A 111,768-nucleotide genomic window follows, 5' to 3' on the forward strand; every position below is an offset into this window, starting at 1 on the left:
CGGCAGGAACGAACTGACGGGAAACGAGACCATGGCATCCGTTCACATCCGCGAGGTCGGCAAGGCCTACGGCACCTCCCGTGTCATCCACGATGTCAGCTTCACCGTCGAGGACGAGGAATTCGTCGTGCTCGTCGGCCCGTCCGGCTGCGGCAAGTCGACCGTGCTGCGCATGATCGCCGGGCTGGAAGAAATTTCCTCGGGCCGCATCGAAATTGCCGGCGAGCCGGTCAACGACCGGCCGGCGCGCGACCGCGACATTGCCATGGTGTTTCAGAACTACGCGCTCTATCCGCACAAGACTGTCTACGAGAACATGGCGTTCAGTCTGCGCCTGCAGAAGCGCCCGAAGGAGGAGGTCGACCGGCGCGTGCGCGATGCGGCCGCGATCCTCGCACTCGATCCGCTTCTCAAGCGCCAGCCGCGCCAGCTCTCCGGCGGTCAGCGCCAGCGCGTCGCCATGGGGCGCGCCATCGTGCGCAACCCCAAGGTCTTCCTGTTCGACGAGCCTCTCTCGAACCTCGACGCCAAGCTGAGGGTGCAGATGCGGGCCGAGATCCGCGCCCTGCACAAGCGCCTCAACGCGACCGCCGTGTATGTCACCCACGACCAGATCGAGGCGATGACCATGGCCGACAAGATCGTTGTGATGAATGCGGGGCGCATTGAGCAGGTCGGCGCGCCCGAAGAGCTTTACGAGCGACCAGACAATCTCTTCGTAGCCGGCTTCATCGGCTCGCCGGCGATGAACTTTCTGCAGGGCACGCTCGCAGCGGACAAGCGTGGCGTCGTTCTGCAGGCCGGTGCGACCCTGCCATTTTCGGCACGGGTCGATGGCGAGGCCGGGCAAAAGGTCGTCGCCGGCATTCGACCGGAGGACTTGGGCTTCGGCGAGGACGGCAGCTCCCTCGGCGCCACGATCAGCATGATCGAGATGACCGGCCCGGAGCGCCTCGTCAGCCTCGATCTCGGCGGCAACACGCTGGTCGCAACCACCGGCAAGAGCCGCCCGCTCCGCGTCGGCGAACGTGTGCCGCTCACCCTCAACCCCGCCTCTATCCATGTCTTCGACGCCGCCAGCGGGCGGCGCATCTCGGGAATGCACTGATGTCCAAGCTTACGCCGGAAACACGCGCCAAGCTGCGCACCGTATCCACCGCGACGGTCTGCACCGCCCTGTTCAAGCGCGGACTGCGCAACCAGTTCATCCAGGACGTCAGGCCTCTGAGCCCGGAGACCGGCGCCATGGTCGGCGAGGCCTTCACGCTGCGCTACATCCCGGCGCGCGAGGATCTCAACCCGCTCAGCGTCTTCCAGGACCGGACGCATCCGCAGCGAAAGGCGGTCGAGGAGTGCCCCGCCGATGCGGTGATGGTCATTGACAGCCGCAAGGACCCGCGAGCGGCCTCGGCGGGGGCCATCCTCGTCTCGCGGCTGATGAAGCGCGGTGTTGCCGGCGTCGTCACCGATGGCGGCTTCCGCGACTCCCCCGAGATCGCGAAGCTGCCTTTCCCAGCCTATCACAACCGGCCCGCGGCACCGACCAACCTGACCCTGCATCAGGCGATCGAGATCAATGGGCCAATCGGCTGCGGCGATGTCGCGGTCTGGCCGGGCGACGTCGTGCTCGGCGACGGCGAGGGCGTGGTCGTCATCCCGGCCCATCTCGCCGACGAAGTGGCGGAGGAAGCCGTCGAGATGACGGCCTTCGAGGACTTCGTCGCCGAGGAGGTGATGAAGGGGCGCTCGATCCTCGGACTCTATCCTCCGACCGATGAGCAGGCTCGAGCGGATTTCGCCGAGTGGAGGCGTTCGTCTAAACGTTAGCGTCTGGATCGCCGCGCATCCTGTCGGACGCCCAGTGTCGATCCAACACCTTCTTTCCAGCGTCGGTCCGAAAAGTGGTTTCCGCCGATCGGCCCGATGCTTTGGAACCGCTCCGAGCGGCTCGCTCGCGAGCAACGCACCGCTACGATCTGCAGCAACATGCCACCGTCACTAGAGCGGATCGTTCGTGTCAGCCTGCGCGAGCACATCTATCAGCTGCTTCGTGCGATGATCGTGTCCGGCAGGCTCGCATCTGGGGCGCGGATCGACAGGCGTCGACTGGCTTCCGAACTCGGGGTCAGCACGACCCCGGTCAGGCATGTCCTGTATCGACTGGAGCAAGAGGGTCTGGTTCGGATCGAAGCGCGGCGCGGAGTGTTTGTGACATCTGGGACGCCCGCAATATCGCCTCGACCGAAATCAACGCCAGCCGGGCAGTACAGGTAGCACGCTGAACGTCGGCTTCCGGGCGATGAGCTTAGGTCTGCTGTTGGCGCGTAGCAGCCGCCACGAGCGGACATCAGGAACGTCAGCTTCCCTCCCATAGCAGTCAGCCGAACTTGCGACCTTAGACCATCTCGCCCCGCGCGATCGCCTCGGCGTCGCGTCCGACCAGCGCGTCGAGGCGCGGCAGCCCGGCCTTGCGCACCTGCATGTCGAGGCCGCGCTTGACCTCGCCGACCAGCCCCGGCCCTTTGAACACCATCGCCGAATAGAACTGCACCAGGCTCGCCCCGGCCCGGATCTTGGCGAAGGCGGTCTCGGCGGAGTCGATGCCGCCGACGCCGATCAGCGGGAACTGGCGCTCCACGCGCAGGAAGGTTTCCGCGAGGATGCGCGTCGAGGCCGCAAAGAGCGGCTTGCCCGAGAGGCCGCCGGTTTCGGCCTTGCTTGCGCTGCGCAAGCTGTCGGGTCGCGCGATCGTCGTGTTGGAGACGATCATGCCGTCGACCTTGCGGCGGCGGGCGACCGCGACCATGCCGTCGAGCTCGGGCATGGAGAGGTCCGGCGCGATCTTGATCAGTACCGGCGTGAGCTTTCCCCCGGCGGCGGCTTCGTCGCGGGCTGCGAGCGTCCGTGCGATCAGGTCGTCGAGGGCGCTCTCGGCCTGCAGGTCGCGCAGGCCCGGCGTGTTCGGCGAGGAGACATTGACGGTCAGGAAATCGGCGAGCGGCGCGAATCTCCCCGCCAGCACCGCATAATCGGCGCTGCGGTCGGCCGAGTCCTTGTTGGCGCCGAGGTTGACGCCGACGATGCCGCCCTTCTTCCGGCGCGCCTGAAGCCGCGCTGCGACCGCCTCCATGCCCTCGCTGTTGAGGCCGTAGCGGTTGATCACCGCCTCGTCCTCCGGCAGGCGGAAGACGCGCGGGCGGGCATTGCCCGGCTGCGGCAGCGGCGTCACCCCGCCGACCTCGACGAAGCCGAAGCCGAGCCCGAGCGCCCCGTCGACCGCCTCGGCATTCTTGTCGAAGCCGGCGGCGAGGCCGACCGGATTGGCAAAGCGCAGGCCGAAGGCCTGGACCGCCAGCGACGGCGGATCGGCTGCCGGCCGCAAGGGCGGCGCGGCGGCCAGCGCCGCGATCGTCAGCCGGTGCGCCTGTTCGGCGTCGAGCTTGTGGATCAGCGGCCGCGCCAGGCCGAACAGTTTGCCGATCACAAGACATCCTCCGGGAAGACATGGCCGCTCTCGCCGAGCGGCAGCGGCGCGATCCAGCGCACCTGCTTCGGGTCGAGCGTGGCATAAAGATGCGGGAACAGGGCGCCGCCGCGCGACGGCTCGTGGCGCAGGGCGCTGCCGAGCCTTTGCGGGTCGACGGCGATCAGCAAAAGCTTGTCCTGGCCGGCGAAGTGCCTGGCGGCGGTCTCGCGCGCCTGGGTGCCCGTCGAAAAGTGGATATAGCCGTCGGCGAGGTCGACAGGGGCGCCGGCGAAAACACCGGCGTTCTCGGCTTCGCGCCAGAGGCTCTCGGGGCAGATCTTGTAGATCAGCAGCGTGGGGTCGGAAGGCATGGCTGACGGCATATCGCCAGAGCCGGTGCGGCAAAAGCCCAAACCGACCCCTCACGCAAAAACATGTTCGGCGACATCGGGAGGCGCGGCTTACCCGCGGCTCGTCCCGCCATTCTCCCCCTGGTCGCCCGGTGACGAAAGCGGCCTCGATCCCGAGAATCTTACAGAATTTGGATTGCAGTCTTATGTGATAGGGGATATTTCCTATATCGATCCCCGTTAGCCCGTCGGCACCGTCAGGAAAGAGGCCTCCTCGATGCTGTCCCATGACCAGATCTGGAGCGCCATCGACACGCTGGCCCAGCGCTATGGCCTGACCCCGTCCGGCCTTGCCCGCAAGGCCGGGCTCGACGCCACGACCTTCAACCGCTCCAAGCGAATCGGCTCCGACGGGCGCGAGCGCTGGCCCTCGACCGAATCGATCGCCAAGATCCTCGCGGCCACCGGCGCGAGCTTCGACCAGTTCATGAATGCGGTGCGGCGCGGCGTGGCGCCGGTCCACACCATCCCGCTGATCGGCTTCGCCCAGGCCGGTTCCGGTGGTTTCTTCGACGATGGCGGCTTCCCGGTCGGCTCCGGCTGGGACGAGGTCGCCTTTCCCGGCGTGCCGGACGAGAAGGCCTATGCGCTGGAGATCGCCGGGGATTCGATGCTGCCGCTCTACCGCGACGGCGACACTATCATCGTCTCGCCGGCGGCGGCGGTCCGGCGTGGTGACCGGGTCGTGGTCAAGACCGTCGATGGCGAGGTCCTGGCCAAGCAGCTCAAGCGCCAGACGGCCAAGACGGTCGAATTGGCCTCGCTCAACCCCGAGCATCCCGACCGGGTGCTGGCGCTGTCCGAGATCGCCTTCATGGCGCGGGTGATTTGGGCGAGCCAGTAGGCCGGGCTCCCGGTAAAGTCCGGCACCCAGTATCGGGTGGAGGGTTCAGGCCCGGGCGTCGTGACCGGGCAGCGTCACCTTGAACACGGCGCCGAGCTCGGACGGTTCGAGATGGATCATGCCGCCATGCAGCCGGACGAGTTCGGCGGCGATGGCGAGGCCGAGGCCGGTACCGCCGGGTGTCACCGAACCGCGAAAGGCCTGGAACAGGTTCTGGCGTGCGCGCGCCGGAACCCCGGGGCCGTTATCGGCGACGCGCAGCACGAGCTCATTGCCTTCGAGTCCGCCGCTGATCGTCAGTATCGGCGCCCGGCCGTCCTGCTCCGCACCTTCGTCCAGCGCCCGTATCGCGTTGCGCATCAGGTTGGAGAGCACGCGCGCCATCTGGTCGGGGTCGACGCTGGCGACGAGGCTGGCCGGCACCTGGTTGGCGAAGCCGACGGCGCCGTTCTCGCTCAGTCCGAGCAATTCCGCCTGCTCGGCCACGAGCTGGCGCAGGACCACGTCGCGCAGGCGCGGAGTCGCCTCCGCGGCGCGGCCATAGGCCAGCGTCGCCTGGCAGAATTCGATCGCCCGGTCGAGCGTCGCGATCAGCCGGGGCGCGAAGCTTCGGATCTTGGCATCGCGGGTCTCTGTCAGCCGGTCCGACATGAGCTGCGCCGCCGCCAGCATGTTCCGCAGGTCGTGATTGATCTTGCTCACCGCGAGTCCGAGCTCGGCGAGGTGCTTCTTGGCGCGCAGGTCGCTGGCGAGCGTCGCCTGCATGCGGGCCAGCGCCCGTTCGGCCTCGCCGACCTCGTCGACCCGGTCCGACGGCGCGATGATCCGATAGGGGTTCTCCGGGTCGTTCTCGAACTCCATCACATTGGCGGCGAGACGCCGGATCGGTGTCACGATCAGCCAGTTCAGCGCGAAATAGATCATCCCCGCGCTGAGCGCCGAGATCAGCAGCGAGATCAGCAGCAGATTCCAGGAGAACTTCAGCATCGCCTGGCGCAGCGGCGCCTCGTCGATAACCAGCTCGACGAAATCCGCGGCGCCGACGGCCTGCCCGACAACGCGGATCGGCAGCTTGTGGGCCGGTCGCAGCAGCGTCGAGACCGCTTCCATGATCGAGCCCATCCGGCTGAGATTGCGCAGGTCGACCGTCTGCGCCACCTCCGGCGGCATCGCGTCGAGGCTCAGCAGCCGGCGGGCCCCGCCGACGCGCGCCGCGATCGCGCGCGCGCCGACGCCGGCGAGCAGGCGTTCCTCGCTGCCCTCCGGCAGGTTGTCATTCGGAGCGCCCTCGAGCACGAGCACGGCAATCTGCGCCGCCGCAAGACGGTCGTTCAGCCAGTTTCGCCGGTAGTTCGCGATCGAGGGCAGGTAGATCAGCACCTCCGCCAGCATGACGAAGAGGGTCGTCAGGATCAGCAGCTTTGCCGACAGGCCGAGCCGCGTCAGGCTGCGCGGCTGGCTTATCGAGAGGCTGTTGGGATCGAAATCTCTCTCCGGCATGAAGCGCAGTCTATCCGAAGCGCCGCAGGAAGCCGATCAGCCGTCGGATGCCGGGCTTGGAGGCGAGCGGCGCCTGGACGGAAAGGGCGGCACGCTTGGAGATCTCGGACAGGGACGGCGAGGGCAGGACGAGGCCGGCCACGTCCTTGACGGCGAGGCGCTGCTGAACCGCCAGGCACCAGAGGCCGATCAGTTCGCCTGCCTGCGCGCCGACGATGGTGACGCCGAGAATGCGGCCCTTCCTGTCGGAGATGAGCTTGATCAGCCCTTCGCTGCGGCGTTCGGCCTGGGCACGCTCGTTCTCGGCATAGGGCCAGTGCAGCACCCCGATGGCCCCCTGCTTGCGCGCCTCCTCTTCCGATAGGCCGAGGCTCGCCACCTCGGGCTGGCAGAGCGTCAGGCGCGGGATCGCCTGGCTGGTAGCGTTGACCGGCAGACGGAACAGCGCATTGCGCACCGCGAGCCCGGCATGATGCTCGGCGGCGTCGGCCGAGGGCGGCGCTCCCGCAATGCTGGCACAGTCGCCGATCGCGAGGATGCGCCGGTTCGCGGTGCGCAGCCCCCGGTCGACGGCGATGCCGCCTGCGTCGCTGCGAATGCCGGCGAGATCGAGATCGAGTCCGTCGAGCCTTGGCGTGTGGCCGCTCGCGAGCAGGAGGTGCGTGCCTTCGATCGAGGTCTCCGCTTCGCCGGCCTGGGGGGCAAGCACGAGGCGGGGCCGGTGCCGCGCGCTCTCCGCCCGCAGCACCGTACACTCCTCATGCAGCTCGATGCCGTCGCGCAGCAAGGCGCGGCGCACGAGGTCGGCCGCTTCCGGCTCCTCCTGCGGCAACAGCCTTCCAGACAGGATCAGGACGACCTCGCTGCCGAGCCGGCGCATCGCCTGGGCGAGCGCAACGCCGGTCGGCTCGCCGCCGAGGACGAGCAGCCGCTCGGGCCGACGCTGCAATGAGGGCAGTGTTTCGCCGGTCAGGAACGGCAGTTCGGCAAGGCCGGGAATCGCCGGCACGGCCGGCTGCGAGCCGGTCGCGATGACGAAGCGCCGCGCCCTGATCCGGTGCTCGCCGGCCGCGAGCGTCTGGCGATTGAGGAAATGCGCGCTGCCCTGCAGCACGACGATGCCGAGCGCCGTGAGGCGCTCCCTCGACCCGTTGGGCGCGAGCGCGGCAGCTGGATGGCCGAGATGGGCGCGCAGTCGCGCCATATCGATCTCGGGCTCGGTTACGGAAATGCCGAAGCGCTGTGCTTCGCGGACTGCCTGAAGTTTCTCCGCTGCGGCGGCGAGCGCGGCGGACGAGGCAGGATTGGACCCCGCGCGCTCGGAAGCGCCGGTCGGTGCCGGCTCGACAAGCACGACGGACACGCCGAACAGCGCCGCGGTCGTCGCGACTGTCAGCGCGCCGCGGCCGGTGCCGACGACGCAGATATCTGGCGTCATTGGCCCGGGGCTGGCCAATGCCTTGGCGGTCTCGGTCAACGCCGCGTCTCCGGACTCGTTTGCCTATCTCTGCTGATGCGTTGCCGGACCGGCGGAATCAAGACCGCAGCGCCGCAAATGGGGAGGAAGCGCCCGATTCTGGCGACAGCAAGGCCAGGAGGCTGGCGTCGGCGGCTTCAGGCCCGCTTGCGGGATTCGCCCTTGACGAACTCCGAGACGGGCTCGGGCTTGCCGAACAGATAGCCCTGCGCGCGCTGCGCCCCGAGCAACTGTACCGCCATGCGCTGCGCCTCGGTCTCGATGCCCTCGACCACGACATTCATCGAAAGACGGCGGGCGAGCTGGCAGACTGCCTCGATGATCGCCTTGGAGGCCTCGTCGGCGTTGACGTTGCGGCTGAAGCTCTGGTCGATCTTCACCTGCGAGAACGGGTAGGTCGAGAGATAGGCCAGCGACGAATAGCCGGTGCCGAAATCGTCGAGCGCGAACTTGATGCCGATCGCGCGCAATTCGTTGATCAGCTCGAGCGTGGCCTTGTTGTCCTCGATCAGCAGCGATTCGGTGACTTCCAAGGTCAGCCTGCCCGGCGTGAGGTTCGCCGCGAGCAGGGCGTCCTTGACGGTCTGCACCAGGCGCAGCGGCTCGCGGAACTGCAGGGGCGAGACGTTGACCGAGACGCCGACCCCGTCCGGCCATTTCGCCGCGTCCAGGCAGGCCTGGGCGATCGCCCAGTCGCCCATCCCGGCGATCAGGCCGGACTGCTCGGCGATCGGGATGAAGACGCCGGGCGGGACCATGCCGCGGGTCGGATGCGACCAGCGCATCAGCGCCTCGCGCGTCACGACCTGCTGCGTGCGCAGATCGATGATCGGCTGGTAGTAGAGCTGGAGCGTGCCCTCAGCGCTGGCCTGGCGCAGCTCGACCTCGATCTCGTGGCGGTCGAGCATCTCCTCGGCCATGACCGGGTCGAAGAAGGTCGCGGTGTTGCGGCCCGCGGCCTTGGCCTTGTAGAGCGCGGTGTCGGCGTGGCGCAGCAGATCGGCCGGGTTGGCGCCATCGACCGGCGCGAGCGCGATGCCGATGCTGGCGGTGACATATACCGTCTTGGTGTCGAGCACGAAGGCGCGGCCCATCGCCTCGATCATCCGCTGCGCGATGATCCTGACCGTGTCGACATCGGCAGCCGGCAGGATCAGCACGAACTCGTCGCCGCCGAAGCGCGCCAGCATGTCGCTCTGCCGGATCGCGGATTTCAGCCGGGCCGCAGTCTGGACCAGCACCTTGTCGCCGATATCGTGGCCGAGATTGTCGTTGACCTGCTTGAAGCCGTCGAGGTCGATATAGAGCAGCGCGAAGGCCTGCCCCGTGCGCTCCTGCTTCTTAAAGGCGTCCGCGAGCTGTCCGTTGAACTCGAAGCGGTTGGCGAGCCCGGTCAATTCGTCGAAGCGCGCCATCTGTTCGATCAGCGCCTCGGTCGCCTTCCGCTCGGTCGCATCCTCGGTCAGCATCAGCACGCCGCCCTCTGCGGCAGGGGCGATGGTGACGACCAGCATCCGGCCATTGCGGGACTGGAATTCGTAGCTGGCGGCTTGCTGCAGCGCCTGCACGCGGTCGAGCGCCGCCTTGATCGCTCGCACCTGCTCGGCGCTCGCGATCTGCCGCTCGATCAGGAAACGGGCGATGGCGGCGATCGGGGTGCCGGGCAGGGTCAGCGTCTCCGGCATGCCGTAGAGGGCGGCATGCGGCGCGTTGGAGACGGCGAGCTCGAGCTTGTGGTCGAACATCGCGAGCCCGTGGATCATGGTGTTCAGCGCGGCGTCGAGTGTCAGGTTCTGCGAGTGCAGGGCCGTGGCAAGCGCCTTGGACTGCTTGGTCGCGTCGCTCAGCGCCAAGAGGTTGCGATGCAGCGAGTTGGTGATCGCGATATTCGCCGCCACGTAGAGAAAGGCGAAGTAGCCGATATAGTGATAATACGGGTTGTGGGCCTGGATCAGGCCCACCGCCATCGGCACGCAGAAGGTCAGCAGCTGGACCGTGACAAATTTCGGACGGCCGGCATTGCGCGCGACATAGCCGGAAGCGAGCGCGATCGTCGAGGCGACCGAGGTGATGTGGGCCGCCGGATCATCGGTGTGCGCGAGCGCGACATAGCAGCTGTAGCCGAGCACGGCGCTGAAGACGGTCGCGCCGACGAAGTATTCGCGGTCCCAGCGCCGCGTCTCCTCGTAGCTGTCCTCGGAATGGTCGAGCCTGCGATAGCGGATCACGGTGAGGATGCGCAGCACGACCACCAGCGCGACCGACAGCGTCAGCGTCATGAAGATCTGCGCGCCGGTCGAGAGCCAGCAGAGATAGGGCGTCAGGATGCCGGCGATGCCACCGGGGATGATCGAGCCAGGAGAGGAGAACAGCGACGAGACCAGCAGCCGATAATCGGCGAGATCAACCTCGCCCGCGCTGCCATTTGCGATGGCCGGTGGCTCCGTCGTCTCGCCGCGCGCTTGTATCGCGCGCTGCCGGTTCGGCGCTCCCGCCATATACTCCTACCCTTCGAAGGCTTCGGGGAGGCGGCAACAGCTTGGTCGTTCGCCCCGACATCTAAACCAATTTAGAAGGGAAAGGTAAAAGTTCCGTGAGATTTACGCGGCCGACTCGCAAGATCGAGGCCGGCCGCTCGAAAGACCTTTCTTCAGTGATGTCCGGGGGCGGGCGCGGCAGGGTCAGCCTGCCGCTGATAGACCCGCGCCAGCATGCGGTCCTGCGTCTGGGCGATGCGCTGGAGCTTCGAGATCGCCGAGGGGTGCAGGCGCAGCATGCAGTCGGTCCAGATCTGGCCGAGATGCTCGAGTTCCTCGCGAAGATCGCCCGCGCGGCGGTTGAAGGCCGAGAACAGCGCCGTCTTTGCAGCATGCATGGGCAGCGAGTCGGCGGCGTATTTGCGGATCCAGTCCTCGCCGGTGCCGGTCGGCACCACCGCCTCGAGGCCGCCGGCGGCCATGAATTCGCTCGCGCTCATCTCCTCGGCCGAAAGCAGCATGCGCTCGGCAGTGCGAGCGCCCATGCGGCGCGACAGGATGGCCACCGCCGTGATCGGGAAATGGTTGAACTTGATCTCGGGGTAGACGAACGAGGCCTGCTCCTCGGCGATCATGACATTGCATGAGCGCGGAGCGTCGATGCCGCCGCCGATCGCCTTGGCGTGGATCGTCGAGAGGGTCACGACGAGCCCGTTGAGGCCGCTGGCATTGCGCACCGCGCCTTCGATCGACAGGCGGGCATATTCGGCGAGCGCGGCCCGGTCGTTCTTGGCCAGGCAGTCGAGATAGAAGTCGAGATCGCCGCCGAGCGTGAAGAACGGTCCAGTGCCCCGGAAGGCGAGGAAGCGCACGGGCGCCGAGTGATAATCCTCCGGCGCGCTCCACAGATCCATGATCGCCTGCTGAACCTTGCCGAGGCTGTCGAGCAGCTGCAGCGTGAAGACCGGCTTCAGCTCCGGTTTGATCGTGACCCACAGCGTCCTGATCTCGGGTTCATAGGCGAGCTGCACCTCCGGCAGGAAGCCGGCGCTGTGGCGGATCGCCTCGATCACCTCCTTGCCTGTCAGTCCCCGAGCCGGCGCGCCGCCGATCGCCGGTGCATAGCTCTGGAACATCCCGTTCTCCTCGCCCCTCGACCCGCCGGAAAGGTACGTGAAGTTAATAATCTGTAAACGCAAACTCCCGGAAATGGTTAATTCCATTAGGATTTGTGAGCCTTCTAAGCAGTTCGCTCCGTTCCGCGCCGATGCCGCGGCGCCCCAAGTTCCTACGGATCCCGTTGTTTTGCCGGCTCACGCAATGGTTGTGCCGGGGCTTCGATTGATCACGGCGCATGTGCCGGAAAGAGAAGAAACAAGCGGCGTCCGGGGGAGCTGGCGGGCGATTTGCCGCCCTTCGACCAGCGTTCAGGGAAGGAAGCCGCTGCTGGAAGAGCTCGCCGCCCTGTCGCTGTCGTCTGTGGCCGTCGCGCGGTTGTGCCGGTTTGGTCGCAGTTGTGCCGCAATCGACCGGCCAAAAGGTCACAAGCAGCTGGCGCTTCTCGTGCGCCGGCTGTCTTGTCCGCCGGCGCCCGAGCGGCTAACCATTCCTGCGCCTGTCGCCTTGCCGCGGCGGGACATTTCCGACGAGCTGACGCCTTGAGCCGCCAGACCGAAGCCGACGAGCAGAAAAGGGCGCGCCTCGCTGCCGCCCTGCGCGAGAACCTGAAACGCCGCAAGGCGCAGGCGCGCGCGCGGCGGACGGCCGAGACGGAAGCGACAGACGACACGCCGCCCGCCCAGGCCGAAACCTCCCGGTCCTGACCTAATTCCCTCCCGCCGGCGCTCCCACGCCGGCCGCGCCAGCAGGACGAGCCAGATGGACCGTATCCGCATCACCGGCGGCCAACGCCTCGACGGCGTCATCCCGATTTCGGGCGCCAAGAACGCGGCTCTGCCGCTGATGATCGCCAGCTTGCTGACCGACGAGACGCTGACGCTCGCCAATGTGCCGCGCCTCTCCGATGTCAGCGCGCTCTCGCGCATCCTCTCCAATCACGGCGTCGATCGCTCGATCGCCGGCAAGCGCGTCGGTCAGACCTCGGAGACGGGCCAGACCTTTGCGCTGACCGCCCGTCAGATCGTCGACACCTGTGCGCCCTACGAGCTGGTCTCGACCATGCGCGCCAGCTTCTGGGTGATCGCGCCGATCCTGGCGCGGATGGGCGAGGCCAAGGTCTCGCTGCCCGGTGGCTGCGCCATCGGCACGCGCCCGGTCGACCTCTTGCTGATGGCTCTGGAACGCCTCGGCGCCAAGATCGACATCGAGAACGGCTATGCGCTGGCGCGGGCTCCGAAGGGGCTGAAGGGCGGCGACATTGTCTTCCCGAAGGTCACGGTCGGCGGCACCCACACCGCCCTGATGGCGGCGGTTCTCGCCGACGGCGTCACCACCATCGAGAACGCCGCGCGCGAGCCGGAAGTCGTGGATCTTGCCGACTGTCTCAACAAGATGGGCGCGAAGATCGAGGGCGCCGGCACCTCCACCATCACCATTCGCGGCGTCGGTCGTCTCGGCGGCACGCATCATGCCGTCCTTCCCGACCGGATCGAGACCGGCACCTATGCCATGGCGGTAGCGATGACGGGCGGCGATGTGCTGCTCGAAGGCGCCCGTGCCGACCTGCTCCAGTCCGCGCTCGACGTGATGTCCGAGGCCGGCGTCGAGGTCTCGACCAGCAATGAAGGCGTCCGGATCCGGCGCAATGGCGCGGCGCTCGAGCCGGTCGACGTCACCACCGACCCGTTCCCCGGCTTCCCGACTGATCTTCAGGCGCAGCTCATGGCGCTGATGACCCGCGCCAACGGCACCTCGCGCATCCGCGAGACGATCTTCGAGAACCGCTTCATGCATGTGCAGGAGCTCGCCCGGCTCGGCGCCAAGATCAGGCTCGACGGCGACGCCGCTTATGTCGACGGCGTCGAGAAGCTGACCGGCGCCCCGGTGATGGCGACGGATCTGCGTGCCTCGGTCTCGCTGGTGATCGGTGGGCTCGTCGCCGAGGGCGACACCATGATCAACCGCGTTTACCATCTCGATCGCGGTTTCGAGGCGCTGGAGGCCAAGCTCGGCCGATGCGGCGCCCAGATCGAGCGCATCAGCGGTTGACGCCGGCTGGCGTCCCCGCCAGATAGGACGGATGTCCGATCCTGTCGCCGAGCCGCTGAAGCTGATCGCCTTCGATGCCGAGGATCTCGCGGTCGTTTCGGCGCACCTCCAGGATGCGGTGGTGCGCAAGGGCGATATCGCCTGGCTCCCGGCCGAGCAGCGTTTCGCGCTCGCTTTGCGCCGCTTCGACTGGGAAGGCGCGGAGCGCGGCCAGAAGCGCCGCCGCCTCGCGGCGCTGCATTTCGAGCGCGTCACCAGCGCCCGCAGCGTCAAGATCGAGCCCGGCGCCCAGGATGCTGTCTTCAGCCTGCTGGCGGTGACCTTCGCCGAAGCGCAGAGCCCGGCGGGCGAGGTCACCTTGCATTTCTCCGACGGGGCCGCGATCCGGCTCGGCGTCGAATGCATCGAGGCCCAGATGAAGGATCTCGGACCGATCTGGGAGGCTGCGGCCACCCCCGCCCATCCCGACCAGGGCTGAACTCCTCTTCCGTTCAGGACTTTCCATGCCGATCAGGCTTGATGCACGTGATGCCGGTTTCGAGCAGGCCTTTGCCGCCCTGCTGGCGGCCAAGCGCGAGGTCTCCGAGGATGTCGACCAGGTCGTGGCCTCGATCATCGCCGAGGTGCGGGCCCGCGGCGACGAGGCGCTGCTCGAATACACCAGCCGCTTCGACAGGCTGGAGCTGACGCCGGCGACCCTGCGGGTCACCGAGGCCGAGATCGAGGCGGCCATGGCGGCTTGCACGCCCGAGCAGCTTTCGGCGCTTGAGACCGCGCGTTCGCGCATCGAGGCCTATCATCTGCGCCAGAAGCCCGCCGATTCCTGGTCGCGCGACGCGCTCGGCGTCGAAAGCGGCTGGCGCTGGAGCGCGATCGAGGCCGTCGGCCTCTATGTCCCCGGCGGCACGGCGAGCTACCCTTCTTCGGTGCTGATGAACGCGGTGCCGGCCAAGGTTGCCGGGGTCGAGCGCCTGGTCATGGTCGCTCCGACGCCGCGCGGCGAGAGCAATCCGCTGGTTCTGGCCGCGGCGCGGCTCGCAGGCATCGACGAGATCTACCGCATCGGCGGGGCGCAGGCGGTGGCCGCGCTAGCCCATGGCACGGCCACCATCGCGCCTGTCGCCAAGATCGTCGGCCCCGGCAACGCCTATGTCGCGGCCGCCAAGCGCCGCGTCTTCGGCACGGTCGGCATCGACATGATCGCCGGCCCCTCCGAGGTGCTCGTGCTCGCCGACGCAAGCGCCAATCCCGACTGGATCGCGGCCGACCTGCTGGCGCAGGCGGAGCACGATACCGCCTCGCAGTCGATCCTGATCACCGACGACGCCGCGCTCGCCGGCGAGGTCGAGCGTGCCGTCGAAAGCCAGCTCAAGACGCTTCCGCGCGCCGAGATCGCGGCCGCGAGCTGGGCCGATTTCGGCGCCGTCATCCTGGTCGAGGCGCTGGAAGCGGCGATCCCGCTGGTCGACCGGCTGGCGCCGGAGCACCTCGAGATCATCACCGGCGATCCCGAGCGTCTCGCCGGGCGCATCCGCAACGCCGGCGCGATCTTCCTCGGCGGGCATACGCCGGAGGCGATCGGCGACTATGTCGGCGGCTCCAACCACGTCCTGCCGACGGCGCGGTCGGCGCGCTTCTCCTCCGGGCTCGGCGTGCCCGATTTCATGAAGCGGACCTCGCTGCTGAAATGCGATGCCGGTGCCCTGCGGGCGCTCGCGGGCGCAGCGGTCGAACTCGCCGAGGCCGAGGGCTTGCAGGCCCACGGCCGTTCCGTGACGATCAGGCTGAACTGAGGCGCTGCGCCGCGATTCCGAATGTTCGGCGCCGGCAGGGGAGGGCTCATGTCCGAAACCAACCGCCTGGTCGGCGTCACGCTCGATGAAGCTTCGCTCGGGCGCGGGACGCCGGACCAGGAGCACGAGCGCGCCATCGCCATCTACGACCTGATCGAGCGCAATCACTTCGCCCTGCCGGAGTTCGATGGCGGGCCCTATGCGGTGCATCTGGCGCTGGTCGAGCGCCGCCTCGCCTTCGAGGTCCGCGACGCCGGCGGCACCGCGCTCGTCACCCACCATCTCTCGCTGACGCCGCTGAAGCGGCTGATCAAGGACTATGAGATGGTCTGCGAGAGCTATTATGCCGCGATCCGGACCGCGACGCCGGCGCAGATCGAGGCGATCGACATGGGCCGGCGCGGCTTGCACGACGAGGCGGCCGTCATCCTGGTCGAACGTCTCGCCGGCAAGGTCGATCTCGACCGCGAGACGGCGCGGCGCTTCTTCACCTTGATCTACGCCCTGCACTGGAAGGGCTGAACGCTTGGAGCCGGCCTCCCGCAAGCTCCAGAGCGTGCTGTTCATGTGTGCGCTGAACGCGGTCCGCTCGCCGATGGCGGAGGCGATGGCCAAGCACTTCTTCGGCAAGTCGATCTATGTCCAGTCAGCCGGCGCCAAGAAGGGCGAGACCGATCCGTTCGCGCTCGCCGTTCTCGAGGAGATCGGCATTGATGCCCGCAAGCACCGGCCGAAATCGATCGAGGAGCTCGAAGAATGGGAAGGGCTCAACTTCGACCTGATCGTCACATTGTCGCCGGAGGCGCATCACAAGGCGCTCGACCTGACCCGCACCACCGCAGCCGAGGTCGAATACTGGCCGACGGCCGATCCTTCCGCCGTGCAGGGCTCTCGCGAGCAGGTGCTCGATGCCTATCGCGAAGTCCGCGACGGGCTGATGCGCAGGATCAAGGCGCGGCTGAGGGGCTGAAGCCGGAGGCAGCATCTGGCCGCGTTGCGGGCAGATCCGGCACCGCGGGCCTTGGTTCGGCGACCGGTTGCGGTCAGAGAGCGAAGTGCGCCTGCTTCATGGAAAATTAAGCCGCCAGCCTCAAGCCATGCGTTCGAATTCCGTGCCTAGCTACGCCGAAAGCCTCCGACGATATGCGGCAAAGCCTTATCCCCTCACGCACTCGACCCGAGGGGCGTACCCGTCTGCGTGACGGTCTGGCGATCGCGGCTCTCATCATCTCCTCCGGCCTCATCGCGCTGACCGGCCTGCCCGGCCGGAGCGACGCGCGCAGCGAGGAACTGGCGGCGGTGTTCCCGCCCTGGACCAGCAGCTCCGAGGCCGCGGCGAGTAGTCTCGCCGCCGGCATGCGGGTCCTGCGCAGTGGAGCCCTGCCTTTCGTGATGATCGTCGCGGCGGGTGAGGACGAAGCCGTCAGGCCCGCCGGGGCGTTGTTGCTGCTGCGGCTCGAAGGCCTGGCTGGCTGTCTTTCCGGCGGAGGCGCCGCATGATTCTGACCTTGCCCGGCCTGCGCGACCTGACGGCGCGCGGCCTGATCGGCCTTGCCTTCGTCCATGTGCCGATCCTCGCCGCCACGGCGATGATCCTCGGTAATCCCGTTTTCGCGCCCGCTGCCGGTGCCTTCGTCCTGGCGGCAGCGGCCCTGCTGGCCTATCGCGCTCGCGGAACGACGACTGCGACCCAGCTGGTGATCGCGACTGCCCTGATCGGCCAGGTCTCAATCTTCGTCGCGAGCTTCGCCGGCCATCCCTGGCAGCCCGACAGCCATATGTACTATTTCGCCGTGCTCGCCCTGCTGGCCGGCTTCTGCGACTGGCGGCCCATCGTCATGGGGGCGGCGCTCACCGCAGCGCATCACCTTGTCCTGCAATACGTCCTGCCCGCCGCCGTGTTCTATCAGGGCGGCAGCCTGGCTCGCGTGCTATTGCACGCCGTGATCGTCGTGGTCGAAACCGCCTTCCTGACCGCTATCGCTGTGATCACGGCCCGCATCCTCGCCGAGAACGACGCCAATCTGCGCCGGGCGGAGGAACTCGTCATGCGCGAGCGCCGTGCCAGCGAACTCGAGAAGCAGAATGCCGAGGATATCGACGCGCGCTCCGAGACGATCCGCGAGATCGTCGGTGCCTTCCATCGCGAGATGGAGCATGCCATGGCGGTGCTCGATCGGGCGGCGGAGGCCATGCAGGCGAATGCCCGCGACCTGACGGGGGCCTCCGAGCAGGCGCGTCAGCAGAGCAGCGTCGTCGCCCATTCCTCCGGTGAGACGACACGCAGCATCGATCAGACTGCGGCGGCGGCCCAGGAACTTGCCAGTTCGATCGCCGAGATCGGCCGCAGCGTCACGCACTCCGCCGACAGCTCGAAAGCGGCCGCAGCGCTCGCCCGCACCGCGAGCGCCGAGATCGAGGCCCTGGCCCGAACCAGCGAGAGCGTCGGAGCCGTCGTCGAGATCATCCGCGGTGTCGCGGCGCAGACCAGCATGCTCGCGCTCAACGCGACGATCGAGGCGGCCCGTGCCGGTTCGATGGGCAAGGGTTTCGCCGTCGTCGCCAGCGAGGTCAAGACGCTCTCGACCCAGACCGCCAACGCCACCGAGGAGGTGGCGCGTTCGATCAGCGCCATCCAGACAGCTTCGCAGCGCTCGCTGAAGTCGATCCGCGCGATCGTCTCCGCGATCGGGGAGGTCGAGACCGTCTCGGTCTCGATCGCGCATGCGGTCGAGGAGCAGAACCGCGCCACGAGCGAGATCGCCCATGAGGTGCAGATCTCGTCCGACGGGGCCAATCGCAGCGCCGAGGCGCTCGGCGGCTTCCGGGCGGTGACGGCCCGCACCCATGACGCTGCGGAGGAGCTGCAGCAGTCCTCGGATGATCTGGCGCAGCAGGCTTCGAAGATCCGCCGCGAGGTCGCCGCGTTCTGCGAGAAGGTCGCGGCCGCCTGAGGAGGCCTGCCTACCAGCTCCGTCCGGGCCCGACCGCGCCGATGCCGAGCCAGGTCCCGAGCTTCGCGGCGATATCGGAAAAGCTCTCGCGTCGTCCGATCGGGCCGGCCGCGACGTCCGGCCCGAAAGCCAGGATCGGGACATGCTCGCGGGTATGGTCGGTCCCCGGCCAGCTCGGGTCGTTGCCATGGTCGGCGGTGATGATGGCGAGATCGCCGGGCCTCAGCCTCGCCTCCAGTGTCGGCAATTGCCGGTCGAAGGCTTCGAGCGCCGCTGCATAACCGGGAATGTCGCGGCGATGCCCGTACTCGGTGTCGAAATCGACAAGGTTGACGAAGCAGAAGCCGCCATCCGGAAGCGTCTCGAACGCTTCGAGCGCGGCTGCGAACATCGCGTCATTGCCGTAGGGTTTGATCTCTGTCCCGGTGTTGCGATGGGCGAAGATGTCGCCGATCTTGCCGACGGTGACGATCGCGCGGTTCTGCTGCGCCAGCCGGTCGAGAATGGTCTCGTCCGGCGGCGGGATGGAGAAGTCCTTGCGGTTGCCGGTGCGGGTGAAGCCGGTCTCGGCCGTGCCGATGAAGGGGCGGGCGATGACGCGGCCGATCCTGAGCGGGTCGACCAGAACCCGGACCTCGCGACAAAGCTCGTAGAGCCGTTCCAGCCCGAAATGCTCCTCATGCGCCGCGATCTGCAGCACGGAATCGACTGAGGTGTAGCAGATCGGCTTGCCGGTCCGGATGTGCTCCTCGGCGAGCTCGTCGATGATCGCGGTGCCCGAGGCGTGCTTGTTGCCGAGAATGCCGGGCAGGGCGCCTTCGTGGATGATCGCAGCGACGAGTTCGGGCGGGAACGAGTTCTCCAGCGCAGTAAAATAGCCCCATTTGAACGGCACCGGGCAGCCGGCGATCTCCCAATGGCCGGACGGAGTGTCCTTGCCCTGGCTGACCTCGACGCCGTAGCCGAACTGGCCTCGCGGCACGTCCGGCCGCGCGACACCGGCCAGCGGCCGACCGGTCGACGCTTCGCAGCCATGGCTTAGCCCGAGCCGTGCAAGATTGGGCAGCGCGAGCGGCCCCTGTCGCAGCCCTGCGCGGTCACCGCGGCCCTCGGCGCAGGCGGCCGCGATATGACCGAGCGTGTCGGCGCCTTCGTCGCCATAGGCGGCCGCATCCTCCGCCCCGCCACAGCCGACGGAATCGAGCACGATCAGGATGGCGCGCGTCATCGTCAGTCCCGTACCGCGGCCGCTTCGGCCGGCTCGAGGTTGAGGGCGGCGGCGAGCAGCGCCTTGGTGTAGGTCTCGCGCGGGCGGGAGAACACGTCCTCGGCCGGCCCTTCCTCGACGACCTTGCCGTTCTGCATCACCAGAACCCGGTGCGACAGCGCCCGGACCACCTTGAGGTCATGGCTGATGAAGAGATAGCCGAGCTTGCGCCTGCTCTGGAGCTCGCGCAGCAGCTCTACGATCTGGGCCTGCACCGACATGTCGAGCGCCGAGGTCGGCTCGTCGAGCACGACGAATTTCGGGTCGAGCGCCATGGCGCGGGCGATCGCGATGCGCTGGCGCTGGCCGCCCGAGAATTCGTGCGGGTAGCGGTCCATGGCGGCGGGGTCGAGCCCGACATCGGCGAGCGCCTGCGCCACGATCTCGCGCTGGCGCTGGTAGCTGAGGTCCTTTTGCTGCACGGTCAGGCCTTCGGCGACGATCTCGGCCACCGACATGCGCGGCGACAACGAGCCGTAAGGGTCCTGGAAGACCACCTGAAGGTCCTTGCGCTTCGGCCGGACGGCGGCGGCCCTGAGCCCGTCGATCCGGTCGCCGAGGAAGAGGATCGGCCCCTCCGACGAGATCAGCCTGAGGATGGCGAGGCCGAGCGTCGTCTTGCCCGAGCCGGACTCGCCGACGACGCCGAGCGTCTCGCCCTCGCGGACTTTCACCGAGATGCCGTCGACGGCCTTCACATGGCCGCTGGTACGGCGCAGCAGGCCGGTCTTGATCGGGAACCAGACCTTGATCGGTCCCGCTTCGAGCAGTGTCGCGGCGCCCTCCGCCACCGGCTCCGGCCGGCCCTTGGGTTCGGCCGCGAGCAGTCGCCGCGTATAGTCGTGTTGCGGCCGCTCGAAGATTTCCGAGACCGGGCCCTGCTCGACGATCTTGCCCTTCAGCATCACGCAAACCCGGTCGGCGATGCGGCGGACGATGCCGAGATCATGGGTGATGAACAGCACGGCCATGCCGAGCCTGGTCTGCAATTCCTTGAGCAGGGTCAGGATCTGGGCCTGGACGGTAACGTCGAGCGCCGTGGTCGGCTCGTCGGCGATCAGGAGATCTGGCTCGTTGGCGAGCGCCATCGCGATCATCACGCGCTGGCGCTGACCGCCGGAAAGCTGGTGGGGATAGGCGTCGAGCCGGCTTTCGGCATCGCGGATGCCGACGAGGCCGAGCAGTTCGAGCGTCCGGGCGCGGGCCTTCTCGCCGCGCATTCCCTTGTGCAGCTCGAGGATTTCGCCGATCTGCCGCGCGATCGTGTGCAGCGGGTTGAGCGAGGTCATCGGCTCCTGGAACACCATCGTGATGTCGTTGCCGCGGACCTTGCGCATCGCGTCCTCATCGGCCGCGATCAGGTCCTGCCCGTTGAACAGCACCTTGCCGGAGGGGTGGTGGGCCGCCGGATAGTTCAGCAGCTTCAGGATCGACAGCGCCGAAACCGACTTGCCCGAGCCGGATTCGCCGACCAGCGCCAGCGTCTCGCCCCTGGCGATCTGGAAGGAGACCTTGTCGACGGCGAGCGTCTCCTGTCCGCCCTGGCGGAAGGCGACGGAAAGGTCCTGGACAGAGAGAAGGGGAGCGGTCACGCGAAGGTCTTCCTGGGGTCGAAGGCATCACGGACGGCTTCGCCGATGAAGATCAGCAGCGACAGCATCATGGCGATCACCACGAAGCCGGCGAGGCCGAGCCAGGGCGCCTGCAGGTTCGCCTTGCCTTGCGCCAGGAGCTCGCCGAGCGAGGGCGAGCCGGGAGGCAGGCCGAAGCCGAGGAAGTCGAGCGAGGTCAGGGTGGTGATCGAGCCGTTGAGGATGAAGGGCAGGAAGGTCAGCGTCGCGACCATGGCGTTGGGCAGGAGGTGCTTGACCATGATGGCGCGGTCGGTGAGCCCGAGCGCCCGCGCGGCGCGAACATATTCGAAGTTGCGGGCCCGCAGGAATTCGGCGCGGACCACACCGACCAGTGCCACCCAGGAGAACAGCAGAAGGATGCCGAGCAGGACGAAGAAGCTCGGCGTGATGATCGCTGCGACGATGATCAGCAGGTAGAGCGCCGGGATCGAGGTCCAGATCTCGATGACGCGCTGGAAGATCAAATCGGTCCAGCCGCCGAAATAACCCTGGATCGCGCCGGCGGCGATGCCGATCACCGAGGAGATCGAGGCCAGGATCAGCCCGAACAGGATCGAGATCCGGAAGCCGTAGATCAGCCTTGCGACGACGTCGCGGCCCTGATCGTCGGTGCCGAGCCAGTTCCATTCGAGGTCGCGGCAGGTCGAGCCGCCCGTGCGCTCGGCGATCGGCCGGCACTGCTCGTCCTTCAGCATCCAGGTCGGCGGGGCAGGGGCCGGCACGGGCAGGTCGAGATTATGCGTCCGGTAGGAGTAGCGGATCGGCGGCCAGAGCGCCCAGCCATGGGCCGCGATCTCCTTGGCGATGACCGGGTCGCGATAATCGGTGGTAGCGAGGAAGCCGCCGAACTTCTCCTCCGGATAGTTCACCACCACCGGGAACAGCGTCTCGCCCTTGTAGCGGACGATCAGCGGTCGGTCGTTGGCGATGAACTCGGCGAAGAGCGAAAGCGCGAACAGGGTGAGGAAGATCCAGAGCGACCACCAGCCGCGCTTGTTGGCCTTGAAATTGTTTAGGCGGCGCCGGTTGATCGGCGAGAGCTTGAGCCAGCCTTGTTGCGCCGTGGCCGGCGCGCTTGCTGGCGCGGCGCTGCGCAGGGCAGGCGGCGGAACGTCGAGCAGCGTGTCGCCCATCTCAGGCCTCCCGCGATTCGAAGTCGATGCGCGGGTCGACCCAGGCATAGGTCAAATCGGTGATCAGGTGCACGACAAGGCCGATCAGCGAGAAGATGTAGAGATTGGCGAAGACGACTGGGTAGTCGCGGTTGACGATCGCCTCGAAGGAGAGGAGCCCGAGCCCGTCGAGCGAGAAGATCGTCTCGATCAGGAGCGAGCCGGCGAAGAGCGCGTGCACGAAGGCGCCGGGGAAGCCGGCGATGACGATCAGCATGGCGTTGCGGAAGACGTGGCCATAGAGCACGCTGCGCTCGGACAGCCCCTTCATTCGGGCGGTCAGCACATATTGCTTCCTGATCTCGTCGAGGAAGGAGTTCTTGGTCAGAAGGGTCGAGGTCGCGAAGGCTCCCAGCGCCATCGCGGTCACCGGCAGGGCGATGTGCCAGAGATAGTCGAGCACCTTTTCGAGCGGGCGGAGCTGCGCCCAGTTCTCCGAGGTCAGGCCGCGCAGTGGGAAGATCTGCCAGAACGAGCCGCCGGCGAAGAGCACGATCAGGAGGATCGCGAACAGGAAGCCGGGGATCGCGTAGCCGACGATCACGACCGCGCTGGTCCAGGTGTCGAAGCGCGAGCCGTCCTTGACCGCCTTGCGGATGCCGAGCGGGATCGAGATCGCATAGGAGAGCAGCGTCATCCACAGCCCGAGCGTGATCGAGACCGGCAACTTCTCCTTGATCAGCTGCAGCACCGGCGCATCGCGGAAATAGCTGCGGCCGAAATCGAAGGTCGCATAGTCCTTCAGCATCTTCAGGAAGCGCTCATGCGCCGGCTTGTCGAAGCCGAACTGCTTCTCCAGTTCCTTGATGAAGGCAGGGTCGAGCCCCTGCGCGCCGCGATAGGCGGAGCCCGCATCCATCGACTGCGCCCCGGCATCGCCGCCGGAGCCGCCGCCGACACGGTCGGCCGCGCCGCCGCTGTTCGGGTTCTGCAATTGCGAGATCACGCGTTCGACCGGGCCGCCCGGCGCGAACTGCACGATGACGAAGGAGATCAGCAGGATGCCGAACAGGGTCGGCACCATCAGCGCCAGGCGCCGGGCGATGTAAGCCAGCATCAGCCCTTCCCGATCCGCTTCGCCTTTTCGGGATCATACCACCAGATCGCAGGCGCGCCGGAGGAGTATTTCGGCTTGGTCTGCGGCCGGTCGTACATGTCCCAATAGGCCAGCCACTCGCTGGCATTCCACCACATCGGGATCCAGTAGCGCCCGGCCCGCAGAAGCCGGTCGAGGCACTTCGCCGCGACGACGACCTTGGCGTAGCTGTCGGCCTGGCCGATCTTGTCGAGCATCGCGTCGATCGCCGGGCTCGAAATGCCGCCCACATTGCGCGAGCCGCGCGTCTTGGCCGCTTCCGAGCCGTAGACGACGCGCAGCGAATCGCTGGGTATCGCGCTGCCGCTCATCGCCCGGCTGATGATGTCGAAGTCGAACTCGTCGAGCCGGCGCTGATACTGCGCGCCGTCGACGATGCGCGAGGTCGCGTTGATGCCGAGCCGCTTGAGGTTGGCCTGGAAAGGCTGCGTATGCGGCTGCAGCGAAGGGGTGGAATCGAGGAACTCGATCTCGAAAGGCTGGCCGTTCGGCAGCTTCAGCACGTTGCCGTCGCGCTTGCAGCCGGCTGCGCGCAACATCTCGTCGGCGCGGCGCAGCAGGGCGCGGTCGCTGCCCGAGCCGTCGCTGACCGGCGGCAGGAAAGGCTCGCCGAAGACCTCGTCCGGCACCTTGCCGCGGAAGGGCTCCAGCAGGGCAAGCTCCTCCGGCGAGGGCATCCCTACAGCCTTCGAATCCGAATTCTCGAAATAGGACGTCGCCCGCGAGAAGGACGAGAACATGATGTTCTTGTTGGTCCACTCGAAATCGAAGGCGAGGCCGAGCGCCTCGCGGATGCGCGGGTCGGCGAACTTCTCGCGCCGGAGATTGTAGATCCAGCCCTGCGAGCCGATCGGTTCGGTCTTCGGCAGGGCTTCCTTCTTGACCTTGCCTTCCTTGATCGCCGGGAAGTCGTAGCCGGTCGCCCAGATCCGCGAGGTGAATTCCTCCTGGAAGGTGATCACGCCGCTCTTGAACGCCTCGAAGGCGACCTGCCGATCGCGGAAATACTCCCAGCGTACGCGGTCGAAATTATTGGTGCCGACATTCACCGGCAGGTCCTTGGCCCAGTAATCGGGCACCCGGTCGAACTCGATGAAGCGGCCCTGCTCGAAGCGTCCGACCTTGTAGGCGCCCGAGCCGAGCGGCGGCTCCAGCGTCGAGGCCTCGAAATTGCGGGTCGACCAGTATTTCTCGGAGAACACCGGCAGGCCGGCGACGATCAGGTGCAGGTCGCGGCTGCGCTTGGGCGTGAGCTTGACCAGGACGAATTCGTCCGTTTCGGCAGTCGCCGATTCCATCTCGTTCAGGATCAGCCTGTAGCTCGGATGGCCCTTGCTCTTCAGGATGTTGAGCGAGAAGGCGACATCGCCGGCCGTGACCCGCGAGCCGTCGTGGAATTTCGCCTCGGGCCGCATGCGGAAGCGGTAGGTCAGCTTGTCCTGGGAGACGGCGACGCTCTTCGCCAGCAGGCCGTAGAGCGAGCCGGGCTCGTCGCCCGAGCCGGCCATCAAGCTGTCGAAGCAGGCATCCATGCCGGCGGCACCGTCGCCCTGCAGCACATAGGTGTTGAGGGTGTTGAAGGTGTCGAAGCTCTGGTTGCCGCCGGCGCGCTTGATCTGAACGGTAAGCGAGCCGCCCTTGGGCGCGTTCGGATTGACATAGGCGAAATGCGGGAAGTCCGGCGGCAGCGCAAGTTCGCCGAAGGTCGAGAGACCATGGACCTCCGTCTCCTGCGCCAGAGCGAGCCCGCCCGGCAGGCTCGCGGCTCCGACCAGGGCGCCACCGGCCTCCAGCAGCCTGCGACGAGTGATCCGCACAGCCATTCCGTCCCCCTTGCGATTCGTGCCCTGATTATCCCGTCGGAGCGGGCCAAGGCCAGCGCCATGCGCATACGCCGGCATGGTGACGGCATTTGCATGGCGACCACAAGCAAAAGCCGGGCTTTTGGCCCGGCTCGAAAATTCGCATCGGTGCTAAAGACTGCCGCCGGATCAGGGCTTCGGCAGCGGCTTCGGCGCGTCGGCTAGCGTGTTGAGATAGGCGACGACATCTGCGCGGGTGTCGGGCTTGCCGAGGCCGGCGAAGGCCATGGTGGTACCCGGCATGTAGGCCTTCGGGCTCTTCAGGAAGCCATCGAGCTGTTCGGCTTCCCACTTCTCCGAAGCCTTGCCCTTCATCGCGGCCGAGTAGCCGAAACCTTCGACGGAGGCCTTGTTGCGGCCATAGACGTCGAACAGATGCGGGCCGACCTTGTTGGCGCCGCCCTTCTCGAAGGTGTGGCAGGCCTTGCAGGCGCCGACGGCCTTCTCGCCCTTGGCCGGATCCGCCTTGGCGAGGCGCACCGCGATCGGCTCGTCGGCCGCAGCAGCCGGGGCAGCGGCGCCGCCGGCAGCGGCCGGCTCCAGGCTCGGCAGGTCGAAGCCGGGGATGGCCGGCTTCTTCGGGGCGAAGACGATGCCGGCGCCCATGTTCAGGGCCATTACGACGAGCAGCGTCGAGAGGCCCGCGCCGGCGATCTTGTTCAGTTCGATATTCATCGTCTCGGGACTCCCGGCCTCGCCGCGCGCGAAGCAAGATAGCGCTTTGGCCGGAAGCTCGCGCACTCCGGCACTCGAAGGCTGCTTAACCGCTTTGCGCGCTGCATTGCAACTCGTATAAGCACGCTCCGCTTTGAGACCATTTGACGCTTCCGCCGAGCAAGCCCGCCACGATGCCAAATCCGCTGATCCTGATCCCCGCCCGCATGCAGGCGACCCGCCTTCCGGGCAAGCCGCTGGCCGACATCCTAGGCGAGCCGATGATCGTGCGGGTCTGGCGCCGGGCGGTGGAATCGGGCGTAGGCGAGGTTGTGGTCGCGACCGACGAGGCCCGCATCGTCGAGGCGATCGAGCAGGCAGGCGGCAGGGCGGTGATGACCAGCCCGGCGCACCAGACCGGCTCCGACCGCATCAAGGAAGCTGCCGACATCGTCGACCCCGAACGCCGGCACGACATCATCGTCAACGTCCAGGGCGATTTCCCGACCCTGGCGCCGACCGCGATCGCCGCCGCGGTGGAGCCGCTCGCCGATCCCGCCGTCGACATCGCGACGCTGGCCGGCGAGATCACCGACGAGGAAGAGAAGACCGCGCCGAGCGTCGTCAAGCTGATCGGCAGCGAGATCTCGCCCGGCCGCATGCGCGCGCTCTATTTCACCCGGGCGACGGCGCCCTATGGCGAGGGGCCGCTCTATCACCATGTCGGCCTCTACGCCTATCGCCGCCCCGCGCTCGACCGTTTCGTCAGCCTGCCGCAATCGCCGCTCGAGCTGCGCGAGAAGCTCGAGCAGTTGCGGGCGCTCGAAGACGGCATGCGCATCGACGCGATGATCATCGATCACGTCCCGCGCGGCGTCGACACCCCCCCTGACCTGGACCGCGCCCGTGCGTTCCTGACACCAAGCGCCGGAGCCTGAAGACCATGTCTGTCGTCGTATCCTACCAGGGCGAGCCCGGCGCCTTCTCGTCGCAGGCCGCCCTGCAGGCCTTCCCGGATTGCGAGCTTCTGCCGTGCCCGACCTTCGAGGACGCGCTAGCAGCCGTCTCCGAGGGCAAGGCGCGCTACGGCATGATCCCGATCGACAATTCGATCGCCGGCCGTGTCGCCGATATCCACCATCTCCTGCCTCGCTCGGGGCTGCACATCATCGGCGAGCACTTCCTGCCGATCCGCTTCCATCTGATGGCGGTCGAGGGCGCGACCCTCGCGACCCTGAAGACGGTGCAGAGCCACATCCATGCGCTCGGGCAGTGCCGCAAGATCATCCGCAAGCTCGGCCTCAAGGCCGAGGTCGCGGCCGATACGGCGGGCTCCGCCCGGCAGGTCGCCGAAGCCGGGGATCTCACCCGCGCCGCGATCGCCCCGCACATCGCGGCCGATGTCTACGGCCTCAACATCCTCATGGAGGACATCGAGGACGAGAAGCACAACACCACCCGCTTCGTGATCCTTTCGAAATACCCGGAATTCGCCCGTCACGGCTCAGGCAAGATGGTCACGACGCTGATCTTCCAGGTCCGGAACATTCCGGCCGCGCTCTACAAGGCGCTCGGCGGCTTCGCCACCAACGGCATCAACATGACCAAGCTGGAAAGCTACATGGTCGACGGCCATTTCTCGGCGACGATGTTCTACAGTGACGTCGAGGGCCATCCCGACGATCCCGAGCTGAAGCGCGCCCTCGACGAACTCTCCTATTTCTCCAAGGAGATGAAGATCCTCGGCGTCTACCCGGCCCATCCCTTCCGCGACACCTTCCCGGAAGCCGGCGAGTAGCGCCGGCGCCTGCCGAGGCGGCAGGTCGGCGATACGAAAACCCGGGGGCAGGTGCTTGCGCCGCCCCCTGGGTCATAGCCTACGGCTTGCTGCAGGAGGCAGGCCATGGCGAAGAAGGCGCGGGCGCAGAGCGCCCCAGTGAAAGAATGGCTCGCGGCGAATGAATGCGCCCGACGCATCGGCATCACGGTGCGGGCGCTGCGCGTCTACGAGCAGCGCGGGCTGATCCGGCCGCGGCGCACGGAGAAGGGCTGGCGCCTCTACGGCGCCGACGAGATCGCCCGCCTCCACGAAGTTCTAGCCCTCAAGCGGCTCGGCCTGAGCCTCGCCAGCATCGTCGCGCTGCTGCAAGGCAAGGCCATCGACCTCGACCGAACCCTGACATTGCAATCCGCGGCGCTTTCCGAGCAGCGCGCCAGGGCGGAGCGCGGGCTGGCCCTGGTCGAGGCCGCCCGGGCGACGCTGGCCGCCGGCCGCACGTTGTCGATCGAAGATCTCATCAAGCTGGCGAAGGAGGCCAATATGCCGGAGCTGACACAAGACAGCGTCGCGAGGCGGCGCTACGAGCAGGCGCGGCCGCGCACGCCGATCAAGATCGATCCCTCCCTGTTCGAGCGCCATGTCGGTCATTACCGGCTGCCCTCGGACACGATCATCGCGATCGAGAGGCGCGGCGACAGCCTGTTCGCCCAGCTCACCGGCCAGCCGGCGCTCGAGCTGTTCGCGGAGGCCGAGGGCGAGTTCTTCCTGAAGGCCGTCCCGGCCCAGATCAGCTTCGCCGCGTTCCGCGATGCAGCCGCGCCATCCCTCACCTTGAGCCAGGGCGGCTTCGACATGGTCGCCCCGCGTGTCGATGCGAGCGAGGCCGCGGCGCTGGAGGCCGCGCTCGCGACCCGCATCCGCAACCGGACGCCGCAGCCGGGAAGTGCCGCGGTGCTGCATGCGATCATCGCCGACCAGCAGAAGGGGCGTACCGGCGAAGAGCGAATGAGTCCCGAGCTCGCCATCGTCGTCGGCGAGCAGTTCCCGATGCTGCAGGAGGAACTCGCCGCCAAGGGCGATCTACGGCAGCTCGTATTCAAGGGCGTCGGGTCGGATGCCGCCGACGTCTACGAGGCGCAGTTCGCCAATGGCAAGCTGGATTGCGGCATCTTCCTCGCCGATGACGGCAAGGCCCATATGCTCTGGCTGACGCCGTCGCTCTGACGGCAGCGCCCGTGGCCGTCAGGCTCCTGCCGTCGGCACTTCGCCGTCGATAGCCCAGGCCTTGAGGATCGTGCTGGCGATCGCGATGTGCTGCGGGCAGGTCAGGCCGTCCGGATGCCGCCCGTCGATCATCGACAGCGCCTCCTCGCGGCTGAACCAGCGTCCGTCCTCGAGCTCGGTGCCGTCGAGCACGATGTCGTCGTTCAGCGCCTCGGCGATGCAGCCGATCATCAGCGAGCTCGGGAAGGGCCAGGGCTGCGAGGCTATGTAGCGCACCGCCCCGGTGCGCAGGCCCGCTTCTTCCCAGGTCTCGCGGCGCACCGCATCCTCGAGCGTCTCGCCGGGCTCGAGGAAGCCGGCGATGCAGGAATACATCTTCGGCGCGAAGCGGGCCTGGCGGGCGAGCAGGCATTTGTCGCCGCGCACTGCCAGCATGATCACGACCGGGTCGGTGCGCGGAAAGTGCAGCGCGCCGCACTGCGCGCATTCGCGCCGCCAGCCACCGCTGACCATCAGGGCCGGCCCGCCGCAATTGGCACAGAAACGATGCCTCGAATGCCAGTCGAGGATCGCCTTGGCCTCGCCGAGCGGGCCGACTTCCTCTGCCGGCACGAGGCGCTTCAACGCCACGCTGCGCAGATCGGTGACGAGCAGGTCGTCGCGCTCGCGCAGCGCCTCGGTGAGCTGGCGCTCTATCAGCCGCCCGAAGCAGGCTTGGCCCTCCGGATGGATCCCGAGGAAGACCTCGTCGAGTGCCTTGCCGACGCCGTCGGCCTGCGCCTCGTCGAACCAGATCGTCAGCTCCTCGGCCCCGATCCGCCGCAGGATAGGCGTCTCGCCCGCGACGATCGCATGGCGCGTGCCCGGACTGGCGCGATAGCGCGCGACCGCGTCGGGCTGGTCGCGCTGGTCGCCGCGTCGGTCGAGCGGATTGGTGGCGAAGCCGGTGAGGGCGGAGCGTTCGCGGGGGCGGGAGGCGTCGTTCATGCCTCCCGTCCTAGCGCGCTTTCGGCTTGACCGGAACGGCCGAAGACGAAGATTTCGTATGCGCGCGAACGATCGCCGCTACGCGGCTGGCGCGGGGCTAGGCCCCCTCGCGGCCGCGCAGCAGATGGATGATGCCGGAGAAGTCCGTACCGCCTTCGCCCCAGGCATTGTGGAGGGCGTAGAGCTGGGCCGCCGCGGCGCCGAGCGGCGTCGAGGCACCTGCCGCCTGGGCTGCTTCCTGCGACAGCTTCAGGTCCTTCAGCATCAGCGCCGAGGCGAAGCCCGGCTTGTACTCGTTGTTGGCCGGCGAAGCCGGCACCGGGCCGGGCACGGGGCAATAGGTGGTCAGCGACCAGCACTGGCCGGACGAGGTCGAGGCGACGTCGAACAGCGCCTGATGCGACAGGCCGAGCTTCTCGGCGAGCACGAAGGCTTCGGAGACGCCGATCATCGAAATGCCGAGGATCATGTTGTTGCAGATCTTCGCCGCCTGGCCGTTGCCGGCGTCGCCGCAATGCACGACGCGGCGGCCCATGGCCGAGAGGATCGGCTCGCCCTTGGCGAAGGCCTCGGCGCTGCCGCCGACCATGAAGGTCAGCGTTGCGCCCTTGGCGCCGCCGACGCCGCCGGAGACCGGCGCGTCGAGCGAGAGGCAGCCACGCTCGGCCGCCAGCGTATGGGCTTTGCGCGCGCTTTCGACGTCGATGGTCGAGGAATCGATCAGCAGCGCGCCCGGGTTCACCGCGGGGAGAATGTCGGCCCAGACCCCGAGCACATGCTTGCCGGCCGGCAGCATGGTGACGACGATCTCGGCCCCAGCCACCGCATCCTTGGCCGAGGCGGCGATGCCGACGCCAAGCTCGGAGGCGGCGTCCTTGGAGGCCTGCGACAGGTCGAAGGCTTTGACCGTATGCCCCGCCTTGACGAGGTTGCCGGCCATTGGCCCGCCCATATTGCCGAGGCCGATGAAGGCGATCGTGGTCATGCTCGTTCTCTCCCTGACGTCTCGAAGCTATCTAGTTAGGCGCGAGAACCCCTCTCCTGTAAGGAGAGGGGCAGGGGTGAGGTGTCCGGACCGGAAACGTTGGCCTGAACCCGACGGCGTAGTCAGCCGCTCGCGGAGCCAGTCCAGCGGCCGACCCCTCACCCTGCCCTCTCTTTATGGGAGAGGGTTCCCCGCGCCCTAGTTCCCCTTGGCCCGCCCGACCAGCGAACGCGCCACGATCATCCGCATCACCTCATTGGTGCCCTCGAGGATCTGGTGGACCCGGAGATCGCGCACGATCTTCTCGATGCCGTAATCGGCGAGATAGCCGTAGCCACCATGGATCTGCAGCGCCTGGTTGGCGACCTCGAAACCGGTGTCGGTCGCCACGCGCTTGGCCATGGCGCAAAGCTTGGTCGCGTCGGGCGTCTTCTCGTCGAGCGCCGCGGCGGCGCGCCAGAGGAGGGTGCGGGCTGCTTCCAGCTCGGTCGCCATGTCCGCGAGCTTGAACTGCAACGCCTGGAAATCGGCGATGCGGGCGCCGAAGGCCTTGCGCTCCTGCGCGTAGCCCAGCGCCTTGTCGAGCGCGCCCTGCGCCCCGCCGATCGAGCAGGCGCCGATATTGAGCCGCCCGCCATCGAGGCCGGCCATGGCGATCTTGAAGCCGATGCCCTCGGGGCCGATCCGGTTCGCCACCGGCACGCGGCAGTTCTCGAAGATCACGGCGCGCGTGGGCTGGGCGTTCCAGCCCATCTTCTTCTCATTGGCGCCGAAGGAGAGGCCGGGCGTGTCCTTCTCCACGACGATGGTCGAGATGCCGGAGGGGCCGGCTTCGCCGGTGCGCACCATCACGACATAGACGTCGGAGACGCCGGCGCCGGAGATGAACTGCTTCTGGCCGTCGAGGACGTAATGATCGCCGTCGAGCACGGCCTTGGTCTTTAGCGCCGCGGCGTCGGAGCCCGCGCCCGGCTCGGTCAGGCAATAGCTCGCCAGGTGCTCCATGGTGCAGAGGTTCGGCAGGAATTTCTGCCGCTGCTCGTCCGAGCCGTAGCGGTCGATCATCCAGGCGCACATGTTGTGGATCGAGATATAGGCGGCGACCGTCGGGCAGCCGGTCGAGAGCGCCTCGAAGATCACTGCAGCGTCGAGACGCGACAGGCCGGAGCCGCCGACATCGTCGCGGATGTAGATGCCGCCCATGCCGAGCGCCGCCGCCTGGCGCATTTCCTCGACCGGGAAATGCTTCTCCTCGTCCCAGCGCACGGCGTGGGGCGCGAGGCTCTCGGCGGCGAAGGATGCTGCCATGTCGCGGATCGCGATCTGGTCTTCGGTGAGGGAGAAGGCGGTCATGGCGGTTTCAGCTCTCGACCAGTTTGATGAGACGGGCATACGCCGTGCCGGCGAGTTTGCGGACGAATCTCGCATCCGCCGTTGCGAGCGGGTCGTTGTGGAGCTCTGCGAGCGCGAGAAAGACACAGTCCGGCATTGGGTGCTCCAGGCTCAGCGACAGTTCGAGTGCGCGCTCGATGAGTGGGGAAGAGTCGATGATGTCCGGCATCAATTCTTGCGCATCCGCAAAGCTCAGGCGTGCAGTCTGCTCATCGATGTCGCCCCGCCGAACCGCCTTCGTCAGCGCGCTGGCAATCTCGATCTCGATCAGGTCGGGCGCACTCCAGAGATCGATGGTAGACAGCAATGTACGCGCGGCGTGGCTGCGAGGACCGGCGACCAGGCTGTCAAAAAGGACGCTCGTGTCGAGAATCACGTCGTCGCCTCGTCCTCGTCGCCATCCCTGATCGCACGCATGATCTCAGCGCCACCGGTGCTTACGGTTGGAAAGCCCCGTTCCGCTTCGATCCTATCGAAGATCGCTTTCCGCTCCGCACCAGTCAGCACGGTTCCCCGGCCAAGTGCCTTGCTGGCCTCATGCTGCAGCGACGTCCGGTTGATCTTCGCCTTGACCTTCAGCCGCTGCATGATGGCGCTTTCGACATCGCGGATCAGCAGGTTGCCCATGGCGAGCCCTCCGTTGCTATCAATTACGATAGCAATGGAGGGTGATCTCCTCAACCCATGGTCGGGATGACGAAGCTGGCGCCATCCTTGATGCCGGAGGGCCAACGCGCCGTCACCGTCTTGGTCTTGGTGTAGAAGCGGATCGAGTCCGGGCCGTGCTGGTTGAGGTCGCCGAAGGAGGAGCGCTTCCAGCCGCCGAAGGTGTAGTAGGCCAGCGGAACCGGGATCGGCACGTTGATGCCGACCATGCCGACCTGGACCTTCGAGGCGAAGTCGCGGGCGGCGTCGCCGTCGCGGGTATAGATCGCGGTGCCGTTGCCGTATTCGTGGTCGTTGGTCAGCTTCAGGGCTTCGTCATAGCTCTCGGTGCGCAGCACGGAGAGGACCGGTCCGAAGATCTCCTCCTTGTAGATCCGCATGTCCTTGGTGACGTTGTCGAACAGGCAGCCGCCGACATAGAAGCCGTTCTCGTAGCCCTGCATCTTGAAGTCGCGCCCGTCGACGACGAGCTTGGCGCCTTCGCCGATGCCGATGTCGACATAGGACTTGATCTTCTCCATCGCCGCCTTGGTCACGACCGGGCCGTAATCGGCCGAGGTGTCGGTCGAGGGGCCGATCTTCAGGCTCTCGACGCGGGGGATCAGCCGCTTCACCAGCTCGTCGGCGGTCGCCTTGCCGACCGGAACCGCAACCGAGATCGCCATGCAGCGCTCGCCGGCCGAGCCGTAGCCGGCGCCGATCAGCGCATCGACCGCCTGGTCCATGTCGGCGTCGGGCATGATGATCATGTGGTTCTTGGCGCCGCCGAAGCACTGCACGCGCTTACCATTGGCGCAGCCGCGAGCGTAGATGTACTCGGCGATCGGGGTCGAGCCGACGAAGCCGACGGCCTTGATGTCGTGGTCGTCGAGGATGGCGTCGACCGCCTCCTTGTCGCCGTTGACGACGTTGAGGATGCCGGGAGGGCCGCCCGCTTCGACGAAGAGCTCGGCGAGGCGCATCGGTACGCCCGGATCGCGCTCGGACGGCTTCAGGATGAAGGCGTTGCCGCAGGCGATGGCGGGGCCGAGCTTCCAGAGCGGGATCATCGCCGGGAAGTTGAACGGGGTGATGCCTGCTACGACGCCGAGCGGCTGGCGCAGCGAGTAGATGTCGATGCCGGGGCCGGCGCCGTCGGTGAACTCGCCCTTCATCAGATTGGGCACGCCGAGCGAGAACTCGACCACTTCGACGCCGCGCTGGATGTCGCCCTTGGCGTCGGGGATGGTCTTGCCGTGCTCGCGGGCGAGCAGCTCGGCGAGCTCGTCATTATTCTGCGCGATCAGGTCGAGGAACTTCATCAGCACGCGGGCGCGGCGCTGCGGATTGACCGCCGCCCATTTCGGTTGCGCCTCCAGCGCGTTCTCGACCGCGGCGCGCAGCTCCTTCTGGGAGGCGAGGGCGACCTGGCCGATCACCGAGCCGTCCATCGGCTGATAGATGTCGGCCGTGCGGCCAGAAGTTCCCGCGACATGCTTGCCGCCGATGAAATGCCCGACCTGACGCATGACGTCCTCCCGATTGTGCTGCGAAAGTTCTGCTTGCGCTTAGCCCTACCATTATCGTTTGTGCACGACTATAGGGAGATTAAGTCGCCTGTCGTGCATAAAAGCAGATATGGAGGGAGCGTCATGGAACGGTTCGACTGGGACGATCTGCGGTTTTTCCTCGCAGTCGCCCGCTCCGGCCGCCTGACGGCGGCTGCCCGCCGGCTTGGCGCCGATCACGCCACGGTCTCGCGCCGCATCACCTCCTTAGAGGAATCACTCAAGGCCAAGCTGTTCGAGCGCCGGCCCCAGGGCTACGCGCTGACTGGCCATGGGGAGCAGTTGCTCGCCAAGGCCGAGAGCATGGAAACCGAGGCGCTCGCCATCCAGAGCGAGATCGGCGGCGCCGACATGGCGCTGTCGGGCACGGTCCGGATCGGCGCGCCCGACGGCTTCGGCGCCTCCTTTTTGGCGCCGCGCCTGGCGACGCTGGCCAAGGCCTATTCCGGGCTCGAGCTGCAGTTGATCGCGATGCCGCGCCTGCTCTCGCTGTCGAAGCGCGAGGCCGATGTCGCGATCACGCTGGCGCCGCCCAAGGAAGGCAAGGTCGTAGCGCGCAAGCTCTGCGACTACCGGCTCGGCCTCTACGCCTCGCGCGACTATCTCGATTCGATGCCGCCGATCACGGCGCCGGAGGACCTCTTCGCCCATCGCATCGTCGGCTATATCGACGACCTGATCTTCACCCCCGAGCTCGATTATCTCGACGAGGTCGCCAAGGGCCTGCGGGCCCAGATCCAGAGCTCGAGCGTGATCGCCCAGATGAACGCGGTCGCCTCCGGAGCCGGCATCGGCGTGATCCATCATTTCATGGTGCCGTCCGAGCCGCGGCTGGTGCCGGTGCTGCCTGAGAGCGTCTCGATCACGCGCTCCTTCTGGCTTCTGGTTCATGCCGATCTGAAGGAGGTCGCGCGGGTCCGCGCGATCGTCGACTTCATCGTCCGCGAGGCGAAATCCTCGCGCGCGCTGCTGATGGGAGAGCCGAAATCGGAGCAGGCGCCGGCGCCGTGAGCGCCGCGCCGGCGGTCTGGAGGCTGGTCAGAACTGCATGGAGGCGCCGAGCACGGGCCCGTGCTGGGTGACCTTCCACAGGAAGCCGCCATCGCGATAGTCCTGATACAGCGCCCGGTAGCCGGCGCGCAGCATGGTTGGGCGGCCGAGCAAGGTGGTGCGGTAGCCGAGATAGGCCTGCGCATTGTAGGTGATCCGCGATCCCACGCCGAAGCCGCCGACATCCGCCTCGGCGAAGAGATTCCAGCGCTCGTCGATGTCGAGCGTCATGCGCGCGCCGATCAGCGGGTCGAACCAGGCCTCTGTCTTCGAGAGCCCGGCTCCCGCGACGCTGATGCTGCCGGTCATGCGCGTCCAGCGCACACCGGCGAGTGGATCGAGCGCGAAGATGCGCGGCGCGCCATGGACGGTGTCGCCACCGAGCGCCGTCTCGAAGAGGCGATAGCTGGCGCCCGCGGCCAGCATGGTGCTGCGCGTTCCCACGCCGATATCGAGCCAGCGCAGCCGCTCATTGCTTTCCACGTCGGTGTACTGGCCGTTGGCGAAGAAGCCGAGTTTGCCGCGCTGGATCTCGATCGCGCCCATGAAGCCGAATTTCAGGTCCTTCACGGTGTCCCGGAAGGGCACGTCGACCGCGCGCTTGTGGTGGAAGACCGCCGCATCGCCGTTCAGGCTGGCGCCCCAGAGATAGGGCGAGACCGTCACGGTCCAGTCCGGGGCCGCGCGCAGCGGCGCCTCTGCCTTCGGTGCCGCTGCATCGGCGGCATCTGCCGGCGTCGTGAAGGGCAGGCAAGCGGCGAGGCCGATGGCGGCCGCGCCGATGCGCCGTCCGAAACGGGCGCGCGAGGATACGGATTTCATGATGCTTGGCCCCCCGGCCGAAATGCTGTGACTTGCTCGGAAGCCGGGACGGTCGGCGCCGCCCCGTCGTCCCGGACGATGTGCGCCGCTCAGGGCTTGGCGAAAGGAAGCGCCGGCGCGGCCATGCCCGGCTTCAGCTCGGCGCTGACGATGGTCTTGGCGTCGAGGTCGAAGCTCTTCAGGTCGATCGCGCGCAGCACCGGGTCGGTATAGGTCTTCACGTAGAAGACGCGGTTGGTCAGATCCGCCACCGTCGACCACTGGGTGTATTCCAGCGGTTCCCCGGCCACCTTGATCCAGCCCTTGGGGATGTCGAAATTGTTGACGATATGCTCGGCGAGCCGAACGCTTTCGATGCCGCTGGGCCTGGGTTGGACCGAGAGCGTATAGCCGAGCGCGCGCAGGAACCGGGAAGGCGGGGTCGGGTCGCCGGGAATGCCGAGCATGCCCGAGCCCTCGCCGAGCGGCGCGAAGCTCTGCGAGCCGATTTTGAGCGGCGGCGCATTGTGCGGCGAGAGCTTCACATAGTTGCGCAGATTGGTCAGGTGCCAGTCGAAGGGCGGCGAGTTGGTCATCACCCCGAGCGGGTTGTCGTAGATCTTGAGCTTCCCGTCGATCGGTTCGACCACCAGCGAGGCGCCCGAGGCATCGTGCAGCGTGTAGTGCACCGGCGGCGCGATCTTCATCTGCTCCTGAACGACGCCGATGACCGCCATGCCTTCGAGCGCGGCCTTGACCTCGGCGACGGTGGCGAAGTTCGTCAGCGCCCAGGTCAGGACGTCCCAGGGCGCGAGCGACTTCGCAGGATCGGACTTGGCCGCATCGGCATAGCCGGCAAAGCCCGGGAAATAGAGGATGCCGCCGGCGAGGCCCTTCTCGTTCATGCCGTCGACCAGGGCGGTGACGCCGAGCGCATTCAATCCGACGGCGGCATACTTGCCCGTCCAACTGGCGGCCGGCTTGCCGTCAGCGCCGCTGCTGGAGAGCTTGTAATTGCGCGGGATCACCATCGCGCGCGACTCGAGTTCGAAGCCGAACTCCATGGTCCGGCCGTAGACGGCGCCGTTATCCGAAGTCCGGATCAGGAAGCTGGTGCAGGCCGACGCGGTTTGGGAGGCAAACATGCTCGCCGCGAGCAGCACGGCGCCAAGTGAGCGGAGCCGTTTTGCTCGAGATCGTGCCAGGCTGCCAGAATGTCCGATCATGAATTGGTATCCCCCCGAATCGTAGGCCGGGCGGAAGGTGGCATGCGGTCAGGCGCCCCGGAAGCAGCGGGCCGCGATGTCAGCATGCTGCCAATGCAGGGCTGACGCTCGGATCGTGGCGCGTGAAGTGGCGCGCCGCTGCCGAATGGCGCGACGGGCTGGTGCCGGGAGCGCGAATGCCGAAGCGGCGGGCTTCAGGCTGCCTGAACGCAGACCCGGTTGCGACCCTCGCGCTTGGCTGCGTAGAGGGCACGATCGGCGGCGATCAGCGCCTGGTCGAAGCTGCCATTCTCGTCGATCTCGGCGACGCCGATCGAGGCGGTGAGAGCGATCTGATGCTCGCCGACCATTACGGTCTCGTGGGAGACGTCGAGCCGGACATGGTCGCTGCGGCGCATTGCCGCCTTCGCGTCGAGGCCGGGAAACAGGATGGCGAACTCTTCGCCGCCGATGCGGGCGAGCAGGCTGCTGCTGCCGTCGACCGACTGGGCGATGCAGCGCGCCACCCCTGCCAGAACCCGGTCGCCGAGGTCATGGCCATGACTGTCGTTGAGCTGCTTGAAATCGTCGATGTCGAGGATCGCGACCGCGCTCTTCTGCCGGCGCGCCCGTGCTTCCGCGATCAGCCCCGGCGCGTGCTCGAAGAAATGGCGGCGGTTGAACAGGCCCGTCAGGGCGTCGCGCGAGGCGAGATTGCGCAGCTGGGCGATCTGCTCCTGCGTCTCGGCATTGCTCGCGATCCGGCATTGCAGCTCTTCGGGCACGAACGGCATCGAGATGAAGTCGTTGGCGCCGGCCTTCAGGAAGCCTACGGACACCATGCGGTCGCTCGACGACGAGACGCCGATCACGCGCAGGCCGTTGGCGGAGAAGCGGCGGCGGATATGGCGGGTGAGCTCATAGCCATCCATGTCCGGCATGTTGTAGTCGCTGACGACCAGCCTGATATCGGGGTTGGCTTCCAGGAGCGACAGGGCCTCGGCGCCGGAGTCGGCTTCGACGACATCGTATTGCTGCACGGTCAGCATATGGGCGAGCAGCCTGCGGGTCGCCTTGACGTCGTCGACGACGAGGATGCGGGTCTGTCGGTTGGTGAGGGCGCGCTTGACGGCGCGGACCAGCGTATCGAGCGCGAACTCGCTGTCCTTCGGCACGTAGTCGATGACGTCGCGCTCCATGATCCGGTTGCGCGTCTCGATGTCGAAGCTGCCGGTATGGACGATGGTCGGGATGCCGCGCTGGACGGTGAAGTCGATCGCCTCGCCGCGCGGCGCGTCGGGCAGGTTCAGGTCGACCACGGCCAGGGTGTACGCCGCGGCGTTTTCGGTGACCGCCTCGTGCAGCTCGTTGAGCGAGCGGCAGGCAACGAGCTCGAGGCCGACCTCTTCGATGAGGCGGCGGCAGAGCGCCAGCGAGTAGGTCTTCGAATCCTCCACCACGAGGATCTTGCGGTCGTCGGCGTAGGGCCCTTGCGGGAGGCGGTCGGTGGCGCGGTAGGCCATTGGGCTCGAACGTCCTTGACCGAGGCCGCCCAGGATGGCGGCTTCGACCCTCTAATCTTTGCAGCGGAAGGCGAATGCCATCAATGGCGAACATCCGGCGAGCGCGTTAATTTCCGCTTAAGTAACGCAGCCCGCTTGCGAATATCGCGATGGTCCGACTCGCCGTCAGATTCGCCAGGGCAGGATCTGCGCCGGCAGGCGCCGCCCGGCGAGGTCGAGCCCGAGCATGGTCAGGAGGATCACGGCCGAGGCGCTGATCGCCACGGCCGCCGCTTCGCCTGCGAGCCCCGCCTCCTTCAGGCTGAACAGCACGACGCCCAGCGTCTCGGTTCCCGAGGACCAGAGCAGGGCCGAGACGGTCAGCTCGTTGAAGGCGACGAGGAAGACCATCAGCGCGCTGACCGCCGCCGCCGGCGCCAGGATCGGGGCGACGATGAAGCGCAGCATCTGCCAGAGCGTGACGCCGTCGAGCTTGGCCGCCTCCTCGTGATGCGCCTCGATCTGCGCCATCGCCGCGACGGGCGCTTTCAAGGCCAGCGGCAGGAAGCGGGCGAGATAGGCGAACAGGATGATGAAGGGCGTGGCGTAGAGGCTGAACCCCAGCAGCGGCAGCGGCTTCAGGAAGAGCAGGATGCAGGCGATGGCGAGGACCACGCCGGGCAGTGCATAGGGTAGCTCGATGACGAGTTCGACAGCCCGCCTGAACCGGCCCATGCGCCGCTCCAGCGCATAGGCGAAGGCGATCGAGAGCAGCGCGAGCAAGAGTGCGGCCGTCCCGGCGAACAGGAAGGAATTGCGGAAGGCGCGCATCGTCACATCCTGCCGCAGCAGCACTTCGGCGAACTTGTCGAAGGTCAGGCTCTGCCAGGAGAGCGTGACGCCCAGTGCCGGGGTGAGCGCCTCGCCGAGCAGGGCGAGCAGGGGCAGGCCGAGCTTGAGCGCCAGCAAGAGCCAGAGACCGCCGGCGACGAAAGGGCGGGCGCGCCCGAGCTGCCAGAAGGGCTGCAGCGCACGTTCGATCTCGACCTTGCCGGCGCTGCGCCGCATCGCCAGCATCCCGGCGAGGATGCCGAGCCCGGCGACGACGGCGACCAGGATCGAGAGCGCCGCCGCATCCGGCAGCCCTTCCGGGCCGAAGCTGGAGAGCCGGCGATAGATCAGCGTCGGCAAGGTGAGGTAGTTCACCGGCAGGCCGAGCAATGCCGGAATCCCGAAATTGCCGATGCCGGCGACGAAGGCGAGCAGCGCGGCGGCGACGATATGCGGTCGCAGCACCGGCAGCAGGATGCGCGCCACGATGGTCTGCGGGGCGGCGCCTTCCATCTGCGCGGCCTCGACCAGCGAATGCGGCACGCTGCGCAGGCCGGTCCAGAGCGTGATCGCGACCAGCGGCGCATGGTGCAGTGCCATCACCAGGATGATGCCGCCGCGGCCGAGTAGCGGATTCGGCGTGCCGGGCGCGGGCGAAAGCCCGAACAGCGCCAGCACCGGCGAGTTCGGCGCGAACAGGCTGAGAAAGGCGAGCGCCGCCACCTGCGGCGCGATCATCATCGAGAAGACCAGCCCGAAGGCGAGCGGGCGCTTGCCGCGCAGGTCGGTCACTGCGAGCAGCAGCGCAAAGCCGCCGCCGACCAGCAGGGCGCCTAGCGCCGAGAAACCGGCGGTTTCGAAACTGTGAAGCGTTGCATTGACCGCCGAGCGGCCGGTCATGACGTCGAGCGCCGCGCCCGGCGCGAACACGCCGCCGGGCGCGAAGGCGGCCAGGGCGAGACGCAGGAAGGGCAGGGCGCCGAGCAGAATCGCGACGAGCGCGACCGCGACCGGGAGGGCCAGTCCCTCGGGCGAGCGAAGGCGCGGCAAGGCCCGCCGCAAGCGTGCCTGCCGCAGCCGGGGCTGCGGCAGGTCCGATGATGGGGCGGCGAGCGTCATCCGCGCTCGCCGGGTTCGCAACGGCGGCTCACGCGAAGCAGCTCACTCGAAGATCGCGCTGAAGCGCTTGCGGGCGGCCGGCTCGTCGGCGAGCGCCTTGGCGGCGTCGAATGGCATCAGCTTGATCGCGTCGCGCGCCGGGTAGCCGGCCGGCAGGGCCACTTGCGGATGAGCCGCGACATAACCCTGCTTCAAAGCCAGCTCCTGGCCTTCCTTCGAGATGAGGAAGTCAACGAAAGCCTTCGCGGCTTCCGCGTTCTTCGTGGTCTTGAGGATCGCGACGGGCTCGCTGACCGCCGAAACGCCTTCCTTCGGGAAGACGAACTCGACCGGTGCGCCTTTGGCCTTCTCGCGGATCGGCATGAAGTCGACGATCATGCCGTAGAGCTTCTCGCCGGTGGCGACCTGGCGCAGGATGTCGCCATTGGCGCCGGCGGCGAGCGCGCCGTTCTTCTGCAGATCCTCGTAGAAGCTCCAGCCGCCGGGCAGGCTGCCGGTCAGGGTGATGGTGTGGATCATCGCCGCGCCCGAGTTCAGCGGGCTCGGCATCGCCAGCAGGTTCTTCGCCTCGGGCTTGGTCAGGTCGAGCCAGCTCGTCGGCTTCAGCGTCGCCTTGGTGTTGTAGACGATGCCGGTGGTGATCAGCTTGGTGGCAAACCAGAACTTGGCGGGATCATGGATGCCGGCCGGATAGGCGGCGCTGTCCGCCTTGTCATGGGCGAGCAGGCGGCCTTCCTTCTTGAGGCCCTCCATCGTCACCGCATCGGCGATCAGGAGCACGTCGGCCTGCGGCGCGCCGGCTTCGAACTCAGCCCGCAGCTTGGCCATCACCCGCGGCGTTCCGTCGCGCACGAAGCTGATCTCGACCTTGGGGTGCTTGGCCTTGAAGGCGTCGACCGTCTGCTGCGCGTCGGTGTTGGGCTGGCTGGTATAGAGCACGAGCTTGCCCTCGACCGCGCCGGCGGCGTCGATGGCGGGCAGGGCGAGGCCGAGCGCGAGCGCAGCGGCGATTGCGTGGGAACGCATGGCAGTCTCCATGGACCTTACGGGTGGAAGGCCTGCCTCCGCGCTCCTGCGGGACGGTGTCGCGGCCTCCTCTGCGAGGCCGTTAGGCCGCGTAGACGACACATTCGTGACAATCGGCGAGGCGCGGGACCGGATTGAGGGCGCATGGTCCGAACCGACCATCGACCCGGAGTGCCGTCGCTGCCCACCTGCTGTCTGAAACGTGCGAATTTCGGTCGTTTGGACGGCTTGTTTATCAGGGGGGTTTTCGACTAGCTTCGCGCTCAGGCGGCGAGAAACGCCAAATCTAAACGTTTTAAATGGGAGGTTTTCGATGAAATCAATGCGCAACCTGGTGAGCGGTGCCGCCTTGGCCGCACTTGCGGTCGGCTGGACCGGAGCGGCCCTTTCGCAGGAGACGGTGACCGTCTGGTTCACCAAGGGCTTCTACAAGGGCGAGGACGACGCGCTGCTCTCCGTCGTCGACAAATTCCAGAAGGCGACCGGCGTCAAGGTCGACCTCTCCCTCTATGCGACGGAAGACTGCGTCACCAAGTCGGTCGGCGCGGTCCAGGCCGGCACGCCGCCGGATGTCGGCTTCTGCACCACCTACGACTTCCGCACCACCGGACAGTGGGCGTTCGAGGGCAAGCTCGAGGACGTGACCGACGTCATCGAGCCGATGAAGGGCGAGTTCCAGCCGCAGGCGCTCGCCACCACCTTCCTGATGAACGGCAAGACCGGCAAGAAGGCGTATTACGCCTTCCCGGTCGAGCAGCAGATGATGCACATCACCTACTGGAAGGACATGCTGGAGGAGTTCGGGTTCAAGGAAAGCGACATTCCGAAGACCTGGAACGGCTACTGGGACTTCTGGTGCGACAAGGTCCAGAGCGCGGCGCGCGCCAAGGGCAAGCGCATCTACGCGGTCGGCCATCCGCTCGGCGTCGCGGCGTCCGACACCTTCTACAGCTTCCTGACCTTCGCCAACGCCTATGACGCGAAGATCGTCGACGAGAACGGCAAGATCGTGCTCGACGAGCCGAAGAACCGTGCCGCGATGATCGAGGCGGTGAAGTCCTACGCCAACATCATGCAGCGCGGCTGCACGCCGCCCTCCTCGGTGAACTGGCTCGACCCGGACAACAACGTCGCCTTCCATAACCGCACGACGATCGCGACCCACAACGCGACCATCTCGATCGCCGGCAAGCACATGGACGACATGAACAACCCGGCCCTGACGCAGGAACAGCGCGACGCGGCCAAGAAGAACTATTACGACAACATCCGCACCGCCGAGTTCCCGAAGAAGCCCGACGGCAGCAACATGACCAACCTCGCAGCGGTCAAGACCGCGGTGGTCTTCGCCGACGGCAAGAACAAGAAGCGCGGCAAGGAGTTCATGGCCTTCCTGATGAAGGACGAGAACCTGCGTCCGTTCGTCGAGGGCTCGGCCGGCCGCTGGGTCTCGACGACGCTGGCCGGCATCGAGGCGCCGTTCTGGTCGGATGGCAAGGATCCGCACCGCGCCGTCGTCTACAAGCAGTACAAGGACGGAACCGTGCCGTTCCAGTTCGTCTACAACTACAAGTTCACGGCGGTGAATGCCGAGAACGTCTGGGCCAAGGCCGTCAACCGCGTTCTGGTTGACAAGGTCTCGCCCGAGCAGGCGACCGACGAGATGATCGCCCGCATCAAGCAGATCGCCGGCTGATATCGAAGCCTGCGCTGATCACGACGGCTTTGGGCCCATCGGCCCAAAGCCACAGAAACGTGATCGATTCTAAGCGTTTAGAGCGAGTTCAATGCGAAGAATCGGTTCCCAGTTTTTCGCGCCCCGCTCTATCTGACCAGACAGGCATCCCGCCGCGGATCGCGCTGCGGGATGCCGACGCGTCTCAAAATGGCCTGAGCGCAGAGGAGACAAGAAGATGACCGCCACAACGATGGCAACCTCCAGCCTGGCGCCGAGCGACGCGACCTCGGGGCAGGCGCGCGACCGCGCCTTCTGGGGCGTGCTCATGCTCGCGCCCTATATCCTCGTCTTCGCCGTGATGGTGGTCTATCCGGTCATCTACGGCCTGTGGATCGGCCTGAATTTCCAGTCCTACAAGGCGCTGTTCGCCGACCCGATCTTCTTCCGGACGGTGATCAACACGATCATCTTCCTGTTCGTGGCGGTGAACCTGAAGTTCCTGATCGCGCTCTTTCTCTCGGGCTTCTTCGTCGCCCAGCGCGCCTGGGTCCGCATCGTCCTCGTGCTCTTCATCTTGCCCTGGGCCGTGCCCTCGATCCCGACGATCCTGTCCTTCCGGGTGATGCTGAATCCCGAGAACGGCATGATCAACCAGCAGCTCTTTCAGCTCTTTGGCATCATGGAAGGGCCGGGCTGGCTGACCGATCCGACGCTGGCCTTCGCCTCGTCGATCGTCGTCCATATCTGGAAGTCGCTGCCGTTCTGGACGCTGATCCTGGTCACCGGCCGGCTCGCCATCGCGCAGGACCTCTACGAGGCCGCCAGCGTCGACGGCGCCAATAAATGGCAGCAGTTCCGCTTCATCACCTGGCCGTCGCTGGCGACGCTCTACGTCACCTCGACCCTGCTCTCGATGATCTGGACGCTCGGCGACTTCAACAGCGTCTACCTGCTCACCGGCGGCGGTCCGGGAGACCTCAACCACGTGCTGGCGACGCTCGGCATCCGCTACATGCGCAACAACAATCTCGACCTCGGCGTCGCCTCGATCATCGTCGCCATGCCGCTGATCCTGCCCATGGTCTGGTTCATGGTGAAGCGTCTCTCGAAGGGAGCCGAATGATGAAAAGGCTCCTCGACGAGGGCAAGCTGATCCTGATCGCCATTCCCGTGCTGATCTGGACGATGCTGCCGATCTACCACCTCTTCGTGCTGTCGATCTCGAACCAGGAATCGATGCTGGCCGGCAAGCTCTGGCCCGACCAGCCGACGCTGCAGAACTTCCAGATCGTCTTCAAGCAGCAGCACTACTACCTGACCAATTTCTGGCTGCAGCTCTTCAACAGCTTCCTGATCGCGGTCACCACCGGGCTGCTCACTTTGTTCATCGCGACCTGCGCCGCTTTCGCGATCTCGCGGCTGAAGGCGCCGGGCGGCCGCTCGATCATGAACTTCGCGCTGGCGACTTACCTGATCCCGGCCGCCTTCCTCGCCATCCCGATGTACAAGGCGATGGGCACCTTCGGGCTGCTGAACACGCGCACGGCGCTGATCCTCGCCATGGTGGCGCTGGCTTCGCCCTATGCGATCTGGGTGCTGAAGCAGGCTTCGGACAAATTGCCGAAGGAACTCGACGAAGCCGCGATCATGGACGGCGCGACCTCGCTCCAGCTCTTCCGCATGGTCTATCTGCCGCTGATGAAGCCATCCATGGTGGTGATCGGCATCTATGCGCTGCTGCTCGCCTGGAACGAGTATCTCTACGCCTTCCTGCTGCTCTCCAGCGAGAAGGAGCTGCCGCTCGCCGTCGGTCTCGGCCTGTTCCTCTCGGCCGACGACGCGCCCTGGAACCTCTTGATGACGGCCGGCCTGATCTACGCCATCCCGCCGGCGGTGATCTATTACGGCTTCCGCAACAACATGGTCTCGGGCCTGACCGCCGGCGCGGTGAAGAGCTGAGGCTAGTCCGGTCCGCGGACCGACGAGGCCTGCGGAGCGATCCAGCCGACCTGACGCAGGGCTGGATTGCTTCGCTTGTGCTCGCAATGACGCGCGGCAGGCGCCATATTGGCGGGGAACCCGGCCGCACATCCCAAGGGTAGAGAGATGACCGCTTCCAAGCTCGAACAGCTCCGCGCCATGACCACCGTCGTCGCCGACACCGGCGACATCGAGGCGGTGCGGCGGCTGAAGCCAGTGGATTGCACCACCAACCCGACGCTGATCCTCAAGGCGGTCGAGACCCCGGCCTATGCCGCCCTCGTCGACGAGGCGATCGCCTGGGGCAAGCGGCAGGGCGGCGCCGGCGCGGTCGAGGCGGTCTGCGACCGGCTCGCCGTCACCTTCGGCACCGAACTGACCAAGATCGTCCCCGGTCGCGTCTCGACCGAGGTCGACGCCGACCTCTCCTTCGACACCAAGGCGACGATCGAGAAGGCGCGCGCCATCATCGCGGCCTATCAGGAGCGCGGCGTCGGCCGCGAGCGCATTCTGATCAAGATCGCCTCGACCTGGGAAGGCATTCAGGCCGCCCGCGTGCTGCAGGCCGAGGGTGTCGACTGCAACCTGACCCTGCTCTTCGCGCTGCCGCAGGCGGTCGCCTGTGCCGACGCCAAGGCCTTCCTGATCTCGCCCTTCGTCGGCCGGATCCTCGACTGGCACGTTAAGGCCGGCGGCGGGCCCTACACGGCCGAGACCGATCCCGGCGTCGTTTCCGTCCGGAACATCTACGGCTATTACAAGGCCCATGGCATCGACACGGTGGTGATGGGCGCCTCCTTCCGCAACACCGGCGAGATCGAGGCGCTCGCCGGCTGCGACCGGCTGACGATCGGCCCCGGCCTGCTCGACGAGCTCCAGTCCGCGGCCGGTGAATTGCCGCGCAAGCTCTCGCCGGAAGCCGCAGGCAAGGCGCCCGAGCGTCTCGTCCTCGACGAGAAGGCCTTCCGCTTCGCCATGAACGAGGACGCGATGGCGACGGAGAAGCTGGCCGAGGGCATTCGCGGCTTCGTCAAGGATCTGCGCGGCTTGCGCAAGCTGGTCGCGGCCAAGCTCGAGCAGGCCAAGGCGGCGTGAGCGCAGCGGCTCTCGCCAAGGTCGCCGTCGTCACCGGGGGCGCCAGGGGCATCGGCCGTGCCGTCTGCGAGCGGCTCGCCGATGACGGATTCGTGCCGGTCGTGTGGGATCTGGCGGAAGGCGAGGGCGGCCATGCCTTCGTTCCTTGCGACGTTGCCGACGAGGCGCAGGTCGCGGCCGCTCTGGCACGCACGGAAAGCGAGCACGGGCCGGTCGCCGTGCTCGTCAACAATGCCGGGTTGACCGGCCCCTCGACGACGGTGGCGCAGACGCCGCTGGCGCAATGGCAGAAGGTCCAGGCGGTCAATCTGACCGGCACCTTCCTCTGCTCGCGCGCCGTCGCGGCTGCGATGGCGCCGCGCGGCTATGGCCGCATCGTCAACATCGCCTCGCTCGCCGGCAAGGAGGGCACTCCGACGCTCTCCGCCTACAGCGCCGCCAAGGCCGGCGTAATCGCGCTCACCAAGGCGCAGGGCAAGGAGCTCGCCGGCAGCGGCGTGCTGGTCAATGCGGTGGCTCCGGCAGCGATCGAAACCGAGTTGCTGCAGCAGATGAGCGAGGAGACGGTCGCTACCATGATCGGCAAGAGCCCGCTCAAGCGACTCGGCAAGGTCGAGGAACTGGCCGAGCTCGTCGCCTGGCTGGCCAGCGAGAAATGCAGCTTCTCGACCGGAGCCGTCTTCGATCTGTCGGGCGGTCGCGCGACCTACTGAGCCAGCGAGATCGCGTTTTCGGCCCTGATCTTCTGCACGAGCGCAGCGGGGCTGGCCTCGCCGTCATAGCGGAAATACGCCCGCCCGCCGGCAGCTGCGGCCTGCAGCACCTGCTGCTGCGCCTTCGGCAAGCGCTTCGTGTCGCCCAGCGCCGTGAAGGCGGCCGGCGAGTGCTCCGAAGCGCTGCGCCCATCGAAGACGACGACGCCCGCGCGCGTCACGACGATGTCGCCTTTGCGCAGCGTCGGATCGTGCAGATACCAGTGCGGATCAGTTGCCGGATCGAGCTTGACCGCGGGTTCCGCCGGCTTGGTCGACGCCGCGGCTGCGCGCGGCTTCTGCCGTTTCGGTTTCACCGTCATCTCGAAGGGATCGCTTCCGATGAAGGGGTCGCCGCGGCCGATCATGGCAGGCGGCGTCGGGCGCGCCCCGAAAATGCGCGCCAAATCGTCGAAGAAGCCGGCCGCTTGCGCCTGGGGAGCCATGGCGAGGCCGAGCGCTCCCGCCAGTCCCATTGCCAGTACCCTGCGCCGTGACATTGCTGTTACTCCCTGCCTGCTCCCTGAAACGAAGTGCGAGCCGAAAGGTTCAATGGCACCGGCAGTCGGGTTTTCGCGGGGATGCTTCTGTCTGGAAACGCAGAAGGCTTATGGAACGCCGCCGCCGCTCGCTGGAGGCCCGGTATCTGCCTGTTCTGGCGGCTGGCGATGCGCCCGATCTCCCGGAGCACCGATTTCAACTCTTCGTGTGAGGCGGCGTCTGCCACCGCCACGCCATGTTTCGGGCAGTCCGTCGCGCCATGACCCGACTTGCTGTATCCATGCTCGCGCTCTTGGCGGCCGGTGCGGTGGTCGCCCAGACTTCCCTGTCGCTGCGGCCGGGGGCCAGCGAGGTCGGCTTCGTCGCGCGACGTTTCGGCGTGCCGACCGCCTCGGGCCAGTTCCAGCATTATGACGGCGTCGTGGCGCTCGACTTCGCACGCCCGGAGCGCAGCCGTATCCGCATCACCATCGAGACCGCATCGCTGCACACCGGCACGTCGCTGGTCGATGATTTCATCAAGGGCGAGAGCATGCTCGACACGGCCCATCACCCGGTCGCCAGCTTCACCTCGGACAGCGTGACCCGGACAGGCGACCGCAGCCTGACGATCCAGGGACGGCTGACCATCCGCTCGGTCACCCATCCGGTTGCGGCGACCGCCGTCGCCGAGGACGATGTCGGGGCCGCCGAGCGCAATGGTCGCCTGCAATTTCGTGCCAGCGCAGCCTTCTCGCGCTCGGCCTTCGGCATCGGCCGCGAGGTCAATGTCGTCGACGATCAGGTCGAGATCGCGATCAAGGGGCGGCTCGGGCAATGACCACGGCGGTCCCGAGGCCGCCTGGCTGGCATCCGGCGCTCGTCGCCCTGCACTGGCTGACCGTGGCGCTCATCGCTGTCCAGTACGGCTTGTCGCGTTTGATGGGCGACGAGAGCCGCGACCTGCTCGGCCGGTTCGTCCTCTATCAGTGGCATAAATCGATCGGGCTGACCGTCGCCCTGTTCGTCGTGATGCGGCTGAGCCTGCGGCTCGCCATCCCGGATCCGGAGCCATTGCCCGCCAGTATCTGGCTACGCCGGACCGCGCAGGCCGTTCATGCCGCGCTCTACCTCTGCCTGCTGGCGCTGCCCGTCACGGGTCTGCTGATGGTCTCGGCTGCGCCGATCCAGATCCCCACCCTGTATTTCGGCTGGTTTTCGGTGCCCCATCCCATCGGACCAGACAAGGCGACCTATGAGCTGATGCGCGGCCTGCACGGGCTGGTATTCGACAGCCTCGTCGCGCTGGGACTGGTCCATCTCGGCGCAGCACTGGTCCACCAGTTCGTCTGGCGGGACGGGCTGCTGCGCCGGATGTGGTTTCGCCGCGTTGGCTCAGGCGCCTTGTGAGGCCTGAGCCGCGATCGCCTCGGCGCGGATCGTCGACAGCGTCTTCGCCGGCGTGATTGCCTCCGGGTCGAGCAGGCAATGGATGATCGCCGGCTTGCCCGAGGTCACCGCCCGCTCGAAGGCCGGCGCGAACTGCTCGGTCGTCTCGACGCGCTCGCCATGGCCGCCAAAGGCCTTGGCGTAAGAAGCGAAGTCCGGGTTCTTCAGCATCGTTGCCGAGACGCGGCCGGGATAGTGCTTCTCCTGATGCATCCGGATCGTGCCGTACATGCCGTTGTCGACGACGATCACGATCACCGGCAGCTCGTACTGCACCGCGGTTGCGAAATCCTGGCCGTTCATCAGGAAGCAGCCATCGCCCGCAAAGGCGACGACGGTGCGCTCCGGAAAGAGCCGCTTGGCGCCGATCGCCGCCGGCACGCCATAGCCCATCGAGCCTGAGGTCGGCGCGAGCTGCGTCGCGAACTTGGTGAAGCGGTGGAAGCGGTGCACCCAGGTCGCGTAGTTGCCGGCGCCGTTGCACATGATCGCATCGGCCGGCAGGTTGCGGCGCAGCCAGGTCACCATCTCGCCGGGATGGAACTTGCCCGGCACCGGGGCCGGCTGCTCACTCCAGCCGAGATAGGCCTCATGCGCCTCGGCGGCGGCACCGGCCCACGGAATCTCCTGCGGCGGGTGCACGGTCTCGAGCGCGGCGCAGAAGGCGGTCGGCGTCGCATTGATCGCGAGCGAGGGGCGGTAGACCCGGCCGAGTTCTTCCGGGTCGGGATGGACATGCACCAGCGGCCGGCCTGGATTGGGAATGCCGAACAGCGTGTAGGACTGGCTCGGCATCTCCGAGAGCCGACCACCGACCAGGATGACGAGATCGCTCTCCTGGATGCGCTTAAGGAGCTTCGGGTTGGGACCGATGCCGAGATCGCCGCCGAAGTTCGGATGGTCGGCCGGGAACAGCATCTGGCGCCGGAAGGAGACGAAGACCGGCAGGTCGAAGCGTTCGGCGAAGCGCTGGAAGCGCTCGATCGCCTGCGGATTCCAGCGCGAGCCGCCGAGGATGGCGACCGGCTTCTTCGCCGCCCAGAGCCGCTTCTGCAGGTCGATGGTCTGCAGCAGGGACGGGTGCGTCTCGGTGACCTGGTAGGGCTCGGCATCGGCGACGTCGGCGAGGTCGGTCAGCACGTCCTCGGGCAGCGCGATCACCACCGGGCCGGGTCGGCCCGAGGTCGCGACATGGAAGGCGCGGCTGATGATCTCGGGGATGCGCGCGGCATCGTCGATCTCTGTCGCCCATTTCGTCATCGTGCCGAAGACGGCGCGGTAATCGAGTTCCTGGAAGGCCTCGCGCTCGCGCATGCCGCGCTCGATCTGGCCGACGAACAGGATCATCGGCGTCGAGTCCTGGTCGGCGATATGGATGCCGGGCGAGGCGTTGGTCGCGCCGGGGCCGCGCGTCACGAAGCAGATGCCGGGCTTGCCGGTGAGCTTGCCGGCGGCCTCCGCCATCATCGCCGCGCCGCCCTCGGCCCGGCAGATCGTGACCTTGAGGTTAGCGTCGTGCAGCGCGTCGAGCACGGCAAGATAGCTCTCGCCCGGCACGCAGAACGCATCGGTCGCGCCGTGGATCAGGAGTTGGTCGACGAGGATTTGCCCGCCGGTGCGTTCAGCCATGTCGTCCACTCCAGGTGGGGTCGTTGAGGATTTCGTCTTTGTGCTCGCCGAGCCTCGGGCTCGGCCGGCCGGCGACCTGGCGCACCCCGTCGATCACGATTGGCGAGGCGACGGTCGGGATCGCGCCGGCCTTGGCGGCGGCGCTCGGCAGCTCGGTCTTGATGCCGCGGGCGATCACCTGCGGGTCGGCGAAGACCTCGCCGATATCGTTGATCGGTCCGGCCGGGACGCCGGCGCCTTCCAGCGCCGCGAGCAGCTCGCCCTTGTGCCGGCGCGCGGTCAGCGAGGCCAGCATCGGGATCAGCACGGCACGGCCGGCGACGCGCCCCTTATTGTCGGCATAGTCGGGATTGCTGCCGAGATCGGCCCCGCCCAGCACCTCGCAGAGCCGGCGATACTGCCCGTCATTGCCGGTGGCGATGATGATGTGGCCGTCGACGACCGGGAAGACCTCGTAGGGGACGATGTTGGGATGGGCGTTGCCGAGCCGGGCCGGCGGCTTGCCGGAGACCAGATAGTTCAGCGCCTGATTGCCGAGCACGGCGACCTGCGTGTCCATCAGCGCGAGATCGATCGTCGCGCCTTCGCCGGTCTGGTCGCGCCGGCGCAGCGCGGCGAGGATGCCGACCGTGGAATAGAGCCCGGTGAAGATGTCGGTCTTGGCATAGCCGGCCTTGGTCGGCTGGCCGTCCGGCTGGCCGGTGATCGACATCGAGCCGGCCATGCCCTGGATCAGGAAGTCGTAGCCGGCGCGCTCGGCATAGGGCCCGTCCTGCCCGAAGCCGGTGATCGAGCAGTAGATCAGGCTGGGGTGGAGCTTGCGCAGGCTCGCGGCATCGAGCCCGTATTTGGCGAGCCCGCCGACCTTGAAGTTCTCGATCACGATATCGGCGTGGCCGGCCAACTGGCGCACCAGGGCCCGGCCTTCCTCGCTGCGGAAATCGGCGGTGATCGAACGCTTGCCGCGATTGCAGGAATGGAAATACGCGGCCGACAAATGCTCGCCATCGAGCCCCTCGACAAAGGGCGGCCCCCAGCTGCGGGTGTCGTCGCCTTCCGGGCTCTCGACCTTGACGACGTCGGCGCCGAGATCGGCGAGGAGCTGGCCGATCCAGGGACCGGCGAGGATGCGCGCCAGCTCAAGGACGCGCAGGCCGGCGAGGGGAGGGGTCGAAGTCATCGCGGGAATCCACGTCGTCGTCTCGGCCGCAGCGCAGCGGAGAGCCGGGACCCATGCCGGAACAGTTCAGGCATGGGTCCCGGGTCGAGCTGTGCTCGCCCGGAACGACCCGAGAGGGAGGACTAGAAGAACGCCTGGAGGCCCGTGACGGCCCGGCCGAGGATCAGCGCGTGGACGTCGTGCGTGCCCTCATAGGTGTTGACCGTCTCGAGGTTCGCCGCATGGCGCATGACATGGTACTCGATCGAGATGCCATTGCCGCCGTGCATGTCGCGGGCCGCGCGGGCGATGTCGAGCGCCTTGCCGCAATTGTTGCGCTTCACGAGGCTGATCATCTCCGGCGCCATCTTGCCCTCGTCGAGCAGGCGGCCGACGCGCAGCGAACCCTGCAGGCCGAGCGTGATCTCGGTGACCATGTCGGCGAGCTTCTTCTGGTAGAGCTGCGTCTGGGCGAGCGGCTTGTTGAACTGCTTGCGGTCGAGCCCGTACTGGCGCGCGCGGTGGAAGCAGTCCTCGGCGGCGCCCATCGCGCCCCAGGAAATGCCGTAGCGGGCGCGGTTGAGGCAGCCAAACGGACCCTTCAGGCCGGAGACGTTGGGCAGCAGGTTCTCTTCCGGCACGATCACGCCGTCCATGACGACTTCGCCGGTGATCGAGGCGCGCAAGGAAAGCTTGCCGCCGACCTTCGGCGCGGAGAGGCCCTTCATGCCCTTTTCGAGGATGAAGCCGCGGATCTCGTTGTCATGCGCGACCGACTTCGCCCAGATGACGAAGACGTCGGCGATCGGCGAGTTCGAGATCCACATCTTCGATCCGGTGAGCTTGTAGCCGTCGGCAACCTTCTCGGCGCGGGTCTTCATGCCCGCCGGGTCCGAGCCGGCGTCGGGCTCGGTCAGGCCGAAGCAGCCGACCCATTCGCCGGAGCCGAGCTTGGGCAGGTACTTCTTGCGCTGGTTCTCGTCGCCATAGGCATAGATCGGGTACATCACCAGCGAGGACTGCACGCTCATCATCGAGCGATAGCCGGAGTCGACGCGTTCGACCTCGCGGGCGACCAGCCCGTAGGAGACGTAGTTGGCGCCGGCGCAGCCATACTCCTCGGGAACCGTGACGCCGAGCAGGCCGAGCTCGCCCATCTCATTGAAGATGCCGCGCTCGGTCTTCTCCTCGAGATAGGCCTCGGCGACGCGCGGCTGCAGCTTCTCCTGCGCGTACTGGCGGGCCGTGTCGCGGATCAGCCGCTCATCTTCGGAGAGCTGTTCGTCGAGCAGGAAGGGATCTTCCCAGCTGAACTGCGCGAGCTTGTGGCTATGGGCGGTCTTGCGGGCGGCCTCGGCCATGATCTCAACTCCCCTTTGTTCCTGTTCGCCGTCATTGCGAGGAGCGTAGCGACGAAGCAATCCAGGGAGGCGTAGAGCGCTGCCGCTCCTGGATTGCTTCGCTACGCTCGCAATGACGGGGTGTTTTCCTAGTTCAAAGTCTCACGCATCCACGTCGAAGCTGACGCCCTGCGCCAGCGGCAAGGTGGTGCCGTAGTTCACCGTGTTGGTGGCGCGGCGCATATAGGCCTTCCAGGCGTCCGAGCCGGCCTCGCGGCCGCCACCGGTCTCCTTCTCGCCACCGAAGGCGCCGCCGATCTCGGCGCCGGACGGGCCGATATTGACGTTGGCGATGCCGCAATCCGAGCCCTCATCCGAGACGAAGAGCTCGGCCTCGCGCATGTTCATGGTGAAGATCGACGAGGACAGGCCGGCGCCGACCGCGTTCTGCATGGCGATCGCCTGATCGAGGCTGCTGTACTTCATGACATAGAGGATCGGGGCGAAGGTCTCGCGCTCGACCGGGCCGGTCTGCGCGGGCATCTCGACCAGCGCCGGGCGGACATAGAAGCCGCCCTGGCCGACATCGACCTTCTCGCCGCCATGGACCTTGCCGCCGGCGGCCTTGGCCTCGGACAGCGCCTTTTGCATGCCCTGATAGGCGGCCTCGTCGACCAGCGGGCCGACCAGCACGCCGGCTTCGCGGGGATCGCCGATCTTCACCGAGCCGTAGACCTTGATCAGCTTCGGGATCAGCGCGTCATAGACGCTCTCGTGCACGATCAGGCGGCGCAGCGTGGTGCAGCGCTGGCCGGCGGTGCCCATCGCCGCGAAGGCGATGCCGCGCAGCGCGATGTCGAGATCGGCCGAGGGGGCGACGATCGCGGCGTTGTTGCCGCCGAGCTCGAGGATGGCGCGGGCGAAGCGCGCCGCCAGCTTCTGGCCGACTTCCTTGCCCATCCGGGTCGAGCCCGTGGCGGAGACGACCGGAACGCGATGGTCCTGGACCAGGATGTCGCCGATCTCGCGGCCGCCGATCAAGACCTCGGAGAGGCCGGCCGGGGCTTCGGGGCCGAAGCGCTTCATCGTCTTCTCGACGATCGCCTGGACGGCGAGCGCGGTCAGCGGGGTCTTCTCGGAGGGCTTCCAGACGACGCTGTCGCCGCAGACGAAGGCGAGCGCCGCATTCCACGACCAGACCGCGACCGGGAAGTTGAAGGCGGAGATCACGCCGCAGACGCCGAGCGGGTGCCAGGTCTCCATCATGCGGTGGCTCGGGCGCTCGGTGGCGATGGTCAGGCCGTAGAGCTGGCGCGACAAGCCGACGGCGAAGTCGCAGATGTCGATCATCTCCTGGACCTCGCCGAGGCCCTCGGAGGTGATCTTGCCGGCTTCGAGCGTCACCAGCAGGCCGAGATCGGTCTTGGCGGCGCGCAGCTCCTCGCCGAGCAGGCGCACGAACTCGCCGCGGCGCGGCGCCGGCACCTTGCGCCAGGCGAGGTAGGCCGACTGGGCCCGGCCGATCGCAGCCTCGGCCTCGGCCGGCGAGGTCTCGCGCAGGGTCGCGACGGTCTCGCCGGTGATCGGCGAGCGGGCCGAGAGGCCGGCGCCGGCATAGGCGGCTTCCGGCACGCCGAGGCGCTGGAGGAGGGCGAGGGCGTCTTTGGGAAGGGAAGTGGTCATCTCGTACCTGTGCCTGGCGCTCCTGCCCGTCGCGGGGAGAAGCGCATGAAACGGATCGCCGTCCCGGCCCGCGTGGGGCGCGGCGGAAGGCGAGCGTCGAAAAGCCTGTCGGTTCCGCCGGAGAATGCCCTCTTTCGGTCGCCGCGGGCAACCGATATGTTCTCATATATTGATGAGGTTTTCTCATGACGTCTGAGCTCGTGCCCGGCCGCCTCTCGGTGCCCTCCCTCTCGGCACTGGCCGCCTTCGAGGCGGCGGCACGCCATGGCAGCTTCACCCGTGCCGCCGAGGAGATGAACCTGACGCAAGGGGCGGTCAGCCGCCAGGTCGCCCTACTCGAGCAGAGTCTCGGCCTGAGCCTGTTCGAGCGCGTCAAGAAGCGTGTCAGCCTGACGCCGGCCGGAGCCGCCTATGCGGCGGAAGTCCGCGACGGCCTCTCCCGCCTCGCCGCAGCGACCCTCTCGGCCATGGCCTTTCGCGGAGCCGCCGGCCTGCTGCACCTCGCCATTTTGCCGACTTTCGGCACGCGCTGGCTGATTCCGCGGCTGCCGCGCTTCACCGAGGCCCATCCCGGCGTCACCATCAATTTCTCGACGCGGATCGTGCCTTTCGACTTCGCCCACGACCCGGCCGATGCGGCGATACACTTCGGCCATCCGGTCTGGCCGGGTGCGCGGCTGCACCGGCTGATGGGCGAGGAGGTAGTGCCGGTGGCGGCGCCGGCGCTGGTGGCGCGGGTCGGCCTCAAGGAGGCGGCCGACCTGCTGCGCCAGCCCTTGCTGCAGCAGTCGACGCGGCCGCGGGCCTGGGCCGACTGGCTGGAGAAGCAGGGGCTGCCGCCGGAGCGAGCACTGATGGGCCCGCGCTTCGAGCAGTTCGCCATGGTGGCGCAGGCTGCCGTCGCCGGTCTCGGCATCGCCATCGTGCCGCGCCTCCTGGTTGAGGAGGAGTTGCGCTCCGGCGCGCTCGTCATCCCGGTCGACCGGCCGGTGCGCGGGTCGGAGGGCTATTACCTCGTCTATCCCGAGGCCAAGGCGAGCCTGCCGACCGTGATCGCCTTCCGCGACTGGCTGCTGGGTGAATGCGAGGGCGTCGGCTAGCAGCTCTCGACAAGAGCGGAAAGCCGCGCCAATCATGCGAAAAGGTCACGAACCTTCCCTCCTTCGTCGCAGGTCCAGAATGCCGCCCGTTTCAGAAACCGCAGATGTCGTGATCGTCGGCGGGGCCGCGATCGGCTCCTCCGTCGCCTATCATCTTGCCGCCGATCCCGGCTTCAAGGGCAAGGTCGTGGTGATCGAGAAGGACCCGACCTATCGCTACTCGGCATCGGCCCTCTCCGCGGCTTCGATCCGCCAGCAGTTCTCGAGCGCGGTGAACATCCGCATCTCGCTCCACGGCATCGGCTTCCTGCGCGATATCGGCAGCCATCTTTCCGTCGATGGCGAGGTCCCCTCCATCGATCTGCACGAGGGCGGCTATCTCTATGTTGCGAGCGGCGAGGGCGCTCCGGTGCTCGCGGCCAATCAGCGCCTTCAGCAGGCGGAGGGCGCCGACATCGCCCTGCTGTCGGCCGAAGCGCTCGGCGGCAAGTTCGGCTGGCTCAACACCTCGGATCTCGCCTGCGGCACCTATGGCGTCAGTGGCGAGGGCTGGTTCGACGGTTGGGCCCTGCTCCAGGCTTTCCGCAAGAAGGCGCGCTCCCTCGGCGTCGCGTACCGCCAGGGCGCGGTCGCCAGCTACATCGTCGAAGGCGGGCGGGTCACCGGTGTAGAGCTCTCCGATGGCAGCCGCATCGCTTGCGGGGCAGTGGTCAACGCCGCCGGCTCGCATGGCGCGAGACTGGCGGAAACGGCCGGCGTCGCGATCCCGGTCGCACCGAAGAAGCGCTATGTCTTCACCTTCACCTGCAAGGGCGAGGTCGACAACTGCCCGCTGCTGATCGACACCTCGGGTGCCTATTGCCGGCCGGAGGGGAAGCGCGGCGCCGAAGGGCAGATGTTCATCTGCGGTGCCTCGCCGGTGGAAGGCCAGCACGATCCCGACTGGGACGAGCAGGCCGCCGATGTCGAGGATGTCGACTGGTCCTTCTTCGAGGAGACGGTATGGCCGGCTCTGGCCCATCGCATCCCCGCCTTCGAGGCGATCCGCCCCGGCCGGGCCTGGGCCGGCCCCTATGACATGAACGGGCTCGACGGCAATGCCATCGTCGGACCTGCCGTGGGCGTGACCAATCTCTATCTCGCCAACGGCTTCTCCGGTCACGGTCTGCAGCAATCGCCGGCGGTCGGGCGCGGCCTCGCCGAGCACATCGCGCATGGCCGCTATCTGAGCCTCGACCTTGCCGATCTCGGCCATGAGCGCATCGTTGCGGGCCGGCCGCTCTTGGAGGCCAACATCATCTGAGGCAGGCTCCGCGGCCTCGTCCTTCGAGACGCCGTTGCTGCGGCTGCTCGGGATGAGGGTTGCGGGGACGTCCAAGCCAGAACGAGGGGAGCAACGCCGTGATCGATACCGCCTATGCCGTCACCATGGCGCGCTACAACGCCTGGCAGAACGAGAACCTCTACGGCGCCGCGGCGACATTGAGCGATGCGGCGCGGCGGCAGGATCGTGGCGCCTTCTTCGGCTCGATCCACGGGACTTTCTGCCATCTCCTCTGGGGCGACCGGATGTGGCTCCACCGCTTCGCCGGAATGCCGAAGCCCGATGCCCCCGGCAGCGAATCCTCCCGCATGATCGAAGATTGGGACGAGCTCGTCGCCGAGCGACGGGCAACCGACGCCGTGATCGGCGACTGGGCGGCCGGGCTCTCGCCGGAATGGCTCGCCGGCGATTTGACCTGGGTCTCCGGCATCTCCCGCCGCGAGCTCACCCGGCCGCGGGCCCAGCTCGTCGTCCACTTCTTCAACCACCAGACCCATCATCGCGGCCAGGTCCACGCCATGCTGACAGGTGCTGGCGTAAAGCCGGGCGATACCGATCTCGTGCTGGTCGATATGCGCGGCTGAGCCCGGCCGATCCCACGCTGGACGCAGGCGTTTGCCCATAGGCCATACCGCTCCTGCATGTGTGGCGTCTTGTCCGGATTCGAGCGCTCTGCGCATGGTTCGGCTATCGGATCCGGAGAGATCACCATGCCCGAACTATCGACGTTGCTGGCCTTCACCCTCGTGGCGCTGGGCATGGTGCTGACGCCCGGCCCGAACATGGTCTACCTGATCTCGCGCTCGATCGCGCAGGGGCCGATGGCAGGCATGGTCTCGCTCGGCGGCATCGCGCTCGGCTTCCTGTTTTACGTCTTCTGCGCGGCCTTCGGCATCACCGCGCTCGTCTTCGCTGTGCCCTACGCCTATGACGCGCTCCGGCTGCTTGGCGCCGGCTATCTGCTCTGGCTGGCCTGGCAGTCCCTGCGCCCCGGTGGCCGCTCGCCCTTCCATGTCCGCGACCTCCCGCATGACGGGCCGCGCAAGCTCTTCATGATGGGCTTGCTGACGAGCCTGCTCAATCCGAAGATCGCGATGTTCTATCTCGCGCTGCTGCCGCAGTTCATCGATCCGGCGGCGGGCAGTGTCCTCGGCCAGTCGATCCTGCTCGGGCTGATCCAGATCGTCGTCAGCGTCAGCGTCAACACGCTGATCACCTTCGCCGCCGGCGGCATCGCGCTGTTCCTGCGCACGCGGCCGCTCTGGTCGCTGGCCCAGCGCTGGCTGATGGGCACGGTGCTCGCAGGTTTCGCGCTGAGGATGGCCTACGAAGCGCGGCGCTGAGGCGCGGGCAGGCGCAGCGTCTCCGGCTCGATCGGCGGCCCGCCTTCGCGCCCCTCGGCCAGCGAACTGCCGATCTCGGCGAGGATGCGCCCCAGCGCATGGAAATCGGCCTTGCGCGCCGAGGTTCGGCGCCAGGCCAGGCCGATGGAGCGGCTCGGTGCCGGCGGGGCGAAGCGGTAGAGCTTGACCGGCATGTCCGGCCGGCACTCGATCGGCAGCGCCATCGCCGGCAGCAATGTCGTGCCAAAACCGTTTGCGACCATCTGCATGATCGTCGACAGGCTGGAGGCGCCGTATTGCCGGCGAGAGCCGAGGCTGGCCAGTCCACAGAAGCTCAGCGCCTGGTCGCGCAGGCAATGTCCCTCTTCCAGCAGCAGCAGATTCTCGCCGGCCAGCGCCGCTTCCGGCGTCATCGCCGTGCCGTCGCCGGTCGGGCCGGAGGGCAGCGCCAGCAGGAAGGCGTCGTCGAACAGGTGCATGGTCTCCAGCCCGGATCGGTCGATCGGCAGCGAGAGCAGGGCGACGTCGAGCAGCCCCTCGACGAGGTCGTCGAGCAGGGTCGCGGTTTGCGTCTCGCGCAGCCCGAGATCGAGCGCGGGGTAGCTTTCCTGCAGGCGCGGCAGCGTTGTGGGCAGCAGATAGGGCGCGATCGAGGGGATGACGCCGAGCTCGAGCCGGCCGCTGAGCAGCTTCGGCCGATGCCGGGCGTGGTCGATCAGGTCGTTCGCCTCGATCAGGATGCGGTTGGCCCGCTCGGCGATGTCGTGCCCGGCCTCCGTCAGGGTGATGGCGTTGCGGCGGCGCTCGACCAGCTGCGTCCCGAGGAAGCGTTCGAGCTCCTGGATCTGCAAGGAAAGGGCGGGCTGGCTAACATGGCATTCGGCGGCGGCGCGGCCGAAATGGCGATGGCGTGCCACCGCGGCGAAATAGCGGAGCTGTTTCAAGGTGAACATGACGATAAGATAAACCTATCGTGGCCTGGCGCAAACGGTATTGGACATCATCGTCGCAATGTCCTGTTACTTCCTCCAATTCCAGCCAGGCCGCCCTTCCGGCCTGCTGGTTCCAATTGGCTGCAGGTGGAGGACACGATGTCTAAGAACCCGATCATGCGGACGAGCGCCGGTGCGCCGATCCCGGACAACCAGAATTCCATCACCGCCGGCGAGCGCGGCCCGGTCCTGATGCAGGACTATCAGCTGATCGAGAAGCTGGCCCACCAGAACCGCGAACGCATCCCCGAGCGCGCCGTCCACGCCAAGGGCTGGGGCGCGCATGGCACGCTGACCATCACCGGCGACATCTCGAAGTACACAAAGGCCAAGGCGCTGCAGCCCGGCGCCGTCACGCCGATGATCGCCCGCTTCTCGACCGTGGCCGGCGAGATGGGCGCCGCCGACGCGGAGCGCGACGTGCGCGGCTTCGCGCTGAAGTTCTACACGCAGGACGGCAACTGGGATCTGGTCGGCAACAATACGCCGGTCTTCTTTGTGCGCGATCCCGTGAAGTTCCCGGACTTCATCCACACCCAGAAGCGCCACCCCAAGACCAATATGCGCTCGCCGACGGCGATGTGGGATTTCTGGTCGCTCTCGCCCGAGAGCCTGCATCAGGTCACCATCCTGATGTCCGATCGCGGCCTGCCGACCGATGTGCGCCACATCAACGGCTACGGCTCGCACACCTATTCGTTCTGGAACGACAGCGGCGAGCGCTACTGGGTCAAGTTCCACTTCAAGACCATGCAGGGCCATAAGCACTGGACCAATGACGAGGCTGCCGTCGTCGTCGGCAAGACCCGCGAGTCGACGCAGGAAGATCTCTACAACGCGCTCGAGCGCGGCGAGTACCCGCGCTGGAAGGTGCAGGTTCAGATCATGCCGGAGCTCGATGCCGAGAAGACCTCCTACAACCCGTTCGATCTCACCAAGGTCTGGCCGCATGCCGAGTACCCGGTGATCGACATCGGCGTGATGGAGCTGAACCGCAATCCGGAGAACTACTTCGCCGAGATCGAGAACGCTGCCTTCTCGCCCTCGAACATCGTGCCGGGCATCGGGTTCTCGCCCGACAAGATGCTGCAGGCCCGGATCTTCTCCTATGCCGACGCCCATCGCCACCGGCTCGGGACGCATTACGAGCACATCCCGGTCAACCAGCCGAAGATCCCGGTGCACCACTATCACCGCGACGGCCAGATGAACACGTTCGGCGGCATCAAGACGGGCAATCCCGACGCCTATTACGAGCCGAACTCCTTCGGCGGCCCGGTCGAGGAGCCGTCGGCGAAGGAGCCGCCGCTGCGCATCGACGGCAATGCCGACCGCTACAACCATCGCATCGGCAATGACGACTACGGTCAGCCGCGCGCGCTGTTCAACCTGTTCGACCAGGGTCAGAAGGACCGCCTGTTCTCCAACATCGCCGCGGCGATGGGCGGCATCCCGCAGGCGATCGAGGAGCGCCAGCTCGCGCATTTCGACAAGATCCATCCCGACTACGGCAATGGCGTGCGCCGCGCGCTCGCCAAGGCGGATGGTCGCGAGCGCCCGGCCATCTCGGTCACCGAGAACACGCCGCAGCGCGCCGCCGAGTAAGGCGGATGGTTCGCGGGGCGCCGGTGCGGTGCCCCATCGACCTCAAGCCCCGCCGGCTGCCCGGCGGGGCTCTTCTATTGCCAGGCCGCCGCACATGGCGCCGGTGCGAGCCCTGTGCGACCGGCATTCCTTTCGATCTGCCGATCGGCTGCTCGTCGCTTTAGCTTGAAACCGCAATCGCGCTCAGCGCAGCTCACGCCGGTAGACGATGTGGCCGGAGGGAGCTCCCATGCTGTCGTAAAGACGAAGCGCTGCTGCGTTGTCTGGGCGCACATTCCAAGTCAGGCGCTCGGCGCCGGCGATTTCGGCCGACACGATGGCCGCCTGCATCAGCCCGCGGCCAATGCCACGACCATGCAAAGCCGGCTTGACGAACAGGTCCACCAGGAGCGCTGACGGACCTGCGAGGCTCGTCGTCGGGTGGAAGACGATATGGGCAAATCCGACCAGTTCACGCGCGTGCTCGGCAACCAGAGCCTGCATGGGAATGGCCGGATCGAGGAGTTTGGCCCAGCTGGCAGCCGAAACTTCAGCAGGGGGAGGCGCCCCGCCTTGAGGCCCATAGGCGTGATAGGCGCTCCAGAGCGTTAGCCAGGCGTGATGATCGTCCGACCTGGCCGGTCGAACAGCGACGGGGCGATCCTTCTTCCGTCCGGCCATCGTCACCCGGAGCTATGCATTCATCTCGGCAGGCGCAGCCTCCATGTCCGCCGATATCGCTTCGAACACGTGGCCGTCGGGGTCCTCGAAGGCCCGTGTGTACAGCCAGCCCATGTCCTGCGGCGCGCGGATGTCGGCTTTCCCGCCGGCCGCTGCCGCCGCCGCGACGATGGCGTCGACCTGCTCGCGGCTGTCGCGGGCCAAGGCCAGCAGCACCTCGCTCGTCGCATGGGTGTCTGCGATCCGCTTTGGCGTGAAGGTCGAGAAATAGGCCTGCGACAACAGGTGGAATGTGATGGTGTCGGACCAGACCATGCTCGACGCCTGGTGGTCGCTGAACCGCTCGTTCTTCTCGCAGCCGATCGCCTCATAGAAGCGGGTCGCAGCGGCGAGATCCTTAACCGGCAGATTTACGTAGATCGTCTTCGGCATTGCAGTCCTCCCTTGGCGGTCCGGAGCGCATGGTCGGCGCGGTGACGCGGTCTCCGCGTCTGCGGCCCTTGCACGGCAATTCTTCAAATTTATATAGACCAATCTACATATTTTGTAGACCGGTTTTCATATTCCTGTCAACCGTGCCAGGGTATGGCCATGGCGAACACGACAAAGGATCGGATGCTGCAGGCGGCTGCCAAGCTCCTGCAGACGCGCGGCTATTTCGGTACGGGGCTGAATGATGTCCTCGCCGAGAGCGGCGCTCCGCGAGGCTCGCTCTATTTCCACTTTCCCGGCGGCAAGGGGCAGCTCGCCCTGGAAGCGACCCGTGCTGCGGTCGACGAGGTGACGCTGTCGACCGCCGACATCATCGCCAATGCGGAAACCCCCGGCGCGGCGTTGCGAACCATTTCGGAACGCATCGCCGAACTGATGCGGACGACGAATTACGAGCGAAGCTGCCCGATTTCGCCGCTCGTCAATGATGGCGCAGATGACCTGCCGGCCCTTCTCGATCTGTGCCGCGAGGCTTTCGGCGTCTGGATGGGCCTGATGGAGGAGATGCTGCTGAAGGCCGGCCTGCCGGCCGACCGCGCCAAGGCTCTCGCCCTGCTGGCTCAAACGGTGTTCCAGGGGGGGGCTATCGTCTCGAGGGCCCAGCAGGATGAACGTGCGCTGCTCGATGCAACCGAAGAAGTCGCCAGGCTGGTCGACAAGGAAGTCGCGCAACTGGCGTAGCAGGGCAGGCGCCGAGCCTGGTCCCGCACTTCGCCGTCGCAGGCAGCGATCGTTTCAGGCGGCCGAGCCGAGCTCTTTCGGCATCGCGATCGGGGTGCGCTGGCTTGAGCTCGGGCCCGAGGTTTGCTCTGTTGATGTCTGGTCCCACGGGCGCTCGCGCCGCATCATTGATGGTGGAGGTGATGACCGAGCACCGCATCTATAAAATGAGTTTCGCCAAGGTGTATCCGCTGCTGGTGGCGAAGGCGGAGCGGAAAGGCCGCACAAAGGCCGAGGTCGACGAGATCATCCACTGGCTCACCGGCTATGGCAGCGAGGCTCTCGCATCCCAACTGGCGAAGAATACGGACTATGAGAGCTTCTTCGCCCAGGCGCCGGCTCTCAACCTCGCGCGGGCGGACATAACCGGGGTGGTCTGCGGCGTACGCGTCGAGGAAATCACCGAGCCGTTGATGCGGGAGATCCGCTACCTCGACAAGCTCATCGACGAACTCGCTCGCGGCAAGGCGATCGACAAGATCCTGTCCCGTAAGCCCCGCAATCCGCTGGCGCCTTAGGGCGACGTGCTGAACGAGGCCGTGAACCCCTAACCTTGGGAGCGGCTAGGTTGGGCGGGGAGCGGACCATCCCAGCATTACGCGGCGATGGCTGCCTACGTCCTGATCGACCGCGACTAGTAAGCCCGCCGCGGCTGTAAGGTGCGTGTAAGCGCAGGACGGTGAAATGCCTCTCATCAGGCCGGGCGAAGAAGCCACCGGCCCAGGACGAGAGGAAAGCCGATCATGACCGACAGCCACGCTTGCGACACCGCCCGCGACACCTCCGTTGCCCTGACCGATGCCGATCTCGACACGGTCGCCGGCGCCGGCCTCGGCCAGAAGGTCCTGGGCGTCGCCCTGACCACCGGGGGCGTGCTGACCACCGCGGCGGGCGTCATGACACGCCAGTGGGGCCTCGCCGGCCGCGGCACCAACATGCTGATCGACGGCATCGGCCATCTCGAAGCCGCCTGAGCGCCGAAACGAAAACAGCCCCGCCGGCGCGAGCCGGCGGGGCTTTTCTATGGGGCGGTGTGAGCCAAGGCGGCGGACCAAGGACTGGGACTATCCGGCGGTCTTGGTGAAACCCTTGCTCCAATAATGGTCGAGGATGTTCTGACCGTTCCGGAGCACCGCGGCGGCAATATCAGGATTTCCGCCCTCGAATGTCTCGGGGTCGGCACCGCACAGCATGAGGAACAGCTTCTGCTGGGCTACGGCGACAAAGTAATCGTGATCCGGCGGCGGCAGTTCGGCACCGATCGCTTTCAGCTCGTCCGCGGCTTGCTCGCTGGCGGTCCGGAGCGCCCCATAGATCGCAGCCAACATCGTCTGCTCCGCCCGTTCCTGGATCTCGATGTAGTGTCGTTCGGCTGATGTCGGGACGGGGCAGCTTGGGGGCAATGAAACTCTCCTTGGTCAATAAAAAGCCGTGCAGCGAAGAGGTCTCGCCCGTCAGATGCTGCGGGCGATCGTGAAATCGCCGTTCGCAAGGGCGGCTGCCGAAGCCGAGGCCTCGCGGCGTTCGATGTCGGCGACCACAGCGCCGCGCGGGCCCTTTCGCGCCTCGGCGACCAGGTTCTCCACCGTTTCCGGCGCTCCGCAGAGAAGGGCCTCCACCATGCCGTCGCTGCGGTTTCGCACCCAGCCGGTCACTCCGGCGGCGAGCGCGCGCTCCCGCAGCCATTGCCGGTAGCCGACGCCCTGAACCACGCCTGAAACGATGATGTGGAGCATCATCCTCGCATCCTCCACCCGGAATGCCCGCTGCATGATCATGGCCGATGACGGCCTTCCGAAGGCGAAGCAGGCTAGGTCCTTGCCTGAACAGCGGGGATGTCAGGCGCGAATGCCGGTTCCCTGCCGTCGCCTCAATGCTCTAGCCCTTTGTTTTATCGCATTTTCTTCACGCGAACCGGTACCCACTTCGCTCGAAAATGCTCTAGCCTCGGCCTCCTTCGTATCCGGAACCACAGAGAGCCCGACGATGAGCGACATGACTGCCGAAGAAGCCAAGGTGACCGCCTGGCTTGGCGAGCGCAAGCAGGCGATGATCGACCTCCTGCGCGAGATGGTCGACACCGATTCCGGCTCCTACGACAAGGCGGGTGTCGATCGCGCCGGACAGGTACTGGCCCGCTTCCACGAGAAGAACGGGCTCACCGTCGAGATCGTGCCCGATGCCCGCTATGGCGACGCGGTCAAGGCGCGCCTGCCCAATCCGACGGCCAACGATCAGCGGCCGGTCCTGCTGCTCGGCCACCGCGACACCGTCTTCCCGGAGGGCGAGCCGACACGCCGGCCGTTCACCATCCGCGATGGCCGCGCCTATGGGCCGGGCGTCGCCGACATGAAGGCCGGGCTCGTCATCGAGGCCTTCGTCGCCGCCGCCTTTGCCGCCAATGGCGGGCTGAAGGCGCCACTGATGATGCTGACCACCAGCGACGAGGAGATCGCCTCGCCATCCTCGCGCCCGGTGATCGAGGCGGCGGCGCGCGAGTCGCGCTGCGTCTTCAATGCCGAGCCGAGCCGGCTTCCGGCCGGCACCGAATTCGCCAGCGACCGCAGGCAGTCGGTGACCTCCGGCCGCAAGGGAGGCGTCTTCATGCGGGCCGATTTCCAGGGCAAGGCCGCCCATTCCGGCGCGAATTACGAGAAGGGCATCTCGGCCATCGTTGATCTCGGCCACAAGATCCCGCAGCTCCAGGGGCTGACCGATCTCGAAGCCGGCGTCACGGTCAATGTCGGGCTGATCGGTGGTGGCCAGACGGTCAACACCGTCGCTCCGCATGCCTGGTGCGAGATCGATCTGCGCTACCGCACCAGGGCGCAGCGCGACGAGCTGGTCGACGCGATCCGCGCCATTGTCGAGACGCCCGTGGTCGCGGGTTCCTCGGCGCAGCTCACCATCAAGGGCGAGTTCCTGCCGCTGGAGACGACGGCTGAGTCGGCCGAACTCTACGAGGCCTATCGCGATGCGGCCGCCAGCTTCGGCATCGCTGTCACCGCCGAATACACTGGCGGCTGCGCCGATTCCGGCTTCACCGCTGCCCAGGGCTGCCCGACCCTGTGCAGCGTCGGCCCGGTCGGCGGCATGGCCCATACGCCGGACGAGTTCTTGGAGGTCGAGAGCATCGTCCCGGCGGCGCAGACGCTCGCGCTCGCGGTGATGCGGACTGCGGCCCGGATGGAGTGAGGCTCGCCACCCCACGCCGTCGTCCCGGACCAGCCGCGAAGCGGCGCTGATCCGGGACCCATGCCTGAGCCTCGCCGACGAAGGTTCCGGCATGGGTCCCGGGTCTCCCTTCGGTCGCCCGGGACGACTCCGGAAAGAAAAAAGGCGCCGCTTGCGCGGCGCCCTCCGTTTTTCGCAGCTGGGCGAAGTTCAGTTCAGTGCGACCCCAGCCGGGCGGCTTTCGCTCGCCGCGGGGAATTCGCCGAGCATCAGCCCGGCGGGGCCGACGGTCAGCGGCACGCTTTCGCCGTCGCGGATCGTGCCGGCGAGCAGCAGCTCGGCCAGCGGGTCCTGCACCGACTTCTGGATCACCCGCTTCAGCGGGCGGGCGCCATAGGCCGGGTCGTAGCCCTTGGCGGCCAGCCAGTCGCGCGCCTCGTCGGAGAGCTCGAGCGCGATCTTGCGATCGCTCAGGAGCTTGTCGAGGCGGCCCATCTGGATGTCGACGATCGCGCCCATATCCGACCGCCGCAGGCGGTGGAACAGGATGATATCGTCGATCCGGTTGAGGAACTCCGGCCGGAAGGCATGGCGCACCACGCCCATCACCTCGTCGCGCACGGCGTCGCTGTCCTCGCCCTCGGGCTGGTTCACCAGGAACTCCGAACCGAGATTCGAGGTCATGATGATCAGGACGTTGCGGAAGTCGACCGTACGGCCCTGGCCGTCGGTCAGACGACCGTCGTCGAGCACCTGCAGCAGGACGTTGAACACGTCCGGATGCGCCTTCTCGACCTCGTCAAACAGCACGACCTGATAGGGCCGGCGCCGCACGGCTTCGGTCAGCGCGCCGCCTTCCTCATAGCCGACATAGCCCGGAGGCGCGCCGATCAGCCGGCTGACCGAGTGCTTCTCCATGTATTCGGACATGTCGAGCCGGACCATCGCCGTCTCGTCGTCGAACAGGAACGCGGCGAGCGCCTTGGTCAGCTCGGTCTTGCCGACGCCGGTCGGGCCGAGGAACATGAACGAGCCGATCGGCCGGTTCGGGTCCTGCAGCCCGGCGCGGGCGCGCCTGACCGCCTTGGAGACGGCCTCGACCGCTTCCTCCTGGCCGACGACGCGCTTGGCGAGGCTCTCCTCCATGCGCAGCAGCTTGTCCTTCTCGCCTTCGAGCATCTTGTCGACGGGCACGCCGGTCCAGCGGCTGACCACCTGCGCGACATGGTCGGGCGTCACGGCTTCCTCGACCATGCCGGACGAGTCGCCATTGGCCTCGATATCGGCGAGCGCCTTCTCGAGCTGCGGGATCTCGCCATAGGCGAGCTCGCCTGCGCGCTGGTACTCGCCCTTGCGCTGTGCCTGCGCCAGTTCGTTGCGGGCATTGTCGAGCTTGGTCTTGATCTCAGCGGCATGGCCGAGCTTGTCCTTCTCGGCCTTCCAGCGCGCCGTGATCGTGGCCGAACGGGCTTCGAGCTCGGCGAGTTCGGCTTCGAGCCGCCGCAGCCGCTCCTGCGAGCCGGCGTCGCTCTCCTTCTTGAGCGCCTCCTGCTCGATGCGCAGGCGGACGATCTCGCGGTCGATCGAGTCGAGCTCCTCGGGCTTGGAATCGACCTGCATGCGCAGGCGCGCCGAAGCCTCGTCGACGAGGTCGATCGCCTTGTCGGGCAGGAAGCGGTCGGTGATGTAGCGGTTCGACAGTGTCGTCGCCGCGACCAGCGCCGAGTCGGTGATCCGCACGCGATGATGCTGCTCGTACTTCTCCTTGAGCCCGCGCAGGATCGAGATCGTGTCCTCGACCGTCGGCTCGTCGATGAAGACGGGCTGGAAGCGACGGGCGAGCGCCGCGTCCTTCTCGACGTATTTCCGATACTCGTCGAGCGTGGTCGCGCCGATGCAATGCAGCTCGCCGCGCGCCAGAGCCGGCTTCAGCAGGTTGGAGGCATCCATCGCGCCGTCGGTCTTGCCGGCGCCGACCAGGGTGTGCATCTCGTCGATGAACAGGATGACGCCGCCCGCCGCGGCCGAAACCTCGGAGAGCACGGCCTTCAGCCGCTCCTCGAACTCGCCGCGATATTTCGCGCCGGCGATCAGCGCGCCCATGTCGAGGGCGAGCAGCTCCTTGTCCTTCAGGCTCTCGGGCACGTCGCCATTGACGATGCGCAGCGCAAGGCCTTCGGCGATCGCGGTCTTGCCGACGCCGGGCTCGCCGATCAGCACGGGATTGTTCTTGGTCCGGCGCGAGAGCACCTGGATGGTGCGGCGGATCTCCTCGTCGCGGCCGATGACCGGGTCGAGCTTGCCTTCGCGCGCCGCGGCGGTGAGGTCGCGCGCATATTTCTTCAGAGCGTCATAGCTCTGCTCGGCCGAAGCGGAATCGGCGGTGCGGCCCTTGCGGATCGCCTCGATCGCGGCATTCAGGCTCTGCGGCGTGACGCCGGCCTTCGCCAGCACCTTGCCGGCCTCGGTCTCCTTCTCGATCGCGAGCGCGAGCAGCAGCCGCTCCACCGTGACGAAGCTGTCGCCGGCCTTGTCGGCGGCCGTCTCGGCGGTGCCGAAGACGCGCGCCAGGGCAGGCGTCAGCTGCGGGCCGCTGGCACCGGAGCCGCTCACCTTGGGCAGCTTGGCCAGCGCCGCGTCGACCATCTGCTTGGCCAGGCGCGACTGGCCGCCCGCGCGGTCGATCAGGCCCGCGGCCATGCCTTCGCCATCGTCGAGCAGCGCCTTCAGCACATGCTCGGGCGTGAACTGGGGATGGCCCTCGCGCATCGCGATGGTCTGGGCTGCCTGCAGGAAGCCCTTCGCCCGGTCCGTGTATTTCTCGATGTTCATCAATATACCTCCGCCCGCCGGTCGCGCCCCGTGGCGGCGGAGCCGGCTGCCTTTCATCAGGATGGAGCCCCCTGTCGGGCGACCCCTCGTTCAGACAGATAGGTGTTGCATCTGCGCAACGTAAGGGGGGCGGCGGCGGTTTGGGATTGACGATCGTCGCTGCCCCCGCCCAGCGTACGGCCATGGTCGGAACCAAGCGGCAACAAGCGATTCGCAAGGCGCTGCGGGCGCTGGCGCCCGGTATTCCGCTCAGCGATGCCGAGGCGGTGCTGGAGCTCGCCGGACGCAATCAGATGAAGGCGTTGCCGCCCACCACTGCGCTTTGGCTGGCCCTCGGCAGCCATGTCCGCCACAGCCACACCGATTACGACCGGTTGCTCGCCGAAGGCTATGAGCGCGATGCGGCGCGCTTCTTCGTCATCGACCAGACCGACGACGTGCTCTCGGGCTGGGGCTGCCAGCGCTCCGTCGCCGAGAGCGAGGATGAGTTCGGAGCGGGCAACGCGTCCTGATCGGTCCGATCTAGGCATTTCATCGATCGCTGCCGGTTAGGCGCTGGATCGCCGACCCCCTGGCATGGCAAGGTCCCGCCTCGTCGCACTGCCGAGGACAAGACCATGCGCGTCGCATCGCTCTACCGCTACCCGGTCAAGGGGCTCTCGCCCGAACCGCTGGCGAGCGCGGCGCTACCGGCCGGCGGCTACTTCCCGGGAGACCGGCTCTTCGCCATCGAGAACGGGCCCTCGGGATTCGATCCGGCCGAGCCGGTGCATCAGCCCAAGATCAAATACCTGATGCTGATGCGCAACGAGTCCCTCGCGCGGCTCCGGACGCACCATGACGACACCAGCGGCGAGCTGGTGATCGCGCAGGAAGGGGCCGAGGTCCTGCGGATCGCGCCCGCAAGCCCGGAGGGCCGGGAACGCCTCTCGGCTTTCTTCGAAGGCTTCATGCCGGACGAACTACGTGGCCGGCCGCGTCTGCTGGCCGCGCCGGAAGGTTATCGCTTCACCGATTCGCGCTCGGGCTTTCTCTCGATCATCAATCTGGCGAGCGTCGCCGATCTCGCGGCGCGAGTGGGCGCCGCCATCGACCCGCTGCGCTTTCGCGGCAATGTCATGGTCGAGGATCTCCCGGCCTGGGCCGAGAATGATCTGGTCGGGCGGGAGCTGGAGGGACCAGGCGGTTTGCGCCTCTCGGTGATCAAACGGATCGAACGCTGCGCCGCCACCAATGTCGATCCGCAAACCGGTGTCCGCGATCTGCAGATCCCCAAGGCCCTGATGCAGGCCTATGGCCATGTCGACTGCGGGATCTATTGCCGGATCCTCGCCGGTGGCACCCTGTCCCGCGGTGCCCGGCTCGAAGCCGTGGCGGCGCCCGAGCCTGTTTCCGCCGCCATAGCCTGACACGAAAAAGGGCCCTTGCGGGCCCTCATCCGTTCTTGGTGATCGCGTGGTCGCAGCCTGCGCTCACTCGGCAGCAGTATCGCTGTCGGAGCCGAGCGCATCCATGACCTCGCGCGGCGAGCGGCGACGGCGCGGCGCCCGCTTGGGCTTCTCGGCCTCAGACGCGGCGTCGGCGGTCTCGACCGCCGCAGCTTCGGCGACGGGGGCAGGGGCCGGCGCGGGGGCGGCGGCTTCCGGCTCGTCGTTGGCGATGGCGATCGGCACGCGCGTCGGCGTCGTCAGGAAAGCCGGCAGTGCGGCGGCGACCTCCTGCTCGGCCGCGACGGCCGGAGCCTCGGAGCGGCGCTGGCGCTCGCCACGCGGCTGACGCTCGGGGCGCCGCTCGCTCTGGCTCGGGGCCGGGGCGAAATCGGGCTGCTCGGCGCCGGGCTGGGCTTCGGGCCGCGGCGCATAGGGGGCCGGCTGGCCGTCCTGGCGCTCGAAGCGGCGTTCGCCACGCTCACCGCGCTCCTGCCGCTCGCCGCGCTCCGGGCGGTCGAAGCGGCGCTGGCCGTTGCGATCCTGATTCCGGTCGAAGTTGCGCTCATTGCGATTCGGCCGCTCGAAGCGCTGGCCGCCGGGCTGGCCTTCGCCGCCCTCGCCATCCTGTCGCTCCTGGCGCTGCCCGCCATGACCGTTGACGCCATTGCCGTTGAAGGACTGGCGCTCGGCCTGCTGGCCGCCGGCCTGGAATGCGCCAGCTTCCTCCTCGCCTTCCTCCTCGCTCTCGTCGGGGTCGTCGCTGAAGGCGCGGTTGGGCGGGAAGCTGTGGCCGAACTGCTGGGCCATCTGCTCCTGCGCCGCGAGCAGGATGCGGTAATAGTGCTCGGCGTGCTGGAAATAGTTCTCCGCCGCGACCGGGTCACCCGAAGACTGGGCGTCACGCGCCAACTGCAGGTACTTCTCCGCGACATGCTGAGCCGTGCCCCTGACCTTGACGTCGGGGCCGTTCGATTCGTAGCTCCGCTGCAACGGGTTAGGAGACTTCCGGTTACCGCTATTATTGTTGTTATTGTTGTTGTTACGGCCGCGCATACGCCGGTTCTGACCTGGTCTCATTCGCGTCAATCTCGCGTTCTGTTCACTCGAGGCAACCTTGCAAGGGCGTCACAGACGCCATGAGGCGCGGCGGGTTGCGACGCCGCGCTGAGGCAATCCGACCTGAAAGGGCTCTGCGCCGATATTGGTCTTCACGCGCTCTTTCCAACGGAGCTTCTGCAGCTCCCGACTGAGCGGCGATCCCGCGCGCTCGGAAGTCTCGGTTTGGCTGTGTCAGTAACGTCGGTCCTGGCAGTGATCCGAAAGCCAGGCCGGTACGCTGGACCTTGCTAAAGGTTAAGTGCTGACGACACCGTCTTCAAGACCCAGTGTGCATAACCGGTTTCCGCAGCCTTTCCAAGCAAAATCGCGCAGGAAACTGTGCAGGATCACATTTCGCCGGCAAAGACGAGGGCGCGACTATGGCCGCCGAGATCACGATGGGACTGCAGATACCGCAGCCCCGCGGCCGTCATCAGGGCGCGTACCTGATCTTCCTGGCCGGCGCCGATCTCGAGAACCGCCCGTCCTCCCGCCGCGAGTCGGGCCGGCAGGAGGGCGGCGAGCGCGCGGTAGGCGTCGAGCCCGTCCGGTCCGCCATCGAGCGCCAGAAGCGGGTCGTATTCGCGCACGCCGGAATCGAGCCGGGCGATGTCATCGCTGGCGATATAGGGCGGATTCGACAGGATCAGGTCGAATCTCCCGGTCAGCCCCTCGTCCCAGCGCGCCAGCCTGAATTCGGCCCGCTCCGAGACGCCGTTGCTGATGGCGTTGCCAGTGGCGGTCGCGAGCGCATCCTCGGACAAATCGACGCCGATGCCGCGCGCCTGCGGGAATTCGCTCAACGCCGCGATCAGGAGGCAGCCCGTCCCGGTGCCGAGGTCGAGGAAGTTCATGGCCTCCTGCCGGCGTTCGCCCAGATGATGGAGGGTCGCCTCGATCAGGCTCTCGCTGTCGGGCCGGGGCTCGAGCGTGCCCGGCGAAAGCGAGAAACTCAGCCCCCAGAACTCGCGCGCGCCGAGAACACGCCAGAGCGGCTCGCCGGCGAGCCGCCGCGACAATGCGTCCCGGAGGCGGTTTGCTGCGGTGGCGTCCAGCTTGTCGCCGCTGCCGGCGAGATCTTCGATCAGGATGCGCGCTTCGAAAGTGTAATCGGCGATGCCTGCTTGCCTGAGCGTCCGCGCCAGCGCGCGCCGGGCGTCGGAAACGGCATCGCCCGCCGCCGGTGAGGCAGCGGGCGTGGAATTGTCGGCAGGGCGGCCTGAGTGCGACAAATCTGTCCTTGGGGCCGGCCCTGCGGCCGGATCAGTTGCCCTGCATCGCTTCCTGGACGCAGGAGTTCACCTTGATCCGCAGCGCGGATTTGCTCTCCTTAGCGCCGCGGAACTGGCGCTGGCAATCCTGCCTGGCCTGCTTCTCGGTCTTGGCCTTCTGCAGATGGGCCGGCTCGCCGCTGAAGACTTTTCGCGCGGTTTGCGATCCGGTCTGGGCCCCGGCCGCCAGCGGCGTCAAGGCGATGGCGGCGACAAGGGCGATGCTGCTGAGCAGGGTCTTCATGTCTATCCTCCCCGGACGATGTTACGATGAGACAGTAACGCGCGAACCGGGGTGAGGTTTCACACCGTGCCTTGCTCGGCGAGCAGTTCCGCCTGGCGGGCGGCGGTCAGCGCATCGATGATCTCGTCCAGAACCAGCCCCTGCATCATCTCGTCGAGTTTGTAGAGCGTCAGGTTGATGCGGTGGTCGGTAACGCGGCCTTGCGGGAAGTTGTAGGTGCGGATGCGCTCCGAGCGATCGCCGGAACCGATCTGGGAACGCCGGTCGGCCGAGCGCTCGGCATCGGCGCGGCTGCGCTCCTGGTCGTAGAGCTTGGCGCGCATAAGCTCGTAGGCGCGCGCCTTGTTCTTATGCTGCGAGCGCTCGTCCTGGACCAGGACGACGATGCCGCTCGGGATATGGGTCAGCCGCACCGCCGACTCCGTCTTGTTGACGTGCTGGCCGCCGGCGCCCTGGGCCCGCATCGTGTCGATGCGCAGGTCCTTCTCGTCGAGGGCGACGTCGACCTCGCTGGCGAGTGGCAGGGTCGCGACGGTCGCGGCCGAGGTATGGATCCGACCGCTCGCCTCGGTGTCGGGCACGCGCTGCACCCGGTGGACACCCGATTCGTATTTCAAGCGGGCGTAGACGCCCTTGCCGGAGATCTCGGCGATCACTTCCTTGAAGCCGCCGACCGTGCCTTCGCTCTCCGAGAGAATGTCGAGGCTCCAGCCCTGCTGGGCGGCATAGCGCTGGTACATGCGCAGCAGGTCGCCGGCGAAGAGCGAGGCCTCGTCGCCGCCGGTGCCGGCCCGGATCTCGAGGATGACGCCGCGCTCGTCGGCGGCATCCTTCGGCAGCAGCGCGATCAGGATCTCGCGCCCCCGCGCCTCGATCTCGGCGCGCGCATGGTCGCGCTCCTCATAGGCGAGGTCGCGCATTTCGGTGTCGGTCGCCGGGTCGTCGATCATGGCCAGGGCCTCGTCGAGCCCGGCCTGCGCCTTGCGCCAGGCAGCGATCGCCGCGACGACCGGATCGAGCTCGGCCAGTTCCTTGGCGAGCTCGACCACCCGCGTCGGCTCGCTCGCATGGTTGATCGCGTCGCTGGCCGCGGCATGGCGGGCGACGATGCCGTCGAGGCGGTCTTGCGGGAGGAGGAGGGACATGGCGATGATGCGATCTTGCTGAACAATGGGGGCCGGCGGCTACCGGCAGGCACGGCCGCGAGCGTCGCTAGACCGGAACCTTCATTTCGGCGGCGAGCGCGCCGAGGAGCGGGCGCAGGCTAGCCGCGCCGTCGGAGGCCGCCAGCCACGCGTCGAGCCGCTGGCGCGCCTTGCCGGCGTCGAGCGTCCGCAGCATCGCCTTGACCGGTCCGACAGAGGCCGCCGACATCGAGAAGGAGCGGTAGCCGAGTGCGATCAGCGCCAGCGCTTCAATGGGCTTTCCCCCCATCTCGCCGCAGACCGTGACCGGGCAGCCGGCCTTGTCGGCCTCGTCGATGATTGCGCGCAGGGCCCTGAGGCCGGCGGCGCAGAGCGGGTCGAAGCGATCGGAGACACGCCGGTTCTCGCGGTCGGCCGCGAAGAGGAACTGCATGAGGTCGTTGGTGCCGATCGAGAGGAAATCGGCCTCGCGGGCGATTTCGGGCAGTTCGAACAGCAGCGACGGTACTTCGACCATGACGCCGAGCTGCAGGCTGGACGGTGCCGGGCGGCCGTCGCGCTCGAGCACGGCGAGCTCGCGACGCACGATCAGCCGGGCGCGCAGGAACTCGTTCACGGTCGCGACCATGGGCAGCATGATCTTCATGTCGTAGCCCGCGCCGGCGCGCAGCAGCGCCCGCACCTGCGCCCGCAGCAGGCGCGGCTTGTCGAGTCCGATGCGGATCGCGCGCCAGCCCAGCGCCGGGTTCTCCTCCTCGACGCGTTCCATATAGGGCAGCACCTTGTCGCCGCCGATGTCGAGCGTGCGGAAGGTCACCGGCCGGCCATTGGCCGCCGCCAGCACGGCGCCGTAGAGCGCCTGCTGCTCGGCGGTGGTCGGCATGTGCTGCGCCACCATGAACTGCAGCTCGGTGCGGAAGAGGCCGATGCCGGATGCGTTGGTCTCGTCCAGGTTGGGCAGATCGACGAAGAGCCCGGCATTGATCTGCAGGGTGATGTCGACGCCGTCCTTGGTCACCGCCGGCTGCGTCTTGAGCTTGCGGTACTGCTCCTGCTTGCGGGCACGCAGGCGCGCCTTGTCCTTGTAGGCGTTCTCGACGTCGGGCTGCGGCCGGATCTGGACCTCGCCGGCCTGGCCATCGACGATGACCGCGTCGCCAGCCTCGATCAGCGCCGTGGCATTGGCGATCTCGCCCACGGCCGGGATGCCGAGCGCACGCGCCACGATCGCGATATGGCTGGTCGGCCCGCCTTCCTCCAGCACGAGCCCGCGCAGATGTGAGCGGTCATAGTCGAGCAGCGCCGCCGGCCCCATCGATCGGGCGATCAGGATGGCGTTCTCGGGCAGCTGCTCGCGCGCGACCCCGTTCGGCTTGCCGACCAGCGTACGCAGCAGCCGGTTGGCGAGGTCGTCGAGATCGTGCAGACGCTCGCGCAGATAGGGGTCGGTCTGGCGCTGCATCTTGGCGCGCGTATCCGACTGGACGCGCTCGACCGCGGCCTCCGCAGTGAGGCCGGTCATCACCGCCTCGCGCATGCGACGCAGCCAGCCCTGGTCATGGGCGAACATGCGGAAGGTCTCGAGCACGTCGCGATGCTCGCCGGTATGGGCGACGTCGCCACGCTCGATCAGTTCGTCGATCGCGGCGCGCATCCGCGCGATCGCCGCCTCCAACCGCGAGACTTCCAGGGCAGGATCCTCGGCGATCAGGTCGGTGATCGCGACGCGCGGCTCATGCAGCACGGCGTAGCCGAGGCCGACGCCGTCGGCCAGTGTCGTGCCGATGCCGTGGATCGGCCGCTCCAGCCCGATCGCGGCGCCGGGCCGGGACAGAGCCTTCAGCCCTCCGGCCGCGATCATCTCGGCCATGATCATGGCCGTGGTCTGCAGCGATTCGGTCTCGTCCTCGCTGTAAATGCGCGAGGCCCGGTTCTGGATGACGAGCACGCCCATCACCGCGCCGCCGCGCAGGATCGGCACGCCGAGGAACGAACGGTAGATCTCTTCGCCGGTCTCGGGGCGGTAGGAGAATGCTGGGTGCGCCTGCGCGTCCGAGAGCGCGATCGGCTCGGCCTCGCTGGCGATCAGGCCGACCAGGCCCTCGCCGGCGCGCATGGTTGTGTGGTGGACCGCCTCGCGGTTGAGGCCTTCGGTGGCATAAAGCTCGAGCGAGCCGTCTTCGCGCAGGACATAGACCGAGCACACCTCGGCCACGAGATTGCCGGCGATCAGGACGACGAGCCGGTCCAGCCGCTCCTGCGGGCTGACCGGCGCTGCCATCACCTCGCGGAGCCGGCGTAGCAGAACGCCCGATCCCCCGAGTGCGCCTCGCATCAAATGCCCTCCGCCCGCCTCCACAGCCTAACAGGCCGACGTGTCGCTCCAGACCTGACATCGTCGCGCCAGAGTTGCAAGCGAGGTCCGATCCGCGCCTGCTTCTAGCGAGGTGATGCGGCATTCGGCAAGGGCTTGGAACCGGCCCTTTGCCCGAAGCTGCCGCGCTTCTCGCCTAAAGCAGCGTCATTTGCTGCCTGGGCCGGCTGTATGGCGGTCTTCGCGGCCGGCTTTTTCGCTGCCGGCCGGGTTGTCGCACGCTGCCGCGCCGCCGGCTTTCGTGTCGCTCCGCTGGCTTTCCGCGGCGGCTCGGGCGGCGCCAACTTGTCGGCGGCCTCGGCACCGGTCAGCGCGGCCAGATAGCGCGAGGTCCACCAGCCGATGTCGCTCGCCGCGATTGTGGCGTAGAGCCGCTCGAAGCGCCGCACGCGTTCGGATTGCGGCATGGCGAGCGCGGTGCGGATCGCTTCTGCGACCTCGTGGGTGTCGTAGGGATTGACGATCAGCGCCTCTCCCATCTGATGCGCCGCTCCGGCGAAGCGCGAAAGCACGAGCACACCGGGGTCTTCGGGGTTCTGCGCGGCGATATACTCCTTGGCGACGAGATTCATGCCGTCGCGCATCGGCGTCACCAGCCCGACCTGGGCGCGTCGGTAGAAGCCAGCGAGAGCGCTGCGAGAATAGGCTTTCTTGACCACACGTATCGGCGTCCAGTCGAACTCGCCGAGGGCGGCGTTGAGGCGTCCGGCGACCTCGTCCGATTGCCGGTCGAGCTCGGCATATTCCGGCACGTCGCTGCGCGAGGGCGGTGCGATCTGCAGCAGGCCGACATTGCCCCGATGCTCGGGATGGCTGCGCAGGAACTGGCCGAAGGCCTCGAGCCGCTGGACGATGCCCTTGGAATAGTCGAGCCGGTCGACGCCGATCACCAACTTGCGGCCGCCGAGCGGGCCGGTGGTCGCCCGGATCGGCTGGGTCGCGGCGCGGACCGAGGCGACGGCGAGCTTGCGGAAGGATTCGACGTCGATGCCGATCGGGAAGGGCCGGACCACGGTTTCGCGCGGACCCGCCTTGACCCGTTCGCCATCGCGATGGGCGCCGCGCAGGGCCACCAGCCCGCCGATCAGGTTGTCGGCATCGGTCTGGGTCTGCATGCCGACGAGATCGTACGCCGTCATCGTGCTGATCAGGGTCGCGCTGAAGGGTAGGGCGCCGAAGACCTCCGCCGAAGGCCAGGGAATGTGATGAAAATAGCCGATGCGGTTGGTCACGCCGCGGCGGCGCAGCTCGGCGGCCAGCGGGATCAGGTGGTAGTCGTGGATCCAGATCACGTCGTCGGGCTTGAGCTGCGGCACCAGCAGCTTGGCGAAGCGGCGGTTGACGCCGAGATAGCCGGCATAGTCCGAGCGGTCGAACTCGGTCAGGCCGAGCCGGTAGTGCATCAGCGGCCACAGCGCGCGGTTCGAGAAGCCGAGATAATAGCTCTGGCGTTCGGCCTCGGTGAGATCGACGACGGCGTACGAGACATTGCCGAGACGCACGGGTTCGACGCGGGACGAAGGCTCGGCGCTCGTCGTCCCGCTCCAACCGAACCAAAGGCCGCCATGCTTTTCGAGGGCCGAGCGCAGCGCTACCGCCAGCCCTCCTGCTGCCACTTTTTCGCCACGTTCTGGCATGGTGACGCGGTTGGAAACCACCACAAGACGCATGATGCCTCACTGTTCGTTGACGAATGCCGCGATGGCGCGGGAACAGAACGCGCTGGCAGACGTAATGTTTCGTGTGCACGCCGGCCTTCTTGGCCGGATCGCGTCGTCGCCGTGACCGGATCGTGGCGACTGCGGGAAACTGAACCCCGAATGTGGCGAGCCGACGGACGGTCGTCCTTTCGCCCGTTTCGTCCTCTAGCAAGGCCGCCATGTCGCAAGCTCAGAGCCCCGAAGCCGCCGAGCCGCACGCCCCGCCTGCGGTGCGCACCTCATCAATAGCATTGTTTCTCGATTTCGACGGAACCCTGGTCGAGATCGCGCCCTCGCCCGAGGATGTCAGGCTCGACCGCCGCGTGCCGGGCGCGCTGGATGCGCTGCGCCAGCGCCTCGATGGCGCGCTCGCGCTGGTGTCAGGCCGGCCAGTCGCGTTTCTGGACGCGATGACAGCGCCTTTTCGCTTCGACGCCGCCGGCTTGCACGGTGCGCAAATTCGCCTGGGTGGCGAGGAAGCGCCGCTGGCGGCGCCGTCCGAGGCGCTGCACGTCGCGACGCGGGCTATGGTGCGCTTCGCCAATGCGAATGTCGGCATCATCGTCGAGGACAAGCGCCAGTCGGTCGCGCTGCATTGGCGTCTGGCGCCCGCGCTGGCCGACGAGGCGTTGGAACTGATGGAGCGGCTTGCGGCCGAGATCGGCCCTTCGATGCGCCTCCAGCGCGGCAAGGCGGTGGCCGAGCTCGTTCCGGCCACGGCGAGCAAGGGCGGTGCCATCGCCTGGCTCATGCAGCAGCAGGCCTATGCCGGCCGCCAACCCATATTTGTCGGTGATGACATCACGGACGAGAACGGATTCGCCGCGGTCAACGACGCGGGGGGGCTGTCGATCCGGATCGGGGAGGGGCAGACTTGCGCCCGGCACCGGTTGGCTTCGCCGACCGCATTGCACCGTATCCTGCTCGGCGCCGCCGATGGCGGCGACCTCACGCTCGAAACCTTCCTCCAGAACTAAACCTTCCAACAAGACCAGCTGCATCAGGGATAGGCATGACTGTCACCACCGTCGCCCCGCCGGGCGTGGCCTCGCTCGATCTCGGCGTCATCGGCAACTGCTCCATCGCCGCTCTGATCGACCGGCAGGCCCGAATCGTCTGGGGCTGCTTCCCGCGTTTCGACCGCGACCCGGTCTTCTGCTCGCTGATCGACAACAAGATCGAGGATGGCGATGCGATGCCTGAGAAGGGCGTCTTCGCCATCGAGATGGTCGGCATGACCCGCTGCGAGCAGAGCTATCTCGACAACACCGCGATCCTCTCCTCCGTGCTCTCCGACGACCAGGGGAATGCGCTGGAAATCCTCGATTTCGCGCCGCGCTTCGTGCGCTATGAGCGTTTCTTCCGGCCGCCGCAGCTGGTGCGCCGCGTCAGGCGCATCTCCGGCCGCCCGCGTATTCGCGTCGTGATGAAGCCCTGCCTCGGTCTTGGCGAAGTGCCCGACGAGATCACCCGCGGCTCCAACCATGTCCGCTTCGTCGGTGCCGACCAGACCATCCGCCTGACCACCGACGCGCCGATTTCCTATGTGCTGGAGAGCATTCCTTTCGCGGTCGAGAAGCCGTTCTCCTTCTTCGTCGGCTCCGACGAGGCGCTGCGTGCCGAGATCGAGACGACCTCGCGCGAGTTCCTCGACAAGACCACCGATTACTGGCGCGACTGGGTCCGTTCGCTCTCGATCCCCTTCGAGTGGCAGCGCGAGGTCATTCGCGCCGCGATCACGCTGAAGCTCTGCTCCTTCGAGGAGAGCGGCGCGATCGTCGCGGCGCTGACCACCTCGATCCCCGAGGCGCCGGGCACGCAGCGCAATTGGGACTATCGCTTCTGCTGGCTGCGCGACGCCTATTTCGTCGTGCACGCCCTGAATCGTCTCGGCACGACGCGGACGATGGAGGACTATCTCGGCTTCATCACCAACATCGTCGACACCTTCTCGGAGAACGGCGCCGAGCATCTGCCGCCGCTCTATCCGATTACCCGCGGCGGCGAACTTCGCGAATTCGAGGTGCCGCAGCTCGCCGGCTATCGCGGGCACCAGCCGGTGCGCGTCGGCAATGGTGCGGCGACGCAGATCCAGAATGACGGCTATGGCGCGGTCGTGCTCGCCGCCACCCATTCCTTCTTCGACCGCCGCTTCATCCAGCCGGGTCGGGAAGCGTTGTTCGGCCAGCTCGAGCGCATGGGCGAGCGCGCGATCGAGCTTTTCGACAAGCCCGATGCCGGCCCCTGGGAGCTGCGTGAGAAGCAGGTCGTCCACTCCTTCTCCAGCGTGATGTGCTGGGCCGCCTGCGACAGGCTCGCCCGGATCGCCGGCACGCTCGGGCGAGCCGACCGCAAGGAGTACTGGCGCGGCGAGGCCAAGCGCCTGAAAGGCATCATCGCCGATCGGATCTGGAACCAGGAGAAGGGCCATTTCGTCTCGACCTTCGACGGGACCGATCTCGACGCCACTCTGCTGCTTTTCGCCGAGCTCGGCTTCGTCAAGCCGGACGATCCGCGCTACATCGCGACGGTCGAGGCGATCGGCCGCGATCTTCGTCGCGGCGATCTGATCCTGCGCTATGGCACGGCCGATGATTTCGGCTTCATGCACACCGGCTTCCTGATCTGCGCCTTCTGGTATGTCGATGCGCTGCACGCGATCGGTCGGAAGGACGAAGCCAAGGAGCTGTTTGGCCGCATCCTGCAGCGGCGCAACAGCTTCGGCCTGCTCTCCGAGGATGCCGATCTCGAAACCGGCGAGCTCTGGGGCAACTTCCCGCAGACCTATTCGATGGTCGGACTGATCAATTCGGCGATGCGGCTCAGCCGCAATTGGGAAGAGGCGTTCTGAGCGGGCGCCGTCATTCTCGGGTGGAGTGCATAGCTTCCGGTGAAGCGCGGGGAACCCCTCTCCCGGATGGGAGAGGGGCAGGGGTGAGGGACTGCGGCTGATTGTTCGGGTGCAACGGAGCCGATGCCGCCTTTCGTGGTGAGGGCAGGCCCTCATCCGGCGCTCCGCGCCACCTTCTCCCGTTCGGGAGAAGGTCAGGTCGAGGTTCTGGCGCCTACCCTCGCTTCAGCAGGAACACCGCCTGCGCGCCAAACAGGTTCCAGAACCACCAGGGCGCGCTGACGCCGACCTTGCCGCCGGCGACGTCGAGCGCCACCGCGCGTTCCTTCACCGCGCCGATCGTGTCGCAGAGCACGACGAAGTCGCGGATCGTGCAGAAATGGATGTTCGGCGTGTCCCACCAGGAATAGGGCAGGGCCTCGGTCACCGGCATCCGCCCGAGGAAGAAGACCTGGCTGCGCATGCGCCAATGCCCGAAATTCGGGAAGGAGACGATGGCGCGCCTTCCGATGCGCAGCATCTGCTCCAGCACCAATCGCGGATTGCGCGTCGCCTGGATTGTCTGCGAGAGGATGACATAGTCGAAGGAATCGTCGGGGTAATCGGCGAGATCGGTGTCGGCGTCGCCCTGGATCACCGAGAGCCCGCGCGCGACACAGCCGGCGACGCCCTCGCGCGAGAGCTCGATGCCGCGGGCGTCGACGCCGCGCGTTTCGGCGAGCAGCGCCAGCAATTCGCCGTCGCCGCAGCCGACATCGAGCACGCGTGAGCCCGGCGTGACCATCTCGGCGACGAGGCGCAGGTCGATGCGGTTGGTGTGGTTGTCCGGGAGGCTCATGGCGCAACCTGCCCCCTCTCCCCTTGCGGGAGAGGGCTGGGGTGAGGGGTCTCGCGACGATTGTCGCTGGCGAGTCTCAAAAGAGGTGACCGAGGGTGGCGCGACCCCTCATCCGGCCGCTTCGCGGCCACCTTCTCCCGCAAGGGGAGAAGGGAAGGTGGCGGCGCAAGCCTCGCCATCAGATCCCCCGCGCCCGCGCCGCCGCGCCGATGAAGCCGCGCGTCGTCGCGAACAGGTTCGGCTCTTCCAGCAGGAAGGCGTCGTGGCCCTTATCGCTTTCCAGCTCGACGAAGGAGACCGAGGCGCCGGCCGCGTTCAGCGCATGCACGATGGCGCGCGAATCGCTGGTCGGGAACAGCCAGTCGGAGGTGAAGGACGCCACGCAGAAGCGGGTCTTGCTACCGGCGAAGGCCTTGGCCAGCACGCCGTCATGGTCGGCGGCGAGGTCGAAATAGTCCATCGCCCGCGTCACGTAGAGATAGGAATTGGCGTCGAAGCGCTCGACGAAGCTCACGCCCTGATGGCGGAGGTAACTCTCCACCTGAAAATCGGCATCGAAGGTGAAGGTCGGCGCGCTGCGCTCCTGCAGCCTGCGGCCAAATTTGCGATGCAGGGCAGGCTCGGAGAGATAGGTGATGTGCGCGCCCATCCGGGCGACCGACAGGCCCTTGGCCGGGCGGGTATTCTCCTCGAGATAGCGCCCGCCGCGCCAATCCGGATCGGCCATCACCGCCTGGCGGCCGACCTCGTGGAAGGCGATGTTCTGGGCCGAGTGCTTGGCGGCCGTCGCCAGCGGCAGCGCCGAGAACACGCGCTGCGGATAGCTCGCCGCCCATTGTAGCACCTGCATGCCGCCCATCGAGCCGCCGACGACGCTGAACAGGCTGTCGATGCCGAGCGAGTCGAGGAGATGGGCCTGCGCCCGCACCATGTCGCGGATCGTCACCATCGGGAAGGACAGGCCCCAGGGCTTGCCGGTCTCCGGATTGGTCGATGCGGGGCCGGTCGTGCCCATGCAGCCGCCGAGCACATTGGCGCAGATCACGAAGAAGCGGTCGGTGTCGACCGGCTTGCCGGGACCGACCATCGCTGTCCACCAGCCACCCTTGCCGGTGATCGGGTTGCGGCTGGCGACATGCTGGTCGCCGGTCAGCGCATGGCAGATCAGCACGGCGTTCGAGCGGTCGGCATTCAGCTGCCCATAGGTCTGGTAGCCGATCTGCCAATGCTCCAGCAAGGCGCCGGAATCGAGCTGGAGCGCGCGTTCGGGGCCGAATTGCGCCAGCAGGCTCGATGGCCGGTTGGCTTCGGTCAGCGCATCGGCCAGGGCCTGATCTTCCTGGATCGTCCGGTTTGGCATTCAGATTTTTCTTGTCGCCCGACCTGTTCGAAATAGCGGACTTAACCGATGGCGCGCCGCTCGGGCCCTGTCAACGCGCGGATGCGCGCGGACGGCTTTGCCAAGTTCCGTCACGGCCGCTAAGAGACGCGCGAGTTCAGAGAAGTTGGCGCCATGACCGAAGCCGCCCCGACGACCCTTGCCGATCTGCGCAGCGAGATCGACCGCATCGACGCGGCCATGCACGGCCTGTTGATGGAGCGTTCCTCGATCATCGAGACGCTGATCGCGATCAAGAAGACGCAGGTCTCCGGCTCCGCCTTCCGTCCCGGCCGCGAGGCCGACATGATGAAGCGCCTGGCGCTGCGCCATCAGGGCCTGCTGCCGCTGGACACGGTCGAGAGCATCTGGCGCATCATCATCGCGACCTTCACCTATGTGCAGGCGAACTATTCGGTCCACGCAGACATTTCCGGCGGCGATGCCCCGATGCGCGACAGTGCCCGCTTCCATTTCGGCTTCACTGTGCCCTACGTCCCGCATGAGGACGCCCGCGCCGTGATCCGGGCGGTGGCGGAATCGGCCGGCGATCTAGGCATCTTCCGGATGGATCTCGGCGCCAGTGCCGGTGTTTGGTGGCGCGACCTGATCGGCGAGGACAAGCCGAAGATCATCGCGCGCCTGCCCTTCATCGAGCGGCCGGATCATCCGGCGGGTACCCCGGTCTACTGCATCGCCAAGCCCCTGGCGGACGCTGCGATGCGCGAAATCGTGCTCTATGCCGCCCGCGTCGAGCGCTGGTCGGAGACCCTGCGCACCGGCCTTGCCCAGCATCTCGCCGAGGTTTCGGCGAGCGCTGCTGACGGCTCGCATCTCAGTCTGCTGGTCGCCGCCTCCGGCGAGACCTCGCCAGAGGCGATCCGCGGCGCGCTCGAGCCGGCGGGCCTCAGCGAGTTCACCGAGATCGGCAGTCACGCCGCCCGCTTCGCCTTCAAGTCCACCCGCCCGTGAGATGATCAGTCGTCGCTGAACCTTTCCAAGCCATCCCGGACAAGCCGCGAAAGCGGCGCCGATCCGGGATCCATGCCTGAACGGTTCCGGCATGGATCCCGGGTCTCCCTCCGGTCGCCCGGGATGACCTGGACCTGCTCCGCACGGCAGCCCCAACCCGAAAGTCCGCGCCATGACCACGCCTTCCCGTCCCGTTCCGCGTCCCGGCGTCCTCGACATCGAGGCCTATGTCCCCGGCAAGTCCTCGGCCCCTCCAGGCGTCAAGCTGCACAAGCTCTCCTCGAACGAGACCCCGCTCGGCCCGAGCCCGAAGGCTGTCGCGGCTTATGGCGCGCTCGCCGGCAAGCTCGAGCTCTATCCCGACGGGTCGGCGACCAAGCTGCGCGAGGCGATCGCCACCCGCTACGGGCTCGATGCCGGCCGCATCGTCTGCGGCACCGGCTCGGACGAGCTGCTGCAGCTGATCACCAAGGTCTATCTCGGTGATGGCGACGAGGGCGTCTTCACCGAGCACGGCTTCCTCGTCTACAAGATCGCCATCCTCGCGGCCGGCGCCACGCCCGTCATCGTGCCCGAGAAGAACCTGACGACCGACGTCGACGCGATCCTGAAGGCGGTGACGCCGAAGACCAAGATCGTCTTCCTCGCCAATCCCAACAACCCGACCGGCACCTATCTGCCCTTCGACGAGGTCAAGCGCCTGCATGCCGGCCTGCCGCGCCATGTGCTGCTGGTGCTCGACGCGGCCTATGCCGAATATGTCCGTCGCAACGACTACGCCTCGGGCCTCGAACTGGTCGCCGAGAGCGAGAATGTCGTGATGACGCGCACCTTCTCGAAGATCTACGGCCTCGCCAATCTGCGTCTCGGTTGGCTCTACGGACCCGCCCATGTCGTCGATGCGCTCAACCGCACCCGCGGCCCGTTCAACGTCAACGGCGCGGCGATCGAGGCCGGCACCGCCGCCATCGCCGACGAGGCGCACCTGGCCAGCGCAGTCGAGCATAACGACAAATGGCTGGCCTGGACCACGGCCGAGCTGGAGAAGCTCGGTCTGACCGTGACGCCTTCGGTCGCCAACTTCATCCTGATCCATTTCCCGAAGGTGGCCGGCAAGACCGCGAAGGAGGCCGACGCGTTCCTGACTCAGCGCGGCCTGATCCTGCGTTCGGTCGCCTCCTATGGCCTGCCCGATGCGCTGCGCATGACCATCGGCAACGAGGAGGCGAACCGGCTCGTCGTCGCCGCCTTGACCGAGTTCCTGGGCAAGGCCGCGTGAGCGCGACCGAAACCTTCGCGCCGCGCCGCGACGAGCCGCTCTTCGGGCGGCTCGCCATCATCGGCATCGGCCTGATCGGCTCCTCGATCGCGCATGCGGCCAAGGAATTGAACCTCGCTGGCCATATCGTGCTGAGCGACCGCGACGCCGATGTCCGGCGCCGCGCTCGCGAACTCGATCTCGGCCACGAGATCGCGGAGAACGCCGTCGAGGCCGCCCGCGACGCCGATCATGTCGTGCTCTGCGTGCCGGTCGGCGCCTGCGGCGCGGTCGCGGCCGAGATCGCCGGCGTGCTGAAACCCGGCGCGATCCTGTCGGATGTCGGCTCGGTCAAGCATGCCGTCGTCGAGGCGGTCACTCCGCATCTGCCCGAAGGCGTGCATTTCGTCCCGGCCCATCCGGTTGCCGGCACCGAGAATTCCGGCCCGGACGCCGGCTTTCCCAGCCTCTTCCTCAACCGCTGGTGCATCCTGACGCCGCCGCCCGGCACCGATGAGGGCGCCATCGCCCGCACCCGCCAGTTCTGGGAGGGCATGGCCGCGATCGTCGAGGTGATGGGCTCGCAGCATCACGACCTCGTCCTCGCCATCACCAGCCATCTGCCGCATCTGATCGCCTACAACATCGTCGGCACCGCCGAGGATCTGGCGGCGGTGACGCAGTCGGAGGTGATCAAGTTCTCGGCCGGCGGTTTTCGCGATTTCACCCGCATCGCGGCTTCCGACCCGACGATGTGGCGCGACGTCTTCCTCGCCAACAAGGAGGCGGTGCTGGAGATGTTGGGCCGCTTCAACGAGGACCTCGCGCTGCTCACCCGCGCCATCCGCTATGGCGACGGCGATACCCTGCACAAGCACTTCACCCGCACCCGAGCCATCCGCCGCGGCATCGTCGCGCTCGGCCAGGAGAAGGCCGAGACGGAGAAGCTCAAGAAGGGCTGAGGGCACGGCGCCTTGCGGCTCCGGGAATTTCACGGCCAAGGGTGAATTCCCTGTGCCTTGTAGCGCCTGCCCGCCTTGTCAAAAGGGGGGCGGGCTGGTACAGCCCCACCCGTCGCCGCAATAGCTCAGCTGGTAGAGCACCTCATTCGTAATGAGGGGGTCGGGGGTTCGAATCCCTCTTGCGGCACCATTGGACCTGCTAAGGTCTTGATTTTCAGACCAAAGTTGACGTCGATGTCCTGGGGGCGTTTCAGGCCCTAGGTTCGCGCGGGCATGCGGGCGCTACTGATGGGCTCTGACGGGCGACTCGTTTGCCGCGCTCGCAGTTCCTCGCGCGATAGCTTCCCGGCTCGCTCTCGAACATGACGGATTCGCGTTGGCCAAGCATCGGCCGATCGCCGATTCTGCGTGCTTGCCGTGCAAGCCGGCGCCGCCGAGCTCAGCTCTCACCGGATGTCGACGAACCCCGCGAACTTCGTTTTGACCGCGTTGAAGAAGCGCAAGCGCCTTGCGGGTCCTTCGCTGCATGAGTGGAGCCGGTCGGAAGGCCGAGGGTCTTCAAAGAGCCGGCAACGGGCTGGTGGGGGGGGGGCGTGGACCTGTAGCGAATCGTCAGCGAGGGCCTGGCGAGGTGCCGTGGCGTAATGGTTGCTAAATCGTTACCCAGCGCAACCTCGGATGTCCTCAGATGATACAGAACGCTTCGAAAGCAGACATGGGCATCGTTCCGATGCACTCGCGTCCTGTTCTGATACGGATCGCAAAAGCTATTCTTGCCGGAAGCACGAGCGCTTTCGCGTTGCTTGTTCCATTTGAAAGCCGGGCCGATTGGCAGGTTACCACGCGATACCACGATAGCGGCAAGACAACGACTTATCGCAGGATACGTCCAACGAACTTCGCGATCACGACGCTCCCCGACGGTCCTGCGCCCGCCAACGATTGCCCCGGCAGTGCCTTCGAAGTCCTGAACCCGAAGCATGGCGAAGCCCGGTGCATCGGATACGTCAGCTCAGGTAGGAGACGCTGACCCCGGCTGGCGGCCTCGTGCCAGGCGTCCGGCTTGCATTCCAACGCTTTGGAGGCATGCCTGGGGAGTCATGCGCGAGGCCGTGAGCGGGCCTCGACAGTCAGAGCGAATCCCTTGTCGGCAGAACCACATCGCGGCGCCTGCATGCGCTCTGCCCCTCGCCCTTGAAAGCCAGGCCAAGGGAACGAAGCGGATAGCGGTCTGCAGGCGGTCCGGCCGGCTTACTTGGGCGTGCGTTTGCGCATAGGCAGGCGGCGCTGACGGGCGAATCGCCGACGCTGTCTGGTCAGTTTGCCGCTCGCCGCGGCGGGGCTTCTGTGCGTCTTCACGTACCGCGGCGATGTGGTCGCCACCGCTGTCCGCCGGTTCGAAGTGGTCTTTCCGATTTAGCCGTAGAGCCCGAAGCGGATGCCGGCGACGAATGTCTCGCGCCGATCCTGTTCGATCTGCGCCTCATGCTCGCGTTGCTCCGCCAGTGCCTGGAACGGCGCTGCCGCGCTCTGCGGGCGGGTGTCCTGCGTCGCGGCGCGGGATCGAAAATGTGGCGTTGGCAAAACCGAGGCGAGTGCCGTAACTGGGGCATGGCCAAGCAGACATCAACCGCCGTTCCACGCTGGAAAAAGGCAGTTCCGGACCTCGGCGCCCAAAGGGAGTTGCGCCTGGACGCTCTTTACCGCGTGGCGGCCGCCGCGTTCCGGCGAAACGGCTATCACGGCACCTCGCTCGTCGACATCGCGCGTGAGCTCGGCGTCTCCAAGCCGACACTCTATCATTACATCGCCAACAAGCAGGACCTCCTGTTCCAGTGCCATCTCGTCGCCGCGGATCAGGCGATTGCGGCGATCTGTGACGATCCCGCCCTGAGCGGGTTGGAGAAGGTGCGTCGCACGATCGCCAACTACATCGTGGCGATCATTGGCGAAGAAAGCGCGAGCGTCGTGATCCTCGAGGAGAAGTCGCTCGGCCCTGAGCAGCTCGATGTCGTCATAGCCAGGCGGGACATTTTCGACGGTCGCATCCAGGGACTGATCGAGGAGGGGCTTGCCGACGGCACGATCGCTCCCTGCGATGCGAAGCTGGCCCTGTTCTCGGCGCTCGGAGCGGCCAACTGGGTGACCAAATGGTATCGTCCGACCGGCCCGCTCAGCGTCGCCCAGATCGCTGAAGGCGTTGCCGACCTCGTCTGCTCCGGCCTTCGCGCACCGGTCGCCACGCAAGCCTGCGCCTGAGTTTTCGAACCCCGCTCCTGAGTTTTCGTCAGCCTCGAAGCGGGAGGCGGGTTGCCTCATTTTTTGCTTTTCGACTCTAGGGTCGAAAATATGACTCAAGAGTTGACAGCCTCGGGGCGACCTCTTTAAGCCTGCTCCCAACGAGATTGGGTTCGGAGGGACCGCCTTGCTGACTGAGGCCACGGCAAAGCCGGGGAGCGATGGCGCACGCTGGCTCGCGCCCGGCGCGACGTTTGCGGAGCGCGGCATCTCTCACGATGCCGCCTATCAGGAGCCGCGGCTGCGGGCGGCGGGCGTTGCGCCCGCGCGCTATCAGGGCGCGAGCGAGGCTGGGCTTTTCGGCCTCGACTGCTTCGACTGCATGACGCATGCGGGCCTCGACATCGACGGCTATGTCTTCCTGTCGCAGAGCTACCGGCAGGTCGCGCCCGTCGCGCTTGGCGAGGCGCTGCGGATCAGCGGCCATGTCCGCCATCGCCAGACGATGCGTCGCGGCGTCCTCGTCGACGAGATCTATCGTTTCACCGACGCCAATGGCCGGGTCGTGCTCGAATCCGAGCTGACTGGCCTGCTGGCGGACGCGATCGGCGCGAGCGCCCCGTTTGGGCGCGCCGATGCGCCGACTCTGCCGCGCCGGCAGGAATTGTCGCGCCAGGGCTGGGAGCTCCTCGCCGAAAAGCAGGTGACACCCGAGGATGTCCGCGTCTTCTCGCAGGATATCGGCAACGAGATCCATTTCGACGCTGACTTTGCGGCGCGTTACGGCTTCCAGGCGCCGCTGGCGCAGGGCATCATGTCGGCCGTCTGGCTGCTTTCCGCGCTCTCCGACGCGGCGGGCACGCCGCCGGAAGCCTTCCACGCCGAGATGCGCTATCTGCGCCCGGTCTTCTGGGATGCTGCCGCGACGCTCTGGGTCCGTCGTGACGATTCAGGCGCCGTCATCGCTGCCGAAAGCCGCAACGGCGAAGGCAAGGTGACGGCCGATCTGGTGCTGAGCTCGCCGCTGGCCCGCCTTGCTCGCGCCGGGGGGCAGGCATGACGGCGATCCTTCTCCAGCTGGTGATCTCCGGCCTGCTGCTCGGCGGCATCTACGCGCTCGTCTCGGTAGGCCTGACGCTGATTTTCGGCGTCTCGCGGATCAAGAACTTCGCGCATGGCGACCTCGTCATGGTCGGCATGTATGTGACCTACGCGCTGACCGTCGCGACCGGGCTCGACCCCTATCTGCTCGCTCCGGTCGTCGTGCTGCTGCTGTTCGGCTTCGGCCTGTTCCTTTCCTTCGCGCTGATCCGGCCGATCCAGGGCGCGCCGCAGGTGGCGCAGATCTTCGCGACCGTGGGTCTCGGCCTCGTGCTGCAGAACCTCGCACTCATGATGTACGGCGCCGACTTCCGTTCCACGCCCTCGATCATCTCCGGCAAGGTGCTGCGCTTTGCCGGCGTCGCCCTGCCGGCCTCCCTGCTGATCGCCTTCATCGTGGCGATGGTCGTGATCGCCGGGCTCACCATTTTCCTCCGACTCAGCCTGACGGGGAAGGCGATGCGGGCCATCGCGCAGGACCGCCGTGCCGCCTCGCTGATGAGCATCGACGTCAAGCGCATCGACATGCTGACCTTCGGCCTCGGCACCGCCTGCGCCGGTCTTGCCGGCGCCCTCCTGGCTCCGGTCTTTCCGGCCTTTCCGACGGTCGGCGTCAACCTCGTGCTGATCTGCTTCGTCGTCGTCATCCTCGGTGGCCTCGGCAGTGTCGAGGGCGCGCTGATCGGCGGGCTCCTGATCGGGCTGGTCGAGACGCTGAGCGGCTTCTTCCTCGGCTCGGCCATGAGCCAGATCGCCTATTTCCTCGTCTTCATCGCAGTGCTCTGCCTGCGGCCCGCCGGGCTGTTCGGCCAGCGTGGCGCCGAAACGCTGGGGAGCTGACGATGGGCCGGACTGTCGATCGTTTCGCCGCGCTGAGCCTGCTGCTGTTGGTGCTGCCGCTCTTCGCGCCGCTCTTCATCAGCGATTCCTACACGCTGCACTTCATCTGGAAGATCCTGTTCTGGGCGGCGCTCGCCAGCGCCTGGAACCTCGCCGGCGGCTATGCCGGTCAGTTCTCGCTCGGCCATGCCGCCTTCTTCGGGATCGGCGCCTACACTTCGGTGCTGCTCTATCTGAAGCTCGGCATCTCGCCCTGGATCGGCATGCTCGTCGGTGGGGCTCTCGCCGCAGGTTTCGCACTGCTGATCGGCGCGCTGACGCTGCGGCTGCGCGGGGCGTTCTTCGCGCTGGCGACGATCGCCTTCGCCGAGGTGCTGCGCATCGCGGTGGTGAACATGCGCGATCTGACCGGCGGCGCAGAAGGCCTGTCGATTCCCTTCGCGCCCGGGCTCGGCAACATGATGTTCTCCGGCCGGGCCGGCTCGGTCGTCCTGGTCGCGGCGCTCCTGCTCGCCATCGCGGTCGTGACCCTTATCGTCGAGCGTTCGCGCCTCGGCTACGCGCTCGCCGCGCTGAAGGAGGACGAGGAGGCGGCCGAGGCGCTGGGCGTCGACACGATCCGCGTCAAGCTGGTCTCGATCGCGTTGTCGGCCTTCGTCAGCGCACTCGGCGGCACGGCTTACGCCTTCTACATCCTGCTGATCGAGCCCTCGACGGTGCTGAGCATCGGCATGTCCGTCGAGATGGCCCTGATGGCGATCATCGGCGGCATGGGAACGGTGCTCGGTCCGGCGATCGGCGCCCTGCTGATCGTTCCGCTCAGCGAGTACCTGCGCGCCGAATTCGCAGGCAGCTTCCAGGGGCTCTACCTGCTCGTCTACGGCGCGATCCTGATCCTGATGGTGATGTTCATGCCGAACGGCCTGATGAGCGTCGTGCGCGATCCGCGCGGAACCCTGCGCCGCCTGACGCTGCGGCGGCGCACCGAGCGGGGGAGGAAGGGCGATGCTTGAGGTCGACAACCTCTCCAAGCGCTTCGGCGGGCTGACGGCCGTCCGCGATATCAGCCTGTCGCTGGCCGAGGGCGAGATCCTTGGCCTGATCGGCCCGAACGGCGCCGGCAAGACCACCTTCTTCAACTGCGTCGCCGGGGCGATGGCGCCGAGCGCCGGGCGCGTGCGGATCGACGGCCGCGACGTGACCGGCCAGAAGGCGCACAAGCTCTGCCGCGCGGGGATCGGCCGCACCTACCAGATCGTCAAGCCCTTCGCCGGCCTCACCGTGCGCGACAACGTCATGGTCGGCGCCCTCAACCGTGCCGAGAGCCTCGCCGAGGCGCGTCGCTTCACCGAGGAGGCCCTGGAGATCACCGGGCTCGCGCCGATCGGCGACGATCTCGCCTCCAGCCTGCCGCTGCCGCGGCGCAAGCGCCTCGAGGTGGCGCGGGCCCTGGCGACACGGCCGAAGGTGCTGCTGCTCGACGAGGTCATGGCCGGGCTCAATCCGTCCGAGGTCGATCGCGCCATCGTCCTCATCCGTGCCATCCGGGATTCGGGAATTTCCGTGCTCATCATCGAGCATCTGATGCGGGTGATCATGGCGGTCAGCGACCGCATCGTCGTCATGCATCACGGCGAAAAGCTCGCCGAGGGGAAGCCGGCCGAGGTCATGGCCGATCCGCGCGTCGTGAAGGCTTATCTGGGCGAGGGCTTCAATGCTTGAGGTCCGCAATCTCGATGCCTTCTACGGCGATGTGCAGGCGCTCTTCGGCGTCAATCTACGCGTAGCGGAGGGCGAGACCGTCGCGGTGGTCGGCGCCAACGGCGCCGGCAAGACGACGCTGATCAACGCGCTTTCGGGCACGATCGAGCGCAGCGGCGATGTCCGCTTCGCCGGACGCGAGATCGACGGGACCGAGCCGCATCTCATCGCTGCTGCGGGGCTGGTCCAGGTTCCAGAAGGCCGGCGGCTGTTCCGCTTCATGACGGTGCGCGAGAACCTCGAGCTCGGGGCCTACGCGCCCGGCGCGCGCGCCGACAAGGCGGCCACGCTGGAGCGCGTCTTCACGTTGATGCCGAAGCTCGCCGAGCGTTCCGGCCAGCTCGCCGGCTCGCTCAGCGGCGGCGAGCAGCAGATGTGCGCCATCGGGCGCGCGCTGATGGCAAAACCCCGGGCGCTGATGTTCGACGAGCCGACGCTCGGCCTCGCGCCGATCATGGTCGAGGTGGTGTTCCGCCTGCTCGACGAGATCAAGGCGAGCGGCATGACCATCCTGCTCGTCGAGCAGAACGTGAAGCAGGCGCTCGCCGCGTCGGACCGCGGCTACGTCATCGAGAACGGACGTGTCGTGCTGGAGGGGGCCGCCACGGCGCTGCTCGAGGATGCGCGCCTGAAGCAGGCCTATCTCGGCGGGTGACCGAGATCATTCGACCACAACGATAAAACGGGAGGAGAGCATGGTGAATTCGAGACGGACATTCCTGGCTGCCGCGCTTGTGGCCAGCTTCACTGCGGCCACGGGCGCCTCCGCGGCGGAAGACCTCAAGATCGGCGTGATGTTTCCGCTTTCGGGGCCGATGGCGCTGATCGGCAACGAGGCCTATCAGGCGGCCCAGGTCGCGCGCGACATGATCAACGAGCGCGGCGGTGTGAAGGGGCGCAAGATCGCCTTCGCCGTGGCCGATGCGCCTGGCCCGACGCAGGGCAACGCCGAGGCGACGCGCCTCATCGTGCGCGAGAAGGTTCCGCTCATCGCCGGCACCTACGCTTCCTCGATCGCGCTGGCGGCCAGCGAGGTCACCGAGCGCGAAGGCGTCCTCTACTGGGAGACGATCGCGGTCGCCGACAAGTTCACCCAGCGCAACTACAAGAACGCGATCCGCCTGACGTTCAACGCCTCGATGATGGGCGAGACCGCCGCCGACTTCTCCAAGGATCTCGCGGCCAAGCTCGGCAAGAAGCCGGAAGAGCTCAAGGTCGCGGTGATCTCCGAGGATTCCGAGTTCGGCCAGTCGGTCGGCGACGCCGCCGCCCGGCGCGTCAAGGCCAACGGCCAGAACCTCGTCGCCAACGAGCGCTACAGCCGTACCGTTACCGACCTGTCCTCGCTGGTGCTGTCGCTGAAGGCCAAGGCGCCGGACGTCGTGATCGCGACCTCCTATCTGAATGACGGCGTGCTCTTCGTCCGCCAGGCGCGCGAACTCGACTTCAACATGGGTGCGCTGGTCGGCGTCGGCACCGGCTACGCCCTGCCGGACTTCCTCGCCGCCACCGGCGCCAACGCCGAAGGCATCTTCGATGTCGACGCTCCCGCAACGCCGAACGTCGCGAACCTGCCGCCGGCGACCCAGAAGCTCTATGGCGAGTTCATCGAGCGCTTCAAGACGCTGGCCAAGCGTGATCCCGGCCCGCTCGCCCTGATCTCCTTCGGCGGCTTCTGGACGCTCTTCAACGAGGTCCTGGCCAAGGCGCCCGACACCAAGATCGAGAGCCTGCGCAAGGCGGCCTATGCGGTCGACCTGCCGGACGGCTCGCTGCTGACCGGCGCCGGCGTCAAGCTGAAGCCGGAAGGCGACAAGGAGCAGGGCCAGAACACCCGCGCCCTGCTGTCGGTGATGCAGTGGCAGAACGGCAAGCTTGAGGTCGTCTGGCCGAAGAGCATCGCCGTCAAGGAAGCGGTCTCGGTTCCGCTGCCGGCCTGGTCCAAGCGCTGATAAGACAATGCGAACGAGCCGGGCACGGAAGCGCCCGGCTCACCTTGCAGAGGTAGACATGCAGACCCTCGTCGCGCAGTTGCGCTCGGCCGCGTCAAAGGCGCCGCAGGCTCGTATCCATGAGGGCGCCCAGGCGCTCGGCTATGCAGAGCTCTACGAGCGCAGCCTGCGCGTCGCCGGAGGGCTGGCACGCCACGGGGTCGGCGAGGGGGACCGGGTCGCGCTCTGGCTGCCCAATGGTCTGGCCTATCTCGATCTCGTCCACGCCTGCCACCATCTCGGCGCCATCGCGGTTGCGATCAACACCCGCTTCCGTACCGCGGAGGCGCAGTCCATCCTGCAGCGGACCGGCGCGCGCGTACTGGCGATCGCGCCGGGCTTCAAGGACATCGCCTTCCTCGACATGCTCGCAGGCATGGATCGCGCCGCGCTTTCGGAGCTGCGCCTGATCGTCGGCGATGGCGATGAGGCGCCTGGCGCGCTGCCCGGCGTCGCCAGCGTCGCACATCGCAGCCTGCTCGAGGCCGATCCCGTCGCGAGCCGCGCCGATCCCGAGCTGCCGGGCGCAATCTTCGCGACCTCCGGCACCACGAGCGCCCCGAAATTCGCGCTGCACCGGCAGGGCAATATCGCCCGACACGGCGGGCGGATCGCCGCCGCCTTCGGATTCGACGCAGGCGATGCCCATCTGCTGCAGGCGGTGCCGTTCTGCGGCATCTGGGGCTTCAGCCAGTGGATGGGTACCGTCGCCGGTGCTGCGAGCTCTTCGCTCATCCCCTTTTTCGAGGCCCGCACGGCCGGGGAACTGATCCGTGCGCGCGGCATCACCCATCTCAGCGGCCCCGATGACCTGATCCAGCGGCTTTTCGCGGCATTTCCCGAGGAACGGCCGTTTCCGACGCTGCGCGAGGCGCTGATCTCGACCTTCAACCCGACGCTGGGTGACTTCACGGCGGCCATCGACCGCCGCGGCCTGCGCATGGTCAACGGCTTCGGGATGAGCGAGATCTTCTCCTTCTTCTCGCGCCGGCGGCCCGACGATCCGCCGGAACTGCGCCAGCGGCCGGGCGGCAGGCCGCTCGATCCGCAAGGGCAGCTGCGCGTCCGCTCGACCACGGGCGACGAGTTGCTCGGGATCGGCGAGGTCGGCCGGCTCGAGGTCAAGGTCGACACCCTGTTCAGCGGCTATTTCGGCGATGCCGGCGCGACCGCCGCCGCCTTCACGGCCGACGGCTTCTTCCGCACCGGCGACCTCGCCGCGCTCGGCCCCGGCGGAACCTTCGATCTCGTCGGCCGCGACGGCGATTTCCTTCGCCTCGGCGGCTTTCTCGTCAATCCCGTCGAGATCGAGGACGCGCTGAAGCAGGATGCGCCCGGCTGCGAGGTCGTGGTCGTCGAGGCGGCGACCCCGCGCGGCAACAAGGCCGTCGCCTTCCTGCGTCCGGCGCCGGGTACGCAGCCGCCGGACACGACGCGGCTCCTCGCGGAACTGCGGGGGCGCATCGCCGATTTCAAGGTTCCCAGCCGCATCGTCGAGATCGACCAGTTCCCGGTCGCGATGGGGCCGAATGGCGAGAAGATTCAACGTCACCGCCTGCGCGCGATGGCGATGAGCCAGCTCGATGAGGGCTGATCCATGACCAGGCAGATGCAGAGAACAGCACAATGAGCGAGACCTTCACCGCGCTGATGATCGAAGACGAGGGCGGCAAGCCGAAGGCCTCGTTCCGCCAGATCGGCATTGGCGACCTGCCCGACCACGACGTGCTGGTCGAGGTCCACTATTCGACGCTGAACTACAAGGATGGGCTTGCGGTCTCCGGCAAGGGGCGTATCGCGCGCCGCCTGCCGATGGTCGCCGGCATCGACATCGCCGGCATCGTCAAGGAATCGCGTTCGTCGGACTGGAAGCCCGGCGACAAGGTCGTCGTCAATGGCTGGGGCCTCTCCGAAACCGAATGGGGCGGCTATGCACGCTACCAGCGCCTGAAGCCGGAATGGCTGACGCGCCTGCCGGACGGGTTCGACCTCGCCGAGGCGATGGCGATCGGCACGGCCGGCTATACCGCCGCCCTGTGCGTCGATGCGCTCGAGGATTGGGGGCAGATCCGTCCCGGCTCCGGCGAGGTGCTGGTGACGGGCGCGGCGGGCGGCGTCGGCTCGACCGCCATCGCCCTGCTGGCGGCGCGCGGCTATGCCGTCACGGCGGCGACCGGTCGTCCTGAGACCCACGACTATCTGCGCAGCCTCGGCGCCAGTGCCTTCGTCGATCGCGCGGTGCTCGCCGAGAAGGGCGCGCCCCTGCAGAAGGAGCGCTGGAGCGGCGCCGTCGACACTGTCGGCAGCCAGACGCTGGCGACCGTCCTGTCGCAGACCCGCTATGGCGCCGCGGTCACCGCCTGCGGCCTGGCCGGCGGCGCCGACCTGCCGGCGACCGTCCTGCCGCATATCCTGCGCAGCGTCGCCCTGCTCGGCATCGACTCCGTCATGGCGCCGCATGCGAAGCGCGAGCGTGCCTGGGCCCGTCTGGCGCGCGACCTCGATCGCGACGCCCTGCGGGCCATCAGCCGCGTCGAGCCGATGTCGCTCCTGCCGGACCTCGCCGGGCAGATCGTCGCCGGCCAGATCCGCGGTCGCGTCGTGATCGACGTCTCGCGCTGACCTCGTCTCGCGACAGCAGAGCATTTCCGCGCTCGCGGAAATGCTGATCCCCCGTCTCGCAGCTCGTTCCTCAAGACGAGCCGGTCTCCCGCCGATGGCGTGCGCCTAGAAAACTCAAAGCCCGGCCGAAGCCGGGCTTTCTTGGTGCTGCATCGGCCGGACACGTCTCTTCGCGAAGCGGCCGGCGATCATGCGGTCAGTTCAGGCCGCTTTCCGCCAGGAACCGGCGCGCGACCTCTTCGATCGGGGTCTTGTCGACATCGACCTTGGCATTGAGCCCCTGCAGGACTTCATCGGAAAGCTTGCCGGAGAGCGCGTTGAGCGTCGCTTCGAGGGTCGGATTGGCCTTGAGCGCCTCGCTCCGCACGACCGGAACGGCGGCGTAGTTCGGGAAGAACTCCTTGTCATCGGTTAGCACCCGGAACTTGAAGGCCTGGATGCGCCCGTCGGTCGCGAAGACGAGGGCCGCGTCGACCTGGGAGTCACGGAGCGCCTGGTAGGTCAACCCGGAATCCATCGATTTCAGGTTGGCGCGGCCGGCCTTGAAGCCATAGGCCGTCTGGAGACCGGGCAGCCCGTCGGGACGCCCGGAGAATTCGGCATTGACGGCAATGCTCAGCGGCTTTTTGGCGTTGAAGGCGGCGGCAAGGTCCGACAGCGTCTTGACCGAGGCCGTCTTGGGGTCGTCGGCGCGGACGGCAAGCGCGTAGGTGTTGTTCGCGGCCGAAGGCTGGAGCCAGGTCAGGCCGAGCTTGCCGTCGAGCTCCTTGACGCGCTCATAGGTGTCCTTGGCGCTCAGGCGCTCGCTGATCTTGTTGTAGGTGACGAGCGACGTGCCGGTATACTCCCAGTAGACGTCGATCTGGCCGCCGATCTGGGCATCGCGCAGGACCTGCGAGCCGAGGCCGTCGCGTTTGTCGACCTCGAAGCCCTTCTGCTTGAGCAATTGCGCGGTGACCTCAGCGAGCAGCAATTGCTCGGTGTAGTTCTTGCCCCCGACGACGATGGGCTTGGCCTGCACGGGCACCGCCCAGAGCGCCGTGAGCGCGGTGATGGCGAAGATGCGCGACGAAAGCTTCATGCCAGGTCTCCTTGAAGCTACTGCGGGAAAGGCCGGAGGGGTCAGCGCAGCGGGTTGACGCCTCGGGGAATGGTCCAGAACTGGAGCTGGGCCATGATGAAATCGATCAGCACCGCCAGCAGGGCGGTGGGGATGGCGCCGGCGAGCATGGTCCCGAACTCGTTCAGCGCGATGCCAGTGAAGATCAGTTCGCCGAGCCCGCCGCCGCCGATCAGGAAGGCCAGCGGCACGGTGCCGACATTGATCGCCAGCGCGGTGCGGACGCCGGTGTAGATCACGAACAGGCTGTTCGGCAGCTCGACCTGGAACAGCGTGTGGCGCGGAGAAAGCCCCATCCCGCGCGCCGCCTCGAGCAGATGCGGCGGCACGGCGCGCAAGCCCGCCATCGTGTTGCTGACGATCGGCAGCAAGGAGGCGACGAACAGCGCGAAGATCGCCGAACCGTTGCCTATGCCGAGCAGGCTCATCGACAGGGCCAGCACGGCGAGCGTCGGAATCGTCGCGCCGACATTGAGGACCTGCAACGCCATGTCGCCGAGCCGGCGAAAGCGCGGCCTCGTGAGGAGGACACCGAGCGGCACGCCGATCAGGATGGCGGCACCGCCCGACAGCGCCACCAGCTCGACATGCTGCCAGCCGAGAAAAGCGATGTCGTCCCACTTTTCGAGCAGGCCCGGCAGGAGACCGCCGGCCCAGGCCCAGGCTCCCAGCAGGAAGACAGCGAGATGGACTCCATTGCGGCGCAGCCTGGTCAGCATGGGCAGCGCGCCGTCAGCCATCCCGGTAGGTCTCCGAGAGCAGGCGCGTCATGCCGCGCAGGGTGACGTAGCCGACGAACATGCCGTCCTCGTCGACGCAGGCGAGCCAGGAGACGTCGTGGCGGAACATGGTCGAGACCGCGGTGCGCAAGTCTTCGTGCGGCCGGATCGTCGTCGGCAGGGTCTCGTGGTTCTCGCCCACCATGCCGCTGGCGCCGCGCGCCGCCTGGAGCGAGACGTAGCCGCGGGCCCGTCCGCGTGGGCCGACCATCACGATCGCCTGGTGCCCGTGCTCCTCCATCGTCGCAGCAGCCTGTTTCAGGCTGTCGGCGGCCCTGACCCGCGGCGGGTCCGCCAGCATGGCGTCGCGCACCGTCAGCAATTGCAGGCGCTTCAGCGTCCGGTCGCCGCCGACGAAATCGGACACGAAGCTGCTGGCCGGGTGGGCGAGGATATTGTCGGGCGTGTCGTACTGGACGAGGCGCCCGTCTTTGAAGATCGCGATCCGGTCGGCCATCTTCACCGCCTCGTCGATGTCGTGGCTGACGAACAGGATGGTCTTGCGGATCTGTGCCTGCATCTTCAGGAACTCGTCCTGGATGATCACGCGGTTGATCGGGTCGATGGCGCCGAAGGGTTCGTCCATCAGCAGCACCGGCGGATCGGCGGCGATGGCGCGCAGCACGCCGATGCGCTGCTGCTGCCCGCCCGAAAGCTCCCGCGGATAGCGGTGCAGGAAGGCGCCGGGCTCGAGCGCGACCATGTCGAGCAGCTCCGCCGCCCGCTCACGCGATTTGCGCCGGTCCCAGCCGAGTATGTCGGGGACGATGCAGATATTGTCCTCGACGGTCTTGTTGGGAAACAGCCCGATCTGCTGGATGACGTAGCCGATGCTGCGCCGCAGCTGCGTGACGTCGCAATCGGCCGTGCTCCTTCCGTCGATCAGGATGTCGCCGGAACTCGGCTCGATCAGCCGGTTGACCATCTTCATCGTCGTCGTCTTGCCGCAGCCGGAGGGGCCGAGCAGGACGCAGATCTCGCCCGCGGGGACCTCGAGCGAGACACGGTCCACGGCCGGCATGGTGCTGCCGGCGAAGGTCTTGCTGACCTGGTGCAGTCTGATCATCTGGTCCTCAATCCCGGTGAGGTGAGCTTCCGCTGCAGCCACAGCAGGGAGAGGTCGGCGACGACGGCGAGCAGGCTGACGGCGAGCGCTCCGGTGATGAGCTGGCGCGGGTCGGTCTGGCTGATGCCGCGCGAGATGAAGGTGCCGAGCCCGCCGGCGCCGATATAGGCGGCGATCGCCGTGACGCCGATATTCATCACCACCGCGAGCCGCACCCCGGTCATGATCACGGGCAGCGCGAGCGGCAGCTCGACCTCCCGCAGCCGCTGGCCTCTGGTCAAACCCATGCCGCGCGCAGCTTCACGCAGGGACGGGTCAAGATTGCGGATCGCGGCGTACGTATTCCGGATAATCGGGAGCTGAGAGTAGAGTAATACCGCTATCACCGCCGGCAGATAACCAATTCCGTGACCGACCAGCGACAGCAGCGGGATCATCATTCCGAACAGCGCGATCGACGGGATGGTGATCATCATCGACGCGACATAGAGCACGGCATCCGCCACGCGCCGGTTCTGGCTGATCGCGATGCCGATCGGCACGCCCGTGAGGATAGCCAGAGCGACCGCGACCCCGACGATGGCGACGTGCTCGCCGGTCCGGGTGACGATGAGCCCCCAGTTCGAAATGATGTAATTGAGAATGTCCATTGCGTTGCCGCGGCTTTTAGAGCAGCCTATCCGGCGTTGGCAACCCATTTGTGGAAATTTTATATGATATTTTGATAGTCATTTCTGGGAATATTTATTCTCTGAATCTATCTAATACGAAATATTTATTTCCATTATAACGAATGCATACCTTTTATGTTTCAAATTGAATTTCAGAATTCAGCTCGTAAACTCTTTGACGAAACCTTGAGACCTTTCATGTGTGGCGCGTCGCGATGCGCGCTGTCGCGAAAGGCCGCCAATGAGAAGGACGTTCCATGTGTGGCTTCGTGTGCCTGTGGGAGATCGATGACCAGGACGGGGCGCTGATCGCAGCGATGCTTTCACGCCTTGGACATCGCGGCCCCGATGCGACCGAGATCGCCCGACTGGGCGGGGCTCCGGCCGTGATGGGCCATTGCCGACTGTCGATCATCGGTCAGGAGAATGGCCGTCAGCCCATTCGAGCGGACAGGGAAATGCTTGTCGCCAATGGGGAGATCTATAATCACGAGGATCTGAGAGCGATCCTTGGCGCGGAACTCTTCGAAACGGCCAGCGACAGCGAAACTATTCTTCATCTGTCCCGCAGCGGCGCACAGCGTTGGGTCAGCCGGCTCGACGGCATGTTCGCCTTCGTGCTGGCGACACCGGATCGGATCATCGCGGCGCGCGATCCGCTCGGGATCAAGCCGCTCTACATGGCCCAGCGCGGCAGGGGGCTGGCCTTCGCCTCCGAGCTCAAGGCCTTCGACGGCCTCGGCTTCGATGAGATCGGCGCGATCCCGCCGGGCTCGCTCTTCGACAGCCAGAGCGGGCTGAGGCAATGGTACCGCGTCCCGTCAGGAGCCGCCAAAGCCGAGCCGGGCCTCGACATCGATGGCGTGGCCGGCGAACTGCGGCTCAGCCTCGAAGAGGCGGTGGCCAAGTGGATGGTCGCCGATGTCGAGGTCGGCTCGTTCCTGTCCGGCGGCCTCGACAGCTCGATCATCGCGGCGATCGCGCAGAAGATCAGGGCTGCCGCGGGGCATGGGCCGCTCAAGACCTTCGCCGTCGGCACGTCCGGCTCGTCCGACCTCGCCGCCGCGCGGCGCGTGGCAGAGCATATCGGCACCGACCACCATGAGTTCACCTTCACGGCGCAGGACATCGCCGAGAACCTGCCCCATGTAATCTACCATCTCGAAAGCGCCGATATCGACCTCGTCCGCAGCGCGATCCCGACGCTGTTCGCAGCCAGGCTGGCGCGCAGCCAGGTCAAGGCGGTGCTGACCGGAGAGGGGGCCGACGAACTCTTCGCCGGTTACGCCTATCATCACGGCTATGTCGACGAGCCGCGCGCACTTGCCGACGAGCTGACACGCAGCCTTGGCACGATGCACAACATCAACCTGCAGCGGGTCGATCGCATGACCATGGCGGAATCGCTGGAGGCGCGGACGCCGTTCCTCGACCGCGACCTCATCGCCTTCGCCCAGTCCATCCCCGCGCAGCTCAAGCTGCGCCGGACCGACCCGGCGATCGCTGAATCGACCGGGCCGACCACCGAGAAATGGCTGCTGCGCAAGGCCTGCGCCGACCTGCTGCCGGACGATCTCGTCTGGCGCAAGAAGGCGCAGTTCGACGAAGGTTCGGGGACAGTGGATGCGCTGCAACAGGCCCTGCGGATCCTGATCGGAGCCAAAGGCGGGGTCGATCGGCAACGCGAGGGCGCATTGTACCGCGAGATCCTGCGCAGCCGATTCAGCGATCCCGGCATGATCCTGAGCCAGGCCGGGCAGTGGAACGCCAACCGCATCGCTGCCTGACGCCCACGCAGCCTTGGCAAGAGCGCCGCGTGCCCGTTGCCGACCGGGGGCGTCGACAAGGCTCGGGTTCATCGACGGCGGAAGGAAGGAGACGCACGCCTGTGGCGGCATTGCAGCGTCAATCAGGTCGCCTTCCTTCGTCGGCTCCGCCGCTTCCAACTCTGGCCAGGGGCGGACCACCGCTCCTGGTCCGTGGCTGCGCGGCGGGGCATGGCTGAAGCAGCGCGCGCAGCGGCGGCCAACGGCGATCCGGAGATCGTGCTCGCGTGTCGTCTGCGCGGGTGGGGTCACGGCCCTTCGTCGGTCGTGAGCGGGCGCGCGCCCGCGGAGAATGCGCCGCGCAGGAAGCCGCGCGAGACGGAGCGATCGGCATCCGCCAGCAGCATGTGGAAATCATGCAGCAGCGCCCGAAGCGCCGCCCTCTCGCTGCCGTGCTCTTCGACAAGCTCGACGAGCTCCCATTCCAGATCGTCGTTCCCCAGCGCCGTCTGCGGCTCGGCTGTTGGCATCGTCCTCACTCGCGTTGATGAGAACATTAAGGGAACATAATGATGCGGAGAGTCAAGCAAGCGCCAATGCCCTGCCGGGCGGGTTTGCAGGAGGGCTGAGCGCGCCGGTTGTCCGTGTCTGGACGGGGTCGCGAGCTTTCCGCGAGAGCCTGTATTTCAGGAGGCCGCTCCAAGAAACCGGCCAGGATCAACGGCGCGCCCGGGCAGTCGAGCGAGGATCATGGAACTGTTGCAGCCGCCGGCCGTTCGATTTTCGTGGAGATCAACGTCCGCCGGATCGTGGCTTGAAAGGATACTGCATGGATCATGTTCTCTTGGCGGAGAATGATGGGAAGCGCGTCTTCGCCCTTGTCCTCGACGCTGGTGACGAAGCCTTTGCCTGCATCACCCGTTTCGCCACTGAGCAGGGGCTCACGGCTGCATCGCTCACTGCGATCGGGGCATTCGAAATCGCGATCGTCGGCTTTTTCGACTCCGCGGCGAAGACCTATATCGAGATCGCAGTGGATGTGCAGGCCGAGGTGCTGAGCCTGATCGGGGACATTGCCGAAGGTGATGACGGCCGTGCCAGCCTGCATGCTCATGCGGTGCTCGGCTTGCGGGACGGCAGCACCAGGGGCGGCCATCTGCTGAAAGGCATCGTCCGGCCGACGCTCGAGGTGGTCCTGACCGAAACACCCGGCCATTTGCGCCGCCAGCAGGTCCGGGAGCTCGGCATCGCCTTGCTCCGCCCGCAATCGCAATAGCCGGCCTCGCTTACCGCGAGATCGGCCACATGAGCGCTATCGCCTTGCCTCCACGGCCGGCTTCCGGTGAGCTGTCCGCAGCACCAGGCACCTGAGATGGTCGAAGGCTTGAAGCGGCGCCTAGGCAGCAGGGCGGCTGCTGTCTCGCCTCTTCAAGAAGCGAGGCTCACGCATTGGCGCGTCGGCCGCTGCTGGCGGCTAGGAAGGCGCCCTGGTCATCGGGGCGCGGAACGGCTGAGATAGTCGAAAGCCGACAGGACATGCGTGCGCACGACATGGAGGAACTCCTCGATGTCGACATGCTCGTCATGCGAGCCCATGCCGTGTGGATAGGGGCCATAGACATAGGCGGGAACGCCACGGTGCCGCCAGAGCCGCGCATCGGTTCCGCCCAGGCTGACGATCGGCTGCGGGCGCGGCCGGCCGGCCTCCTCGACGTTCTTCTGGATGATCGCCACCATCTCGTGGTCTGGGTCGCACCAGGATGGCTCGTCGCCGCCGACCACCTCCCAGCTGGCCTGCGGGTAGCGGGCGGCGATCTCGGCGATCTTCGGCAGGAGATCGGCCTTGCTCATGCCGACCGGCAGGCGGAAATCCGCCTGGAAGGTGCAGTGCGACGGGATCATGTTGACCTTCTCGCCGCCCTGGATCGTGCCGATATTCAGCGTCACCCGGTTCACCAGCCCGCCGGCGCCTTCGCCCATCATCCGGTCCATCACCGGCCGGCTCTGCTCGATGGCGCGCTGCAGATTGTGCGAGAGCGGCGCCTCGATCTCGGTCAGGCTCTCGAGCTCCGTCGCGAGGCGCATGGCGAGCTTGGTCGCGCTGTCGGTCGCGTGGACATAGGCGCCGTGTGCGCCCTTGGCCCGCAGGGTGAAGGCGATCCAGAGCGGGCCGCGCTCGCCGAAGCGGATCGATTCCGGGCCGCCCGGCTCGCCGTTCAGCAGACAGTCGCCATGCACTTCCGGGTGGTGCTCCATCAGGTAGCGCGCGCCCCAGGGGCCGAAGGTCTCCTCGTCCGAGACGCAGGTCAGGGTCAGTCGCCCGCCCAGGCTCTCGCGCAGGCGGTGCAGCATGGCGTAGGTGACGATCGATGCGGTCGTGCCCGGCTTCATGTCGCAGGCGCCGCGCCCGTAGATCTTGCCGTCGACGATCTCGGCGCCCCACGGATCCTTCGTCCAACCTGCGAGGTCCGGAGCGACCGGGAAGACGTCGAGATGGCCGTTCAGCACGAGATGCCGACCTGGCTTTGCGCCGTCGAAACTGGCTACGATGTTCGGCATCTCGGGATGCGGGGAAATGATGCGGTGGTCGAGGCCACGGGCATTCAGGTAGCCGCGCACGACATCCGCGGTCGAGCGCGTGTCTCCCGGCGGGTTCGGCCCGCGCTCCCGCAGCAGGGCACGCAGCAGGTCGATGATCTCGCCGCGCTCCGCGTCGAGCCACTCCAGCAGCCTGTGCCGCTCATCTGCCATCGTCGTCATGGTCGTGTCCTCGTCGAAAGCGCTGGGGAGCAATGCGGCCGGCTCCAGTCATCACCGGCCGGGCCAAAGGCACGCGGAAACGTGCGTTCGTTCAGGAGGCCATCCGGTCGATCTGGTCGCGCAGCCGGTACCAGGCCAGCATCATCGGCAGGAACCAGGGCCGGCCGTCATAGAGCGGCGCGGTCGGAAAGGGCAGGTCGGCGAAGGCGCTCGGTTCGTTGGCCGCGCCGGCGATGGCCCGGGCGGCCTGAAAGCCGAGCCAGCTTTGCATCGCGACGCCGTTACCCTGGCAGCCGAGCGCGTAGTGCACCCCCTCATGGCTGCCCAGATGCGGCCGAAAGTCGAAGGTGAAGGCGACATTGCCGTTCCAGCTGTGGCTGACCCGCACGTCGCGAAGCTGCGGCCAGACTGTCGTCATGACGGCGTGGAGGCGCCGCGCGCTCTCGCGCGGGTCCATGGCGGCGGTTCCGACGCGGCCGCCCCAGAGCACGCGCCTTCCGTCCGGCGACAGGCGGAAATAGCTGAGCACCCGGCGGGTGTCGGCCAGCATCCTCCGGTTGGGAACCAGCTCGGCGGCGAGGCCGTCCGGCAGCGGCTCGGTCGCGATCAGGAAGCTCGCCACCGGCACGACCCTGCGCCGCATCCATGGCGTGGCTTCGCCGGTATAGCCATTGGTCGCGACCATGACCTTTTGCGCGGTGATCGCGCCGGCGCTGGTCTCGAGGCGCCAGCCATCGGCGCTGCGGCTCATCCGCTGCACTTTGGTGCGGTCGACTAGCTTCGCCCCAGCGCGCCGTGCGGCTTCCGCGAGGCCGCGAACGTATTTGGCGGGGTGCAGGCCGCCGGCGGCCTCGACGAACTGGCCGCCGCGATAGTGATCGCTGCCGATCTCCTCCCGCTGCCGCTCGGGCGGCACCATCTCGCAGCGCGCGCCGGTCAGGGCGGCGATGCGGTCGCTGTTGGCGGCGAGGTGGTCGTAATGCTTGCGCGAATAGGCGGCGACGAAGCGGCCGGTTTTCTGGAAGTCGCAGTCGATCTGTTCCCGGGCGATCAGGCCCTCCAGAAACTGGAGGGTTCCGATCGCTTCGGCGGTCAGGCGGTCGGCGCGTTCCTTGCCGAGCTCGCGGGAGAAATCGCTGAGCGCCAGCTTCACGCCGCCGGTAACCAGTCCGCCATTGCGCGAGCTGGCGTTGAAGCCGATCTCGTCGGCCTCGATCACCACGGCCTCGACGCCCTGCCGCCTGAGCTCCAGCGCGCAGGACAGGCCAGTATAGCCGCCGCCGATGATCGCGACATCGGCGCGTTCCGGCAGGGCGCCGTCCGCTTCCTCCACCGGACGGGCTGCATCCCACCAATAGGGATGCGGCAGGAAATCGGGCGTGAACAGGTCGTTCGCAGGCATGGTTTCTCACCTGGAGACAGGAGGGCGTCCGAAGCAGCCGGCCGCGAAGGATCAGGTCGTGACCACGTATTCCGGCTGGATGCGGCTCAGCACCTCGGCGGACCCTTCGGTCGTCAGGATCGTGTAGCCGAGCGACATCGCGAGGTTGTTGGGCGCATCGATCAGGATGGCGTGCAGGAACAGGATCATCCCGGGCGCGACCGGCATCTCATTGCCGGAATAGATCATCGGTGGGACGTCCATCCAGGACGGCCGATAGGTTGCGCCGAGCGAGTAGCCGCAAGCCGACATGCGCGAGCCGCCGAAGCCCTCCTTGTCGAAGACGCGGCGATGGGCGTCGTCGATCATGCCGATCGTGTTGCCCGGCCGGGCAGCTTCGGTCATGGCCGTGATCGCCTCGTGCGTCACCGCGAACATGCGCTGCTGCAGCGGCTGGGCGCGGCCGATCGCGATCGTCCGCATCAGGCAGGCACAATAGCGGCGATAGCTCGCGGCGTGCTCGATCGTCAGCTGGTCCTCGCCGTCGAGCGTCCGGAAGCCGGTGGCACTCCTGACGAGCAAGGCGCGATCGCCCGAGCCGAGCACCGGGCCGGAAGGCGGCGGATCGCCGCCGCCGGCGAGGATCGGGACCGAGCCCGCCGCGGCGATGTCGCCCTCGAAGCTGCCCGGGCGCGCCTTCTCGATCATCGCGACGAGCGAGTCGTCGGCGAGCTCTGCGGCACGCCTGACATAGGCGATTTCTGCTGCCGACTTCACGACGCGCAGGCCGCGGACGAGGTTGGACGCGTCGACCAGCGTGCACCATGGGGACAGGCGGTGATGCACGAGGGCGTAATTGTCGGCCGTCAGGCCGAAGGTGCGCATCTCGATGCCGACCCGGGCACCCTTGAGGCCCTTCTCCTCCAGGATCGCCATCAGCTCGCGCGACGGGTCCATGCCGGGCGCATCGTACCAGAGCCTGATGTCCTCGAAGGTCGAGGTCCGCCGCGCCTGTTCCAAGTCCGGCCGGCGCGTCAGCAGCGTCATCGGCCGCTCATCTGCCGTCAGCACCGCGCACTGGAAGAAGACGAAGCCGCTCGTGTCGAAACCGGTGAGGTAATAGGTGCTCTCCTGGGCGAAGAGCAGCAGGGCATCCAGCCCTTCGCGTCGCATCGCGATCCGCGCATTGGCGACACGCTGATCGAATTCGGCTCTCTCGAAATGCAGCACCACGTCAAATCTCCTTCGGCGACCTTGAGCGGGTCGTCTAATCGCGAGGTTCGGATTGGAAATACTGGGACACCGCCAGCAACACGATCGACAGGACGATGAGCAGCGAAGAGATCGCCGCGATCGTGGGGTCGATCTCGTCGCGCAGGGCGAGGAACATGCGCCGCGTCAGGGTCGCCTTGTCGCCGCCGGCGATCAGCAGGCCGATCACCACCTCGTCGAGCGAGGTGATGAAGGCGAGCAGGGCGCCGGAGATCACCGAATTGCGGATCTGCGGCAGGGTCACGGTGAGGAAGGCGCGCGGGCGCGACGCGCCCATGCTGCGGGCGACCATCTCCTGGTTCATGTCGAAGCTCTTGAACCCGGCCGTGACCGAGATCAGCACGAGCGGCAGCGCCAGCACCGTGTGCGCGAGCACGAGACCCGAGAGCGAATTGTTCAGCTCCAGCGGCGCGAAGAACAGGAAGATGCCGATGGCGAGCAGGATGACCGGGATCATCATCGGCAACGTCAGGGCGACCTGGACGAGGCGGCCGGCGCCGCTGCGCGCGAGATGGAGGCCATAGGCCGCGAGCGTGCCGGTCACGGTCGCGACGATGGTCGTCAGGAAGGCGGCTTGCAGCGACACGACCGTGGCATCGCGCCATTCGAGCGAGCCGAAATAGGCACGGTACCAGCGCAGCGACCAGGATTCCGGCGGGAACGACAGGTAGCGCGAATCCGAGAAGCTCATCGGGATCACGAGCAGCGTCGGTGCGATCAGGAAGACGATGACCAGTCCGCACAGGACATAGAGCCAGAGCCTGTCCAGATGGGTGATCTGCGTGCTCGTCGCAGGCTGTCGCAGCATCAGCGTGCCTCCCCGAGTTTCGCCGAGCCGGTCAGCCTCGAGACCAGCCAGAGGATGCCGAGCGTGATCACGAGGAGGACGACGCCCATGGCGCTGGCGGCGCCCCAGTCGGCATAGACGGTGGTCGAACGCTCGATCTGCATCGCCCACATCATCACGCGGCCGCCGCCCAGCAGTGCCGGGGTGACGTAGAAGCCGAGCGACAGCACGAAGACGACGATCAGGCCGGCCGCGAGGCCTGGGAAGGAGAGGGGCACATAGATCTGCCAGAAGGCGCGGATCGGCGAGGCGCCGAGATTGGCGGCCGCGCGCATGTAGTCATCGCTGATCGTCTTCATGGTCGCGTAGAGCGGCAGCACCATGAACGGCAGCATGATATGGGTCATGCCGATCGCCGTGCCGGTGAAATTATGCACCAGCCGCAGGGGCTCCTCGATGATGCCGAGCTTCTGCAGCCAGGTATTGACGAGGCCCCGTCGCTGCAGCAGCACCAGCCAAGCGTAGGTCCGCACCAGCAGCGAAGTCCAGAACGGGAAGAGCACGCAGAGCAGGACGAGGCTCGCCCAGCGCCGCGGCAGCTGCGAGGCGAGGTACGCCAGCGGGTAGCCGAGCAGCAGGCAGACCACGGTGACGGTGAAGGCCAGCTCGAAAGTGGTCCGCAGCGTCAGCAGATAGGTCGGGTGCAGCAATCTCTGGTAGTGGATGAGGGTGAAGCCGCCCTTGTCGACAAAGGACAGCCAGAACAGCCAGCCGATCGGGATGAGTACGACGAAGCCGACGAGCAGGAGCGCCGGCAGTGTCAGCGCCAGCATCGAGCGCCGCTCGCCATGGGCCTGGCGCCGCAGCGCCTCCTCATTGGCTCCGGACGCCGTGCCGCCGGTTGCGATCTGATCCAGAGCCAGCGTCATGGCCGGCCCGTTTGCGGGACATCCGCGTCGGCTGGGACGATGATCGCGTCCTCGGCGGAAAACCCGACCCGGACCGCGGTGCCTACCTCGGCGAGGACTTCGTCCGTGCGCAGGGAGCGCCGGATCGCGATCTCATGATCGCTCGCGGTCCTGACATAGGTGACGATGCTGTCGCCCTGGAAGACGTTCTGGCGGACATGGCCGGCGATGACATTGGCCTCAGTCGGCGCCGCATCGGCAAGGAGGCGCAGCTTTTCCGGTCGCAGCACGAGGAAGCTCGACGCGCTGCCCGCCGGTGCCGGCGCCGCGCTGAGCAGTGGGGCGCCGGCGAAGCTCGCCCGCCCATCCCGGATCTCGATGGGCAAGGTCGAGGACTCGCCGATGAAGCTCGCGACGAAATGCGTGGCCGGCCGCTCGTAGAGTTCGCGTGGGCGGTCGAGCTGGACGACGCGGCCGCGGTTGATCACCGCGATCCGATCCGACATCGTCAGTGCCTCGCGCTGGTCGTGCGTCACATAGACCGTGGTCATGCCGAGGCGATCATGCAGGCGGCGGACCTCGAGCTGCATCTGCTCGCGCAGATTCTTGTCGAGCGCCGAGAGCGGCTCGTCCATCAGCAGGATGCGCGGCTCGAAGATCACCGCGCGCGCCAACGCGACACGCTGGCGCTGGCCGCCGGACAACTGGTCGATGCGGCGCTCGCCGAAAGCGCTCAGCTGAATGAGATCGAGCGCGCGCTCGACCCGCCCGGCGATCTCCCGCGCCGGCACGTTTCGCAGCTTGAGCGGGTAGGCGAGATTGCCCGCGACCGTCATGTGCGGGAACAGCGCATAGTTCTGGAACACCATGCCGATGTCGCGCTTGTGCGGCGGCAGCAGCACCACTTCCCGATCGGCGAAGCGGACGCTGCCCGATTGCGGCCGCACGAAGCCGGCGAGCACCATCAGGAGCGTCGTCTTGCCGGAGCCGGAAGGGCCGAGCAGCGTGATGAACTCGCCGCTCCTGATCGACAGGCTGACATCGTCGAGCGCCTTGAAGGAGCCGTATGACTTGACCAGGCGCTCGATGGTGATCGGCAGGGAGGCGCTGCGGTTGCCACCGGCCGCCGGAGCGTCGGCAGGTGTAGCCATGACTGTCATCCTGTTACCTTTTCATGCGAGGGCGACCGGGCCCGGGCAGGCCCGGCCGCTCGTGTTCAGCGCTGGATGAACAGGTCGAACTGCTTGGTCAGCTCGTCGAGATTCGCCGCCCAATAGTTCGCGTCGAGCACGAAGCCCTTCTTGGCGTTCTCCGGGGAGCTGGGCAGCTTCGCCGCGACCTCCGGCTTGATGATGCCCGTGTTGAAGGCCTCGACATTGGCCGGGCCGTAATTGATGTAGAGCGCGATACGGGCCTGGACCTCCGGACGGCTCATGATCTCGATCGCCTTCATCGCCAGGTCCTTGTTCTTGGCGCCCTTGGGCACGACCCAGCAGTCCGTCAGCAGCATCTGCTGGTTGAAGGTCAGGCTCACCTTCTCACCCTCGGTCGCGAGGGCTTCGGCGCGGCCGTTCCAGATCGCCGCCATCTCGACCTCGCGATCCTTCAGCACCTGCTGGGACTGGGCGCCGGAGGCCCACCAGACGACCACGTCCTTCTTGATCGCCTCGAGCTTCTTGAAGGCGCGCGCAGTGTCGAGCGGGTAGAGCTTTTCCATCGGCACGCCATCGGCGAGCAGGGCGGATTCGAGCGCGTAGACCGGGCTGCGGCGCATGGTGCGGCCGCCGGGGAAGGTCTTGGTGTCCCAC

General features: G+C 67.1%; 105 protein-coding genes and 1 tRNA gene (2 of these 106 only partly in view). 52 read left to right on the forward strand and 54 right to left on the reverse strand.

The features are described 5' to 3' along the window. The 4 genes from AC1REK_RS01055 to AC1REK_RS01070 form a co-directional block, all read left to right on the forward strand. Positions 1–17 carry the 3' portion of an aldo/keto reductase gene (locus AC1REK_RS01055; protein ID WP_492267503.1) on the forward strand. The gene continues 952 nt to the left of window position 1, outside the view, so the window shows 17 of its 969 coding nt (coding positions 953–969); its start codon lies beyond the left edge, outside the window; it ends in the stop codon at positions 15–17. A gap of 14 nt (positions 18–31) precedes the next feature. After that, positions 32–1,108, forward strand: a complete 1,077-nt coding sequence (locus AC1REK_RS01060; RefSeq protein ID WP_492267502.1) for an ABC transporter ATP-binding protein — start codon at positions 32–34, stop codon at positions 1,106–1,108. After that, the gene (locus AC1REK_RS01065) at positions 1,108–1,827 is read left to right on the forward strand and encodes a ribonuclease activity regulator RraA (RefSeq protein ID WP_492267501.1); all 720 of its coding nucleotides are present in this window, start codon (positions 1,108–1,110) and stop codon (positions 1,825–1,827) included. The genes AC1REK_RS01060 and AC1REK_RS01065 overlap by 1 nt, the downstream gene beginning before the upstream one ends. A 159-nt stretch (positions 1,828–1,986) precedes the next feature. Continuing rightward, complete coding sequence (locus AC1REK_RS01070; RefSeq protein WP_492273782.1) at positions 1,987–2,274, forward strand: GntR family transcriptional regulator; 288 nt, start codon at positions 1,987–1,989, stop codon at positions 2,272–2,274. Positions 2,275–2,395: 121 nt separating this feature from the next. Here AC1REK_RS01070 and AC1REK_RS01075 read toward each other — a convergent pair whose 3' ends face one another. Together AC1REK_RS01075 and AC1REK_RS01080 are read right to left on the reverse strand one after the other, a co-directional pair. Continuing rightward, entirely contained in the window at positions 2,396–3,484 is a 1,089-nt protein-coding gene (locus AC1REK_RS01075; RefSeq protein WP_492267499.1) for a quinone-dependent dihydroorotate dehydrogenase, read from the reverse strand. Next, a complete protein-coding gene (locus tag AC1REK_RS01080; RefSeq protein ID WP_492267498.1) occupies positions 3,481–3,837 on the reverse strand; it encodes a DUF952 domain-containing protein in 357 nt (118 codons plus the stop codon). Before AC1REK_RS01080 ends, AC1REK_RS01075 begins: the two co-directional genes overlap by 4 nt. A gap of 256 nt (positions 3,838–4,093) precedes the next feature. On the opposite strand from AC1REK_RS01080, the gene AC1REK_RS01085 reads away from it, so the two are divergent. Then, positions 4,094–4,720 (forward strand): S24 family peptidase, encoded by a 627-nt coding sequence (locus AC1REK_RS01085; protein WP_492267497.1) that lies wholly within the window; start codon positions 4,094–4,096, stop codon positions 4,718–4,720. A 45-nt stretch (positions 4,721–4,765) separates the two neighbouring features. On the opposite strand, the gene AC1REK_RS01090 is transcribed toward AC1REK_RS01085, so the two are convergent. The 4 genes from AC1REK_RS01090 to AC1REK_RS01105 all read right to left on the reverse strand — a co-directional run bounded on the left by AC1REK_RS01090 (position 4,766) and on the right by AC1REK_RS01105 (position 11,310). Beyond that, positions 4,766–6,220, reverse strand: coding sequence for a sensor histidine kinase (locus AC1REK_RS01090; protein ID WP_316016648.1), 1,455 nt, complete (start codon positions 6,218–6,220; stop codon positions 4,766–4,768). A gap of 10 nt (positions 6,221–6,230) precedes the next feature. Next, positions 6,231–7,697 carry a dihydrolipoyl dehydrogenase family protein gene (locus AC1REK_RS01095; RefSeq protein WP_492267496.1) on the reverse strand — a complete coding sequence of 489 codons (1,467 nt, stop codon included), beginning with the start codon at positions 7,695–7,697 and terminating at the stop codon, positions 6,231–6,233. A 137-nt stretch (positions 7,698–7,834) separates the two neighbouring features. Continuing rightward, positions 7,835–10,195, reverse strand: coding sequence for a putative bifunctional diguanylate cyclase/phosphodiesterase (locus AC1REK_RS01100; protein WP_492267495.1), 2,361 nt, complete (start codon positions 10,193–10,195; stop codon positions 7,835–7,837). A gap of 152 nt (positions 10,196–10,347) precedes the next feature. Then, positions 10,348–11,310: an enoyl-CoA hydratase-related protein gene (locus AC1REK_RS01105; protein ID WP_316016651.1), complete on the reverse strand. Its 963-nt coding sequence runs from the start codon at positions 11,308–11,310 to the stop codon at positions 10,348–10,350. Between the two features lie 522 nt (positions 11,311–11,832). On the opposite strand from AC1REK_RS01105, the gene AC1REK_RS01110 reads away from it, so the two are divergent. The 8 genes from AC1REK_RS01110 (at position 11,833) to AC1REK_RS01145 (ending at position 18,089) form a co-directional block, all read left to right on the forward strand. Next, positions 11,833–11,997: a hypothetical protein gene (locus AC1REK_RS01110; RefSeq protein ID WP_184231603.1), complete on the forward strand. Its 165-nt coding sequence runs from the start codon at positions 11,833–11,835 to the stop codon at positions 11,995–11,997. Between the two features lie 55 nt (positions 11,998–12,052). Next, positions 12,053–13,342 (forward strand): UDP-N-acetylglucosamine 1-carboxyvinyltransferase, encoded by a 1,290-nt coding sequence (murA, locus tag AC1REK_RS01115; protein WP_492267494.1) that lies wholly within the window; start codon positions 12,053–12,055, stop codon positions 13,340–13,342. A gap of 31 nt (positions 13,343–13,373) precedes the next feature. Next, positions 13,374–13,820, forward strand: coding sequence for a DUF2948 family protein (locus AC1REK_RS01120; protein WP_492267493.1), 447 nt, complete (start codon positions 13,374–13,376; stop codon positions 13,818–13,820). 25 nt (positions 13,821–13,845) lie between these two features. Continuing rightward, a complete protein-coding gene (hisD, locus tag AC1REK_RS01125; protein WP_492267492.1) occupies positions 13,846–15,135 on the forward strand; it encodes a histidinol dehydrogenase in 1,290 nt (429 codons plus the stop codon). 48 nt (positions 15,136–15,183) lie between these two features. Beyond that, positions 15,184–15,657, forward strand: coding sequence for a UPF0262 family protein (locus AC1REK_RS01130; protein ID WP_316016655.1), 474 nt, complete (start codon positions 15,184–15,186; stop codon positions 15,655–15,657). 43 nt (positions 15,658–15,700) lie between these two features. Further along, on the forward strand, positions 15,701–16,105 hold the full coding sequence (locus tag AC1REK_RS01135) for an arsenate reductase ArsC (RefSeq protein WP_316016723.1): 405 nt from the start codon (positions 15,701–15,703) through the stop codon (positions 16,103–16,105). Positions 16,106–16,278: 173 nt separating this feature from the next. Next, positions 16,279–16,635, forward strand: coding sequence for a hypothetical protein (locus tag AC1REK_RS01140; protein WP_316016656.1), 357 nt, complete (start codon positions 16,279–16,281; stop codon positions 16,633–16,635). After that, positions 16,632–18,089 carry a methyl-accepting chemotaxis protein gene (locus tag AC1REK_RS01145; RefSeq protein ID WP_492267491.1) on the forward strand — a complete coding sequence of 486 codons (1,458 nt, stop codon included), beginning with the start codon at positions 16,632–16,634 and terminating at the stop codon, positions 18,087–18,089. The genes AC1REK_RS01140 and AC1REK_RS01145 overlap by 4 nt, the downstream gene beginning before the upstream one ends. Before the next feature lie 10 nt (positions 18,090–18,099). Here the strand turns inward: AC1REK_RS01145 and AC1REK_RS01150 are convergent, their stop codons facing one another. The 6 genes from AC1REK_RS01150 to AC1REK_RS01175 all read right to left on the reverse strand — a co-directional run bounded on the left by AC1REK_RS01150 (position 18,100) and on the right by AC1REK_RS01175 (position 25,795). Next, on the reverse strand, positions 18,100–19,317 hold the full coding sequence (locus tag AC1REK_RS01150) for a phosphopentomutase (RefSeq protein ID WP_492267490.1): 1,218 nt from the start codon (positions 19,315–19,317) through the stop codon (positions 18,100–18,102). Positions 19,318–19,319: 2 nt separating this feature from the next. Next, complete coding sequence (locus AC1REK_RS01155; RefSeq protein WP_492267489.1) at positions 19,320–20,948, reverse strand: ABC transporter ATP-binding protein; 1,629 nt, start codon at positions 20,946–20,948, stop codon at positions 19,320–19,322. Continuing rightward, positions 20,945–22,123 (reverse strand): ABC transporter permease, encoded by a 1,179-nt coding sequence (locus AC1REK_RS01160; RefSeq protein ID WP_492267488.1) that lies wholly within the window; start codon positions 22,121–22,123, stop codon positions 20,945–20,947. Before AC1REK_RS01160 ends, AC1REK_RS01155 begins: the two co-directional genes overlap by 4 nt. 1 nt (position 22,124) lies before the next feature. Next, positions 22,125–23,219 carry a microcin C ABC transporter permease YejB gene (locus AC1REK_RS01165; protein WP_492267487.1) on the reverse strand — a complete coding sequence of 365 codons (1,095 nt, stop codon included), beginning with the start codon at positions 23,217–23,219 and terminating at the stop codon, positions 22,125–22,127. Then, on the reverse strand, positions 23,219–25,081 hold the full coding sequence (locus AC1REK_RS01170; protein ID WP_492267486.1) for an extracellular solute-binding protein: 1,863 nt from the start codon (positions 25,079–25,081) through the stop codon (positions 23,219–23,221). Before AC1REK_RS01170 ends, AC1REK_RS01165 begins: the two co-directional genes overlap by 1 nt. Positions 25,082–25,249: 168 nt before the next feature. Next, a complete protein-coding gene (locus tag AC1REK_RS01175; protein WP_316016663.1) occupies positions 25,250–25,795 on the reverse strand; it encodes a c-type cytochrome in 546 nt (181 codons plus the stop codon). Between the two features lie 173 nt (positions 25,796–25,968). Between AC1REK_RS01175 and AC1REK_RS01180 the strand changes: the two genes are divergently transcribed. From AC1REK_RS01180 to AC1REK_RS01190, 3 genes are all read left to right on the forward strand, one after another. Next, positions 25,969–26,712 (forward strand): 3-deoxy-manno-octulosonate cytidylyltransferase, encoded by a 744-nt coding sequence (locus tag AC1REK_RS01180; RefSeq protein WP_492267485.1) that lies wholly within the window; start codon positions 25,969–25,971, stop codon positions 26,710–26,712. Between the two features lie 5 nt (positions 26,713–26,717). Then, entirely contained in the window at positions 26,718–27,572 is an 855-nt protein-coding gene (locus tag AC1REK_RS01185) for a prephenate dehydratase (RefSeq protein ID WP_492267484.1), read from the forward strand. A 105-nt stretch (positions 27,573–27,677) separates the two neighbouring features. Then, positions 27,678–28,778, forward strand: coding sequence for a MerR family transcriptional regulator (locus tag AC1REK_RS01190; RefSeq protein WP_492267483.1), 1,101 nt, complete (start codon positions 27,678–27,680; stop codon positions 28,776–28,778). A gap of 18 nt (positions 28,779–28,796) precedes the next feature. Here AC1REK_RS01190 and nudC read toward each other — a convergent pair whose 3' ends face one another. The 6 genes from nudC to AC1REK_RS01220 form a co-directional block, all read right to left on the reverse strand. Further along, positions 28,797–29,765, reverse strand: a complete 969-nt coding sequence (gene nudC, locus AC1REK_RS01195) for an NAD(+) diphosphatase (RefSeq protein WP_492267482.1) — start codon at positions 29,763–29,765, stop codon at positions 28,797–28,799. A 97-nt stretch (positions 29,766–29,862) separates the two neighbouring features. After that, complete coding sequence (gene mmsB, locus AC1REK_RS01200; protein WP_492267481.1) at positions 29,863–30,750, reverse strand: 3-hydroxyisobutyrate dehydrogenase; 888 nt, start codon at positions 30,748–30,750, stop codon at positions 29,863–29,865. A gap of 198 nt (positions 30,751–30,948) precedes the next feature. Further along, positions 30,949–32,103 (reverse strand): isobutyryl-CoA dehydrogenase, encoded by a 1,155-nt coding sequence (locus AC1REK_RS01205; protein WP_492267480.1) that lies wholly within the window; start codon positions 32,101–32,103, stop codon positions 30,949–30,951. A 7-nt stretch (positions 32,104–32,110) separates the two neighbouring features. Continuing rightward, entirely contained in the window at positions 32,111–32,518 is a 408-nt protein-coding gene (locus AC1REK_RS01210) for a type II toxin-antitoxin system VapC family toxin (protein ID WP_492267479.1), read from the reverse strand. Beyond that, entirely contained in the window at positions 32,515–32,769 is a 255-nt protein-coding gene (locus tag AC1REK_RS01215) for a hypothetical protein (protein ID WP_492267478.1), read from the reverse strand. The genes AC1REK_RS01210 and AC1REK_RS01215 overlap by 4 nt, the downstream gene beginning before the upstream one ends. A gap of 50 nt (positions 32,770–32,819) precedes the next feature. Next, complete coding sequence (locus AC1REK_RS01220) at positions 32,820–34,316, reverse strand: CoA-acylating methylmalonate-semialdehyde dehydrogenase (RefSeq protein ID WP_316016672.1); 1,497 nt, start codon at positions 34,314–34,316, stop codon at positions 32,820–32,822. 123 nt (positions 34,317–34,439) lie between these two features. On the opposite strand from AC1REK_RS01220, the gene AC1REK_RS01225 reads away from it, so the two are divergent. Further along, on the forward strand, positions 34,440–35,366 hold the full coding sequence (locus AC1REK_RS01225) for a LysR family transcriptional regulator (RefSeq protein ID WP_492267477.1): 927 nt from the start codon (positions 34,440–34,442) through the stop codon (positions 35,364–35,366). Positions 35,367–35,393: 27 nt separating this feature from the next. Here the strand turns inward: AC1REK_RS01225 and AC1REK_RS01230 are convergent, their stop codons facing one another. The 5 genes from AC1REK_RS01230 to AC1REK_RS01250 form a co-directional block, all read right to left on the reverse strand. After that, positions 35,394–36,227 (reverse strand): hypothetical protein, encoded by an 834-nt coding sequence (locus tag AC1REK_RS01230; protein ID WP_492267476.1) that lies wholly within the window; start codon positions 36,225–36,227, stop codon positions 35,394–35,396. A gap of 89 nt (positions 36,228–36,316) precedes the next feature. Further along, entirely contained in the window at positions 36,317–37,432 is a 1,116-nt protein-coding gene (locus AC1REK_RS01235) for a linear amide C-N hydrolase (RefSeq protein WP_492267475.1), read from the reverse strand. A 194-nt stretch (positions 37,433–37,626) separates the two neighbouring features. Further along, entirely contained in the window at positions 37,627–38,934 is a 1,308-nt protein-coding gene (locus AC1REK_RS01240) for a GGDEF domain-containing response regulator (protein ID WP_492267474.1), read from the reverse strand. A gap of 165 nt (positions 38,935–39,099) precedes the next feature. Next, complete coding sequence (locus AC1REK_RS01245) at positions 39,100–40,863, reverse strand: ABC transporter permease (protein ID WP_492267473.1); 1,764 nt, start codon at positions 40,861–40,863, stop codon at positions 39,100–39,102. 42 nt (positions 40,864–40,905) lie between these two features. Next, positions 40,906–41,889: an ABC transporter substrate-binding protein gene (locus AC1REK_RS01250; RefSeq protein ID WP_492267472.1), complete on the reverse strand. Its 984-nt coding sequence runs from the start codon at positions 41,887–41,889 to the stop codon at positions 40,906–40,908. A gap of 322 nt (positions 41,890–42,211) precedes the next feature. Here AC1REK_RS01250 and AC1REK_RS01255 point away from each other — a divergent pair, with 322 nt between their 5' ends. From AC1REK_RS01255 to AC1REK_RS01275, 5 genes are all read left to right on the forward strand, one after another. Continuing rightward, positions 42,212–43,585: an ABC transporter substrate-binding protein gene (locus tag AC1REK_RS01255; protein WP_316016725.1), complete on the forward strand. Its 1,374-nt coding sequence runs from the start codon at positions 42,212–42,214 to the stop codon at positions 43,583–43,585. A 217-nt stretch (positions 43,586–43,802) separates the two neighbouring features. After that, on the forward strand, positions 43,803–44,690 hold the full coding sequence (locus AC1REK_RS01260) for a carbohydrate ABC transporter permease (RefSeq protein WP_390893189.1): 888 nt from the start codon (positions 43,803–43,805) through the stop codon (positions 44,688–44,690). Then, on the forward strand, positions 44,687–45,526 hold the full coding sequence (locus AC1REK_RS01265; protein WP_327522090.1) for a carbohydrate ABC transporter permease: 840 nt from the start codon (positions 44,687–44,689) through the stop codon (positions 45,524–45,526). Before AC1REK_RS01260 ends, AC1REK_RS01265 begins: the two co-directional genes overlap by 4 nt. Positions 45,527–45,673: 147 nt before the next feature. Further along, entirely contained in the window at positions 45,674–46,642 is a 969-nt protein-coding gene (tal, locus tag AC1REK_RS01270; protein WP_492267471.1) for a transaldolase, read from the forward strand. Further along, positions 46,639–47,355, forward strand: coding sequence for an SDR family NAD(P)-dependent oxidoreductase (locus AC1REK_RS01275; protein ID WP_492267470.1), 717 nt, complete (start codon positions 46,639–46,641; stop codon positions 47,353–47,355). The genes tal and AC1REK_RS01275 overlap by 4 nt, the downstream gene beginning before the upstream one ends. On the opposite strand, the gene AC1REK_RS01280 is transcribed toward AC1REK_RS01275, so the two are convergent. Further along, complete coding sequence (locus tag AC1REK_RS01280; protein WP_492267469.1) at positions 47,349–47,894, reverse strand: hypothetical protein; 546 nt, start codon at positions 47,892–47,894, stop codon at positions 47,349–47,351. The genes AC1REK_RS01275 and AC1REK_RS01280 overlap by 7 nt on opposite strands. Before the next feature lie 260 nt (positions 47,895–48,154). Between AC1REK_RS01280 and AC1REK_RS01285 the strand changes: the two genes are divergently transcribed. Then, positions 48,155–48,715 carry a YceI family protein gene (locus AC1REK_RS01285; protein ID WP_327522086.1) on the forward strand — a complete coding sequence of 187 codons (561 nt, stop codon included), beginning with the start codon at positions 48,155–48,157 and terminating at the stop codon, positions 48,713–48,715. Then, the gene (locus AC1REK_RS01290; protein ID WP_492267468.1) at positions 48,712–49,284 is read left to right on the forward strand and encodes a cytochrome b; all 573 of its coding nucleotides are present in this window, start codon (positions 48,712–48,714) and stop codon (positions 49,282–49,284) included. The genes AC1REK_RS01285 and AC1REK_RS01290 overlap by 4 nt, the downstream gene beginning before the upstream one ends. Here AC1REK_RS01290 and AC1REK_RS01295 read toward each other — a convergent pair. From AC1REK_RS01295 to amaB, 4 genes are all read right to left on the reverse strand, one after another. Beyond that, a complete protein-coding gene (locus AC1REK_RS01295; RefSeq protein WP_492267467.1) occupies positions 49,270–50,952 on the reverse strand; it encodes a thiamine pyrophosphate-binding protein in 1,683 nt (560 codons plus the stop codon). The genes AC1REK_RS01290 and AC1REK_RS01295 overlap by 15 nt on opposite strands. Further along, positions 50,945–52,132, reverse strand: a complete 1,188-nt coding sequence (locus tag AC1REK_RS01300) for a CaiB/BaiF CoA transferase family protein (protein ID WP_492267466.1) — start codon at positions 52,130–52,132, stop codon at positions 50,945–50,947. The genes AC1REK_RS01295 and AC1REK_RS01300 overlap by 8 nt, the downstream gene beginning before the upstream one ends. Positions 52,133–52,254: 122 nt before the next feature. Then, positions 52,255–53,472, reverse strand: a complete 1,218-nt coding sequence (locus AC1REK_RS01305) for an acyl-CoA dehydrogenase (protein WP_316016686.1) — start codon at positions 53,470–53,472, stop codon at positions 52,255–52,257. 141 nt (positions 53,473–53,613) lie between these two features. Next, positions 53,614–55,134, reverse strand: coding sequence for an L-piperidine-6-carboxylate dehydrogenase (gene amaB / locus AC1REK_RS01310; RefSeq protein WP_492267465.1), 1,521 nt, complete (start codon positions 55,132–55,134; stop codon positions 53,614–53,616). A gap of 185 nt (positions 55,135–55,319) precedes the next feature. On the opposite strand from amaB, the gene AC1REK_RS01315 reads away from it, so the two are divergent. From AC1REK_RS01315 to AC1REK_RS01330, 4 genes are all read left to right on the forward strand, one after another. Continuing rightward, positions 55,320–56,234: a LysR family transcriptional regulator gene (locus AC1REK_RS01315; RefSeq protein ID WP_492267464.1), complete on the forward strand. Its 915-nt coding sequence runs from the start codon at positions 55,320–55,322 to the stop codon at positions 56,232–56,234. Between the two features lie 79 nt (positions 56,235–56,313). Further along, positions 56,314–57,537, forward strand: coding sequence for an NAD(P)/FAD-dependent oxidoreductase (locus AC1REK_RS01320; protein WP_492267463.1), 1,224 nt, complete (start codon positions 56,314–56,316; stop codon positions 57,535–57,537). Between the two features lie 98 nt (positions 57,538–57,635). Then, on the forward strand, positions 57,636–58,142 hold the full coding sequence (locus AC1REK_RS01325; RefSeq protein WP_492267462.1) for a DinB family protein: 507 nt from the start codon (positions 57,636–57,638) through the stop codon (positions 58,140–58,142). 126 nt (positions 58,143–58,268) lie between these two features. Continuing rightward, positions 58,269–58,901: a LysE family translocator gene (locus AC1REK_RS01330; protein ID WP_316016692.1), complete on the forward strand. Its 633-nt coding sequence runs from the start codon at positions 58,269–58,271 to the stop codon at positions 58,899–58,901. Here AC1REK_RS01330 and AC1REK_RS01335 read toward each other — a convergent pair. After that, a complete protein-coding gene (locus AC1REK_RS01335) occupies positions 58,883–59,854 on the reverse strand; it encodes a hydrogen peroxide-inducible genes activator (RefSeq protein ID WP_492267461.1) in 972 nt (323 codons plus the stop codon). The genes AC1REK_RS01330 and AC1REK_RS01335 overlap by 19 nt on opposite strands. 138 nt (positions 59,855–59,992) lie before the next feature. Here AC1REK_RS01335 and AC1REK_RS01340 point away from each other — a divergent pair, with 138 nt between their 5' ends. Next, complete coding sequence (locus AC1REK_RS01340) at positions 59,993–61,498, forward strand: catalase (RefSeq protein ID WP_492267460.1); 1,506 nt, start codon at positions 59,993–59,995, stop codon at positions 61,496–61,498. A gap of 183 nt (positions 61,499–61,681) precedes the next feature. On the opposite strand, the gene AC1REK_RS01345 is transcribed toward AC1REK_RS01340, so the two are convergent. Then, a complete protein-coding gene (locus tag AC1REK_RS01345; RefSeq protein ID WP_492267674.1) occupies positions 61,682–62,158 on the reverse strand; it encodes a GNAT family N-acetyltransferase in 477 nt (158 codons plus the stop codon). Between the two features lie 12 nt (positions 62,159–62,170). Continuing rightward, the gene (locus AC1REK_RS01350; RefSeq protein ID WP_492267459.1) at positions 62,171–62,590 is read right to left on the reverse strand and encodes a VOC family protein; all 420 of its coding nucleotides are present in this window, start codon (positions 62,588–62,590) and stop codon (positions 62,171–62,173) included. 159 nt (positions 62,591–62,749) lie between these two features. Between AC1REK_RS01350 and AC1REK_RS01355 the strand changes: the two genes are divergently transcribed. From AC1REK_RS01355 to AC1REK_RS01365, 3 genes are all read left to right on the forward strand, one after another. After that, a complete protein-coding gene (locus tag AC1REK_RS01355) occupies positions 62,750–63,331 on the forward strand; it encodes a TetR/AcrR family transcriptional regulator (RefSeq protein WP_492267458.1) in 582 nt (193 codons plus the stop codon). A gap of 182 nt (positions 63,332–63,513) precedes the next feature. After that, positions 63,514–63,888 carry a DUF2200 domain-containing protein gene (locus tag AC1REK_RS01360; RefSeq protein ID WP_492267457.1) on the forward strand — a complete coding sequence of 125 codons (375 nt, stop codon included), beginning with the start codon at positions 63,514–63,516 and terminating at the stop codon, positions 63,886–63,888. Between the two features lie 225 nt (positions 63,889–64,113). Beyond that, positions 64,114–64,344, forward strand: a complete 231-nt coding sequence (locus AC1REK_RS01365; RefSeq protein ID WP_316016698.1) for a hypothetical protein — start codon at positions 64,114–64,116, stop codon at positions 64,342–64,344. A 90-nt stretch (positions 64,345–64,434) separates the two neighbouring features. On the opposite strand, the gene AC1REK_RS01370 is transcribed toward AC1REK_RS01365, so the two are convergent. Together AC1REK_RS01370 and AC1REK_RS01375 are read right to left on the reverse strand one after the other, a co-directional pair. Further along, positions 64,435–64,698: a hypothetical protein gene (locus AC1REK_RS01370; protein WP_492267456.1), complete on the reverse strand. Its 264-nt coding sequence runs from the start codon at positions 64,696–64,698 to the stop codon at positions 64,435–64,437. 126 nt (positions 64,699–64,824) lie between these two features. After that, positions 64,825–65,148, reverse strand: a complete 324-nt coding sequence (locus AC1REK_RS01375) for an acylphosphatase (protein ID WP_316016700.1) — start codon at positions 65,146–65,148, stop codon at positions 64,825–64,827. 217 nt (positions 65,149–65,365) lie between these two features. Between AC1REK_RS01375 and AC1REK_RS01380 the strand changes: the two genes are divergently transcribed. After that, the gene (locus AC1REK_RS01380; protein ID WP_492267673.1) at positions 65,366–66,565 is read left to right on the forward strand and encodes a M20 family metallopeptidase; all 1,200 of its coding nucleotides are present in this window, start codon (positions 65,366–65,368) and stop codon (positions 66,563–66,565) included. 189 nt (positions 66,566–66,754) lie between these two features. Here the strand turns inward: AC1REK_RS01380 and clpB are convergent, their stop codons facing one another. Further along, positions 66,755–69,376 carry an ATP-dependent chaperone ClpB gene (gene clpB / locus AC1REK_RS01385; RefSeq protein ID WP_492267455.1) on the reverse strand — a complete coding sequence of 874 codons (2,622 nt, stop codon included), beginning with the start codon at positions 69,374–69,376 and terminating at the stop codon, positions 66,755–66,757. 146 nt (positions 69,377–69,522) lie between these two features. On the opposite strand from clpB, the gene AC1REK_RS01390 reads away from it, so the two are divergent. Further along, positions 69,523–69,888: a DUF2293 domain-containing protein gene (locus tag AC1REK_RS01390; protein ID WP_492267454.1), complete on the forward strand. Its 366-nt coding sequence runs from the start codon at positions 69,523–69,525 to the stop codon at positions 69,886–69,888. Positions 69,889–69,993: 105 nt separating this feature from the next. Further along, a complete protein-coding gene (locus AC1REK_RS01395; protein WP_492267453.1) occupies positions 69,994–70,785 on the forward strand; it encodes an MOSC domain-containing protein in 792 nt (263 codons plus the stop codon). A gap of 63 nt (positions 70,786–70,848) precedes the next feature. On the opposite strand, the gene AC1REK_RS01400 is transcribed toward AC1REK_RS01395, so the two are convergent. The 6 genes from AC1REK_RS01400 to AC1REK_RS01425 form a co-directional block, all read right to left on the reverse strand. After that, positions 70,849–71,883 (reverse strand): DUF4167 domain-containing protein, encoded by a 1,035-nt coding sequence (locus AC1REK_RS01400; RefSeq protein ID WP_492273775.1) that lies wholly within the window; start codon positions 71,881–71,883, stop codon positions 70,849–70,851. A gap of 368 nt (positions 71,884–72,251) precedes the next feature. Next, entirely contained in the window at positions 72,252–73,136 is an 885-nt protein-coding gene (prmC, locus tag AC1REK_RS01405; RefSeq protein ID WP_492267451.1) for a peptide chain release factor N(5)-glutamine methyltransferase, read from the reverse strand. 31 nt (positions 73,137–73,167) lie between these two features. Further along, a complete protein-coding gene (locus AC1REK_RS01410; protein ID WP_327523645.1) occupies positions 73,168–73,419 on the reverse strand; it encodes a hypothetical protein in 252 nt (83 codons plus the stop codon). Between the two features lie 59 nt (positions 73,420–73,478). Further along, the gene (prfA, locus tag AC1REK_RS01415; RefSeq protein WP_492267450.1) at positions 73,479–74,564 is read right to left on the reverse strand and encodes a peptide chain release factor 1; all 1,086 of its coding nucleotides are present in this window, start codon (positions 74,562–74,564) and stop codon (positions 73,479–73,481) included. Between the two features lie 67 nt (positions 74,565–74,631). After that, entirely contained in the window at positions 74,632–76,899 is a 2,268-nt protein-coding gene (gene ptsP / locus AC1REK_RS01420) for a phosphoenolpyruvate--protein phosphotransferase (protein ID WP_316016709.1), read from the reverse strand. 104 nt (positions 76,900–77,003) lie between these two features. Further along, complete coding sequence (locus tag AC1REK_RS01425) at positions 77,004–78,611, reverse strand: alpha,alpha-trehalose-phosphate synthase (UDP-forming) (RefSeq protein ID WP_414644998.1); 1,608 nt, start codon at positions 78,609–78,611, stop codon at positions 77,004–77,006. 206 nt (positions 78,612–78,817) lie between these two features. On the opposite strand from AC1REK_RS01425, the gene otsB reads away from it, so the two are divergent. Beyond that, positions 78,818–79,615: a trehalose-phosphatase gene (gene otsB, locus AC1REK_RS01430; protein WP_316016711.1), complete on the forward strand. Its 798-nt coding sequence runs from the start codon at positions 78,818–78,820 to the stop codon at positions 79,613–79,615. A 35-nt stretch (positions 79,616–79,650) separates the two neighbouring features. Continuing rightward, on the forward strand, positions 79,651–81,489 hold the full coding sequence (locus AC1REK_RS01435; RefSeq protein WP_316016712.1) for a glycoside hydrolase family 15 protein: 1,839 nt from the start codon (positions 79,651–79,653) through the stop codon (positions 81,487–81,489). A 214-nt stretch (positions 81,490–81,703) separates the two neighbouring features. Here the strand turns inward: AC1REK_RS01435 and metW are convergent, their stop codons facing one another. After that, complete coding sequence (metW, locus tag AC1REK_RS01440) at positions 81,704–82,327, reverse strand: methionine biosynthesis protein MetW (RefSeq protein WP_492267449.1); 624 nt, start codon at positions 82,325–82,327, stop codon at positions 81,704–81,706. Between the two features lie 178 nt (positions 82,328–82,505). After that, positions 82,506–83,687 (reverse strand): homoserine O-acetyltransferase MetX, encoded by a 1,182-nt coding sequence (metX, locus tag AC1REK_RS01445; protein WP_492267448.1) that lies wholly within the window; start codon positions 83,685–83,687, stop codon positions 82,506–82,508. A gap of 153 nt (positions 83,688–83,840) precedes the next feature. Between metX and AC1REK_RS01450 the strand changes: the two genes are divergently transcribed. The 13 genes from AC1REK_RS01450 to AC1REK_RS01510 all read left to right on the forward strand — a co-directional run bounded on the left by AC1REK_RS01450 (position 83,841) and on the right by AC1REK_RS01510 (position 97,450). After that, positions 83,841–84,677: a chorismate mutase gene (locus tag AC1REK_RS01450; protein WP_492267447.1), complete on the forward strand. Its 837-nt coding sequence runs from the start codon at positions 83,841–83,843 to the stop codon at positions 84,675–84,677. A 172-nt stretch (positions 84,678–84,849) separates the two neighbouring features. Further along, entirely contained in the window at positions 84,850–85,956 is a 1,107-nt protein-coding gene (gene hisC, locus AC1REK_RS01455) for a histidinol-phosphate transaminase (protein WP_492267446.1), read from the forward strand. Continuing rightward, positions 85,953–86,897, forward strand: a complete 945-nt coding sequence (locus tag AC1REK_RS01460; RefSeq protein WP_492267445.1) for a prephenate/arogenate dehydrogenase family protein — start codon at positions 85,953–85,955, stop codon at positions 86,895–86,897. The genes hisC and AC1REK_RS01460 overlap by 4 nt, the downstream gene beginning before the upstream one ends. A gap of 114 nt (positions 86,898–87,011) precedes the next feature. Continuing rightward, positions 87,012–87,087: transfer RNA gene (locus AC1REK_RS01465), tRNA-Thr, on the forward strand. Between the two features lie 1,295 nt (positions 87,088–88,382). Then, positions 88,383–89,156, forward strand: a complete 774-nt coding sequence (locus AC1REK_RS01470) for a TetR/AcrR family transcriptional regulator (RefSeq protein ID WP_492267444.1) — start codon at positions 88,383–88,385, stop codon at positions 89,154–89,156. A gap of 166 nt (positions 89,157–89,322) precedes the next feature. Further along, positions 89,323–90,195, forward strand: coding sequence for a hypothetical protein (locus AC1REK_RS01475; protein WP_492267443.1), 873 nt, complete (start codon positions 89,323–89,325; stop codon positions 90,193–90,195). After that, positions 90,192–91,076, forward strand: a complete 885-nt coding sequence (locus AC1REK_RS01480; protein ID WP_492267442.1) for a branched-chain amino acid ABC transporter permease — start codon at positions 90,192–90,194, stop codon at positions 91,074–91,076. The genes AC1REK_RS01475 and AC1REK_RS01480 overlap by 4 nt, the downstream gene beginning before the upstream one ends. A 2-nt stretch (positions 91,077–91,078) precedes the next feature. Next, a complete protein-coding gene (locus AC1REK_RS01485) occupies positions 91,079–92,089 on the forward strand; it encodes a branched-chain amino acid ABC transporter permease (RefSeq protein WP_492267441.1) in 1,011 nt (336 codons plus the stop codon). Next, a complete protein-coding gene (locus AC1REK_RS01490) occupies positions 92,082–92,798 on the forward strand; it encodes an ABC transporter ATP-binding protein (RefSeq protein ID WP_492267440.1) in 717 nt (238 codons plus the stop codon). Before AC1REK_RS01485 ends, AC1REK_RS01490 begins: the two co-directional genes overlap by 8 nt. Further along, a complete protein-coding gene (locus tag AC1REK_RS01495) occupies positions 92,791–93,492 on the forward strand; it encodes an ABC transporter ATP-binding protein (RefSeq protein ID WP_316018129.1) in 702 nt (233 codons plus the stop codon). The genes AC1REK_RS01490 and AC1REK_RS01495 overlap by 8 nt, the downstream gene beginning before the upstream one ends. 40 nt (positions 93,493–93,532) lie before the next feature. Beyond that, on the forward strand, positions 93,533–94,789 hold the full coding sequence (locus AC1REK_RS01500) for an ABC transporter substrate-binding protein (RefSeq protein ID WP_492267439.1): 1,257 nt from the start codon (positions 93,533–93,535) through the stop codon (positions 94,787–94,789). 58 nt (positions 94,790–94,847) lie between these two features. After that, entirely contained in the window at positions 94,848–96,422 is a 1,575-nt protein-coding gene (locus AC1REK_RS01505; protein ID WP_492267438.1) for an AMP-binding protein, read from the forward strand. Between the two features lie 32 nt (positions 96,423–96,454). Continuing rightward, positions 96,455–97,450: an MDR family oxidoreductase gene (locus AC1REK_RS01510; protein WP_492267437.1), complete on the forward strand. Its 996-nt coding sequence runs from the start codon at positions 96,455–96,457 to the stop codon at positions 97,448–97,450. A gap of 196 nt (positions 97,451–97,646) precedes the next feature. Here the strand turns inward: AC1REK_RS01510 and AC1REK_RS01515 are convergent, their stop codons facing one another. The 4 genes from AC1REK_RS01515 to AC1REK_RS01530 are packed head-to-tail and all read right to left on the reverse strand — an operon-like array spanning position 97,647 to position 101,065. Beyond that, complete coding sequence (locus AC1REK_RS01515; protein WP_492267436.1) at positions 97,647–98,531, reverse strand: glycine betaine ABC transporter substrate-binding protein; 885 nt, start codon at positions 98,529–98,531, stop codon at positions 97,647–97,649. A gap of 41 nt (positions 98,532–98,572) precedes the next feature. Then, positions 98,573–99,310, reverse strand: a complete 738-nt coding sequence (locus AC1REK_RS01520) for an ABC transporter permease (protein ID WP_316018134.1) — start codon at positions 99,308–99,310, stop codon at positions 98,573–98,575. Then, the gene (locus AC1REK_RS01525) at positions 99,303–100,415 is read right to left on the reverse strand and encodes an ABC transporter ATP-binding protein (protein ID WP_492267435.1); all 1,113 of its coding nucleotides are present in this window, start codon (positions 100,413–100,415) and stop codon (positions 99,303–99,305) included. The genes AC1REK_RS01520 and AC1REK_RS01525 overlap by 8 nt, the downstream gene beginning before the upstream one ends. After that, on the reverse strand, positions 100,412–101,065 hold the full coding sequence (locus AC1REK_RS01530; protein WP_316018136.1) for an ABC transporter permease: 654 nt from the start codon (positions 101,063–101,065) through the stop codon (positions 100,412–100,414). The genes AC1REK_RS01525 and AC1REK_RS01530 overlap by 4 nt, the downstream gene beginning before the upstream one ends. A gap of 278 nt (positions 101,066–101,343) precedes the next feature. Between AC1REK_RS01530 and asnB the strand changes: the two genes are divergently transcribed. Next, entirely contained in the window at positions 101,344–102,873 is a 1,530-nt protein-coding gene (gene asnB / locus AC1REK_RS01535) for an asparagine synthase (glutamine-hydrolyzing) (protein WP_492267434.1), read from the forward strand. 287 nt (positions 102,874–103,160) lie between these two features. Here the strand turns inward: asnB and AC1REK_RS01540 are convergent, their stop codons facing one another. Further along, on the reverse strand, positions 103,161–103,382 hold the full coding sequence (locus tag AC1REK_RS01540) for a hypothetical protein (protein ID WP_492267433.1): 222 nt from the start codon (positions 103,380–103,382) through the stop codon (positions 103,161–103,163). A 299-nt stretch (positions 103,383–103,681) separates the two neighbouring features. On the opposite strand from AC1REK_RS01540, the gene AC1REK_RS01545 reads away from it, so the two are divergent. Next, on the forward strand, positions 103,682–104,128 hold the full coding sequence (locus AC1REK_RS01545) for a PPC domain-containing DNA-binding protein (RefSeq protein WP_492267432.1): 447 nt from the start codon (positions 103,682–103,684) through the stop codon (positions 104,126–104,128). A gap of 215 nt (positions 104,129–104,343) precedes the next feature. On the opposite strand, the gene AC1REK_RS01550 is transcribed toward AC1REK_RS01545, so the two are convergent. From AC1REK_RS01550 to AC1REK_RS01580, 7 genes are all read right to left on the reverse strand, one after another. After that, complete coding sequence (locus AC1REK_RS01550) at positions 104,344–105,612, reverse strand: M20/M25/M40 family metallo-hydrolase (protein WP_492267431.1); 1,269 nt, start codon at positions 105,610–105,612, stop codon at positions 104,344–104,346. A 91-nt stretch (positions 105,613–105,703) separates the two neighbouring features. Next, positions 105,704–107,014, reverse strand: coding sequence for an NAD(P)/FAD-dependent oxidoreductase (locus AC1REK_RS01555; RefSeq protein WP_492267430.1), 1,311 nt, complete (start codon positions 107,012–107,014; stop codon positions 105,704–105,706). Positions 107,015–107,065: 51 nt separating this feature from the next. After that, a complete protein-coding gene (locus AC1REK_RS01560) occupies positions 107,066–108,226 on the reverse strand; it encodes a M24 family metallopeptidase (protein ID WP_492267429.1) in 1,161 nt (386 codons plus the stop codon). Positions 108,227–108,260: 34 nt separating this feature from the next. After that, the gene (locus tag AC1REK_RS01565; RefSeq protein ID WP_066477921.1) at positions 108,261–109,073 is read right to left on the reverse strand and encodes an ABC transporter permease; all 813 of its coding nucleotides are present in this window, start codon (positions 109,071–109,073) and stop codon (positions 108,261–108,263) included. After that, on the reverse strand, positions 109,073–109,981 hold the full coding sequence (locus AC1REK_RS01570; RefSeq protein WP_492267428.1) for an ABC transporter permease: 909 nt from the start codon (positions 109,979–109,981) through the stop codon (positions 109,073–109,075). Before AC1REK_RS01570 ends, AC1REK_RS01565 begins: the two co-directional genes overlap by 1 nt. Further along, positions 109,978–111,111 carry an ABC transporter ATP-binding protein gene (locus AC1REK_RS01575; protein WP_492267427.1) on the reverse strand — a complete coding sequence of 378 codons (1,134 nt, stop codon included), beginning with the start codon at positions 111,109–111,111 and terminating at the stop codon, positions 109,978–109,980. The genes AC1REK_RS01570 and AC1REK_RS01575 overlap by 4 nt, the downstream gene beginning before the upstream one ends. Before the next feature lie 65 nt (positions 111,112–111,176). Next, positions 111,177–111,768, reverse strand: partial view of a polyamine ABC transporter substrate-binding protein gene (locus AC1REK_RS01580; protein ID WP_316018145.1) — the 3' portion only. Its footprint extends 446 nt past the window's final position; only the last 592 of its 1,038 coding nucleotides appear in the window; its start codon lies off the right edge, out of view; the stop codon is at positions 111,177–111,179.

Source organism: Allobosea sp. GW823-FHT02B03, from assembly GCF_058797755.1.

What these genes read in the sequence shown, in the direction of transcription:
- AC1REK_RS01060 (WP_492267502.1), top strand. Translation starts at nt 32, where the DNA reads ATGGCATCCGTTCACATCCGCGAGGTCGGCAAGGCCTACGGCACCTCC.
- AC1REK_RS01065 (WP_492267501.1), top strand. Translation starts at nt 1,108, where the DNA reads ATGTCCAAGCTTACGCCGGAAACACGCGCCAAGCTGCGCACCGTATCC.
- AC1REK_RS01070 (WP_492273782.1), top strand. Translation starts at nt 1,987, where the DNA reads ATGCCACCGTCACTAGAGCGGATCGTTCGTGTCAGCCTGCGCGAGCAC.
- AC1REK_RS01080 (WP_492267498.1), bottom strand. Translation starts at nt 3,837, where the DNA reads ATGCCTTCCGACCCCACGCTGCTGATCTACAAGATCTGCCCCGAGAGC.
- AC1REK_RS01085 (WP_492267497.1), top strand. Translation starts at nt 4,094, where the DNA reads ATGCTGTCCCATGACCAGATCTGGAGCGCCATCGACACGCTGGCCCAG.
- AC1REK_RS01090 (WP_316016648.1), bottom strand. Translation starts at nt 6,220, where the DNA reads ATGCCGGAGAGAGATTTCGATCCCAACAGCCTCTCGATAAGCCAGCCG.
- AC1REK_RS01100 (WP_492267495.1), bottom strand. Translation starts at nt 10,195, where the DNA reads ATGGCGGGAGCGCCGAACCGGCAGCGCGCGATACAAGCGCGCGGCGAG.
- AC1REK_RS01105 (WP_316016651.1), bottom strand. Translation starts at nt 11,310, where the DNA reads ATGTTCCAGAGCTATGCACCGGCGATCGGCGGCGCGCCGGCTCGGGGA.
- murA (WP_492267494.1), top strand. Translation starts at nt 12,053, where the DNA reads ATGGACCGTATCCGCATCACCGGCGGCCAACGCCTCGACGGCGTCATC.
- AC1REK_RS01120 (WP_492267493.1), top strand. Translation starts at nt 13,374, where the DNA reads ATGTCCGATCCTGTCGCCGAGCCGCTGAAGCTGATCGCCTTCGATGCC.
- hisD (WP_492267492.1), top strand. Translation starts at nt 13,846, where the DNA reads ATGCCGATCAGGCTTGATGCACGTGATGCCGGTTTCGAGCAGGCCTTT.
- AC1REK_RS01130 (WP_316016655.1), top strand. Translation starts at nt 15,184, where the DNA reads ATGTCCGAAACCAACCGCCTGGTCGGCGTCACGCTCGATGAAGCTTCG.
- AC1REK_RS01135 (WP_316016723.1), top strand. Translation starts at nt 15,701, where the DNA reads ATGTGTGCGCTGAACGCGGTCCGCTCGCCGATGGCGGAGGCGATGGCC.
- AC1REK_RS01140 (WP_316016656.1), top strand. Translation starts at nt 16,279, where the DNA reads ATGCGGCAAAGCCTTATCCCCTCACGCACTCGACCCGAGGGGCGTACC.
- AC1REK_RS01145 (WP_492267491.1), top strand. Translation starts at nt 16,632, where the DNA reads ATGATTCTGACCTTGCCCGGCCTGCGCGACCTGACGGCGCGCGGCCTG.
- AC1REK_RS01150 (WP_492267490.1), bottom strand. Translation starts at nt 19,317, where the DNA reads ATGACGCGCGCCATCCTGATCGTGCTCGATTCCGTCGGCTGTGGCGGG.
- AC1REK_RS01160 (WP_492267488.1), bottom strand. Translation starts at nt 22,123, where the DNA reads ATGGGCGACACGCTGCTCGACGTTCCGCCGCCTGCCCTGCGCAGCGCC.
- AC1REK_RS01165 (WP_492267487.1), bottom strand. Translation starts at nt 23,219, where the DNA reads ATGCTGGCTTACATCGCCCGGCGCCTGGCGCTGATGGTGCCGACCCTG.
- AC1REK_RS01170 (WP_492267486.1), bottom strand. Translation starts at nt 25,081, where the DNA reads ATGGCTGTGCGGATCACTCGTCGCAGGCTGCTGGAGGCCGGTGGCGCC.
- AC1REK_RS01175 (WP_316016663.1), bottom strand. Translation starts at nt 25,795, where the DNA reads ATGAATATCGAACTGAACAAGATCGCCGGCGCGGGCCTCTCGACGCTG.
- AC1REK_RS01180 (WP_492267485.1), top strand. Translation starts at nt 25,969, where the DNA reads ATGCCAAATCCGCTGATCCTGATCCCCGCCCGCATGCAGGCGACCCGC.
- AC1REK_RS01185 (WP_492267484.1), top strand. Translation starts at nt 26,718, where the DNA reads ATGTCTGTCGTCGTATCCTACCAGGGCGAGCCCGGCGCCTTCTCGTCG.
- AC1REK_RS01190 (WP_492267483.1), top strand. Translation starts at nt 27,678, where the DNA reads ATGGCGAAGAAGGCGCGGGCGCAGAGCGCCCCAGTGAAAGAATGGCTC.
- nudC (WP_492267482.1), bottom strand. Translation starts at nt 29,765, where the DNA reads ATGAACGACGCCTCCCGCCCCCGCGAACGCTCCGCCCTCACCGGCTTC.
- mmsB (WP_492267481.1), bottom strand. Translation starts at nt 30,750, where the DNA reads ATGACCACGATCGCCTTCATCGGCCTCGGCAATATGGGCGGGCCAATG.
- AC1REK_RS01205 (WP_492267480.1), bottom strand. Translation starts at nt 32,103, where the DNA reads ATGACCGCCTTCTCCCTCACCGAAGACCAGATCGCGATCCGCGACATG.
- AC1REK_RS01215 (WP_492267478.1), bottom strand. Translation starts at nt 32,769, where the DNA reads ATGGGCAACCTGCTGATCCGCGATGTCGAAAGCGCCATCATGCAGCGG.
- AC1REK_RS01220 (WP_316016672.1), bottom strand. Translation starts at nt 34,316, where the DNA reads ATGCGTCAGGTCGGGCATTTCATCGGCGGCAAGCATGTCGCGGGAACT.
- AC1REK_RS01225 (WP_492267477.1), top strand. Translation starts at nt 34,440, where the DNA reads ATGGAACGGTTCGACTGGGACGATCTGCGGTTTTTCCTCGCAGTCGCC.
- AC1REK_RS01230 (WP_492267476.1), bottom strand. Translation starts at nt 36,227, where the DNA reads ATGAAATCCGTATCCTCGCGCGCCCGTTTCGGACGGCGCATCGGCGCG.
- AC1REK_RS01235 (WP_492267475.1), bottom strand. Translation starts at nt 37,432, where the DNA reads ATGATCGGACATTCTGGCAGCCTGGCACGATCTCGAGCAAAACGGCTC.
- AC1REK_RS01240 (WP_492267474.1), bottom strand. Translation starts at nt 38,934, where the DNA reads ATGGCCTACCGCGCCACCGACCGCCTCCCGCAAGGGCCCTACGCCGAC.
- AC1REK_RS01245 (WP_492267473.1), bottom strand. Translation starts at nt 40,863, where the DNA reads ATGACGCTCGCCGCCCCATCATCGGACCTGCCGCAGCCCCGGCTGCGG.
- AC1REK_RS01250 (WP_492267472.1), bottom strand. Translation starts at nt 41,889, where the DNA reads ATGCGTTCCCACGCAATCGCCGCTGCGCTCGCGCTCGGCCTCGCCCTG.
- AC1REK_RS01255 (WP_316016725.1), top strand. Translation starts at nt 42,212, where the DNA reads ATGCGCAACCTGGTGAGCGGTGCCGCCTTGGCCGCACTTGCGGTCGGC.
- AC1REK_RS01260 (WP_390893189.1), top strand. Translation starts at nt 43,803, where the DNA reads ATGACCGCCACAACGATGGCAACCTCCAGCCTGGCGCCGAGCGACGCG.
- AC1REK_RS01265 (WP_327522090.1), top strand. Translation starts at nt 44,687, where the DNA reads ATGATGAAAAGGCTCCTCGACGAGGGCAAGCTGATCCTGATCGCCATT.
- tal (WP_492267471.1), top strand. Translation starts at nt 45,674, where the DNA reads ATGACCGCTTCCAAGCTCGAACAGCTCCGCGCCATGACCACCGTCGTC.
- AC1REK_RS01280 (WP_492267469.1), bottom strand. Translation starts at nt 47,894, where the DNA reads ATGTCACGGCGCAGGGTACTGGCAATGGGACTGGCGGGAGCGCTCGGC.
- AC1REK_RS01285 (WP_327522086.1), top strand. Translation starts at nt 48,155, where the DNA reads ATGACCCGACTTGCTGTATCCATGCTCGCGCTCTTGGCGGCCGGTGCG.
- AC1REK_RS01290 (WP_492267468.1), top strand. Translation starts at nt 48,712, where the DNA reads ATGACCACGGCGGTCCCGAGGCCGCCTGGCTGGCATCCGGCGCTCGTC.
- AC1REK_RS01295 (WP_492267467.1), bottom strand. Translation starts at nt 50,952, where the DNA reads ATGGCTGAACGCACCGGCGGGCAAATCCTCGTCGACCAACTCCTGATC.
- AC1REK_RS01300 (WP_492267466.1), bottom strand. Translation starts at nt 52,132, where the DNA reads ATGACTTCGACCCCTCCCCTCGCCGGCCTGCGCGTCCTTGAGCTGGCG.
- AC1REK_RS01305 (WP_316016686.1), bottom strand. Translation starts at nt 53,472, where the DNA reads ATGGCCGAGGCCGCCCGCAAGACCGCCCATAGCCACAAGCTCGCGCAG.
- amaB (WP_492267465.1), bottom strand. Translation starts at nt 55,134, where the DNA reads ATGACCACTTCCCTTCCCAAAGACGCCCTCGCCCTCCTCCAGCGCCTC.
- AC1REK_RS01315 (WP_492267464.1), top strand. Translation starts at nt 55,320, where the DNA reads ATGACGTCTGAGCTCGTGCCCGGCCGCCTCTCGGTGCCCTCCCTCTCG.
- AC1REK_RS01320 (WP_492267463.1), top strand. Translation starts at nt 56,314, where the DNA reads ATGCCGCCCGTTTCAGAAACCGCAGATGTCGTGATCGTCGGCGGGGCC.
- AC1REK_RS01330 (WP_316016692.1), top strand. Translation starts at nt 58,269, where the DNA reads ATGCCCGAACTATCGACGTTGCTGGCCTTCACCCTCGTGGCGCTGGGC.
- AC1REK_RS01335 (WP_492267461.1), bottom strand. Translation starts at nt 59,854, where the DNA reads ATGTTCACCTTGAAACAGCTCCGCTATTTCGCCGCGGTGGCACGCCAT.
- AC1REK_RS01340 (WP_492267460.1), top strand. Translation starts at nt 59,993, where the DNA reads ATGTCTAAGAACCCGATCATGCGGACGAGCGCCGGTGCGCCGATCCCG.
- AC1REK_RS01345 (WP_492267674.1), bottom strand. Translation starts at nt 62,158, where the DNA reads ATGGCCGGACGGAAGAAGGATCGCCCCGTCGCTGTTCGACCGGCCAGG.
- AC1REK_RS01350 (WP_492267459.1), bottom strand. Translation starts at nt 62,590, where the DNA reads ATGCCGAAGACGATCTACGTAAATCTGCCGGTTAAGGATCTCGCCGCT.
- AC1REK_RS01355 (WP_492267458.1), top strand. Translation starts at nt 62,750, where the DNA reads ATGGCGAACACGACAAAGGATCGGATGCTGCAGGCGGCTGCCAAGCTC.
- AC1REK_RS01360 (WP_492267457.1), top strand. Translation starts at nt 63,514, where the DNA reads ATGACCGAGCACCGCATCTATAAAATGAGTTTCGCCAAGGTGTATCCG.
- AC1REK_RS01365 (WP_316016698.1), top strand. Translation starts at nt 64,114, where the DNA reads ATGACCGACAGCCACGCTTGCGACACCGCCCGCGACACCTCCGTTGCC.
- AC1REK_RS01370 (WP_492267456.1), bottom strand. Translation starts at nt 64,698, where the DNA reads ATGTTGGCTGCGATCTATGGGGCGCTCCGGACCGCCAGCGAGCAAGCC.
- AC1REK_RS01375 (WP_316016700.1), bottom strand. Translation starts at nt 65,148, where the DNA reads ATGATCATGCAGCGGGCATTCCGGGTGGAGGATGCGAGGATGATGCTC.
- AC1REK_RS01380 (WP_492267673.1), top strand. Translation starts at nt 65,366, where the DNA reads ATGACTGCCGAAGAAGCCAAGGTGACCGCCTGGCTTGGCGAGCGCAAG.
- clpB (WP_492267455.1), bottom strand. Translation starts at nt 69,376, where the DNA reads ATGAACATCGAGAAATACACGGACCGGGCGAAGGGCTTCCTGCAGGCA.
- AC1REK_RS01395 (WP_492267453.1), top strand. Translation starts at nt 69,994, where the DNA reads ATGCGCGTCGCATCGCTCTACCGCTACCCGGTCAAGGGGCTCTCGCCC.
- AC1REK_RS01400 (WP_492273775.1), bottom strand. Translation starts at nt 71,883, where the DNA reads ATGAGACCAGGTCAGAACCGGCGTATGCGCGGCCGTAACAACAACAAT.
- AC1REK_RS01410 (WP_327523645.1), bottom strand. Translation starts at nt 73,419, where the DNA reads ATGAAGACCCTGCTCAGCAGCATCGCCCTTGTCGCCGCCATCGCCTTG.
- prfA (WP_492267450.1), bottom strand. Translation starts at nt 74,564, where the DNA reads ATGTCCCTCCTCCTCCCGCAAGACCGCCTCGACGGCATCGTCGCCCGC.
- ptsP (WP_316016709.1), bottom strand. Translation starts at nt 76,899, where the DNA reads ATGCGAGGCGCACTCGGGGGATCGGGCGTTCTGCTACGCCGGCTCCGC.
- otsB (WP_316016711.1), top strand. Translation starts at nt 78,818, where the DNA reads ATGTCGCAAGCTCAGAGCCCCGAAGCCGCCGAGCCGCACGCCCCGCCT.
- AC1REK_RS01435 (WP_316016712.1), top strand. Translation starts at nt 79,651, where the DNA reads ATGACTGTCACCACCGTCGCCCCGCCGGGCGTGGCCTCGCTCGATCTC.
- metW (WP_492267449.1), bottom strand. Translation starts at nt 82,327, where the DNA reads ATGAGCCTCCCGGACAACCACACCAACCGCATCGACCTGCGCCTCGTC.
- metX (WP_492267448.1), bottom strand. Translation starts at nt 83,687, where the DNA reads ATGCCAAACCGGACGATCCAGGAAGATCAGGCCCTGGCCGATGCGCTG.
- AC1REK_RS01450 (WP_492267447.1), top strand. Translation starts at nt 83,841, where the DNA reads ATGACCGAAGCCGCCCCGACGACCCTTGCCGATCTGCGCAGCGAGATC.
- hisC (WP_492267446.1), top strand. Translation starts at nt 84,850, where the DNA reads ATGACCACGCCTTCCCGTCCCGTTCCGCGTCCCGGCGTCCTCGACATC.
- AC1REK_RS01470 (WP_492267444.1), top strand. Translation starts at nt 88,383, where the DNA reads ATGCTCGCGTTGCTCCGCCAGTGCCTGGAACGGCGCTGCCGCGCTCTG.
- AC1REK_RS01480 (WP_492267442.1), top strand. Translation starts at nt 90,192, where the DNA reads ATGACGGCGATCCTTCTCCAGCTGGTGATCTCCGGCCTGCTGCTCGGC.
- AC1REK_RS01485 (WP_492267441.1), top strand. Translation starts at nt 91,079, where the DNA reads ATGGGCCGGACTGTCGATCGTTTCGCCGCGCTGAGCCTGCTGCTGTTG.
- AC1REK_RS01490 (WP_492267440.1), top strand. Translation starts at nt 92,082, where the DNA reads ATGCTTGAGGTCGACAACCTCTCCAAGCGCTTCGGCGGGCTGACGGCC.
- AC1REK_RS01495 (WP_316018129.1), top strand. Translation starts at nt 92,791, where the DNA reads ATGCTTGAGGTCCGCAATCTCGATGCCTTCTACGGCGATGTGCAGGCG.
- AC1REK_RS01500 (WP_492267439.1), top strand. Translation starts at nt 93,533, where the DNA reads ATGGTGAATTCGAGACGGACATTCCTGGCTGCCGCGCTTGTGGCCAGC.
- AC1REK_RS01505 (WP_492267438.1), top strand. Translation starts at nt 94,848, where the DNA reads ATGCAGACCCTCGTCGCGCAGTTGCGCTCGGCCGCGTCAAAGGCGCCG.
- AC1REK_RS01510 (WP_492267437.1), top strand. Translation starts at nt 96,455, where the DNA reads ATGAGCGAGACCTTCACCGCGCTGATGATCGAAGACGAGGGCGGCAAG.
- AC1REK_RS01515 (WP_492267436.1), bottom strand. Translation starts at nt 98,531, where the DNA reads ATGAAGCTTTCGTCGCGCATCTTCGCCATCACCGCGCTCACGGCGCTC.
- AC1REK_RS01520 (WP_316018134.1), bottom strand. Translation starts at nt 99,310, where the DNA reads ATGGCTGACGGCGCGCTGCCCATGCTGACCAGGCTGCGCCGCAATGGA.
- AC1REK_RS01525 (WP_492267435.1), bottom strand. Translation starts at nt 100,415, where the DNA reads ATGATCAGACTGCACCAGGTCAGCAAGACCTTCGCCGGCAGCACCATG.
- AC1REK_RS01530 (WP_316018136.1), bottom strand. Translation starts at nt 101,065, where the DNA reads ATGGACATTCTCAATTACATCATTTCGAACTGGGGGCTCATCGTCACC.
- asnB (WP_492267434.1), top strand. Translation starts at nt 101,344, where the DNA reads ATGTGTGGCTTCGTGTGCCTGTGGGAGATCGATGACCAGGACGGGGCG.
- AC1REK_RS01540 (WP_492267433.1), bottom strand. Translation starts at nt 103,382, where the DNA reads ATGCCAACAGCCGAGCCGCAGACGGCGCTGGGGAACGACGATCTGGAA.
- AC1REK_RS01545 (WP_492267432.1), top strand. Translation starts at nt 103,682, where the DNA reads ATGGATCATGTTCTCTTGGCGGAGAATGATGGGAAGCGCGTCTTCGCC.
- AC1REK_RS01550 (WP_492267431.1), bottom strand. Translation starts at nt 105,612, where the DNA reads ATGACGACGATGGCAGATGAGCGGCACAGGCTGCTGGAGTGGCTCGAC.
- AC1REK_RS01555 (WP_492267430.1), bottom strand. Translation starts at nt 107,014, where the DNA reads ATGCCTGCGAACGACCTGTTCACGCCCGATTTCCTGCCGCATCCCTAT.
- AC1REK_RS01565 (WP_066477921.1), bottom strand. Translation starts at nt 109,073, where the DNA reads ATGCTGCGACAGCCTGCGACGAGCACGCAGATCACCCATCTGGACAGG.
- AC1REK_RS01570 (WP_492267428.1), bottom strand. Translation starts at nt 109,981, where the DNA reads ATGACGCTGGCTCTGGATCAGATCGCAACCGGCGGCACGGCGTCCGGA.
- AC1REK_RS01575 (WP_492267427.1), bottom strand. Translation starts at nt 111,111, where the DNA reads ATGGCTACACCTGCCGACGCTCCGGCGGCCGGTGGCAACCGCAGCGCC.